Raw genomic sequence first — 115,343 nt, forward strand, 5'->3', positions numbered from 1 at the left:
ATGTTGGAGGTCCTATGAAGTTTCTTAAATGGTTACTAATCATTATTGTAGCTCTTGCAGTGATTTTAGTAGCGGTCGGTTTTATGATACCGCAACAACAACATGTTGAACGCTCCATTACTGTTTCAGCAACCAAAGATACCGTTTTCAATCAAGTCAATAACCTTCAAAATTTTAATAATTGGTCTCCATGGGCTGATCTTGATCCTAATGCTTCCTATACTTTTACCGGTCCCCAAAGTGGCGTAGGTGCGACGATGGCATGGGATAGTCAGGTGGCCGAAGTTGGATCTGGCACCTATAAAATTATTGAAAGTAATTATCCTAATCTTGTGAAGTTCGAAATGAAGTTAGGACAGGAGCAAATGCCTGCTGAGAGTTCATTTATTCTTGAAGAAATCTCCTATGAGGAAACTCGCGTAACTTGGACTCTTGATATTGATTTTGGCAATAATTTAATTGGCCGCTATTTAGGCTTGATGATGGATGGTGCCGTGGGCGCACAGTATGAGAAGGGACTTAAAAACCTCAAAGATGTGGTGGAGGGGTAGATGATAGGTTAGGTAGGTAGCTTCGTTTTGAGGCTGCCTATTTAACTTATTGTCTTTGTTATCACTTAGCACAACTATTCATGTTGTCTTCATTTTTTTCTGCTACAATTTTCTGCAATATAACTCTAACTAGTCAGTGATGATATGAAGTCTAAGACTTTGTTTTTAGTTTGCGCATTACCCTTAATTTTCATTTCTGTTCCTAGCTTTGCAGCCAGCCAGGATGAGTCACAGGGCGCTAGTTCTGAAGAAAACCCAGGCGCAAAAACAGGGGCTACTGAAGAGAAAAAGGATATCTTTGAGCATTCAAAAGAGACGCTTCAGAATGTTAAGGATGATTATGACCGCTGTATATTACAGGAGTTTGATCAGCGTGATAACGATACACCCATCTCTGAAATTCGGGCATATTGTTCAAAAGCCAGTAATCTAGCCATTTATCGCCCAAGCAAAGAACTGCTACCTGATGATAGTTTTACAGAAGCATCTGAAGATGGTTCAGACCAACCAAAGAAAGAAGACTCTGATGTCATTAAAAAACGTTTAAGACTGGAATATCGTGCCAGTGACAATCGTTTTGCAATTTTGCCGCATAAACCTAATTACTTGTTACCTTTGACCTTTAATAACCGGCCTAATCAAGAGGGGTTAAACTCAGGCAACCAGAGTGCTGATGTTGATAATGTTGAAGTGAAATTCCAGGTCAGTTTTAAAACACCTTTCTGGGAAAAGCCATTTGGCGAAAATACAGCTCTCTTTTTTGCTTATACCGGACAGTCATACTGGCAAGCCTATAACTCAGATGTGTCCAGCCCATTCCGCGAAACCAATCATGAACCAGAAATTTTTGCCGCTTGGGCCACCGACTGGAAAGTGGGGGGCTGGCAAGTGCCATTATTTACCGCAGGGGTGTCACACCAATCCAATGGCCAGTCCGGATTAAGATCCCGTAGTTGGAATCGTATCTATACTGAAATGGCTTTTGAAAAAGATCGTTGGGTAATACTATTTAAACCTTGGTGGCGGATTCCAGAAGAGCGCAAAGAAGACCCTTTGCAACCGGATGGTGATGATAATCCAGATATCGATGATTATATGGGGTATTTTGAGCTTTATACGGCTTATAAATGGGGCGAGCAAAATTTCGGTGTTACCTTGCGCAATAATTTACGCAGTGATAATAAAGGCGCAGTCCAGCTTGATTGGACATTCCCATTAGATGACGACGGAAAACTACGTGGTTATGTTCAGTACTTTAATGGCTATGGTGAAAGTCTGATTGACTACAATCGCCATGTGAACCGTTTAGGGGTTGGGTTTGTGCTGACGGATTGGTTGTAGGTGGCTTAATTTGTTGCATGCGTCATTCTCGCGAAGGCGGGTGACCAAAGGGAATGCCCTCGGGTAAATCCATGCTCTTCTTAATATCATTCCTCTATTTTGTTTTTCGCCACTCGGCGAGTTCCTTTTCTTTACTTGTCTAAAGAAAAGGAACGAAAAGAAAGGACACCCCGTGATTGAGGTTTCGCTTTGCGAAACTCCCTTCGTATTCACCAATCCACTTAACGCACCGTAAAATACGTTCCATCCTTGGCCCGAATTTTACTATTCAAAACTTCCTGTTTTGAATTGCTATGAATTGGTTACTACTCAGCTCAATCAAAAGGGGATTTAGGGTGCGAGACTGAGAGTTTCAATCTTAATACTGAACCCCTCAAGCTATATATTAATTCCTTTTATAATGATCAACGATTACTTGTGACACGCAGGTGGTTAACTTCTTGGCAAAGGGAATATGCAGAAACTCATTCGGGCCATGCGCATTCGAATTAGGTCCTAATACTCCGGTAATCATAAATTGAGCTTTGGGGAACTTTTCGCCTAACATTCCCATGAATGGAATGGTGCCGCCTTCGCCCATGTACATGGCTGGTTTGCCATAAACCTCTTGCGAACCACGCTCTAAGGACTCTGCTAACCATGGCGCAACGTCTGGCGCATTCCATCCATCGCCATCCTGATCCGATTCAAAACTCACTTTGGCGCCACTCGGCGGAGTCTCGGTTAGAATTTTGGTTAATGCTTCTGTAGCTTTTTTACTGTTGGCTGTGGGTGGCAGTCGAAGTGATAATTTCAGAGACGTGGTTGGGCGCAGAACATTACCGGCGTTTTCGATTTCTGGCATACCTGAAGCACCGGTATAGGATAGAGCTGGTCGCCAATTACGATTGAGTAAGCGTTCGAAGTTATTTTCTGCCATCGGCTCAACGCCTTCGACAAAAGGGTAAGCTTCGACTATGCCATCTCCTAACACTTCGGCAACTTTGAGCGTTTGCTCTAATCGTTGGTGAGGGATATCTGCATAAAATTCTTTAGGCAACAGTCTGCCGCTTTTATCATCTTCGAGACGATTGAGCAGTTGGCGAATAATGCGGAAGGATGAAGGAACAACGCCGCTGCCCATGCCTGAGTGAATGCCTTCACGCAGAACATCAACTTTTAAGGTGCCGCTGGTCATGCCGCGCAAACTCATGGTGCACCATAGTTGCTCATAATTACCTGCCCCAGAATCTAAACAGATGACTAATGACGGCTCGCCAATACGGTCACGCAGCTGGTCGATGTAGTAGGGCAGATCATAACTGCCGGACTCTTCACAAGCTTCAATAATCACCACGGTGCGAGCATGCGGCAGTCCCTGCTTTTGAATGGCCATTAAAGCAGTTAATGATGCATAAGCTGCGTAACCATCATCGGCACCGCCACGACCATATAATTTGTCATCACGCATCACTGGAATCCATGGGCCTAGGCCTTCTTCCCAGCCAGACATCTCAGGCTGTTTATCCAAGTGGCCATACATCAAAATCGTGTCATCATCTGGGTTATTGGTGCCGTCGCTGGCAGCAATTTCCATAAATATAATCGGGGTTCTGCCCTCAATGCGCACAATTTCCAGTGTCTTGTTCGGAATATCCTGAGCATCGCACCAGTTGGCAATCTGTTGAACCGCCTGCTCCATGTAACCGTGTTCATCCCATTTAGGATCGAAGTGGGGCGATTTGTTGGGGATTTTGATGTATTCAATTAACTCTGGAACAATCTCCTCGTCCCATTTTTTATCGATAAACTCTTGTGCCAGTTGGGTATCCATAAAAGTCTCTTAGTGTTTGTTGGGCCTATTCACAATTATTTTACATAAGTTTCGGTTAAACTGTAGACCACGAATGTAAACAAATATGGGGTAAGACTATGATTAAGGGAAACATGCTTAAAAGAACAATGTTGAAACAGACACTTACTGCGTTAAGTTTGATGCTGGCGTTTAGTGGACAGGCTTTTGCTCATGCGGATAGTGGCCCTGAAGTAGAAATCAAAGCACAGAAATTAACAGATGGGATTTATGTCCTTTTTGGTCAGGGTGGCAACATAGGCCTGTCAGTCGGTGATGATGGCGTCTACATGATTGACGATCAGTTTGCACCGCTGTCAGACAAAATCAAGGCGACTGTTGCGGAAATCACAGACCAGCCTGTTAGCTACTTAATCAATACTCACTGGCATGGTGATCATATCGGCGGTAATGAAAACTTTGCCAAAAGTGGCACAGTGATTGTGGCGCACGACAATGTTAGACAGCGCATGAGTACAGGCTTGGAGATGTCAGCTCTCGGCCGTAAAGTGGATCCTTCACCAGAAGCCGCTTTACCTGTGATTACTTTTGACAGTGAAATCACATTACATCTGAACGATGATGAAATGCGCGTGTACCATGTTGCTAAAGCACACACTGACGGTGATGCAATCATCTACTTCGCCAAAGACAACGTCTTACACATGGGCGATACCTACTTTAATATTGGTTATCCCTTTATTGATGTCAGCAGCGGCGGAACCATTGGTGGTTACATTGCAGCGGTAGAAAAAGGATTATCGTTAGCGAATGACGACACACAAATTATTCCAGGCCACGGGCCAATGTCGAATAAAAAAGAACTGTCTGAATTTGTAGCCATGCTCAAAGAACTACGCAGCTCTATTGCAAAGTTGAAAGACAAAGGCATGAGTCTGGAACAAGTATTAGCTGCAAAGCCAAGCGCTAAATATGACGAAGAGAATGGTAAGAATTTCATTAAGCCTGATCAGATCGTCACCTTTATTTATCAGACGTTGTGATGTGGTTAAGAGGTCTTATGATCTTAGGTGCTCATTTATAAATCAACCACTCTTCAGGCTTGCTCCAATTAGCCCCTTTGATTGAGCTGAGTAGTAGCCAAGACATAGCAATTCAAAACAGGATGTTTTGAATAGTAAAATTCGGGCCAGGGAAGGAACGTATTTTACGGTGCGTTAAGTGTCTTGGCGGATGCGAAGGGAGTTGAGCAAAGCGAAACCTCAATCACGGGGTGGTCTTCTTTTGGTTACTTTTCTTGACCACGCAAGAAAAGTAACTCGCTGAGTAGCGAAATAGTAGTTCAAGGAATGTCTTATAGATATTATGGATCCCCGCCTTCGCGGGGATGACGCGCTTATGAGTTATTCAGGTTACTTTTAGAGTAACAAATAAAGGTCAAACAACCGTAAACGCTAACTTCAATCGATTTAGCATTTCCGCCTGAACTAGCTGACCTTTTTTAATGGGGCCAACCCCTTCTGGCGTTCCAGTAAAAATTAAATCTCCGGGTTGTATCGCTATATGCTTTGACAGTTCGCTGATGATCTCAGGAATTGACCAGATCATATTGCTGATGTCGGCGGACTGCCTTGGTTCGTTGTCTACCGATAATGAAATATTGCCCGAGCTGACCAGCCCCAACTCTTCTTTGAGAATAATGGAGCTAATAGGAGCGCACTGATCAAAACCTTTCGCTAATTCCCACGGCAGTCCTTTCTTCTTGGCTTCTGTCTGTAAATCACGTTTTGTCAGGTCAATGCCTAATGCATAACCTAAAATACACTGTTCGGCTTCCTCGGCGGTTACCGATTCTGCTGGCTCACCAATAGCAACAACCAACTCTACTTCGTGATGTAAATCATTGGTCATTTTAGGGTAGGGAAGCCTTTTCGGGTTAACGACAATCGAATCTGCCGGTTTGCTGAAGAAAAAAGGCGGCTCTCTGTCATCAAAGCCCATTTCGCGTGCATGAGCAGCGTAATTGCGGCCAACGCAATAGATTCTTCTAACCGGAAACTGACTATCGTAAATAGGTTCTGAACCAGTAGAAAAACCTTCATCACTGTCGGAGTCGATAACATTGATAACAGGAATCATCGGAATTGGAGCGGGTTCGATAATGTTCTTCATAAGTTGGTCATAGAGTTAGAAAGAGTTTGTCAGTACAATACTCGTATCGCGTCAAATTTTCCAATTAAAGCAGAATTATGAACTCTTTTAAGATTTTATTGTTATTAGCATTGCTCACTCTCGGCATTTTATCCGGATGTTCGCCTAAGCCAGATATTGAAATTCAAGACCCATGGTTACGGCTGATGCCGGAAGGTGTTAAAAGCACCGCTGGGTTTGTGACCATTAAAAATAATACCGACTCGCCGATTGTGTTAGAAGATGTGTCCTTAGATTGGGCCAAGCATGCCATGCTACATGAGTCGAAAGTGGTCGATGGCATGGCCAAAATGCAACATCTGGACGAGCTGGAAATCGAGAATGAACTGGTTTTTCAACCAGGAGCTAAACACATCATGATTATGGGCGTAAAAGAAACGCTGATTGAAGGTGAAAGTTATAATATTCGTTTACATTTTAAGGATAGAGAACCTCTTGAGGTTGCTTTCAAAGTTCGCCAAGCTAACTGATAGAAGCAGTCGTATCGATTAATTAATAGGGAAAGATAAACATGAGTGAATCTAATATTGAGATTGATGAAGTGACCGGTAAAGGCCGCGGACGGAAAAAATGGTCTGCAGCCTTGGCCACTATTATTGTACTGCTGGTACTGATGTTAGTGTTTATCTTTATCTGGAGTTCAGAGCCTGACCCTGTTGATATCAATGCTATTGAGCAGAGTTACGCCGGAGAGCCGCCACGAGGTTATGTAACGGTAGAAACGACAGCGCAAATTGTCGAAAATCTACTGAATAAAAGCGGTGGCTTTTTAAGTAATGACATTATGCCGCCGAGTGTTTTTATGGACAATATGCCAGCCTTTGAATTTGGTGCTCTGGTGCAGATTCGCGATATAGCTCAGGTGCTTCGTAATGATATCAGCCGTTCTCAATCACAGTCGCTTGAAGATGAAGCACTAAAATTCGCCGAGCCGGCTTTTAACATTGACCATAGAAAGTGGATGTTCCCACGGGCGGAACGTGAATATCGCAAAGGTGTTAAGTTATTAAGAGAATACCGTGATCGCTTGGCTGACCCGCAGGACTCCAATACTCAGTTTTATGCACGCTCGGACAATCTTCGTTCCTGGTTATACTTAGTCAGCAAACGTCTTGGTGGCTTATCGCAACGATTAAGTGCCAGCGTTGGTCGTTCCCGAATTAACACTGACTTGGCTAATGATGCCTCAGCAGAACAGTCCACACCCACAAGCTCGATTGTTACGGTGACAACGCCGTGGATGGAGATCGACGATGTATTCTGGGAAGCGCGTGGTGCAACCTGGGCGCAGATTCAATTACTCAAAGCGATCGAGAAAGACTTTGCCCATGTATTGGAAGATAAGAATGCGCGTACCAGTTTTCAGCAGATTATTATGGAGCTGGAAGCGACTCAGGAGCCTATTTGGAGCCCAATGATCCTGAATGGTGATGAGTTTGGTTTCTTTTCTAATCATTCGCTGGTGATGTCTTCTTATATTTCCCGCGCCAATGCCGCAACAATTGATTTGATTGATCTATTGAAAGGCGGTTAAGTATAGGCTTGAGCTATGATTTATAGTTGGAAGCTATTAGGTTTATAAAAACAATCAATTTTATTAATAACCACTGAAGCAGCATAATAACTCCTGAAACGAGCAAATACAGATGGTTTCAGGAGTTGCCCTCCTAACACTTCGAAGCTGTTTGTATTGCTCAGGTTTTACCCCTGTAGAAAGTGAAGTCATTCTCTAACTTCTTTCTCTATTAGAGAGCTGTATATTAGAGAACATGACATCCCCATTTAGGCCCTTCCCCAAGGGCCTTTTTTTCTTTCAGCGCTTATCTTTCCTTGCTTACTTACTCTTTGCTTGCCAGCAATGGCGTTTTACTTGTTTGGTGTACACAAGCTATATTGGGTGTAAGCAATAAGAAACATAGGATGTTGCAAGTTATAGGATGGGTTAGCCGTAGGCGTAACCCATCAATCAACACAGTGTAGAGTATAGCGATGGGTTACACTGGCGTTACCCCATCCTATGTTTAGAGCTAATACTATTTTGGATTTTGCTGCATATTAATAGGCTGTGACTAAACCCTTTTGCTAAACTGGGCGTCTAAAGGTTAAACACAGCGAAAATGAAAACCTTGCAAGCACAGCCCATAGAACAACAGGACGCAGATAACCAGGCCCAGCTGGTCGCTTTAGCGAAGCAGGGAGATATGCAGGCGTTTGAAAGTCTATATCGGTTGTTCAGCCACAAGATTTATTTGCTGTGTGTGCGGATGACAGGACGTCCGGCGCTGGCCGAAGAGCATATGCAGGATGCTTTTATCAAAGCCTGGCAAGCGCTGCCAAGCTTTGAAGGCAATAGTAAATTCAGCACCTGGGTTTACCGCATTGCGGTCAATGTGGTGCTCAATGAACAGCGCAAGAATCACATCGAGATTTATGCGGACCAGGACTGGCAACAGGCTTTTGAAGATGAACTGTCGCAAACGCACCATCCGCAACAGATTGATTTGGAAAAAGCGATTGTGAAATTGCCGGCGCAAGCCAGAAATGTGTTATTGCTGCATGATCTTATGGGCATGACCCACGAAGAAGTAGGCGATACACTAGGCATCGCCAGCGGAACCTGCAAGGCGCATTTAAGCCGCGCACGAGTATTACTCAAAGAGCAGCTAGATCGATAGTGGATCAGTGATTCGATCATTTGATTAGGCAGTGTAGATAGGTAATTTGAATAGGTAATGGTATGACAGATAAACAATTAACAGAGCAAGAGACTAAAGCGCTTGTCGAGCGTCTGCAGCAGTTGCCCGATGCCATTGAAGCGCCTGATCGCTGGAGCCAGATTAAGGCAAAACTCGAAGCAGAAGCTTCGGCTGAGTCTTCAGCAAATGCCGACAATGATCAGGTAAAGCAAACAACGCATCGAAAATTCTGGCAACCCATGGCGGTTGCAGCAGCTTTAGTGTTAGCGGTGACCTTCTATACCATTTCGCCATGGCAACAGAATCAATCGTCTTCAACAACGATTGCCAATAACTCTACTGTCTCGCAATCGAGCACAAACCATGTTGCTAGTTTTGGCATGACTCTGGCTAGCCTTGAGTTGGCCAACAGCCAATATTACGCCAAACTAGGCTATCAACTCGAACAGTCACAAGCTGGCCTCGACCCCGCAGTACGTCAATCTCTAAAAGACCTGCGAAGCGCGCAAGAACAATATGCCGCAGCACTTGAGCAACAGCCTAAAGACTTAAAACTACAACAGCAGTTAATCGAGATGTACCAGAAAGAAAGACATCTTCTACAAAAGATTATTGCCTGATGGTATGGATAGTTAAAATTCATGATGATGCTTAATGAATTACAGAGTTGTAACCAATAGCACCAAGATCCCCCTTAGATTGAGCTGAGTAGTAGCCAAGACATAGCAATTCAAATCTTGGATGATTTGAATAGTAAAATTCGGGCCATGGATGGAACGTATTTTACGGTGCGTTCAGTGGCTTGGCGGAGACGAAGGCAGTTGAGCGAAGCGAAACCTCAATCTCGGGGCGCCGTTCTTTTTGGTTCCTTTTTCTTAGGCGTTAAGAAAAAGGGACTCGCCGGAGAGGGCGAAACACTCAGTATAGGAATGAAGGAACAAAACATGGATTTACCCGAGGGTATTCCCTGCGGTAAAGGACAAAAAAATGCCGTTAACTAATTGTAGTCAACGGCATTTCTATATATCGGATATATAAAAAGTCAGCAGGACGACCTGGTAACTTAATATCTACCGATTAGCTGTTTTTAAAAGCTTCGATACCTTCAAGGATTTCTTGCTTGGCGGCTTCTGAGCCTTCCCAGCCATCAATCTTGACCCATTTGCCTGGCTCAAGATCTTTGTAATGTTCGAAGAAGTGTTCGATCTGGTTGCGTAACAACTCTGGAATTTCTTCAATTTCGTGAATGCCTTGATACATTGAGCTTAGTTTGCCTGTTGGGATGGCAACAAGTTTGGCATCTTCGCCAGATTCGTCACTCATTTTCAAAACGCCAACTGGACGACAAGAAATCACACAACCTGGAAGTAATGGGAAAGGTGTTGGTACCAATACGTCAACCGGGTCGCCATCTTTTGATAAGGTTTTGTTTACATAACCGTAGTTGGTCGGGTAGTGCATACAAGTTGCCATGAAGCGGTCAACAAACAAAGCGCCGGTTTCTTTATCGACTTCGTATTTGATCGGGTCGCTGTGTGCTGGAATTTCGATAATGACGTTAATTTCATCCGGTGCGTTTTTACCCGGGCCTACATTGTCCAAGCTCATTATTTTACCTTTCAGTGTTAGGAGTTTTACCCAAAAGAACGATGCGCCAAAGTGGCGTTCAAACCGTTCATTGTTCGAAGGGCGCGTATTATAACGGCCTTTGTTCACAAAATAAATTGAATAATCGGTGAACATCTTGCGTAAAAATTGTACAAAGCGAAAAACTGCTATAGACTGAATTCGAGGTTTGTAAAAAACCGATAACAATCAAAGATATAAACAGTAATCAATACACGCATGGGGGATGTATGACAGACAACATGATATTGCCACCACTATTAGGCTTAATAGGTTTGGCTTTTGCATTTATCATTTATTTCGTCGTTAAAAGATATCCAGAAGGTGACGACAAGATTAAGAAAATCGGCAACGCCATTCACTCTGGCGCCATGGTTTTCATGCACCGAGAATACCGAATGCTCGCACTATTTGCGGGCATTTTGTTTATTATACTGTGGCTTTCGCCGTTGGGCGGTAATACTGCTCTGGCATTTGCGGTGGGCGCGATCTCTTCAGCATTGGCTGGCTATATCGGCATGTACACTGCCACTAAAGCTAACGTCAGAACTACAACTGCCGCACATACCAAAGGCGCTGCCGAAGCATTAAGCGTAGCCTTCTTCGGTGGTTCCATTATGGGGCTGTGCGTAGCCTCGCTAGGCTTGATGGGCTTGGGTGGTCTTTACTGGTATTTCGGCGGTGACCCCGAGACCGCACACTATATTCATGGCTTCGGTATGGGTGCCTCGTCAGTGGCTCTGTTCAGTCGTGTTGGTGGTGGTATTTTCACCAAGTCAGCGGATGTTGGCGCCGATCTGGTGGGTAAGCTCGAAGCCGGTATTCCGGAAGATGATCCGCGCAACCCTGGCGTTATAGCTGATAACGTAGGTGACAATGTGGGTGATGTAGCCGGTATGGGCTCGGATATTTTCGAATCCTACTGTGGCGCCATGATCGCATCGATAGCGATTGCAGCAACCATGGCTACTTCCGATTTGGGCGCGCAAAATGTGTTAATGGCAGCACCGCTGGCATTAGCTTCAGTTGGCCTGATCTGTTCCATATTAGGCATCATGTTGGTCAAATTAATGTCCAGTAATAAGCCCGAAGTGGCACTGCGAGTGGGCACGATTGGCGCGGCGGTGTTGTTTGTTATAGCTGCCTATTTCTTACTGCAAAACATGGAAATCTCCAATAATGTATGGCTGGCAGTACTGTGCGGTGCTGTGGGTGGGATCATTATTGGCCTGGTCACAGAGTATTACACCTCAGGTGCACCAATTCGTCATATTGCTAAATCAGGCGAAACCGGCGCTGCAACTGTGATGATTTCAGGGCTTGCGGTCGGTATGCAATCGGTTGTTGTGCCAGTCTTGACCTTGGCAGCCATTATCTTTATTTCCACCGAGCTAGCCGGAGTCTATGGTGTTGGTATTGCTGCGGTGGGTATGTTGGCAACGGTTGGTATCACCATGGCCATTGATGCTTACGGGCCAGTAGCCGATAACGCTGGCGGAATCGCTGAAATGGGTGGCCTCGGCAAAGAAACGCGTGATATTACCGACTCGCTAGATGAACTGGGTAATACCACTGCAGCAATCGGTAAAGGTTTTGCCATCGGTGCAGCTGCATTGGCGGCTCTGGCGATTATCGTAGCCTTCGTTGAAACCGTGAACGCCAAATACGGTGCGGAAGAGTTTATTTTGCACATCGGTGATCCACAAGTATTGATGGGCTTATTTATCGGCGGCTTGATTCCGTTCCTGATTGCGTCAATAACCATGACCGCAGTGGGTGACGCAGCCTTTGAGATGATTCATGAAATCCGCAGGCAGTTTAGAGAGATTACAGGTCTGCTAGAAGGTAAAGCCGAGCCAGACACCGAAAAATGTGTCGCCATCGCAACCGATGCAGCTCTCAAGAAAATGATCCTACCAGGCGTAATAGCTGTTGCAGCACCGCCATTAGTGGGCTTCCTGCTTGGAGCCGAAGCATTAGGTGGCATGTTGGGTGGCGCCCTGGTCAGTGCAGTCTTGTTAGCATTGATGATGGCCAACGCCGGTGGTGCATGGGACAACGCCAAGAAATACGTGGAAAAAGGTAATCATGGCGGCAAAGGTTCAGATGTTCACGCAGCGACAGTGGTCGGTGACACCGTAGGCGATCCCTTCAAGGATACCTCAGGGCCATCGATGAACATTTTGATTAATGTTATGGCGATTGTGTCCTTGGTCATCGCCCCATTATTGTAGAAAGCGTTTAAAATTACCTTTGGCTTTGGCAATGCCCTCAGCGCTAACGATGTGTGAGGGGCGGTAGGGGCAGACCGATGTGTCTGCCCGATTTCTTCTGTGACATACTCCGGATTCTGATCCACTGGTCCTTGATGCTCCATCGAGGCTACAGCTATTTTCCTCATTTTAGGGTGAGTGCATTGCCGCGCCAGAGGACGAATTTATTTCGCTTCTCCGATCTTGTACTTCAATTAACTCAATTTGTTAAAAAAACCAGCGCTAACGATGTGTGAGGGGCGGTAGGGGCAGGCCAATGTGCCTGGCCGATTTCTTCTGCGAGATACTGCGATTGCTGACTCATTGGCCCTCGAAGTTCCTTCGAGGCTACAGCTATTTTCTTTATTTGAACTTTGGCACTAGTCCAGAGTTGGTCATCCTGACGAAAGTCAGGATCTGCTCTTGGCTTTATATAGGGCAGACACATCGGTCTGCCCCTACCTGGTGTTTTGGGTTTGCTTTACCGCACTAACTACAATTCGATACACGCAGAAAATTCATATTTTCCCCAACCTTTGCTAAAGTGCTAAATGCATCCAAAAAAATAATCATAAAAAACCAATTATTCTTATAAATTATTGTTCAAGGATTAGGTATGAACTGTAAATATCATCTACATAAAAAAGCTTTGTGGCATTGTAATCACTGCGATACCCCCTTTTGTATTGACTGTTGCGATGTTGAACCTGGCATGCATGCTCCCCGCTGTTTATTGTGCCGTAATAACATGGATTCTTATGGTATTAGCGACCATGTCGAACCGTTCTGGAATAAACTGAGCCTATTTAATGGTTATCCATTCCAAAAGAATGCTATGAGCTTTCTGGGCATTTTCATGGCAATTGCCTTTGTAGTAGGGATTATAAATAGTGCTATTCCTGTTTGGCTGATTAATGTAGTACTCAAGGTGATGTTGTTTTCTGTGGGCATTACTTATGTATTCAGTGTGTTAACTAAGGTGGCGAGAGGGGAGTTTGATGCGCCGAGCAATGATGAAGTGACGCTCAACAATTCGAATGATATGACTGGAAAAGTCATTGGCCTTTATTTAGTGCTTATTGGCATGGGCTTTCTGATCACTCTTTCTGCGGGAGGCATGGGCTTATTGATCTTTGCGACAGCTATAGGTTTCTTCTTCCCTGCCATGATGATCAACCTGGGAATGATAAAAGATATAGGTGCAGCAATTAACCCATCTGATTTGCTTAGAACTGTCACTGGTATTGGCTGGCCCTATCTGTTGCTGGTTTTATTTGTCTATTTAATCGGCTTGGGTCTACAGTTCGCACAAAGCACGATTTACTTCTGGTTACCGGAGTTTATTTCATACCCGCTTATCTATGGTGCTTTGGCATTCTTTTATATCATGATGTTTAGCATGTTCGGCTATGTTGTCTATCAGTATCATGCGGAACTTGGCTACGGCATTGATGCAGAGCAAATCATGAATAATGAGAATGTTCAGCAAGTCGAAGAGCTTAGAAAGCTGGCGCATGCTGATGTATATATTCAGGAAGGGCGATTTGATGATGCCGAGGCTGTGTTGTATGAGACTGCTAAAAATCCTCAGTATAGCGCGCAAGCATTGGAGCGTTTAATTAAGCTCAATATTGCTCGCAATAATCCAGTTGCAACGGTTAAAGCGGCGCGTGCCTATTTTGATCAGAAAGACTTATTCAGACATGCGCCTAAAGCTTTGGCCCTGTATCAGGAAATTGACTCTTTTGAGCCACGCTTTAAGCCGATGAATGCCAGTGCTCGCGCTGTGCTTATTGGTGCGATACGTAATCCGAAGCTATTACCGGTGGTAGAAAAACTGACTACCGATATGCAGGAAAAATTTGAGCAGGATCCAGACTTGGCTAAAGCTCTGTCTGCAGAAGCCAAGTTTTATGCTGAAGTCATGAACGATGATGACAAGGCGATTGATTTGCTAAAAAAGTTACTCGCTAAGTTCCCACACGGCAGTCATAAAATAGAAGCAGAAAGACTGTTAGGCGTTTGTACGAACATGAAGCAGACACTGAGTCCTAATACATAAATCAATCATCGAATAAACGTTAAAAGCGCTACAGGATTATTCCTCTTGTAGCGCTTTTTTTGCTTCTTGTCCGGCAAAGGTATCGGGGTATTTTTGGCTTAATAATCCCAATACTTTTTGTTTGCCCTGCCAGTCGCCATTTTGTCCTGCGGCAAAAGCAAAATGCAGCAACAAATCAGGAAGCTTTTCTAAATTATGATAGTGTTGAACCAGTAGCGTGATAATCGGCTTGATTGGTTCAGTCTTTTTATGTCGAACTTGTTTACGTGCATAATCCAGCAAAATATTGGCTGGAATCGGCTTAAAGCCAATGCCGTTATGTTTCAAATCGTTCAGGCACTGATCAGCGAGCGATGCCAGCGACTCGTTATGAACTGAACCTTGCATAATCTCAGCACATAAAGACGCATAGTTTGTAGAACCTGGTGATGCCTTCTCTAAATTATATAAACGATTTAAAACATCTTTATTGTGAGGCTGATCGCGCAAAATGCTATAGAAATGAGTTTTTGCCTGCTCGAAGTTCAGGTTCTGTGTAGCGGCCAGACCTTTGCGGTAATGATCGTCAATGCGTTCCGCCGTATCATCTTTTACTGGCACATCAATAAACTCAGTGGTGTTTTCTGCACTTGCTGCCTGGGGATTGAACTTGATCAGTTTAAGTAACCAGACACAAATTGCGCCACCCAACAATCCGCCAAAGTGAGCCATATAGGCAACATTGTCATTGCTCATACTGTCTTGTACTAATTCTTTTGCCAGCCAATAAAATAAGACTAATGCAGCCGGTAATCGAACATAGTTAAAAATCACAAAAACCCAGTAGAAATAGCGGATACTCTTTAATCCATACCAGGCGGCAAATCCACCCATCAGGCCAGCAATAGCACCTGATGCACCGACCAGAGGGACGAATTTATCATCTGTTGTGATGGCAAAGAAAGTTACAGCTACCAAACCTGACAGGATGTAAGTGGTGAACATTTTGGTTCGACCCATTAATAATTCGAGGTTGTAGCCAAACAAAAACAGAAAGATCATGTTGCCTATCAGGTGGCCTATATCGCCATGCATAAACATATGGGTAAAGGCAGTAAATAGGCTCGGATCAGAGGGAAAAAATGCGTATTGGAAAATCGATGCCTCGCCGAGAATGGATTCAAGCTCTTCTCGCTTCTTACGCCATTCAATCGAATAATCTGTCCGCGATTTAATGTATTTTGCAAATTTCTGATCCAATAAGACCGATTGAACTAAGTACTCTTCGGGGATATTGGGGTTATTTAATGCGTCATAAAGATCGCCTCTCTCTTCCAATGAGTAATCCTTGAGTGCTTGTCGCTCAAGGCTCATCATGTCTTCCTCAAGATAAAATTCTATACCTTGATAAAAAATATCATCGTCATTTGATTGCAATGAAAAAAAAGCAATAACGTTTACGAGAATGATCAGAATCGTCAAAATCGGCGGATTTTTTTTAGAAATTCGGTTTTCGGCTGGTATCAGTAGCATTGTTTATAGTTATGTATATCCCTCAAAGGCCTTACTCTAACTGATTTTATAGGTATTGTTAAAAATAAATTAACCCTTTCCATAAATGCAGCCGTTTGTAGCTCCGAGCAACATAGCTCAACAGAGCCTCAGGAGATGGGTATGAAAGTCATCAATGCTAGTTTTGCAGTTTTAATAGTGGCAACCGTGTTGTTGCTGTTCTTGCGGCAATGGAATGATAGTGGTTATAAAGTGCCAGAGCAGCAAACTGTTATAGACACATCACAAGCTGAGTCTGAGTTCTTCAGTTGTTCTGACACCATGGTTAGAGCCGATGGTCAGCCCCACCAGACTTTGTATTGTCGAAAGGAAAGCGAGTATTGCTATATGGCCAGCGGTGGTGCGGCGGTCAGTCATGGCGTTGAGTGCAGGAAGTTACCGTGGAAAGATGCAACCTGTGATGACCTGCCGATTACAGATGCCCCTGGCGGCATTTGTAAAGGTAATGCCCAAACCGGTATTCGGGTAGAGTTTGTCTTTCCTTAGAGGCTTTACCAGCAAATTATGGCCAGTAAGTTTTAGTCAGTGTTTGGCCGACAATTCACCACAACACTTCCCTTGTTTAAAATAAATTAACCCTTTTCCTCAAAGTGGTCGTTTGTATTAGTGAACAACAAGCCCAACAAGAACCAAAGGAGAAGGGTATGAAAATTATAACCGCCAGCTTTATCGGTTTAATCGTAACGGCAGTGTTATTACTGTTGATGAGCCAGTTGATTAGCAGTGAGCACGAGGTTCAAGAAAGACCAGATAGGGTTGCAATTGATAATACACCACTACCACCAGAAAAAACGGATCCCAGGCCACGGCCACAGGAACCACAGCCTCCGGCGGTAGCTCCATCTGCTGGGGATGCAGTGCCAATACGTCCTTCGACGGTCGATACAGTTGAGATACCGACAGTAGACTTTGAACCAGTTGAAACCAATTTTACGACACCGATTGGCGCTCCAGGAACTCCAGAGTTCTTAGACAGCAGAAGTGCGCTGCCTTTATATCAAGCACAGCCGAATTATCCGGTGGGCCCGGCAAGTCAGGGCATCGAGGGCTGGGTATTGTTGCAGTACGACGTGGACAGCAGCGGCAGCCTGTCGAATATAAAAGTGGTGGATGCGCAACCAAGAAGGACATTTGACCGCGAAGCGATAGCTGCATTAAAAAAATGGAAGTTCCGACCGGCTATGGATAACGGGAACCCAGTGTCTGTTAAAGGTCAGACGGTGAAGATTGAGTTTAATTTAGAGCAGGAGTGAAGAATCAGAGTGTTGGGTTACGAGGCTTCGCCTCTAACCCAACCTATAAAAAGAAAAAGCTTGATCATAGGATGGGTTAGCTTGAAAAGCGTAACCCATCAATACTAATTAAAATTTAAATTTTGAACTTAGTTTTCAGCTTCTTTTTTACCAATTCATTTTTAAGCTCAACATACTGCGGCAAGCCATTTTTGTACGGCGGGTATGATTCGCCCTGAATCAATGGCTGCAGGTATTGGCGGCATTCTTCGGTGATACCAAAACCGTCGCGTGTAATGTAGCTGCGAGGCATCATCTTTTCGACATTGGCAACATCGGCCAATTTGGCTTCGCCAATCGTCCAGCTGTATTTCTTGGTTTTCTTGCGAACAATGGTTGGCATCACAGCGTTTTTACCGGCATCAGCAAATTCAACCGCGGCTTTACCCACGGCATACGCCTGGTCAACATCGGTGGCAGAAGCAATATGGCGCGCAGCGCGCTGTAAATAGTCGGATACTGCCCAGTGATATTTGTAGCCAAGCGCATCTTTAATCATATTGGCAACAACCGGCGCAACACCGCCCAATTGCTTATGGCCAAAGGCATCGGTGGTGCCAGAATCAGCCAGGAAAGTCCCGTCTTTATAAGCTGTACCTTCTGAAACCACAATCGCGCAGTAACCGAATTTCTTAACGGTCCGATCTACTTTCTTGAGGAATTTCTCTTTGTTGAAAGCAATTTCCGGGAACAGGATGATGTGCGGTGCGTCGCCTTCCTTTTCGCAAGCTAAACCACCAGCCGCTGCAATCCAACCAGCGTGACGGCCCATGACTTCCATCACGAACACCTTAGTCGAAGTTTCGGCCATCGACTTAACATCGAAAGCCGCTTCGCGAATGGACACAGCAACATATTTGGCCACTGAGCCGAAGCCTGGGCAGTTGTCAGTAATCGGCAGATCGTTATCAACGGTTTTAGGAATGCCGATACAGGTAATCGGGTAACCCATGGTTTCACTTAACTGAGATACCTTGTGTGCGGTATCCTGCGAATCGCCGCCACCATTGTAGAAGAAATAGCGAATATCATGCGCCTTGAATACTTCGATTAGTCGCTCGTACTCAGCTTTGTTTTCTTCAATGCTTTTCAATTTATGGCGACAGGAACCGAAAGCACCAGATGGCGTGAACTTAAGGCCAGCAATATCTTTTTTCGACTCTTTGCTGGTATCGATCAACTCTTCGCGAAGTGCACCGATAATACCGTTTTTTCCGGCATACACTTTGCCGATGTTCTTAGAAGCGCGAGCCGCTTCAATCACGCCACACGCGGTAGCATTGATCACTGCAGTTACGCCACCGGATTGGGCGTAGAATGCGTTGTATTTTTTCTTAGCCATGGAATGTCCTCAGCAGAATTTTTAGATATTGGGTATCAAGACCCACAAAATTGACGCGATTTTACCTTATTTCGAGAATTATCGCTTCAATAGATAGTGGTTTTTTATCTACAAAGTACCGAGTTTAAAGAAAAGATGCTTGTGAGCACGCATGTTCAGCGATTACCAATTACCCCATTTATATTGAGCTGAACCTCCAGCCAGTCATAGCAATTCAAAACAGGACGTTTTGAATAGTAAAATTCGGGACAGGGATGGAACGTATTTTACGGTGCGTTAAGTGACTTGATGGGGGTGAAGGTAGTCGTTTAGACGACCTCAATATACGGGGTGGACTTCTTTTGGTTACTTTTCTTATCCACGTAAGAAAAGTAACTCGCTGAGAAGCGAAACCAATATTTAAGGGATGTTATGTATTCAGATGCAAGCAGGGCGCTAAAGTATGCTCTGTAAGTTAAATAATATTAATTCTAATGAATAGATGACGGATTTTTCTGCTTCGCTTATGATTATCCCCACATCTTAGAAACAACATCGATAACATGCATATTCATATTCTTGGCATTTGCGGTACTTTCATGGGCGGGATTGCTTTGCTGGCGAAACAGCGCGGTATTTCGGTCAGTGGTAGTGACCAGAATGTTTATCCGCCAATGAGCACGCAGCTGGAAGAGCAGGGGATTGAGCTGATTCAGGGCTTTGACCCTGAGCATATCCCTGAGCACACCGATTGTGTGGTGGTGGGTAATGCCATGTCGCGCGGTAATCCTTCGGTGGAATACGTCCTGGAGCAGGGCTTAAAGTACCGCTCAGGCCCGCAATGGCTGTCCGAGAATATTCTTCATGATAAGTGGGTGCTGGCCGCGTCAGGAACCCACGGCAAAACCACCACAGCCAGTATGCTGGCCTGGATATTAGAATATGCCAATCTTAATCCAGGTTTTTTAATTGGCGGTGTGCCAGAGAATTTTGGTTTGTCGGCACGAGTGACCGAATCACCATTCTTTGTGGTCGAGGCCGATGAATATGACACTGCCTTTTTCGATAAACGTTCCAAATTTGTTCACTATCGCCCGCGTACTTTGGTCATGAACAATCTTGAATATGATCATGCGGATATCTTCCCGAATCTTGAGGCGATTAAAACTCAATTCCATCATCTGTTGCGCATTGTGCCGGGTAATGGTCTGGTCATATATCCTAAAGCAGATGCCAATTTGCAGGATGTGGCTGACCGTGGACTATGGTCGGGCAAAGAGCTGATTGGCGACGAACAGGGCTGGCAATATAAGTTGCTGCAAGATGACGGCAGTCATTTTGAGGTGTATTTCGCCGGACAAAAGCAAGGTGCAGTGAACTGGCCTTTGATTGGCCTGCATAATGTGAACAATGCCTTGGCCGCAATTGCTGCAGCCCGTCATGCAGGTGTTCCTGCCAGTCATTGTTGCGATGCGCTGGCTGAGTTTAAAAACGTTAAACGTCGTATGGAACTCAAAGGCGAGGCTGGTGGGGTGAAGGTCTATGATGATTTTGCGCATCATCCGACTGCGGTAAAAACCACGCTCGACGGCTTCCGCGCCAAAGTCGGCGAACAGCGCGTGATTGCGATTGTTGACTTGCGTTCGGCGACCATGCGCTCCGGGATTCATAAAGATACCTTGCTGGCTTCGCTGAAAGGTGCTGATCGAGTGATTATTCATAAGCCAGCTGAATTTGACTGGCAATTTCCAGTAGAGCAGGTCAATCAGTTCGATAGTCTGCAAATATTGCCCGATGTGGATTCAATACTGAATTCATTGAAGGAAATGGTACAATCGGGCGACAACATTCTTGTGATGAGCAATGGCGGCTTTGGTGCCATTCATCAGAAACTATTGCAACAATTGGCGGCTTAATGAGCGAATCTTCTTTAATGCACACGGGTTTAAAGCAAACAGGCAAAGCAATCACGCTGGCGGTGACCGGTGCTTCCGGCGCGCCCTATGCGTTGCGTTTGCTGGAACAACTTGCACAGCATTATGACACTGTCTATTTAATGCTATCCAGCGCAGCCCGCGTGGTATTTGCCACTGAGGTCGAGGTGCAGGTCAGCAAGGCCCCAAGTGTTATTGAGAAAGAGCTGTCACAACATTTAGGCATTGCCGAAGGAAAGATCAAAGCATTTTCCAGCGACAACTGGATGGCACCAGTGGCCAGCGGTTCCAGCGCACCTAAGCAGATGATTATTTGCCCCTGCAGCACCGGCACCCTGAGTGCGATTGCGCATGGCGCCTCCGATAATTTGATTGAACGTGCCGCCGATGTAGTGCTGAAAGAACGCGGACAATTGTTATTGGTGCCACGCGAAATGCCCTATAACACTATCCATCTGCAGAACATGACCAAGCTATCGGAAATGGGCGTGACCATTATGCCAGCCTCGCCGGGTTTTTATAATGAACCCAAGACCATTGAAGACCTGGTCGATTTCGTAGTGGCGCGGATCCTTGATCATTTGGATATTGCCCACACCTTAGGTCATAGATGGGGTTATTCCAAAGATTAGTTCTAGATGTTTGTGCTGAGGCATCAAGTATTGTGTACGGACAAGTCATGACTTGTCCCTACTTTTTTTCAGGGCCGCAGATTCTCGCTCTTGGTAGGGGCAGACCAATGTGTCTGCCCAAGCTTTAGAATCATACAAATTTGTAGGGTGTGCCTTGGCCCACCGAAACAAACATAAGCATGGTAATTAAATGACAAAAGCATTATCTATTTCGAATTTAAGCAAAACCTATAAAAACGGCGTGCAGGCTTTGAAGGGGATTGACCTGGAAGTAGAGCAGGGTGATTTCTTTGCATTGCTTGGCCCGAATGGTGCTGGTAAATCAACCACTATCGGTATTATCAGTTCACTGATTAATAAGTCCGGCGGCAATGTGCAAGTGTTTGGTCATGATATTGATAGTGACTTAACTAACGCCAAGAAAATGCTGGGGCTGGTGCCACAGGAGTTTAACTTCAACATCTTTGAAGGTGTTGAACAAATTATCTGGCAGCAGGCAGGCTATTACGGTATTGGCCGCAAAGAAGCCAAAAAACGCGCCCAGCCATTGCTGGAGCAACTCGGTTTGTGGGACAAACGCAACAGCCCAGCAAGAGAATTATCAGGCGGTATGAAGCGTCGCCTGATGATTGCGCGCGGCTTAATTCATGATCCGAAACTATTAATTCTGGATGAGCCAACTGCAGGCGTGGATATCGAAATTCGTCGCTCGATGTGGGAGTTCATGCAGGATTTGAATGAAAAGGGCACGACTATTGTTCTGACCACCCACTATCTGGAAGAGGCGGAAAGTCTGTGTCGTAATATCGCGATTATCAATCATGGTGAGATTGTTGAAAACACCAACATGAAATCCTTGTTAGCAAAATTGGACATGGAAACTTTTGTGTTGGATACCACCGGTTTGCCAGAACAACTGCCAAAAATTGATGGTTATGAAGTGCGTCGTCGAGACGAAACAACCATGGAAGTAGATGTACATAAAGGCGCTGGCGTGAATGGCGTTTTTGCAGCTCTGAGCCAACAGGAGATTACTGTATTGAGTATGCGTAACAAAGCCAACCGCTTAGAGGAGTTGTTTGTGAGACTGACAGAAGATCAAGCGGGAGGGCAGACCTCATGAATTATGTCGCTTTCAAAACCATTGTCACCAAAGAAATTATCCGCTGGACTCGTATCTGGTCGCAAACCTTGCTTCCGCCAGCGATTACCATGACCTTGTATTTTGTGATTTTCGGTAATCTTATCGGCTCACGCGTCGGTGAAATGGACGGCTTTGGTTACATGGAATATATCGTACCGGGCTTGATTATGATGTCAGTAATCACCAGTTCCTACGGCAACGTGGTGTCCTCATTTTTCAGCGCGAAATATCAGCGTTCGATTGAAGAGATGATGGTTTCGCCAGTGTCAAACTGGGTGATCCTGTTTGGTTTTGTCGGCGGTGGTGTCTTACGCGGTTTACTGACCGGTCTTATCGTCACCATCATTGCTTCATTTTTCGTCGAGTTAAAAGTCTATAATGCCTTTGTGGTCGTCAGCGTGGTCTTTTTGACCTCAGTCTTGTTCGCGATTGGTGGTTTCCTCAACGCGCTATTTGCTCGCAAGTTTGATGACGTGGCAATTGTACCAACCTTTATTCTGACGCCACTAACCTATCTCGGTGGTGTCTTTTACTCAATCAGCTTATTGCCAGAGTTTTGGCAGGCCGTTTCAAAAGCGAACCCTATTATTTATATGGTTAATGCTTTCCGCTATGGCTTTTTGGGCGCTTCTGATATTGGCATCGAAATAGCATTTGTCCTTATTCTGGTCTTCATCGTGGCATTAACCAGTCTATCGATTTACTTGTTGAACCGAGGTACCGGACTTCGTGCCTGAGCAAGAAGGCAATCGTGTCATCCCTATCTTTCCGCTGCAGCGGGTAGTCTTTCCTGATAGCGTGCTCAGATTACAAATATTTGAGCAACGCTATCTGGATATGATCGCCAGGCAATTATCGCAACAACAAGGCTTCGGCGTAACCTTGATTAAGAAAGGCAATGAAGCAGGTATTCCTGCAACCCCCTTTGAATTTGGTACCTATGTCGAAATCGTCGACTTCGACCAGAAAGATAATGGCTTATTGCTGATCACCTGTCTTGGCCAAAAGCGATTCCGTATCAACAGTCAAACCGTCATGCCGGACAAACTCATCACCGCCAATGTGTCCTGGCTTGACCCTTTAAAACAACGGGCAATAACTGACGATCAATCGGAGCTACTTCATTTACTCAGCGATCTGTCTAAGCATCCGCAAGTGGATATTCTGGATGTGCCTGAGCGCTGGACTGAACTTGGTTTTGTGTTGGAGCGGTTAACCGAATACATGCCCATCACCGAAAAACAAAAACAGGCAGTACTCGAAGAGTCAGATCTGGATACCCGCATTGCTATGTTGTATCAGATGTTGGGTTGGTTGGCCTAATATTGTCAATTTCGTAACTTTCTGAGAGAATCCCAAGGTTTTTTATAACTATTAAACCGAGGGAACTTATGAAGACAATAAGAAATTTACTAATTATCTCAATGGTAATTACGCTAAGCGCATGTGCTACACGATTAACGAAACCTGAAGGTCCGGCTGAGGCACCAGAAACTGCATTTAGGGCCTATGAAAGGGTCATATTAGCTCCAATCACCATTTCTCCAGATTTTGCAGAACATAGTTCTAACCAATCAGCCAGAGATAAAATGGATAACTATTTAAAGCAATTGATGGCGTCAACATTTAAAGACGTGGAGTTTGAAATGGTTGGTGATGCATCTAAAGTTGTACCTAATGGCAAGAGAACATTGGTTATTCAGCCGCACATAAAAGAAATTAAGTTCGTTAATACAGCCGCTCGAATTTTTGCTGGTGCAATAGCGGGAGGTTCAGCTGTGTTAATGGAGGTTTCAATGGATGACATTAATGCTAATAAGTCGATTGGAAACCCTGAGTTCTATGCAGATGCCAGCGCCTGGTCAGGTTGGGGAGCTGACAATAAGGTACTAAATAGAGTGATTGAAGATATTAACTTTTATTTTAGAACGAACTACTAATTAAAAGCACAGAGAAGAGCCTGCTTAATGAAGCAGGCTTTTTTTTAGCTTTGATAAATGAGCTTGGTTTGAAGCAACAATAGAAAACGTCAGAATCTTTTACAAAAAACATAATAAGTCATAAAAAAACGGATCGACTAGTTAACATTTCTCAACCAAATCAAATAGATAAAAATTTTGGCACGGTTTATGCTTACTATATAGATGAACACAGCAATTGTGTTTTATCCCCAGCTAAATTCTATTGAGACTAGCATTCTGCTAGAAGCTGAATAGAAAGCAGCTTATCAATGCGCAAGCCATTAGCCCACCGAAAGGTGGGCTCTTTTTTTGTCTGCAAGAAATCTTCTGGTGTTGGAAAGTCATTGTGAAATTTGTATCGGTGGGCCAAGGCCCACCCTACGTTTTTATTTGTATGGCGTAGAGGCAGTAATCGTAGGTTGGATCAAAGAAATGCCATCCAACAAAATAATACGCGTCAAACTGTAGGGGCGAGTTGCGCTCGCCCGATTGGATGTTGAAAGATAAGCTACATCAGAATTTGATCTTACGGGATTTTTTCAATTCTTATGTAGGTTGGTGATGAGCGAAGCGAATCCCAACAGCTTTTAATACACCCATTGTTGCACCCAAGGGCAGGCTACGCTCGCATTCGCTTCGCTCATCACCAACCTACGATTATTTCCTTTGCACCAAACACTATCAATCCATTGTAATAACCATTCGGGCAGGCACATTGGCCTGCCCCTCCAATATACTCTTATCAATCATAAAAAGCAGATTCCCTAAAGGGATTCCCTTTGGAACATTCCCCACATCCTTGTGGGTCAGATGACATGGCTTAAGGGCTGTCATTCCAAACTTGATTTGGAATCTGCTCTTTTCTCTTTGGCAGGTTGCCTCTACCAGAACTCATCGTGTGCTAAGTCGTTTGTACGGACAACTCATGAGTTGTCCCTACGTTCAGGCAGGCACAGAGGCACGCCCTACCTCTACCAGAAATAAAAAAGCCGCTTACTTTGTAGTAAACGGCTTTTAATTTGCCTAACCTAATCGATGCTTACATCGATATTATAAGCTCATCCAAATTACTGAACACTACTACGCATGCTATTCAATTCCTGAATCCATGTTTGTACTTTAGGTTCTTTTTCCGTCATCGCAGCAATTAAGCTTGATTGGTAGTCCTTTTGTTTTTTCTGTAATTCAGGATCATTCATGATCGCTGTGCGAGCTTTAATGAAGTCTTGCTGGTATTTAGCTAACGTTTGTTGCATCTTCTTGGCTTCTTCGGAAGCTGGATCCGCTTTTTGTAATTTCTGCTGTAGTTGGACAAACTTCTCTTCCTTTTCCTTAGGGAAGCCTGCTTCGGCAGCTACATCATTAAAGCTTTTTTGCAGCTCATCCTGCTGCTTTTTAAGTTCGGTATTTTCTTCAATAACCTGTTTCTGAACATTGGCTAACTTAGCCTGTATCTCCATGGCCTTTTGTTGCGACTGAACCTGTGCTGGCTGTTGAGCCGCTGGAACTTGGTTCGCTGGCGGCTGGTTCGCCTGTACCGATGCAATTGCGAATAAACTAGCTAATGGTAGGGTTAATAGTTTTGTTGTAAGTCTCATAAATTCTCCTCATGCACATAACAATAAATTTCAAACTTTGGGCAAACGCGCCCTCCTGATGTCCGACAGGTCTAAATTTCAGAGTTCAGAATTTTTTATAAAAATGAGGTATTAACTGGGTATTTTTCTTGACTTGCAGAGTGTTTAATTCGCTACAGCCACCATGTGGCGGGGCTTTGAAGAGAATTTAACTTTTATATACATCTAAATAAAAAAACCGGCAAAGCTACCGGTTTTTTAAACAATCAGATGATTAGCAGGATTTAAATACGAGGATCAACATCCGCGTCATAGTCAACGCCATCTACTTCAAAGCCAAACAGTTTGAAAAATTCATGCTGATAACCTTTGTAGTCTGAAATCTCATTGATGTTTTCAGTCGACGCAATTTGCCACAAGTCTTCAACTTTGTTTTGAATCGAATCATCAAGCTCTTTCAGATCCAGACGGTAGCGACGAGTATCATCATAAATCTCATCATCGCCATACATCTGATCCATGATTAAACCTTTAATCTGATGAATCGGATCTTCATGTACGCCATTTTCTTTCATCACTTTGTATAGCAGTGAAATGTATAAAGGCATCACAGGAATAGCCGAGCTTGCCTGCGTGACAACGGCTTTAAGAACAGCAACGTTGGCTGTACCATTGTATTTGTCCTGCAAGTTGGCATGAATCGCATGAGATGCGCGATCGAGATCTTCTTTCGCTTTACCGATAGTGGCGTGACCATAAATAGGCCAGGTCAGTTTCTTACCGATGTAAGTGTAAGCAACTGTCTTAACGCCATCAGCCAGAACGCCAGCTTCATCAAGAGCTTTCATCCAAAGCTCCCAATCTTCGCCGCCCATGACCTTGATGGTGTTCTGAATATCATCGTCGGTTGCAGGGTCAATGCTGATGTCGTGCACAATACCTTTATCAGTGTTCAAGGTTTTTTCGGTCACTGCTTCGCCGATAGGCTTCAATACTGACTTATAAACTTCACCGGTTTCTGGGTCCTGACGACGAGGAGAAGCCAATGAGTAAACCACCATATCGATTTTACCCATTTCTTCTTTGATGATTTTAATCGCGTCTTCTTTGGCTTGATTGGAGAATGCATCACCATTGATACTCTTGTTCCATAAACCTGCTTTGTCGGCTGCGATTTCAAAACCACGGTTGTTATACCAGCCCGCAGTACCTGTCCTGGATTCAGTGGGCTCTTTTTCAAAGAACAAACCTAATGTTTTCGCGCCATAGCCAAAAGCCGACACAATTCGTGAGGCCAGGCCATAACCGGTTGATGAGCCAATCACTAATACATTTTTTGGGCCAGCTTCAGCGTCCACTGGCATATTATTCTTAACGTATTCAATCTGTTCATTAACATGGGCAACGCAGCCATGTGGGTGTGCTGTGGTACATACGAAACCACGAACTTTAGGCTTAATAACCATAAAATCTAATCTCCGGACAAAAATATGGCGGTATTGTACCGTTTTTTGAGGGCAAAGAGGTACTACCAAAGTGCATCGGTCTTGGCTAATATGAGACAAAGTTCAAATCTATGCTATTCTTCGATAACTCATTGAATTCATGATTAAAAAATATAAATAATTGGGGTTTAACAATGACAGACGGAAGACAAACGATAAAAAAGGGTGCCAATAAAGCTGGTTCAGGCTGTTTGACCGCTTTTGGAGCGATATTTTTCTTTGCTGGAGTGGGTATTTTCTTATGGGGCCTGGTCTCTATTTATGACGCTTATGAAGCCCGCGGTTGGCAACCAGTCGAAGCAACCATAACCCATGTTGAGCAGGTCATATCGCGCGGCGACGACAGTACCACTTATGGCGTCAAGGGTAGCTTTCAATATGAATTCAATGGTCAGCGCTACAGCTCAAATCAACTCAACTTCTATACCGGCACCGATAATATAGGCAGTTATCAACAAGACTTTTATTACAAACTTTCTCGAGTCAAAAATAATAAAAAAACCATAACTGCCTATGTGAACCCTGATAATCCCAATCAAGCAGTCATCGACAAGTCTATCCGTTGGGGCATGCTGGGATTCCAGTCTATATTCCTGTTTGTGTTTGGTGGAGTAGGGCTTGGCATCATGCTGTTTGGGCGCTATGCCAAAAAGAAAGCCAGCAAAGAACAAGAGTTGCAACAACTGTTCCCCGATGAACCCTGGAACTGGAAGGATGAATGGCAAACCAATCGATTCAAAGCTACTACGGGAACTGGTTTTAAAGTCTTGCTTGGCTTCGCCATTTTCTGGAACCTGATCGCCATACCCGCTTCAGTAATGGCGATGATTGAATTTTTTAAAACCTTCGATTATCCAATACTGTTTGTTCTGCTATTCCCTTTGGTGGGAGTTGGCTTATTAGTCGCAGCCTATATCGCATTTATGCGTCATAAAAAATACGGCACCAGCGAGCTGGTTTTGCAGCAAACACCGATCGCCATCGGTGGCATCAATCGCGGAACCATCGAAGTACCAAATGACCAGGCTAATAATCAGTCCTTTGGTAAGCCGTTAGAGGCAGTTGTTACGCTCACTTGCCAACGTAAAATCACAACGGGAAGCGGCAAGAATCGTAGCACTAAAACAACCATTCTTTGGCAAGATGATCGCCGTGTTCGCTCTACTATTAAAGGGCACAACACCTCAAGCTACGAATTTGAATTTAAAGTCCCGGAAGAGCTTCCGCAATCGGATGACTCTAATCAAAACAATCGTGTTGAGTGGGTGTTGCAAATAGAACGAGAACAACCGGGTATCGATCTTAAGTTGCAGTTTATCGTTCCGGGGTATGTGGTTGCGCACCGCGTCGCGCTAGAAGCAGCTGAAACGGATCTCTTTGCTTCAGGCTTTGATAGCTCAAATGATGCAGGGTCAGGTGGTCCAAATCATTTAGGAAGCTGGAAAAACTTAGGCCTCGAAGACTCAGTCACCTCACAAGGTAATCGCTATTATTTCTCTGCCTTTCGTAACCTGAGCTTTGCTGTTAGCTTAATCTTTTTTGGTTTGATTTTCGGCTCGATTGGCATAGGGGTTAATGTATTCGGCGATGCACCAATCATTTTCTTAATCGCTTTTGGCGGTTTCGGTGTTTTATTTTTGATACTGGGTTTAAGGCAATTAACTTATAAAAGTGAAGTAACGGTCAGTGCAGGGCAGTTGCAAGTCGCATCAGGCCATCTCTTAATGTCTGCGCCAAAAATCATCCAACGAAATGAAATTGAAAGTATTACCGCTAACAGCAATATGAGCGTTGGCAGCAAGCAGGTCTTTCATGTTACTGCAGCTCTAACCGATGGCAGCAAACTTGTGCTGGCCAAAAACTTATTGATGCGCAGTGATGTGGAATCCTTTATTGAAAAAATAAAAAATGAAATAGGTATAAGGCAGGACTAGTACGAGTAATAATCTTACTGTAGGGGCGAGTTGTGCTCGCCCATCCGAAGGCGCTTCTATCTTTTGTAGGGACAAGTCATGACTTGTCCCTACGTTCGAGTCACGCAGCCACAGCCCCTACCAATAGCTCTTGGTATCAATTCAACCGGTACTTCTGTTTATCATAAGCCCAGCTGGCAAATTGTGCGTAAGCCAGTGCCAGCAATTCTTGCTCAGTGTCATGAGCCGACTCTTTGCCAAAATGTCCATCCGTGTATGGATAAGTTATTGGCTGTTGATTAGGACGCAAAATAACCACTTCCTGCCCATCCCAATACGCCTGATTATCACCATACTGCATAATCGCTCGCCCTTGATAGTTGACGGGGAGCTGAGTTAAGTCATGTCCTAACATGGGTACCTGATGACCAATGCCCAGTAGCGATAACAGGGTTGGTGCCAAATCAATTTGACTGACCAGTGTGCTGTCAATTTTAGGCTCTATATCCGGGCTGATAATAAATCCTGGAATGTGGAAATGATTGATAGGCACCAGGGAATCGCCCCATACTCTGGCATCATGATCAGCAACCACCATAACCACAGAGTTTTCCATCATGCCTTTCGCTTCGAGTTCTTGTAGGAATTTTCCCAAAGCATAGTCTGCATATTTAACTGCGTTATTTACCGTCTGCTTAGGTTCTTCATAAAGCTCAATTTTGTCATCCGGAAACTCAAACGGCGTGTGGTTTGTTGATGTGAAAATCAAACTGAATTTAGGCTGTCCCGTCTCTGATTGAAGATAGTTTAGTGCCTGATCAAAAAGATCTTCATCACTGACACCCCAGTTGCCGACAAAAGACGGATTGGCATAATCATTTTGATCGATAGTCAAATCAAAACCATTGTTCAGAAAAAATCCCTTCATATTATCGAAGTGACTTTCGCCGCCATAAATAAAACTACTTTCGTAACCGTACTCTGAAAGAAGCCCGGCCAGGCTAAAAAAATTACCCTGTGCTTTAGGTAGCTTCAATACTGGGCGAGCAGGCGAGGGCAAAAAGCCAGTGGTAATGGCTTCTAAGCCACGCGCAGAACGAGTGCCTGTTGCGTAAAGGTTTTCGAAGAACCAGCTTTTGTCGCGCCATTGATCGATATTAGGGGTTAAAGACTTCCCACCGAGCGAACCCACAAACTGAGCGCCGAGGCTTTCTTCAACCACAATAATCAGGTTGCGCTTCTGAAAAGACTGGCTTGGCGTCAGTTGATGCAGGCTCGGCATATCCGAAGGCACCAGTTGACCTAGTTCCTGCGATTGCTGGCCAATAATTTGCAACATGGTTGCTTCAGGGATTTCGCCGTAAAGTTTGGCAGCAGAAGTCTCATTGCCCATTTGATATAAGGCATACATGACACTGTAGGTTGAATTCAGAGGCAAGGTATTAAGCATGCGGTCATTGGAAAAGGCGACCATTGCGGGGTTAATTGGGCGGTGCTGAATACCCGAGCGAGCACCAAGCAATAGCAAAACCAATAATGGTAATAGAAATAAAAAGCTGGCTGGGCTGAATACAGCAACCTCACCGCGTTGGCGTTTCAGCCATTGACGAGTGAGCCAGCCAGTTGCGACTAACAGAAGTGTGCCAATGACCAGCTCAAGCAGGTAGCCATTGAAGAGCATCCCAAATACCTCATTAGGACTGCTGAGATATTCGAAGAATAAACGATTGGGGCGTGTGTCGTACTCGCTAATGAAGGTCGGTGTCGATAGCTCCATCAAAACCAGCAGCAACAGAACCACCCAGCTGTAGACTTTTATAGCTCGCGAAAGCCAGTGACCATTGAATGGAGTCAGTGCATGGAGAGCTAAGGCCAATAGCGGCAGGAATAGCAGTTGCGATAAAGTCGCCAGATCAACGCGTAAGCCACCGATAAAAATAGCCAGAATTTCATCAGCCCCCTCAATTCGTGGCCATTGCCATAACACAATAGCTAAACGAGAAATCGTCAAAAGGGTTAGGGCAAGCAAAAAGAACTGCCCTAAAAAGCCAAGCTGTTTACGAATAAATAGCGTCATGTGATTAAACCTAAATTGATATAGGTCAATCATGGGGCTTAGCAAGATTGCAACAATGGACAAAAGACCATGGCCCAGACAACCGCTATTGGAGATAGGAACTTAAATGGGGTACATTTGTCTATACAGCGTCTTTTATGAAAATAAACAAGCTAAGGTATCACATTGAAAAGTAGCAAGATTTGGTTCTTAATCGCGTTTTTGACGATCATCATTGCATTCGATATTTCCGATCTCTATACCGATATCACTCTCAAAGCGAAAGTTGATCATTTATACGTCGAAGCCTTCATGATTTTGGTCACAGCGCTGGTCATCATCTACCTCATCATGCAGGTCGTTCGCCAGCGAACTGCTGTGGCGGGCCTTGAAACAGAACTTCGGGAAAGTAAACAGCTACTTCAGGAACAGAAATCGCAAATGCAGGAAGCGCGTAAAGAATACAGCGAAGTGATTCGCAAGCAATTTGACGAATGGAATCTGACTGGCAGCGAAATCGATACCGCTTATCTTCTTCTTAAAGGCCTCAGCTTCAACGAAATTGCCGAAGTTAGAGGTATCAAAGAAAAATCCGTCCGCCAGCAAGCCTCGCAAATTTACCAAAAAGCCAACCTACCCGGCCGCCACGCATTCGCCGCCTGGTTCTTCGAAGACTTTATGGGGTAGGAGTGCGCCATAATCTATTGTAGGGACACCGGCACTGCCTCTGCCAAGATGATAGGTTGTCTATCACTAAACTCTGTCATCCCGCGGTTTAACCGCGGGATCCAGTGACTTTGCTCTTTCTATCAGGTTAAACCGTGTTGGTTAGAGCTCGGCTCGCTCATCTCAAAGGCGCTTCCATCTTTTGTACGGACAAGGGTCTGCCCCGTTGGGTGCTCATGAGTTGTCCCTACGTTCGCGGGCAGGCATACAGGCAACCCCCAAACCTAGCGAACCGAATAGTAACGTCCCGGCCGCTCACGCTTCGATAGAACCAGTTGCCACAACTGACCATTCTTAGAGCGGAAAAATCCCGCACTACAATGCAGGTAATATTTCCACATTCGATAAAAGCGCTGATCATATTTATCAGACAGCTTGTCCCAGGCATTGTTGAAATTCTGCCACCAGGCCATTACCGTCTTATCGTAATCAGGGCCAAAATTATGCCAGTCTTCAATAACGAAGCGGTCATCTAACGCTTTGGTCATTTGTAACGCGGAAGGGATTTTGCCGTTGGGGAAGATGTATTTATTGATCCAGGGGTCGACTCTCGAAATCGTGCGATGCAGACCAATGGTGTGTAATAAAAAGAGGCCGTCGTCTTTTAATAATCGTAAAGCGGTATCGAAATAAGTGGGATAATTTTTCGGGCCGACGTGTTCAAACATGCCGATGGACACAATCTTATCGAACTCGCCCTCAAGTTCGCGATAATCCTTGAGCTCGATAGTAACTGGCAAACCCTCGCAGCGTTGGCGCGCTAATTTTTGTTGCTCCTTGGAAACGGTAACACCGTGCACCGAAACGCCATAATGTTCAGCAGCATATTGCGCGAAGCCGCCCCAGCCACAGCCAATATCCAACACTTTTTCACCGGGTTGTAATTCCAGCTTACGGCAGATCAGATCCAGTTTATTGATTTGCGCTTGCGCAAGGTTATCGGCTTTCGCCCAGTAACCGCAGGAATAGTTCATGGTCGGGTCGAGCATCGCCTCGAAAATATCGTTGCCGGTATCGTAATGCTTTTCGCCGACCTCATAAGCGCGCGCCCGCTTCTGGCGATTAACGAGCTTCTGAAGCAGCGCCTCGCCAATCAGCCTGATACGCGCCATCCCCGTCAACTTTTGCTCGATATCGGCACTGAGCAAACGGGTAAACAGCTCATCCAGAGCAGCACACTCCCACATACCATCCATGTATGCCTCGCCCAGCCCCAACGAACCCTGGGTCAGAATACGGCGATAGACCTGCGAGTCTAAAACCTGAATATCCCAAGGGTTAGAACCATTAAAACCAACGCCAGCCTCAGCTGCTATATCCACCAGAATCGCCGGTGGCTCCACCTGAGCGCGCGAATGACTCGATACATCGTTCACAATGACCTCCTATCAAGCTGACCCCTTGAATACATTAACGTAAGGCGAATTGAAGATGCAAGTGAGTAGATCATAAACTGCATTGAAGGGGAGAGATGTGCTTGCCTGTTTTGTAGGCCCTTCCATTCTTTGTACGGACAACTCATGAGTTGTCCCTACGATCGGGCAGGCACATTGGCCTGCCCCTACCAAGATAGGTTGGCGACAATACCAAAGTCCGAAGGTCATTATAGGATGGGTTTACCCAAGGGGGCAGACCCAGCGTAGCGTAACCCATCAAACAAGAGCAGATTCCGTGTCGTAGCACGGAATGACACGCTTTTTGGATTGTCACTTCTCTTTAAGGTTTGTCATTCCAAACTGTGACCAAAGGGAATACCTTTAGGTAATTCAGACGACCGAAGGAAGTACCTTTAGGGAATCTGCTCTTTTCTCTCGAAGAAATGACTACATTTTCTCGGCGGGCCAAGGCCCGCCCTACACGGTACTAAATGAAACCCAGAAGTAGGGTGGGCCTTGGCCCACCAAATAACGACAAGCGAGTCGGTATTGTCTTTCGGGCAGGCACATTGGCGCTGCCCCTACCAAGATAGCTTGCCTATCACTAAACTCTGTCATCCCGCGGCACCTAAAGGTACTTCCTATGGTCGTTTACCGCGGACAAAATCGCAGGGAGCGATTTTGAACAGCGAAGCTGGCCTCTGGTGAAATACAGGACGTATTTCATAATCCAGTGACTTTATTCTTTGGTGGGCCAAGGACCACCCTACGGATCTAAAACCCCCATCAATTTCACACGCCTTTCATTCGAAAGTGTTATGCTCTGACGGTTAACAAATTACTCCAAGGAGACAGTCATGAAAGTAGCCGCTTATGCAGCTCCCTCAGCAACCGAAGATCTCGCTCCCTTAGACATCGAACGCCGCGCCGTTGGCGACAACGATGTGCTCATCGATATTGAATATTGCGGCGTCTGCCACAGCGACATCCACGTTGCCCGCGACGACTGGGGCGGCACTCAATACCCCATTGTTCCCGGCCACGAAATCATTGGTCGCGTTCTCGAAGTGGGTAAGGGTGTGTCAGAATTCAAAGCCGGTCAATTGGTTGGTGTCGGCTGCATGGTTGATTCCTGTCGTCATTGCCATTCCTGTGACGAAGGCCTGGAGCAGTATTGCGAAAACGGCATGATCGCCACCTACAACAGCGAAGATCCTGTTTCCGGCGGCATCACCCAGGGCGGCTACTCCGACAAAATCGTGGTCGACAAAGACTTCGTCCTAAGCGTCTCCGAAAAACTCGATACCAAAGCCGTCGCGCCTCTCTTATGCGCAGGCATCACAACCTATTCACCGCTACGCCAATGGAACGTCAAAAAAGGCGATAAAGTCGGCGTCATCGGTTTAGGCGGCCTCGGCCACATGGGCGTCAAACTGGCCAAAGCCATGGGCGCGCATGTCGTCATGATCACAACCTCGCCCGACAAAGGCAAAGACGCCAAACGCCTCGGCGCCGATGAAGTCCTCATCTCCAAAGATAAAGACGCCATGAAACAACAGGCCAACAGCTTCGACTTCCTGCTCAACACAGTACCGGTACCGCACGACGTCAATCCCTACGTCGCACTCCTCAAACGCGACTCAACCATGGTCATCGTCGGCGCCATTGCACCATTGCCCGACATCCACGGTGGTGGCCTGATCATGAAACGTAAACGCATCGCAGGATCACTCATCGGCGGCATCAAAGAAACCCAGGAAATGCTCGACTTCTGCGCCGAACACAACATCGTCTCCGATGTTGAAATGATCGACATCCAAAACATCAACAACGCCTATGAAAGTATCATCGAATCCGATGTTAAATACCGCTTCGTCATTGATATGAAGTCATTGAATCAATAAGTCGTAACAAACCGTAGGGGCGAGCTGCGCTCGCCCGACCCTGAACTCAGTAATCCTTCGGTAGGGGCAGTGCTAATGTGCCTGCCCATTCCAGGATAATTTATCCACTACACCAGAATAAGAAACTCTTATAGGATGGGTTAGCGTAGCGTAACCCATCAAAAAAGAGCAGATTCCAAATCTAGTTTGGACAGGCAACTCTCCCAGAGTTGCCACTGCATTTCCCACATCCCTGTGGGTCAAATGACAAGCCATTAAGGACAACACACAATTAAAAGGTATGTCATCCTGAACTTGATTCAGGTTCTGCTTTGTTCTCTTTTCTCTCGAAGATATGACTCAACTCTCTCGGCGGGCCAAGGCCCGCCCTACACGGTGCTAAATGGAACCTGGAAGCAGGGTGGGCCTTGGCCCACCGAATAACGGCAACCGAGTTGTCCCTACGATTGGGCTGGCAAACAGCTGTTATCCAAACTCGCACCAAGTACTTCTTAATTGCTAACTGTTGCATTTTTAGCTACAATCGTTGCCATTATTGCAACGGATGATGGAAGCCACTGACTCTCTATGTCGCAACTCGCTGATTTACTGTTTAAAGAACAACGCCGAAGAATTTTGGGCCTCTTATTGTTGAAACCAGAGGCACGTTACCATGTGCGTGAGATTGCGCGTTTGACTAACCTTAATGCCGGTTCGACTCAACGTGAGTTAAAGAAGCTAGCGGAAGCGGAATTATTAATCGCTACCGAACAAGGCAATCAGTTGCTCTATCAAGCCAATCGAAACAACTTGATATTTGAAGAGTTATCTTCTATTTTGCGAAAAACCTCTGGGCTTGCGGATGTGTTGCGTGGCGTTTTGGCACCTCTATCAGGCAAGATCGACGTAGCTTTCGTGTTCGGTTCGATGGCCAGCGGAAAAGCCAGCCAGCATAGCGACATTGATTTGTGTGTGGTGGGGAAGGTGACATTTTTAGAGGTGGTTAAAGCCGTTTATCCTGCTCAGGAAACGCTCGCAAGAGAAATTAATCCAAAGTGCTTCACCCCTGCACAATGGCAAGAAGCCATGCAGGAAAACAGTGTTTTTATTAAAGAGATTTTAGAAAAAGACGTAATCAATATCATAGGAGACAGGGATGACCTTAAGAAATCTAGTGGGACGTAGTCTAGAAGCGATAGAGCCAGATAAGGCCATGATTCAGCGCTTATTGGCAGCGGCCAAGCGAAATATTAATGATGCTCATACCGAAACCTTGAGTGATGAAAACCGTTTTGACATGGGTTACAAAGCGATTATGCAGCTAGCTAATGCCGCGTTGCAGGCAAATGGTTTCCGCACCCTGACTTCAGTGCCAGGTCATCACCAAACAATGCTACAAAGTCTGGGTAAAACGATTGGCTTGGACAGTGGTTTGATCATTGAATTAGACGCCTTGCGCAAGCAAAGAAATGTCGCGGATTACTCTGGGGATTTAGTGCCAGAAAGTTCGATGTTAGCCTGCTTAACACGCGCCGAAGAATTAATGGAAATGGTCAGAGCTTATTTAAAGAAAGAGCACCCTGAGCTGATGGAGTAAAAAGAAGTGCACAACCATAAAGACATGTCATCCTGACGAAAGTCAGGATCTGCTCTTTCTGTCAGGATAAATTATGTAGGGGCGAGCCTTAGCCTGATAAATTCTTCCGTAGGCTGGTGATGAATGTAATGAATCCCAGCGTTGTATTAAAAACAAAAGTCACTGGATCCCGCGGTCAAGCCGCGGGATGACAAGCTTTTAAGGGAAGTGCACACCCCAAAGGCGTTTCCATCTTTTGTACGGACAAGGGTCTGCCCCGTTGGGTGCTCATGAGTTGTCCCTACGTTCGGGCAGGCGCACAGGCACTGCTCCTACCAAGATATGTTGACGACAATACCAAAATGCAAAGCCGTATAGGATGGGTTAGCGTAGCGTAACCCATCAAACAAGAGCAGATTCCCTAAAGGGATTCCCTTCGGTCGCCTGAATCGAGTTCAGGATGACAAGTCTTTCGGGTTTTGCACTATATTTAAGGATTGTCATTCCGTGCTACGACACGGAATCTGCTCTTTTCTCTTTCTCAAATCCCGCAACTTTAACCCCATCCCACAAGATATCCCTTTATCATCTCCCTTCAGCTGTATATAATTCGCACAGCTTAAGAGCCTTGCTTCTTTCCCAAACTGCTTCATCCAAATTCAGTTCCGACAGATCACACAGCTCTATCATGTTAAAGTACATTCTCAGCGCTGCTGAATGTGTTCGCTTAACTATTACCATCTTCATTACTCTAGGATATACCCATGAGCCACGCTGCTTTTTCGACCCTTGCTTTACAACCAGCCTTAATCGCGAATCTTGCTGATTTGAACTTTGAACAAATGACGCCGATTCAAGCGGAGGCTTTGCCGCAGGTTCTCGAAGGCAAGGATGTGATCGCGCAGGCGAAAACCGGTTCGGGTAAAACGGCGGTCTTTGGTTTGGGCATTCTGGAAAAACTGGACATCAAAAACTTCTCGGTGCAATCGCTGGTCTTGTGTCCGACGCGTGAACTGGCGGAGCAGGTTGCCGAAGAAATTCGTCGTCTAGCGCGTCCTATCGCTAACGTTAAAGTATTGACCGTGTGCGGTGGAACGCCATTGCGCCCACAAGCGGATTCATTAAAATTCGGTGCGCATATCGTGGTCGGAACGCCGGGCAGGGTAGTGGACCATCTGGAAAAACAGACCATCGATTTATCGAGCATGACCACCTTTGTTCTCGACGAAGCCGACCGCATGTTAGACATGGGCTTCCAGCCAGCGCTGGACACCATCATCGAAGAGTTGCCGCCTAAGCGCCAAACCTTATTATTCAGCGCCACCTACCCGAAACAGATTCAATCCATCGCCGAGCGCGTGATGACGCAACCGGTATTGGTGCAGGCGCTGGCCAAACACGACAACTCCAGCATCGCGCAGGACTTCTATAAAATCAGCGACGAAGGTGAGCGTACCGTTGCGGTTCGATTGTTGTTACTCAAACATCGCCCCGACTCAACCGTGATTTTCTGCAACACCAAACGCCACGTTAAAGAACTGACCCAGGAACTGAAAAACTACGGCTTCAGCGTACTGGCGCTGCATGGCGATCTGGAGCAGAAAGAACGTGACCAGGCCTTAATCCGCTTCTCCAACAACAGCGTATCCATCATGGTCGCCACCGACGTCGCCGCCCGCGGCCTCGACATCGACTCGCTCGATCTGGTCATCAACTACCACATCGCCAGCGATCCCGAAGTGCATGTCCACCGCGTCGGCAGAACCGGCCGCGCCGGCAACAAAGGCCACGCCTGCTCAATCGTCATCAACAAAGAAAGCCACAAACTCGCGCGCCTGGCCGAATACCTCGAACAGGAAATCACCACGCAACCATTGCCCGACACCAAGTTATTGAAAGAACCCACATTCAGACCACCGATGTCCACCATCCAGATCGACGGCGGTAAAAAACAGAAACTCCGCCCCGGCGACATCCTCGGCGCACTAACCGCAGACTACCGAATCGAAGGCAGCGACGTCGGCAAAATCCAAGTCGCCAACAGCTGGGCCTACGTCGCCGTAAAAACCGACGTACTAGAAACCGCCGTCCAACTGCTCAACAACGGCAAAATGAAAGGCAAGAAATTTAGAGCGAGAAAGATTTAAAGCTTTTCCACTTAACGAAAAAGCCGTGCTTAGCACGGCTTTTTTATGTTTATTCTCTAAATGTTTTCTGACTCCATTAATTCCATAATACTGAGTGGTTGACGAAAATAATTAGTGATATCATCGGAAGAGACTGTGTTTAAAGGGATTGTTCAGGGGGCTATTATTATTTGGAAGTGTGGGTTAGAATGTAATGTCATAAAGGGAATATCACTTAAGTTATTGATAAACATAAAGAATAAGCAATGACAGACCTTCACTACATCGATCTTTTTGCAGGCGCTGGCGGCTTGTCCGAGGGATTCATAAAATCAGGCTTTGTTCCGTTGGCTCATGTTGAGGCTGACAAATCAGCCGCATATACTCTAAAAACACGTTCGGCATACCATTATCTAAACAATACAGACCAAGCTGGCATCTATCAGAGTTACATTAAAGGTAATATAGATAGGGACAGTTTTTACCAGCAAATCCCTTCTTCCGTTCTTGATACAGTAATAAATGGAAAAATTGGTGGTGATAATCGGCATATATTCGAAAAAATCGATACTCTTGTTGGCAGCAAGAAGGTTGATTTGATCATTGGCGGCCCCCCATGTCAGGCATACTCTGTAGTCGGTAGAGCTCCTTTAAAGCATAAAAAGGATGATGAGCGTACTAAACTATACCTTCATTATGGTCGCTTTCTAAGCAGGTATAAACCTAAAGCGTTTTTATTTGAGAATGTTCCCGGCATTCTTACAGCGGGTGATGGTGAATATTACAAAAACCTTCAATCATATTATAGACGTCTCGGTTACCACGTAGAAGCTCGTTTATTAAATGCTATAGATTACAATGTAATTCAGAATAGGAAGCGTGTAATAATCATCGGTTGGGACAAAACATTAAATTGGTCTTACCCAGAAATTGTCAAAACAGAGCCGACTTATAATAGAAACCATATTTTTTATGATTTACCCAAAGTCGGCTGTGGAGAAAATGCAAGAATCCAAAAATATTCTTCTCCAATTAACAAGTATTTATCTCAAACTGAAATTCGTAACTGCGTTAACTATGTAAGCCAACATATAACACGTCCCCACAATGAAAGAGATTTAAAAATATACGAGTTAGCAATTAACCAGTTGAATCAAGGTAAGCGCCTTAAAAATAGTGATATTCCAGTGAGCATGAGAACTCAAAAAAATACTTCATCTTTTTTAGACCGATTTAAAGTAGTTGATAACATTCCACACACTCTCATAGCACATATAGCAAAAGATGGGCATCATTTTATTCACCCCGATGCTAAGCAATTACGATCTATCTCGGTTAGAGAAGCTGCTCGAATTCAGTCATTCCCTGATGATTATTACTTTGAGGGCAATAAAGAAAATGCGAGTAGGTCTGCTGCCTATAGACAAATAGGTAATGCTGTTCCACCTTTAATGGCTCAACGAATCGCTGAAAAAATGAAAGAGATGCTGTAATGAGTGAAAAAATTGAATTTAAGCCAAGAGCAAGATTGCTTCTCCAACTTGGGGATCAGTTAATCAAAAGTGACAGCATTGCTTTACTTGAAATTGTAAAGAATGCCTATGATGCTAATGCGACACACGCCCGTGTTTACATGAAAAACCTAGAAGATCCTGAAAAAGGACAAATTGTTATTGAGGATGACGGTGATGGTATGAATCTAGATATCATTAGAGATGTATGGATGCAGCCAGGCAGTGAGCATAAAGAAAAATTATTAGCAAGACGAAAACCTAAAGATAAAGGTCGACCACCAATTGGTGGTAAAGGGATAGGACGATTTGGTGTGCATAAACTAGGTTATAAGATTCAGCTTATAAGTAAGATGGAGGGGGGGAAAGAAGTTTCACTTAAAGTGGATTGGAGAGATTTTGAGCAAGACAAGTTTCTTAGCGACATTAAAATAGAGTTGCTTGAGCATGATTCCCCAACACATTTCACAGGTAATAAAACAGGAACCAAGATTATAGTACACGAGCTCAAAAACAAGTGGACGAGAGGAAGTGTGCGGGACTTATACAGAGCTGTCAATTCTTTGAACTCTCCTTTTGAAACAAAGGATTCTTTTAACACATATTTTGTACTAGATAATCAGGACTGGCTGCAAGGCTTAAAAAACTTCAAAGAGTTTAAAGAGTATGCGCTTTATTATGCTGAAGCAACCCTAAAAGGCAATGAAATTACAAAGCTAAAATATGACTTTAGACCATGGGATACAATGTCAAAGTTAACAGGTCGTTCGGAGACATATAACAACATCAGAATAGTTGAAAGACAAGTTAATGAAACTTCCAAGAAGAAAGAAATGGTTGATGTTGACCTCTCAAACTATGAGATCGGGGAAGTTAAAATAAAATTCTTAATTTTTGACTTGTCACCAAAAGTATTATCTCTCGGTGTCAGCGACAAAAAAGGCCTTCGTGAGTATTTAAATACAAATGGAGGTGTGAGAGTTTTTAGAGATAATATAAGAGTCTATGACTACGGCGAACCCGAAAATGACTGGTTGAACTTAGATATCGCGAGGGTAAATCAGCCTGGCAGCAAAATCAGTAATAACCAAATCATCGGGGCTATATTGCTTAATCGCTCAGAAAGTAAGGACTTAATAGAAAAGACAAACAGAGAGGGATTTATTGAGAATGAAGCTTACTTAAAATTCACTTCATCGGTGTTATTTACGATCGGTAAGGTTCTTACGCAAAGAAATTTAGATAAAGATTTAGTAAGGAAATATTATGGTACTTCAGCTTCAAATGAACCCGTCCTCTCGCAAATCAAAATAATTCAAGAAAAAATTAATGAAGGTGTAAAGGATCAAGATTTAAAGACAGACTTGCTTAAATCTATTTCCAAAATCGAAAAGGACTACGAGTCAATAGCTAAGATCTATATGAGAAGTTCAAGTGCAGGCCTTAGTCTGAGCATAGTTATTCATGAGATCATTCATATGATCTCAGAATTAGCATCTGCTATTGAAAAACAACCAACAGATCCTCACGTGAAGCAATTAGTAAGAATGTTACAAAGAACTGCAGGGGATTATGCGGACGTAATTAAGCAATCAAATAAAAATAGAGTAGACTTAATAACCGTAACTCGTCATGCCCTATCAACAATCAAATTCAGAATTAAAGCTCACGATGTTGAAATTATTGACCAATATTTGGAGCGGAAAAATCTGAACACGACTATTTCTTGCGCCAAGAATTTAGTTACCAGTACGATTATCAACCTAGTTGATAACTCAATTTGGTGGCAACAATACGCAAGGGTAAAAAATAAGAGAATACTTGTAGACATCGTAGAATATCCCGAAAAACATATTTCATTGCTTATTGCAGATAATGGACCTGGTTTTAGCATTCCTCCCGAACAAGCAGTGAAACCTTTCATATCCGATAAGGATGGAGGGATGGGGCTTGGATTACACCTGGCAGATGAAGTGATGAAGGGGCAGAAAGGACAACTGATTTTTCCTGAGCCATATGATTTTGATATGCCAGAAGAGTTTCAGAATGGTGCAAAACTGCTTCTTTCGTTTAGGAAAATGCTATGAAAGACTTTCATTTACCCACGGATGGCTCAGTTCTAGTCATCGACGACAACATTGAAGAGGCAAAACCTCTTCTAAAAATGCTATCTTCTAGAGGAATATCATACACCTATTATTCAGGAAATGATGACGAGTACCCGCAGCAGGCAGTTCAAAAAGTCCGCCTTGCATTTTTCGATATACAACTTATTCAAATGAGCAGCTCCCACCAATACGCACAAATCATTCTAGGAATATTAGAAAGATTAATTCCAGAGGACAATGGGCCATACGTAATGGTTTTGTGGAGTCAAAGACTAGAACTTCATGCAGCTGAGGTGAAAAGGCAGGTCAACGCAAATAACCAAGTTAGAAGACCTCTTGCTATTATTGAATTGGACAAGTCAGATTATTTTGAATCAACTGAGCACCCTTCATATGATGATGATATTTCTGAGCTGACTAATGACTTACATACTATTTTCCCTGATGACCAAACAAGCAATGTTGTTGACTTAGTTAAACGTATTTTTCCTCCAAGTACACAATGGGAACTTAAAGAAGATGCATTTTCTAGAATTTTGGAAAAGCTACAAACTGAGTTGCTCGCAAAAGTTAATTGTTTTCAATTATTCACACTTTGGGAGTCCCATGTAAAAAAAGCCTCAGGAAAAACCGTTTCAGCATATTCCGAACCTCATTCAAATACACCATATTGGAATGAAAACATTAAATATACTATATATAGAATGGCTCATGCTCAAGCAGCACAGTCTTCTTTTGGCTTAGATAATTCAGGCCTAATGGAAAATGCACTAAGAACACTCAATCAAACCTTTATGGACGATGTTGAAAATTGCATTCACGAAGTAGGTCATTTCTCTGCAAATATATCTATAAGCAATAATGATATTTACTATACCGGTTCATTTAAGAAAGTCGATTATAGGCTCAGAATGAACACCACTAATGGTAAATATCAATTTTATAAAGGAACTGAGTTAATTCCACCAGGTCATCCAGGTTCACAAAACTTCATCAATCTGAGGAAAACTCTAGACAAATATTTTAAAAGTAAGAATGATAATGATGGTATCAAAGCCTTCGACAAGATCGTTAAACTCTATGAAGAAGTAAAACCTGAAATCAATAGTAAATTACATATCGATAATGCCCTAATAACTTACTTAAAACCAGGTAACTTATATGAAGTTAGAGACATCTCAGATGATAGAAGAAAAGAGCTATTAAAAAATTACTTTCATGAAGGTGAAGGGAATTCACACCTATATTCAGACAAAAAAGGATATAAAAAAAATATCTTGTCACTAAAAAAAATCCATTTCATAGAGTTAGAGGTGACGCCTCCTTGCGATTATGCTCAACGCAAATGGTTAAAATCCCGCGTATTACCAGGCATACTGATTCCAGAAGAATTTTTTAACTATTCCTATAGCGGTAGCGCTAACAAAAAGAAAGATTACATATACTCTCTTCCGATCATCAAGTATAACAACAAAAACTATCAACTATTATTTGATTTCAGGCTATTTAAATCTGTAGACCATGAGCATATGGATGGAATGAAAGATGCTCTCCTGTTTAGACTGCGACAAGAAGTACATGCAGATATAATTTCAAAGCTCTCGAATCACGTAAACAGACTTGGAATTGCCGAGTTAGTATTATAGGCAGGGATAACACAGTGGATTTTAGACAATGGTTGCTGGAACAAAGTTTATCAAAAGCTTCTGTTTCAAAGTATTACACTGCAATTAAAGGTGTTATATCTAAGTGGTCATTAGAAGCAGGCATTGTAGATAAACCTCTTTTAGAGATAACTGATTTCGAAGAGTTTTCCAAAATTGTTGAGGACATAGTAAAGCTTCCCATTTTCCAAGCTCGTGACGATGTTGGAAATAAGATGTATTCCTCATCACTAAATTATTTTTCCGAATATCTAAGACATACTTTTCAACCAGATATAAAAGCAGACCTTGAAGACATTCTTGCGAATAGAGAAATTGGTGAGACAGAACGTAAGACACTAATTAACACTCGAATTGGCCAGGGTAAATACAGAAATGATTTAGTAGACTTATGGAAAAGTTGTGCTGTGACTGGTTATTCAGAAGTATCAATGCTTAGAGCTTCACATATAAAGCCATGGGCAAAATCTTCTTCGAAAGAAAAGCTTGATAAATATAATGGTTTTTTACTTTTACCCAATATTGATCATGCATTTGATATGGGAATGATCACCTTTCAACAGAATGGGCTGATTCTTATTTCATCATCGCTTAATTCACCCGAGATGTTAGGTATTAATAAAAATATGTTTATTAAGCTGTATCCTGAGAATAAACCTTATCTCGTTTTTCATAGTCAATATGTGTTTAAGCGTTAATAATTATCTTCCAGCACACTAGGGACTTTATCTATAAATTGTATAGTTAGGCTTCTTGTTTGGAGCAACCAACAAAAAAGGCTTACAGATTTCTCTGTAAGCCTTTCTTTTATATGGTAGCTATGGGTGGACTTGAACCACCGACCCCAGCATTATGAATGCTGTGCTCTAACCAGCTGAGCTACATAGCCATAATTCAGTGGCGCGTATTTTCGTGATTTGGGGGCTTGTTGTCAAGCCTTTGTCTTTAAAAAGTATCGCGAAAATTCTGGGCTGGGATTGTACCTATGGCATTCTCCCTAAAAAGGCTTCCTTTGGTCATCCCATGGGCACTTCCTTCGGTCATGGCAATGCTTATCCAATAGAAAGAGCAAAGAGCAGATTCCCTCCGGCCGCCTGAATACGTTTAGGTAATTTGGAATCTGGGCGAACGCAGTTCGCCCCTACAAAGTCACTGGATCCCGCGGTTAAACCGCGGGATGACAGGGTAATAGGGCAGGCACATTGGCGCTGCCCCTACCCATCAATATAGACTGTCTTAGACGTTGAATCGGAAGTGCATGACGTCGCCATCCTGGACGATATACTCTTTGCCTTCCAGTCTCCATTTACCGGCTTCTTTTGCGCCTGCTTCGCCGTTTCCTGCGATGAAGTCGTCGTAGGCGATGACTTCGGCGCGGATGAAGCCTTTTTCGAAGTCGGTGTGGATGACGGCGGCGGCCTGTGGGGCTGTGGCGCCGATTTTAACTTGCCATGCGCGAACTTCTTTAACGCCTGCGGTGAAGTAGGTCTGTAGGTTGAGTAGGCTGTAGCCGGCGCGGATAACGCGGTTGAGGCCTGGCTCGTCTTGCCCTAGGTCGGCGAGGAAGTCTGCTTTGTCTTCGTCGTCCAAGGCGGCGATTTCAGATTCGATTGCCGCGCAGATTGGCACTACTTCTGAGTTTTCGCCGGCGGCGAATTCGCGCACCTGGTCGAGCAATGGGTTGTTTTCAAAACCATCTTCGCTGACGTTGGCGATATACATGGTTGGTTTGTTGGTGATGAGCTGGAATTTACGCATGATCTTTTGCTCATCTTTGTCCAAGTCCAGAGAGCGCAGGGCATTGCCTTCGTCGAGGCAGGCTTTTGCTTTTTCAAGGATGACCAATTCTGCTTTAGCGTCTTTGTCGCCGCTCTTGGCGATTTTGGCAGTTTTCAGAATACGTTTTTCAACCGCTTCAAGGTCAGCTAGCGCTAATTCGGTGTTAATGGTTTCGATATCGGCGATTGGGTCAACTTTACCGGCAACGTGGACAACGTCGTCATTGGCGAAGCAGCGAACCACGTGGGCAATCGCGTGCGTTTCGCGAATGTTGGCGAGGAACTTGTTGCCGAGGCCTTCGCCTTTCGAGGCGCCAGCAACGAGACCAGCGATATCAACGAATTCCATAGTCGCGGGTAATACGCGCTGTGGATTAACGATTTTGGCCAGGGCATCAAGGCGCGGATCAGGAATCGGTACCACGCCGGTGTTGGGTTCGATGGTGCAGAATGGATAGTTAGCTGCGTCAATACCCGCATCGGTCAATGCGTTGAAGAGTGTTGATTTACCAACGTTAGGAAGTCCTACAATACCGCAATTTAATGCCATGACGTCAATCTCTTTGAGTTGTGTTGCGTGTTAACTGGCGGGCGGGGTGACGCTGTGCAGACGATGCACGGCTTTGTCCCAGTCGCCATTCAATAGGGTGCCGGTTTCGCGTACCGCTTCATCAATCGCGAGGATGATGGCGTTGCGGTCGTCCGGACTGGGCTTACTGAGCACGTAGCCGGTGACCTGGCTTTTATGGCCCGGATGGCCAATGCCGACTCGTAAGCGCATGAATTCTTTATTGTTACCAAGGCTGCTGATGGTGTCGCGCAGACCATTGTGGCCGCCATGGCCACCGCCTTTTTTCAGTTTCAATGTGCCAGGATCGATATCCAGCTCATCGTGGGCGACTAAAATCTGTTCCGGTTCGACTTTATAGAAGTTGGCGACTGCCTGAATGGCTTTGCCGCTAAGGTTCATAAAGGTGGTTGGGATTAACAGCATGACCTCGTGGCCATCGATGAATCCTTTGCCGAACAAACCGTGGAATTTGCTTTCAACTTTGAGCGAAATCGAATAGGCGCGCGCGAGTTCCTCCACATACCATGCTCCGGCATTGTGGCGGGTGCCATCGTATTGTGTGCCTGGGTTAGCCAGACCGACAATTAACTTGATGCTGGACACTGCGCAATTTCCCCAAAGTTAAGAAACGTTAAAATTTAAAAAAGGGCTTTAAAGAAAAGACCCCGAAATGGTTGCCCTTAAAAAGGATTTCGAGGTCTTATCATAGCCAGAAAAGGCCGATTTCGCTAAGCAGTCAAAGAATTATTCTTTGTCTTCGCCTTCGTCATCGCCTTTCTGTTCAGATGCTGGAACTTCTGCTGCTGCTTCATCAGCCGCTTCCGCTTCTGCTTCAGCTTCTTCATCTTCAGATGGGCCACTTGGACGAACGATGTTAGCTACTGACAAGTCATGCTCTTCGCCTTGAAGTTCTGTTAGTTCAACACCTTCTGGCAATACAAGATCAGACATGTGAATAGTTTCGCCGATTTCCAGCGCGCCTAGGTCAACTTCGATGTACTCAGGTAGGTTACGTGGACGACACGCTACTTCTACGCTAGTGACCTGGTGAGAAACGATGCCGCCAGCTTTAACGCCAGGAGCTGATTTCTCGTTAAGGAAGTGCAATGGAACCGTCGCGTTCATGATTTCGCCACGAACGATGCGCTTAAGATCCATGTGTAGAACTTTTGGTTTAAAAGGGTGACGCTGAATGTCCTTGATCACGACTTCTTCAACAGAACCAGCGATATCCAATTTGATGATTGAAGAATAAACTGCTTCTTCATCAAGCATATTGATGATCTGGTTGTGATTTAAAGAAATAGATTTAGGTTCTTCCTTACCACCGTACACGATAGCAGGAATTAGATCTGCTTCACGACGTAGGCGGCGGCTCGCACCTTTCCCCATATCGCTACGCAATTCAGCGTTAAAAGTATAATCGCTCATTGTGTTACTCCACAAGTTGAGGGTTAGTATAAACCTGTACTTCGCGACCAAAGACAGGCATGAATTTTTGGTCTGAGGTCAATTTGACCGTGCAGGCCCAAAAATGGTGCGAAATTATACAACAGCAAGGGTTGCAGAAGCTAGGGGAAATGTGGGTTTTTTGGTCAATAGTGCTGGTAGGGGGGATGGCTGTGTGCCAGAGAGATGATTCTGAGATGCTGGGATTCGTTTCACTCATCGCCAGCCTACGGGAATGGTGGGCCAAGGCCCACCCTACATTGGGTTTAAGGTTGGGTTTTGTAGGGCGGGCCTTGGCCCGCCGAAAGAATATGGTCATTTCTTTGAGAGAAAAGAGCAGATTATGAAATACATCCTTGTATTTCACCAAAGGCCAGCTCCGCTGTTCAAAATCGCTCCATGCGATTTTGTCCGTGTCGTAGCACGGAATGACAAAACTCTGGGTTGGTGCTATTTCGTATAGATGATGCCGTTTATTGGTAGGGGCAGTGCCTGTGTGCCTGCCCGAGCGTAGGGACAACTCATGAGTTGTCCGTACAAAGTCACTGGATCCCGCGGTCAAGCCGCGGGATGACAGGATAATAGGGCGAGCATCCACAGGAATGGTGGGCCAAGGCCCACCCTACGATTAATCTTTTATTTCAGGCAATAAAAAAGCAGGCCGGGGCCTGCTTTTGGGATGTTGCTGAACCGAGAATCTTAGTCGAGGAACATGGTTGAGATGGATTCTTCGGTGTTGACGCGTCGAATCGATTCGCCCATGAGTGGTGCCAGGTCGAGGATTTCTATACGGTCACATTCCTGCGCTTCTTTCGATAGCGGGATGGTGTTGGTGACTACCAGGCGATCGAGGCTTGAGCCGTTGATGTTGCTGATGGCTTTGCCGGATAGGACTGCGTGGGTGGCGTATGCGAAGACGCTTTTGGCGCCGTGGTCTTTTAGCGCCTGCGCTGCCTGGCAGAGTGTGCCGGCGGTGTCGACCATGTCATCAACAATGACGCAATCACGACCAGATACATCACCGATGATGTTCATGACGCTGACTTCGTTGGCGCGTGGGCGACGTTTATCGATAATCGATAAGTCGGCGTCGTCGAGGCGTTTTGCGATAGCGCGTGCACGAACCACACCACCAACGTCTGGCGAAACAACCATCAGGTTTTGGCCGGCGATGTTGGATTGGATGTGTTCGAGAAGTACTGGTGTGGCGTAGACGTTGTCTACTGGAATATTGAAGAAGCCTTGAATCTGGTCTGCGTGTAGGTCGACGGTGAGTACTCGGTCGAAACCTACGCCGCTGATCATGTCGGCTACGACTTTGGCGCTAATTGGAACTCGCGCTGAGCGTACGCGACGATCTTGACGAGCGTAACCATAGTAAGGAATTACTGCGGTGATACGCTTGGCGGATGCACGCTTTAGTGCGTCGGCCATGATGATGAGTTCCATCAGGTTGTCGTTAGTCGGTGCGCAGGTAGATTGAATAATAAATACGTCTTTACCACGAACATTTTCTAAAATTTCGACGCTGCATTCGCCATCACTAAAGCGTTCAGTATGCGCTTTACCAAGTGGCACGTTTAAATAATTAGAAATTCGTTTGGCGAGATCGGGTGTGGCATTACCACTGAAAAGCATTAAATCAGACATCGAAAAGCCCTGTAACATTAGCCCCAAAAGTTACAGCAAGCAGGAAAAAACTGGGAAGAGAAAGTGGCAGGGGTAGCTGGATTTGAACCAACGAATGGCGGCATCAAAAGCCGCTGCCTTACCGCTTGGCGATACCCCTGCAATTTTTTACTTTATCAGCGGGGAGGCGTTGATACCTCTAGCTTCTAAAGTTAGCCAGCGCTGCTTGCACAGAGCGGCTATTTTACGGACTTCTCGCTCGTTGTCAAAGGTTAAGAAGAGACAACTTCCGGTTCCGGTTAACATCACTTTTCCGTATTGAGACAGATGCTCAAAGGCTTCTTTTATCTCCGGATAAAGTTCGAGAACCAGTGTTTGCATGGCGTTGTAACCAACTTCAGGCAAACTCCCTTCGCGAGTGGCGCGTAATTTAATGGGTTTGTCGTTTCTTGTCAACGCTGAATGTGAAAAAATTTTGCCGGTGTTCACATGAACGTTTGGATAGACAATGAGATACCACTTTTCGGGGATGTCGGTGTTGGTTAAAAGTTCGCCAATCCCTTCCGCCCAGGCGCTATGACCATTCACGAAAACGGGGACATCGGCACCTAATTGGCGACCGAGGTCGATGAGCTGTTGCTGCTTAAGCTTCAAGTCCCAGAGATGATTGAGGGCGACTAATGTGGTTGCCGCATTGGAGCTGCCGCCGCCAAGACCGGCACCAGAAGGTAGGCGCTTGGTCAGTTTGATATCGGCGCCAGATTGCGCTGTGCAAAAACGCTGCAAGATTCGGGCGGCTTTAATGACCAGGTTCTGTTCGCTGGGCACTTCGTTGTATTCGCTATGCAGAGTTAGCTCGCCGCTTGTGTTCGGCTTTATCCAGAGGTCGTCGCCAAAGTCTAGCAGTTGAAACAGGGTTTGCAGTTCGTGATAGCCGTCCGGGCGTTGGCCGAGTACGCGCAACTCTAAATTGAGCTTGGCTGGCGAGGGCCAATAGCTGTAGCCCTGCTCATCGAGACTGCCGGTTGCAACGGTGAAACTCATAAGGTCAGATCCCAGCTGCGCAGCGACAATATGATTTTGTTCTCGCCTTGCGTGATTCTGATTTTTTGCGGCAGGGATATGGTGTGGCCATGTTGCCAGGGGTGGCTGTCGTATCTTTGGAATAGAACCTGATAGTCCTGATAATTGATTTCCTGCAAGGTGCCGTCGGCGTTGATTTTCAGATCGTCACGGTGGATGCCTGTCGGTAAGCCCAGTACCCAGTCCTGCAAATAGTGGATGGGTAAATTCCAACCGAGTACATCATGCAACAGTTGTTCGGCGTTGTAGCCTTCGAAGTGTTGCTCGTCGCCGGTTTTGAGGGTGGTTAGATACGGCGTGATATCCAGTAGCGCGTAGGTGGTGCCGAAAGTGCCGTACATGCGAATGGTTAAGGTGTCGCGCGATTGTTGCTTCCACATGATGCTGCTGGAGAAGCTGTCGTCGGGCTGGGTGATGCCGATGCGCCCCTGAGTGGTGAAGCCTTTGATGGTTTTCAGCGCCTGGTATTGTTTTTGCCACAGCGGATCGTCCCAGACGGTGGTGTCCTGTTTTTCGGGCAGGGTTTCGCAAGCGGTCAGTAATAAAGCGAAGCTGATTAATAGTGTGCGCAGCGATAAACTCATTCAATGGCTCTCATTCTTGTATTGTTGATATTTAATAGACCGTTAAATAGATAGGACTGAGGGAATGTTATTCAGTTCCAATTGGCGAGATTATGCCTGTTTTTGGGGCGGCTTGCATCTTTGGGGGATTTCATAGGGCAGGTTGTTGGGGATTTGCATTATCCGCAAGTTTTGTCATTCCAAACTAGATTTGGAATCTGCTTTTGTCTGATGGGTTACGGCTAATGCCTAACCCATCCTATAAGAACTAGGAGCTAGCCTGACGTTGTAGGTGGGGCGGGTACATTGGCACCGCCCTACCATCTTGTCATTCCTGGCTTGACCCGGAATCTGCTTTTATCTGATGGGTTACGCTTTGCTAACCCATCCTATAAGAACTAGGAGCTAGCCTGACGTTGTAGGTGAGGCGGGTACATTGGTGCCGCCCGTACCATCTTGTCATTCCGGGCTTGACCCGGAATCTGCTTTTGTCTGATGGGTTACGGCTAATGCCTAACCCATCCTATAAACGAGTTAGATGTTCATGTTATTAGTAGGGCGGGCCTTGGCCCGCCGAAATAAAAAATGATTACCCTGCGTTTTGGGCTTCGGGGAAGCGTTGTAGGATTTCCATCAAATAGCGGTTATTCGGATTCTGGCGCAGGGCTCTTTGCCAGATTTCTGTGGCTTTTTCTTTTTCGTTCATGACCCACAAAACTTCACCTAAGTGGGCGGCGACTTCGGGTAATGGTTGTTTCTGGTAAGCCATTTTTAGGTATTCGAGGGCTTTTTGCAGGTTGCCGAGGCGGTATTGTACCCAGCCCATGGAGTCGAGTACGGCGCTGTTTTCGGGGTCATGTTGATAGGCGGTTTCAACTAAACGTTGTGCTTCGTCCAGTGAGCGGTTCATATCCGCTAGCGTATAGCCTAGTGCATTCATGGCGTCATAATGATCCGGCTGGATCGATAGAATGGTGCGAAGGTCCAGTTCCATTTGTTGAAAGTAGCCTAAAGGTTCACTGGCGAGTGCTTTGACATACAGGAGGTCCATGTCATCAGGGAAGCGTTCGACTTCTTTTTCCAGCAACAGATAAGCTGACAGATGACTATGCCGACCTTGTAACATGCGGGCGCCAATAATGGTGATTTCTTTGTGCAGCTGATCGCTGTCTGCCTGAGCTCGAAGTTGGTTGATTGACTCAATCATTTCATCGACGGATTGAATCTGGTTGAGCAGTTGTAATTTCTGAAAATACAGTGACGTTTTATTGGGCTCGACCTGAAGCGCACTTTCAATTCGCTGAGCAGCCAGCTCATATTGTTTAATTTGAGTTAAAAAGCTGATTTCAAATTGCAGTAGGCGCTGCTTTTCTTGCAGGCTGACCATTTGCTGGGCTTGCTGTAGGCTTTTCATGGCAGCTTGCCATTGGCCTTGCTCGTTCAGTAGATGAGCCAGGCGGGTACGTGCGGTATAAAAGTAGTTGCCCGGTGGCACCATTTCATAACAACTGATGGCGCGGACGGGGTTTTTGCTGCGTAAGGCTGAGTCCGCGCAGTAGTAACTGGTGGTGTCTTTTTTGAAGTTGTTGCGTGCCAGCTGCCAGAAGTTATCAGAACTTTGCTTGTAAGCTTCTAGTGCGTACTGGCTACCTGCCATCAAAAATTGCGCTTGATGGTTTTTGGGTTGTTCGTCTAATACCTGTTGAAATGCCTGAATCGCTCCCTGGTAATTCTTTTGGGTATAAAGCAGTTCTCCCAATTTGAAGGTTTTTTCCATGTCCAGGCGGCGGCTTTCCACTACCTGATTCAAATAGTCTGCGCGTTTTTCATTCGACTCGAGCGCCAGAGCTTGCCCTTTAATTTCGATTGCTGACAGGAATGTATCGTTTTGCGATAACACTTTATCCAGCAGGCGATGGATGCGTTCCTGGTAGAACTCGGGGTTGTGGCTGTTGAGCAGTTGATAGGCTTCCAGTGTTTTTAAAACGGGATGATTGAGTCTTTCCGTCTCCTGATTGAAGTAGTGGATAAAGTCGGCGTTATCCTGGTAACTGGTCACTTGAATCAGTTGATGGAGCTGCTCGTCTTGCGAAGGTGGCAAGAGTTTCAGTAAGCGGTGGAATTCATCGTTAGCAGTGGGGTAGTCTTCCGTTGCCACAGCGGTCAGTAGCTTGACTTTATGCGCATTGGGATCGTCTGGAGACTGTTTGAGCCAGATAGAAAGTGCATGTTTGACCTGATCATAGTTATGCTTTTCTAAGGCGACCACGGCTGCGCGGCGAGCTAGAGCGATACTGCCGGTGCGCTCGGCTGAGTCTAAAAAGTTGCTTTGCGCAATATCCTCAAGATTCTGCTGACTGGCAATATTGGCCAGCAGAATGCTGAAATACAGTTGGCTGCGCTGATCCGCTGACATGTGAGAAATATCAGGATAGGTCGCATAGTCATGGACAGCTTCCGGTTCTGTTTCAGCTAACATTGGCTGCTTGCTGGAGCAGGCGGCTAACAGGAGCAGGGCGGCGAGCCATTGTAAAAGGAGGATATAAAAACGCTTATTCATGCCCCAATCCTACAATCTCTTTATGACAAGAGGTAGGAATAATTTGTCATAATAAGTAAATACTTAATCTATTTGCTTAAGGTGCGTTGAACCAGAAAGAGTAACAGACCCTATTTTTCGATTAGCGGACATGACGGCTCAGTGTTATAATTCGCGCCAATTATAAGCCTTTGATTTCCCGTAATTTTTAAGCTGGGCTGCAACAACTCAACCGTTTCTTATCTATGTCATTGATTGCATTAGGAATTAACCATAAAACTGCCTCCTTAGCTGTGCGCGAGAAAGTCGCGTTCGCTGATCATGAGCTGGGCGAAATCATGGCTGAGTTGGCGGAAGCTCTGCATCAAAGTGAAGTGGCGGTTTTGTCGACCTGTAATCGAGTCGAATTTTATGTGTCGAGCGATGAGCAAACTCCTGAGCAGCTAAAAGAACAGTTGTTGCATTGGCTACAGGTCAAGAAGCACTTGCAGGAAGATTTGCATTCGGCCGTTTATTGCCACGATGAAGATCAAGCGGTGTTGCACTTAATGCGCGTTGCCAGCGGTCTGGATTCGATGGTGCTCGGCGAGCCACAAATTTTAGGCCAGCTCAAAGCCAGTTATCAAAAAGCGCGTCGCGCCGGCACCATTAATCAGGTGATGGAGCGTTTGTTCCAGAAGACTTTTTCGGCAGCCAAACGGGTTCGTCACGAAACCGATATCGGCACTAATCCAGTGTCGGTGGCCTATGCCGCGGTCAGTTTGGCGAAACACGTTTTTGCAGAATTTTCCAAGTTGACGGTGATGTATGTTGGCGCTGGTGAAACCATTGAATTAGCTGCGCGCCATTTGCAGCAGCAGGGCGTCGGTAAGATGATCATGGCTAACCGAACGCTGGCCAACGCACAAAAACTGGCCAAAGAATTCGAAGGCAAGGCGATTGGCCTTGAAGCGATTCCACACTATTTATCGCAAGCTGACATCGTGATTTCCTCAACCGGCAGTATGTTACCGATTATTGGTAAAGGCATGGTTGAGCAGGCAGTTAAAGAACGCCGCCGCAAAAGCATGTTTATGGTCGATTTAGCGGTGCCGCGCGATATTGAAAGTTCGGTGGGCAAGCTGGATGATGTTTACCTGTACACGGTTGATGACCTGGAAGGTGTGATTCAGGAAAATATGCAGGCACGGCAGCAGGCTGCCGAAGAAGCAGAGCATATTTTGCGAGATTTCAGTGATGAATTTCGTCAATGGCAACTGGGGCGACAAAAGCACGATACGGTGCGTGAGTTGCAGCAAAAATATTCGGATGTTGCACAGAATGAATTGCAGCGTGCCAGAGCACAGTTAGCCAATGATGGTGATCCTGAGCAGGTGATGGAACAGTTGACCCATCGCCTGACGAAAAAGTTTTTGCACCAGCCTTTGGTCTGGTTACGTAATGAAGATGATGAAGTGGATACCCATGAGGTGATCCGCAAGTTATTCGATTTGGATGACGATCATTAACTATCGATTGAGCCTGCTAGTTCCGGGCGACAGCATACAATAACAAGGTTTATATGTTACAAGATTCGATTATTGAAAAATTACAAGGGCTGGTCGATCGCCACGAAGAGATTAGTGCTTTGTTGGGCGATCCGGATGTGATCGGCGATCAGAATAAATTCCGCGATCTGTCAAAAGAATATTCGCAGCTTGAAGAAGTGGTGAATACTTTTCAGCGCTATGAAGAAGCTGAAGCAAGTCTCAAGGCTGCTGAAGAGATGTTGAAAGACGAAGATCCGGATATGCGAGAAATGGCGCAGGAAGAATTGAAAGACGCCAAAGCACAGATCGAAAAACTGGAAGTAGAAATGCAAAAGCTTCTGCTGCCTCGCGATCCCAATGACGACAAAAATACTTTCCTGGAAATTCGTGCTGGAACCGGTGGTGATGAAGCGGCTATCTTTGCTGGTGACTTGTTCCGTATGTACAGTAAATACGCCGAGAAAAAACGCTGGCAGGTTGAAGTGATCAGCGAGAGCGAAGGCGAACATGGTGGCTATAAAGAAATCATTGTGCGCATTATTGGCGATAGCGTTTACTCGCACCTGAAATTCGAATCAGGCGCTCATCGTGTGCAACGGGTTCCAGAAACTGAATCACAAGGTCGTATCCATACTTCCGCCTGTACCGTTGCGGTGATGCCGGAAGCTGACGAATTAGATGCGATTGAAATTAACCCGTCTGATTTGAAAATTGATACCTTCCGTGCATCGGGCGCTGGTGGTCAGCACGTCAACAAAACTGACTCAGCCATTCGTATTACTCACTTGCCTACAGGGGTTGTAGTGGAATGTCAGGACGAGCGCTCTCAGCATAAAAACAAAGCCAAAGCGATGTCAGTATTGCAAGCACGATTGAATGCTGCCGAACAGGCCAAAGCGCAATCGGAACAGACTGAAATGCGCCGTAATTTGGTGGGTACTGGTGATCGTTCGGATCGAATTCGCACCTATAACTTTCCGCAAGGTCGCATGACTGATCATCGTATTAATCTGACGTTATACAAACTTGATGAAATCATGGAAGGCGATATCGATCAGATTGTTGGCCCGCTCATTCAAGAACATCAGGCTGATCAGCTGGCGGCACTTTCGGGGCAGAGTTCATAACTGCGATGAAAGCGCTAAGCGTTGCTCAAGCATTGGCTTGGGCCAGGCAGCAACTTGAAGCAATGGGTGAGGCTGCGTTAGACGTTGAGATTTTATTGGCTGATGCCATCGACAAAAATCGAACCTGGCTGAAAACCTGGCCAGAGTATTTCCTTTCCGAAGATCAGATATCCCGTTTCGAAGACTTCGTTAGTCGCCGCCGTCAGGGTGAGCCAATCGCTTATATTATTGGTCAACAAGAATTCTGGTCGCTGACTTTTAAAGTCACTCGCGATACCTTGATTCCGCGCCCGGAAACCGAAATGTTAGTTGAGCAGGCGTTACAAAGAATTCCTGAAAAAGAACATTTTAACGTGGCTGACCTCGGCACTGGTAGCGGAGCGATTGCTTTGGCGATTGCCAGCGAGCGACCGCAAGCAACCGTGTGGGCTTTGGATATGAGCGAGCCTGCTTTAACCGTTGCTGAAGCCAATGCGCAAAGCAACAAGATTGATAATGTTGCCTTTGAGCAGGGCAGTTGGTTAAGCGACTGGCAACATGGCTTGCTGGATATGATCGTTAGTAATCCTCCGTACGTTGCTCCTAATGATCCGCACCTGGCGGATTTAGTTTATGAGCCGGTAACTGCATTGGTTGCCGAAGATAAAGGTTTGTCCGATATTCGCCAGATTACCCAGCAGGCAGCCGATCATTTAAAGCTTGGTGGCTATTTATTATTTGAGCATGGCTATGATCAGGGGCAGGCAGTTCGAGAGATATTACAGCAAGCAGGCTTTGAGCATATCGAAACCATCAAAGATTATGCGGGACAGGATCGAGTGACCCTGGGTGTGCATAGCGGTAAACCATGAATTATTGAGAGAAAGAGCAGATTCTGAATCTAGTTCAGAATGAACTGTGCTTTATGTCAACCCATACATAGTTCAGCGTCAAAGCTTTTCTGTGATTTTGCTACCGCAAAAGCTTGGCGCAATAATTTACTGGCAACTGCCACACAGACCAGTTTTCCTGGCTTGCCTTTGGCTAACAATCGCTCTGATAACTGCCGGCAACCTGGGTTTGCTTTAGAAGCGGTCTAACTGCATAGGTACAACAGTTTTCGTAATACATTGGTTCCTGATTTCACGATAGCTCTGGAGCCTGCAATACTGGTTCCAGAGCTATGCGCTCTGGAAGCCAACCCCACATAGGCTATCAACTGCTTAACGGTATCAAACCGCCTGAAGCCGTCAGTGAGTATAATTAAATGACACGCTGTTTTAGGCCCTATCCCGGGGATCGACAACAACCTCTGGTACAACTCACCTTCCCATTTTTGAACACTCTGCTGAAGCTCCTGTTCACAGGCTTTAATCTGTTGCTCACAAAGTTTTAACTGTTCGCCTATCAAACCGACGACGCTCTCTGAGCAGTAAACGCTGTGGTTCATGGCTTCAAGTTGATTCGTGAGTCGTGTGTGCGTTGTCATCAGCTCTTGCCGCCAGTGCTCTAACTGCTTGAGTTTCGCTATCTCGGGGGACGTTGGTCGCCACACTTTCGGCGCTTCCGACATGCCGTATTCTGCAATCAGCTTCGCATCCGCCTTATCGGTTTTAGCTCGTCTTAGTTTCATCTGACCATAGCGCTTTATCGACAGTGGATTAACAACACTCAGGCGACACTGCTGCTCATGCAGAAAATAAGACAGGCGCTGATGATAGGTTCCTGTGGCTTCCATCACCCAATGGGAACCATCAGGGGCTGCTGACAATGCTTCTTTGAAACCTTTTAGGGAATTAGCGTAACGATGATGGTGCCAGCGACCTTCAAAAAAACAGGCACAGTCTATCGTTAACTTAGAGACATCCACACCAATATACGTCATGACAAAAATCCTCAAGCTATGCTATCTTTTGAACATGGCAACTTTGTCGACACTCCGCTATCCTGAATACGGGCTCTTAGCCCCATGAACTGTTCGAGGTTGACAAAGCGAGAGAGGGGCTCATCATTCTGAGCGGTCTTTTAGACTAATGACAATCTTGAGCTTTTTCCTCTCTCTGCCATCCATTCATTCTCCTTCCGAATAGACAGCGTTTAAAGCATAGGATGACATGTCTGTGGGGAATGATGCGTTGTTAAGGTTTGTCACTTGGTTCACCGCATTTGTACTCAAAGAACTAAAAACTCGACCAACAATGATAAAGAATATCGGTGCTGTGCTGTTGAACCAAACCCCTGGGAAAGTGTCCATGTATATGGGGATTTTATGCGCATTAGTATCATTCCAGCCAAAAGCCATTACCGCTTCACAAAAAATCAGTGAGCGATGGGTTTTTAGCTTGCTCACACAGGTCAGTATTGTTAGAGTAGCCCGATTGGGTAGAAAAGCATATAAGCCTTGCTATTACTGGCGTTTGAGCCAATTCGAATAGCAACGCTTGGCTCGAGTTTTGTGACTACAATAACCTGAGCCCGAATCCTATAATCATCCTTATTTTGAAATTAGCGAGAAATTTCCTTAGATGTTTAATAAATTACGTGGTTTATTTTCAACCGACCTGTCGATTGATTTGGGGACAGCCAACACTTTGATTTATGTTCGTGACCAGGGCATCGTTTTGAACGAGCCTTCAGTGGTTGCTATTCGTCAGGAACGTGCTGGCGGGGCAAAATCAATTGCGGCAGTAGGTGAAGCTGCTAAGCGCATGTTGGGTCGTACACCGGGCAATATAGTTGCTATCCGTCCTTTAAAAGATGGTGTGATTGCGGATTTTGAAGTGACAGAAAAAATGCTTCAGCATTTTATTCGTAAAGTTCACGACAACACCTTCTTCCGTCCAAGCCCTCGTGTTCTTATCTGTGTTCCCTGCGGTTCTACTCAGGTTGAGCGTCGTGCTATTAAAGAGTCAGCGATAGGTGCTGGTGCACGTGACGTATTCCTGATTGAAGAGCCGGTTGCAGCTGCGGTTGGTGCAGGTTTGCCAGTTGGTGAAGCGCGTGGTTCCATGGTCGTTGATATTGGTGGTGGTACTACCGAGATTGCGATCCTGTCGCTGAATGGCGTGGTTTATTCTGATTCGGTGCGTATTGGTGGTGACCGTTTTGATGAAGCTATCATCGAATACATTCGCCGCAATTATGGAACCATTATTGGTGAAGCAACTGCTGAGCGTATTAAACATGAAATTGGCACGGCTTATCCCGGTACGGAAGTTCGTGAATTAGATGTTCGCGGTCGAAACCTGGCCGAAGGCATTCCAAGAAGCTTTACGATTAACAGTAACGAAGTATTAGAGGCGCTACAAAATCCATTGCACGGCATTGTACGTGCAGTTAAAGCGGTATTGGAGCAATCACCTCCTGAGTTGGCAGCTGATATTTCTGAGCGTGGTATGGTATTAACCGGCGGTGGTGCCTTGATTCGCGATATCGATCGTTTATTGATGGAAGAAACCGGTTTGCCAGTGATTGTCGCTGAAGATCCATTGACCTGCGTTGCTCGTGGTGGTGGTAAAGTTCTTGAAACAATCGATGAGCATGGCGGCGATTTATTCTCATACGATTGATTTTTATAGAAATATTGACGAAAATCGGGCTCTTACAGGCCCGTTTTTTGTATCTGCTTCAGGAGTCCAGTTATTAAAAACCTATTTACACGGGGACCATCGTTAGTTTTACAGCTGATTATCACGCTGTTGCTTGCGTGCGTCCTGATGGTTCTGGACTACCGCTATGGTTATTTGACCAGTGCGCGAAAAGCGACTGCGACCTTTCTCTCCCCCTTGTATTATCTTGCTAATTTACCCAATGAAATTGCAGCATGGGCTGACAATAATATTGTTAGTCGTAATGACTTAATTGATGAAAACCGCCAGCTTAAAGATGAGGTTTTGATCTTAAAGGCACAAAATCAACGCTTGATTGGTCTTGAGTCTGAAAATGCTCGCTTACGTTCTTTGCTGGGGTCGTCGCGTTCCTTTCGTGGAAAACGTTTAATTGCCGAGGTCTTGAATATTGATAGCCAGCGTTTTTCAAACGAGCTGCTGTTAAATAAAGGTTCGGCGGATGATGTTTTTATGGGGCAGCCTGTGGTCGATTCGGATGGTGTCATGGGGCAGATTGTTGAAGTGTCTTTAACCACCAGTCGAATGATTCTTCTGAACGATCAAAAGCATGCCATTCCTGTTCGTAATGATCGCAATGGAGTTCGAGCTATCGCGCAAGGCGATGGGCAATTGTTATTCTTGCGGCATTTGCCCAATACCACCGATATTCGCGAAGGTGACTTATTATTGAGTTCAGGGCTGGGTGAAAAATTTCCTGATGGCTATCCGGTTGCTAAAGTGATTTCAGTGGTTAAGCAATCCGCTCAACCTTATGCACAGATAGTTGCTGAGCCAACGGCTAACATTAATACTTCCAACCATGTCTTGTTGTTATGGCCTTACGAGCCAGTGAATGATTCGGTTGATGAAGCCGAAGTAAAGTCATCGGAGAATTAGTGGTATGAAAACGATGAACAATCAAGCTAAGCATGGAACCTGGGTCATTATCCTGAGTCTCATCATTGGTATGATTCTGGATATTTTTCCTTTGCCAGAAAGTTGGCAATCTTTTAGGCCAAGTTTTACTTTTTTAGTTTTGGGCTACTGGGTCATTGCTTTACCTCATCGTATTGGCTTGCTTTGGGCTTTCATTACTGGCTTAGCACTTGATGCATTGCTTGGTACTACGCTGGGCCTGCACAGTTTTGCGTTGGCTTTTGTGACCTTTATTTTGCAACTTAATCACCAAAGACTCCGCTTATTCCCTTTATGGAAGCAGGCTCTGACACTGATACTTTTAAGCATTATTTATTTTGCCATAATCTTATGGTTGGCACGTCTTACCGGTAAGCCAGAAAGTGACAGCTGGTACTGGATGGCTACCATTACTAACGGCTTGCTATGGCCCTGGTTGTTTATTCTACTACGTGATATTCGTCGTTATTTCCATGTGGTATAAGCATGTGGTGTAAGCACCTAGTCTATGCAGTATTTTTAAGGAGGCTTGATGTTTGAACAAATCTATTTGGCTTCCGCTTCGCCACGGCGTAAGGAATTATTAGCCCAGCTCGGAGTATCCTTTATTCAGGTGGCTAACGATTTCGATGAGACTCCGTTAAACAGTGAATCGCCGGAAGACTATGTTACGAGGTTGGCGATTGGTAAAGCGCGTTCTGCTCAACCCTTTTGTGATCCTGATAAACCCCTGCCTATTCTAGGTGCTGATACTATTGTGGTATTGAATGGTCAATTTCTCGGCAAACCTACGGATCTGAACGAAGCAAAATCGATGCTCAAACAACTGTCGGGGCAAACTCACCAGGTTTATAGTGGAGTTAGTCTTTGTTGGCAGGAAAAAGAAATTTGCCAAGTGTCTAAAAGCGAAGTGACTTTCAGTCAATTAGACGAGCACACAATAGACGCTTATTGTGCGACTGAAGAACCGTTAGGCAAAGCCGGTTCATACGCGATTCAGGGCGTAGCTGGTAGCTTGGTAACTGGTATCAATGGTAGTTACAGCGGGATTGTTGGGTTACCATTGTATGAAACCAGAATTCTGTTAGAGCAGATGCAGATCAAGCATTTGCTCTCAGCTCGTCTTTCACCTCAGCTCTTACCTCAAGCAGGAGGTCGCCAAAATAATGCGTGATGAAATTTTAATTAATGTCACACCCCAGGAAACACGCGTTGCCTTGGTGGAAAATGGTGTGTTGCAGGAAGTGCATCTGGAGCGCATCAGTAACCGTGGTATTGTCGGAAATATTTATAAAGGAACGGTACGTCGTGTGATGCCAGGAATGCAGGCTGCTTTTGTCGATATCGGACATGAGCGTGCCGCTTTTTTGCATGTGGCTGACATTATTGCGATTAAGAGCGATGAGAATAAATTGGCTGTTGAAGGCTCGGAGCTTCTAGATAAACAGGAAGCGCATGAAGCGGATATTACAACTCTTCTTCGAGAAGGGCAGAAAATCATTGTCCAGGTCATTAAAGATCCTATCGGCAGTAAAGGTGCACGCTTAACCACTCATATCACTATACCCTCTCGCTTTCTGGTCCTGATGCCCGACAATCCGCATGTGGGTGTTTCGCAACGGATTGAAGATATCGATGAGCGCACTCGATTGAAAGACTTATTAGCCGATACTGATTTCGGTAGTGATACCGGATATATCATTCGTACTGCTGCCGAAGGGGCGAGCGATATTGAACTGGATCGTGATGTAAAGTTTCTGTCCAAGCTATGGGGTGGCATAAGCGAGAAATCCAAGACAGCTAAAGCACCACAACTGATCCATGAAGATTTAGCTCTGGAACTTCGGATCATGCGTGACATTATTGAAGATGATATAGAGCGTGTGCGGGTAGATAATCAGGAAAGCTACAAACGGATTTATGCTTTTATCATGGAGTTCCTGCCGGATATTAAAAACCGCATAGAACTTTATGATGGAGAACGTCCGATTTTTGATTTGTACAATATTGAAGAAGAAATTAAAAAAGCACTGGAACGAAAGGTACCATTAAAGTCAGGTGGCTACCTGATCATCGATCAAACGGAAGCGATGACGACCGTAGATGTGAATACCGGTGCTTTTATTGGCCATAAAAACTTAGAAGAAACGATTTTTAGAACCAACCTTGAAGCTGCAACAGCATTAGCGCGTCAACTTCGTTTACGTAACCTTGGCGGCATTATTATTGTTGATTTTATTGATATGCAGGATGAGGAGCACAAGCGGCAAGTTTTGCGCACCTTAGAGAAAATGGTTGAGCGCGATCATGTCAAAACTTCAATATCTGAAGTGTCTACTTTGGGGCTGGTTGAGATGACGCGTAAGCGCTCAAGGGAAAGTCTGGAGCGATTAATGTGTGAGCCCTGCCAGCAATGTAACGGTAGAGGCTTTGTCAAAACACCGGTTACCGTATGCTACGAAATTTTCCGCGAACTCAGTAGATCTGCGCGTGCCTATGATGCGCAAAAGTTTTTAGTGCTAGCAAATCAGGAAGTAGTTGACTGTTTATTGGACGAGGAAGCGAGTAGCTTGGCTGAGCTTGAAGTTGAAATTGATAAACCAATCCGTCTTCAGGTTGAAAGTTTATACTCGCCTGATCAGTTTGATGTAGTGTTAATGTAGACGAACTTTGAATGGCTAAAAACATCATTACGACAGTTCGAAAGTGGCTAACCAAATTGCTCTGGTTGGTTTCACTTGTGGTCATTGTTTTTGTGCTGTTAATCTCTGTCGTTAAGCTGATTCTACCTTACTGGCTCGATGACAAAGAAACCGTTGTTGAACTGGTTGAAGAGTATATTGGTGGTGAATTTGACTATGATGAACTGGTTGTAGACTGGACGCGATTTAGACCAACAGTTTATCTGGAAGAGATGAGATGGAAGAGTGACGACCATAGAATTGAGCTAATAAGTTCTCGTAATACCATTGAACTTAATTTATGGAAAAGTTTACTGGATGGTTATCTACAGACGGAATCGGTAGAGATTAATGGCGTTCAATTAAGCTACGCCATAAATGAATTTGAATCAGAAAATGAACCAGCATTTTCGATTGATTCTTTAAAGTTAGCATTAAGAATGCGTCCTGAAGTATTAGAGCAGCGTAAGATTTTAGTGCGAGACTTGACGCTAACTCTAAGACATCAGGGAAATAGCCGAACTCTTATCGCTCCCCTGATTCGTTTCGAAAAGTTAGGCAATGAGCGCCAGCTGATTGTGGATACTCGTAGCGAACTATTCTCCAGAGGGCGTTTCATCCTTGAGTCACAAGGCCAGCCATTGGCCGATAATAGCGAAATAGGTATTTATACCGCACTTGAAGATACCGATGTGAAGTCGCTTGCTCAGTTTCTAAACCTGGATCAGGAATTTCCCGTTGACTTAATCGATCTGAACTTGTGGTTAACTTATCACGGTGATGTGCCGGTAGCTGGCTATAGTCAGTTTATAGCGTCCGGTGATCAGTCCCGTATTGCAGAACTGAAGGGTGCGATTCGGTTTATCTCTGATGAAAAGAGTTTTCACTTATCAAGCGATCAGTTTCATTTAGTGGAAAGAAGAGCTGTAGAGTCAGAAGCGCCGGGTCCCATTCAAGAGTCGATTGAGCAAGAGCTAGTGGAACAAGAGTTCGTTGAAAAAGAGTTGGTTGAATTCAAAAGTGATTTTTTTGTGGATATGACAAAAAATGACTCTGTTGCCAACTGGACGATATCAGCGGATAACTTTCCAATAGGCTATTTAGTTACTTCAGTAAAACCTTTCTTAACAGCCGAGCATCTAGCAATTATCAATAGCATAGAGCCTGATGGTCACATTAATCAGTTTCAACTGATAGCAGAGCAAACGGAGCAGTCATTCAAGCCAGTAAAAGCCGATATTATTCTGAGTGACGTAAGCTTACGCGAGCACGAACAGATCCCGGGTATTGTTATTGATCATCTATCCATTAAAGATGAAGAGGGGAAGTGGAGGCTGAAGCTTGCAGCTAATAATACACAACTTGCGATGACTCAATGGTTAACGAACCCTGTTGAACTTGACTCGGTTTTATTTGATGGCCTGCTAACCTTTGATCAAACGAGGGTTATTCAAGTTGATGAGCTATTTGCTACTAATGCAGACTTCAAACTCAAAGCTGAAGGTTTGGTTGAGTTGTTCGAGACTGAACAGGGCGCTCTTGATGCTGAGGTTGCGATGTATGCCGAAGCTTCCGATATCAATATAGCTCAGCTTCACCAATACTGGCCAAGAAAGGGCATGAAGCAGAAAGCGCTTGAGTTTCTTGATATGAGTTTGGTTGGCGGTAAGGTTGACAAGGCTAAGCTCATTTTAAGAGGCGGACTGGAAGCTTTCCCTTATCAAAATGGAGATGGGCAGTTTTACGTTGAAGCCGATGTTAGTGATGCTATTTTTAAATTTGATCCAGACTGGCCACAAGCCGAACAGATTAATGCTAAAGCCATCTTTAGTAATGATGAAATGTTAATCACTTCCAACTCTGGAAATTTGTTGGGCACTACCGTCAATAAAGCGACAGCGACGATTGATTCTTTCAGCAACGAAATTTCGATGTTAGTGATCAATGTTGATGCAGTCGCTACCAATGAAAGTTATTTAGCATTGCATAATCAATCGCCATTAAAGGATGATCTTGGCGATGCAGTAACTGACTTTACGATTGATCGGTCGATTAATCCAACTCTCGAGATTACCGTTCCTTTAGGTAACGATGTTCCTGCCAGCGTTGTTGGTACTATTCCACTTAACGGTCACAAAATTGGATTGAAAGATTACCCGCTGGAGTTGAGCCGAGTTAAAGGCACCATGCATTTTACTGATGACGGGGCTTATTCACAAAACCTGCAAGGTCGCTTGTGGGGGAATGTGTTTGCTATTGATGTGAAAATTGATGACTTTACCGAGAACAACGACCTGGTCAAGTTAGATGCTGTATCGAACTTTTCTGTGGGAAAGGTTTTTGATGCAAATAATATTCAATCACCTCTAAGCATCACAGGTTCCAGCGAATTAGTGGTTCGTTATCGAGTAGATGAAGACACTAAGCAGTCGTTAATCGTGCGAACAGATTTAAAGGGCACCACAATCGCTGGCCCAGATTGGTTAAGCAAAAATGAGCAAGACATTGCTGATGTGTTAGTGACTTTATTTGAGTCTGAAGGGAATGTTCTATCCCGTGCCATTTATCGCAATACGATATCTTCACAACTGCAATTTAGTAGCAATAATCCAAACGATGTAAAGGGTGTCATAGCACTCGGTAATTTGGCAACAACCAAGATTCCATCACCAGATAACGGAGTGGCCATTCGTGGTGAATTTAATGAAATTAAAAGCTATGACTGGATTAATAGTTTGCAGTTTAAAAGTGGCGGATCCTTTGCCTGGCCACAATGGATCAATCATATCGACATAAAAACACCACAGTTAGATGTGGCAGGTCAAAAGTTGCACGATGTGCATCTGGTTGATGAATTGTTGGCAGGTCAATACCTACGCTTTAAAGTGACAGCACAAGAAGGTCAGGGCAGCCTGACTTTTTATGACGATGGTCGTAAGCATGTAGTGATAGATAAGTTGGATATTACATTAGAACCATTTAGTAAGTTATCTGACACAGATATTGATCTAGAAAAAGAGGCTTTATATAACTGGCAGCTGGAATGTGCTTCTTGTCGCATTAATGGTATTGATACGGGTGTCTTAACGCTGGTAACTCAGCAAACACCAGAAGGAGTAGCGTTACAAGGCGATAGTAAAATAGAGGGTTTACTGGCTGCGTACCTTGAAGGTAGCTGGATTGGTGATACGAGTAACATCAAGATAACGTTTAATTCGCCTAATGCGGGGCGTCTATTAGAGCGATGGGGTTATGGTGATGGTATTAAAGATACTCGTACAAACGGCAGTTTAAATCTAAGCTGGAGTGGTGGTTGGCATCAGTTTGAGTTGGTTAATAGCAATGGAAACTTGACTGTGGATACTGGCCAGGGAGTGGTCAGGGAACTCAGTGATCGACAAGCTCGGGTGTTTAGTTTGTTCTCACTACAAAGTTTGCGTCGCCGCCTGTCGTTGGATTTCAGAGATTTGTTTGAGGACGGTTTCTTTTATGACACGATCAATGGCCGCTTCACTATTAAAGAAGGAGTCGTGACCAGTGAGAGAGTATCCATCAATGGCGCAACGGCAGATGTGACCATTACTGGGTATACTAATCTGGTGAATGAGACCGTTGATCAGAATGTAGTGGTGATTCCTAAGCTAGGGTCTAGCTTGCCAGTATTAGCAGGATGGGCCATTGAACCAACTACCGGCTTGATCATGCTGCTTATTAATAAAATTTTTGAGCCTGTTTTGGATGTAGTGGTAAGGATCGAATATAAGATTAAGGGTGATTTGGCGAATCCGGAAGTAATAGAACTCGATAAAAAATCGAAAGAGATTGTTGTTCCTGATGAAGAAGTTCTAGACGAAATAGAGGATAAACCAATTCGGGAAACCGACTTGATAGAAGAGCAAGAAAGCACAGAAGAAGATGAGCAAGGTGAAGTAAACGAACAGCTGGAGGATGATGGAAATGAATAAACGATTAGTTGTCGGCTTAGTGCAAATGACTTCATCCAGTTGTATCGAGGATAACCTTCGCAAAGCACAAGGCTTGCTCAAACAAGCGGCAGACCAAGGTGCCCAAGTAATTGTTCTACCAGAAAGCTTTGCCCTAATGGAAAAATATAACGGACAGAAACTTGATTATCTTGAACAAGATGGTCAAGGTAAGATTCAAGACTGGATGTCTGCAATGGCAAAAGAGTTGGGAGTGCTACTGGTTGGTGGCACCATTGCTATTGAGTCTGATGTAGAAAAAAGGCCGTACGCCCGTTGCTATATTTATAATGAGGAAGGATTAAAACTGACGCATTATGACAAGATCCACATGTTTGATGTGTCGGTTAAAGACGGCGAAAGCTATTTAGAGTCAGCCAATACACTAGCGGGAACTGAGCCCGTTGTTTTTGAGTGGAATGATGTGATCTTTGGTTGTTCTGTTTGTTATGACTTGCGCTTCCCGGAATTGTATCGCTTGTATCAGTCCTCTAATGTTGAGGTGATATTGGCACCATCTGCTTTTACTTTAGCAACGGGTAAGGTTCACTGGAAACTATTATTGCAGGCACGCGCTGTAGAAAACTTGGCCTTTATTGTGGCTCCGAATCAAACCGGTACTCATGATAATCAACGTAAGACCTTTGGTCATAGTATGGTGGTCGATCCCTGGGGCGAGGTTATTGGTGAGTTAGATGATCGTGAAGGTGTTCTTCTGAGCGAGTTAAAGATTGATAAAATCTCACAAATAAAAGCGAAATTTCCTGTACATCAACACCGCAAATTAATGAGTTAAAACTGAATGAACATATTATTAGAGAAAGTTGAGCGTAATTTATTCGAAGAATCCGATCTCAACTTGGACAGGCTCCAGGATGCTATTGGGAAATTACAGCGCTACGATATTGACTACTCAGATATTTTTATTCAGGAAGTACAGCATCAGTACTGGCAATTAGAAGATGGCATAGTCAAAGATGCGAGTTTTAATTTGAATAAAGGACTCGGTGTGCGTGCTATTGAGGGCGAAAAAACCAGTTTTGCCTATGCTAACCAGTTGCAATTGCAGGCGCTTGATAATGCGATCAGCGCAGCCTCCAGTATGAGCCGATCTGGTCAGGCAAAAAGTATTGCATTTGAGCATGTTGCCGCTAAGCAGTTGTATACCAGCAGTCCGGTTTTATTTGAAATTGAACAACAGCAAAAGATCGAATTGTTGAGAAGAGTTGATGCCTACGCAAGACAGCTTGATGAAAAGGTTCAGCAGGTTATCGTTAGCTTATCAGCGGTTGATGAACAAATGATGGTGATCGCAAGTGATGGAGCTATTGCTGCTGACATACGTCCGATGATTCGTTTAAACGTTTCAGTTATCGTCGAACATCAGGGTCGTCGCGAACGGGGTAGCGCAGGTTTGGGTGGACGTTACGATTGGCATGAATTAATGCAGGCCGATCTTGATGGACTGGCTAAAACGGCCGTCACACAAGCATTGATCAACCTGCAGGCGATTGATGCGCCAGCGGGTATGATGCCGGTGGTTCTAGGTAGTGGTTGGCCAGGGGTTCTATTGCATGAGGCTGTTGGTCACGGGCTGGAAGGTGATTTTAACCGAAAGGGTTCATCCGCTTATGCCAATAAAATTGGTCAACAAGTCGCGTCCAGTTTATGCACGGTTATTGATGACGGTACTTTACCTAATCACCGAGGCTCTTTGAGCGTAGATGATGAAGGAACGCTCAGTCAGTCTAACGTGCTCATCGAAAAAGGTATTCTTAAAGGTTACATGCAAGACAAGCAAAATGCTCGCTTAATGGGTCAAAACCCAACGGGAAATGGACGTCGAGAGTCTTATGCACACTTGCCGATGCCACGTATGACCAACACTTACATGGTTTCTGGAGAATCCGATCCTGAAGAGATCATTCGCAGTGTTAAGAAAGGCATTTATGCCCCCAATTTTGCAGGAGGGCAAGTCGACATAACCTCGGGCAATTTTGTTTTCAGCGCTAGCGAGGCATATTTGATTGAAGATGGAAAAATTACCGCGCCTATAAAGGGAGCGACTTTAACGGGTAATGGTCCGGAAGTCTTAAAGCGGGTTAGTATGGTTGGCAACGATAGTTCACTTGACCCAGGTATTGGAGTTTGCGGTAAAGATGGGCAAAGTGTTCCCGTCTGCGTTGGGCAGCCAACGTTGAAAGTTGATCAAATGACGGTAGGTGGAACTCAGGCTTGATGTTTAGTTTATAATGCTTTTAAAAGCATCGATGCGTTATCACTCATAATATGAAATAGACCTTATAAGAGGGTTATACTGCTTATGGATAGTGCCAATAATTCCCCTTATATTGAGCTAAGGCACGTACAAAATATAGCAATCAAAATCGTGGATGATTTTGATAAGAATTTTCAGCACATGGATGTGATGTAAATTCTGGTGCGTTAAATATTTTGGGAGTGGCGCGGGGAGCCTCGCGTAGCGAGGCCTCAATATCGGGGTGTCGTTTCTTTTGGTTTCTTTTCTTTGGACAAGCAAAGAAAAGAAACTCGCTGAGTAGCGAAAAAGTAGCTAAGGAAGACTGAAAGGTATTAGTTTTGCAAGATATATTTGGTCTGGGAAAATGCTTTTAAAACCACATCGAAGAATATTTCCTGAAAAATATTATCCCTCTTCACTAAACTGCATATTGTCGCGTAGGTATCGAAACAACTCGCGTTGGAATTTAGGAGCTTTATTGAGCTCCTTTTCTTTTTTCGCATTGCGCACCATTTGTCGTAACTGCTGGCGGTCAAGGCTTGGCTCAAGTTGTAATAACTCAAATGTTGCTGTGTCACCTTCAGCCATCAATCGGTCACGCCATTGTTCAAGCAGGTGTTGCTTGCGGACTTCAAGCTGGTGATATTGATCAGCAATTGCAAGCTCTTCTCTAATACCATCAAGGTCCTCATCACGTAAGATCTTGCCAATGTATTTTATCTGGCGCTTTTTCCCAGTGTGGTGATTGATTTTTTGACCTTCTTTTATTGCTTTCAAGCAGTTTTCGGACAAAGGGAGTTTAGCTAACAGTGATGCAGGAATTTCTAACAGATGCTCGCCAAGCTCGGTGATTTCGAGTAGTTCTTTTTTAACCTGGCTTTTGGACTTTTCAGTAGAGTCTTGCTGGTCTTGAGGTGTCATATCGTTATGTCATCGAGTGATTGGTTTGTTTAGCGGTTGCTTGGTGCCATTTTAAAATTGCAAACTTGCTTTGACGAAAACAATGTTTTTGGAGTCCCAAATTGTGCTGCTATCAAAGAAGGAGTCTTCGTTGATATTGTGCTGTAATACCAGGGATAAGGAAAGCTCTTTATCGTCAATTGGCCAACGATGACTGATTCGTGCATCTAATCGTTTAAAGTCTGCCCGGTTATCCATGTCCTGTAAGTAGTAAGCGGTACTGAACTCAAGCTGTTCAGTTAAGTTTTGCTGATACATCAAAGCTAAAGTTTGCTTAGGAGTAATATGACGAAGATCGCGACCTTTCTGCATTTCCAGTTCAAGGTAACTGTAACTGAACCATAGTCTGCTATCAGCTGTCAGCCGATAATCCAATTGTAAATCAACCCCTTTGGTCTGGAAGTCATTGGCATTACGAGGGTCATAACCCTCAAGTCCAAATAAGCCGTCGATAGTGTGGCTTAAATCATCATAGAACAGCTTCATGTCAAAGTTAAAATCGCTACCCAGACGATAATACCAGCCGATTTCTCGAGATAAAATAGTTTCAGACTTGAGGTTACCCATTGATTGTGGAGTTTGATAAAAGGTGGCGAAACTATCTGTGCCATTGACGGGAGTGGTCAGGTTGCGAACCGTATAACGGCGATGGCCAGATTGCTCATAAAAATCAGGGTAGCGGGTGCCTTTAGCAAGGATAAAGCGCCAGGAGGAGCGTGAGTTGGCAAGGTAGTTCAAAGCAATTCGTGGAGAAAATTCGCCACCGACAAACTTATCGTGCTCATACATACTGCCTAGATTCAGTAAGGCGTTGTCAGTGAAGCGCCATTCCATATTGGCAAAGACCCGATAAATGTCGTTAGTTAATTTTTGCTCAAAGAATGATTCTCCCTGAATAGTGTCACGACGAGAGCTAAAGCCTGAAACCAGACGTAACTCCTGACCAAAGGTGTAGGTATCCTGTAGTTCTACTTCCCACTTGCTTTCATCGAAATTCTGATTGGCTATACCGCAAGTTTGGCTACTGCCAAGCTCCAGAAAGCGTGCGTAAACTTGTTGCGTGAGTAGGGCTGCTTCGGGACTATCTGGAGTCGGAGCGGGGGTGCCGTTGGAGAGGGCACTGATTAACTGCTCAGTGTAAGTAGGGTCATAATCGTAAAGTGAGCCCAGTTCATTGGTTAAAAATATTGCCGGAGGGCAAGTTTGCCACTCTTCTTCTATCGAATCCTGACTGAAATGTGCATTAATTTTGATTTCGTGGTCTGTCGACAGTTGGCGATCCCAGATTAATTGGGCAAAGCCGTCATCTGTAGTTTTGGTGTGATAGGGATTGACTTGATACACATCAAGCAAGTCTTGCTGTTCATCTGCCTGGCTATAGCCAAAAATAAATCGCCACTGCTCATCATGCGTGGGGGTAAAAACCATATCACCCCTAAAATAATCCGTTTTATGGTCATCATGACGCTCACTGCCATTACGCTGTAAATCAAAGCCATCATCACTGTGGTGACCAACGGTTACGCGGTAACTAAAATCTTCTGACTGCTTGGCGATACGTAAAGAGCCGTCTGCAATCCCTTTATTGCCAATGGTTGCAGTGGCTTTGTGGCTTGCGATATCCGATGGGTGTCGACTAATGATGTTAATAATGCCCAAAAATGAGTTGGCGCCATATACTGCGGTATTCGGGCCGCGAACCACTTCAATTCTTTCTACATCGTCGAGGGACAGTGTCAAACTTCCCCATAACACGCGAGACAGACCGGGCTTAAAAACTGAGCGACCGTCAACCAACACCTGCAAGCGACGAGAAAAATCCGTATGTAAGCCATGAATACTGACTTCTGGGGTGTTGCCGCTGACGTATCCGACATTCATGCCCGGAACCAGGCGTAACACCTCGGCTATATTGCGCGCGCCAGACGATTCGATCAGCTCACGGTCAATGATGGTAACGGATGCAGGAGTTTCAGACTGAGGTTGTTTTAATCGAGTTGCAGACAGAACCGTAGGCAGTTCGTCATCGAACAAGTCGGTGCTTTGGGGCGTTTCATCTGCATAGCTGTTGGACGTCAACAGTAATGCTGTGATTGTCACTAGCAACTTCGAAAAGGTCATGATTTATTCTTAAATAAAACCAGTTCTCATTCTTTACAATCTAATAGGTTAAGTCAAGTTTTGTCCTTGTCCAACAAACACTTATAATGGCTGTTCTTTTCGACTCTAGATTGGGAGCGCCGTGTGGTAGCTGACAAACACTTAACTTTAAGCCAAATCGCAGAGCAACAGGCTGCAACTGAGCAGCAATTACGTTTGATGGTGCAAATTGCACTTCAGCAAGCTGCTGAAGCCGGAGCAGAGCAGTCCGAAATCTGGTGCTATAACACTGTGGGTAATAGTATTGAAGTGCGGCAGGGAGAGCTTGAGACTCTTGAGTTTAATCAGGACAGTCATTTTGGCATCAATGTGTATTTTGATCAGCGCAAGGGGACAGTTTCGATTAATGACCTGACAGAAGCTGCAGTACATAAAGGTGTGCAGGCAGCTTGTGAGATTGCCAGTTTTACGGAGCCTGATCCGTATTCGGGGCTTGTCGATAAGGCATTGATGGCAACGGAATCTAAAGATTTGCAACTGGATCACCCCAATGAGCTGACAATTCCGCAAATGGTTGAATCTGCCAGGCAGTGCGAAGCTGCAGCTTTAGCGGATGCCCGGATTAAGCAATCAGAAGGGGCTTCCAGTTACAGCCATCGTTCGGTGTCTTTATACGCGAATAGTCATGGCTTCATCGGTACCAATCATACTACCCGATTCAGCTTGTCCAATTCGGTTATTGCCGAAACGGATAATGGCATGATTCGAGATGGTTATTACACTATTGGTCGCGATGTGGACGATTTATTAGCATCAGAAACCGTTGGTGAGAAGGCAGCGAATCGCGTTATCAGTAAGCTAAAGCAAGGGAAGATGCCTTCGGGTAATTACCCCGTTATTTTTACAGCAGAACTGGCACGAGGATTGTGGTCACACATGCTGTCGGCCTTAAAAGGGGCGGCTTTATATCAAAGAGCCTCTTTTTTACTGGATAAAAAGGATCAGCTGATTCTCCCCGAATTTGTTCAGATAGAAGAAGATCCGTTCATACTCAAGGGGTTTGGTAGCGGTAATTATGACAGCGATGGGGTCGCCACCAAAAGGCGTGATATTGTGGTAGACGGGGTGTTGAAAGATTACTTCCTGAGCGGTTACTCGGCACGTCGCTTAGGGCTGCAGACTACCGGTAACGCGGGTGGTATTCATAATATTATAGTTAAATCATCGGATATCTCTCTGCAAGATATGATGCAGCAGTTAGGGTCTGGATTGTTACTAACCGAAGTGATGGGGCAAGGGGTTAATACGGTAACCGGCAATTATTCTCGAGGCGCCAGTGGCTTCTGGTTTGAAAATGGCGAGATTCAATTTTTTGCTCAAGAATTAACGATTGCCGGAAACCTGGAACAGATGCTTAAAAATATCGTTGCGATCTCTAATGATGTGGATAAGCGCTCAAGTATCTTGACTGGTTCGGTTGCGATAAAAGAAATGATGGTGGCAAACTAACTAACCTGGGCAGTGAGTTGCTAATTAAGGGATTTTAGGCAAAGAACAGCGTTGCTAAACCAAGCAGTGCAAAGAAGCCGGCAACGTCAGTCACGGTGGTTAGTACCACACCACCGGCTATCGCTGGGTCAATGTTGATTTTCTTAAGGAATAGCGGCAATACAGCGCCGCTGACAACCCCTGTGACCAGGTTGAACAGCATGGCGCCACCGATGGTGATAGCTAAGTGAAAGTGGTTGACGCCAGATACTTTATAATAGGAATAACCATAAACTAACGCGGCTATAACTAACGCCCACAAAACACCGTTAATAATACTGACGGCCAACTCTTTCTTGAGCAGGTAGCCTTTGTTACCTTCGCCAATATGTCCTAGCGACATACCGCGAATGACTAGTGTCAGAGTCTGGGTTCCAGCAATGCCTCCCATGCTGGGAACGATCGGCAGGAGCACTGCTAATAACGTCACTTGAGCAATAGTTTTTTCAAATAAACCAATAACCAGTGCAGCTAGAATGACTGTCAGTAAATTGATACCTAACCAGATGGCACGTTTTTTGGCGGTTGCAGCAATTTTACCAAAAGTGTCTTCAAGCTCATCCAGACCGGCCATTGACATCAGTGAGTGATCGGCTTCTTCGCGGATAACGTCAACTACGTCATCAATGGTGATACGACCTAATAAGCGGCCGTTTTCATCCAGTACTGGTGCAGATACCAAGTCGTGACGTTCGAAAATTTGGGCGACTTCAGTCTCAGGCATATCTACTGGAATGGTAAAAGTTTCCTGATCGACGATCTGGGTAATGGGCGTATCGGGGTCGCAGGTCAGTATAGAACTGATAGGCACCGAGCCGATTAAAACATCACGCGAATCCACTACGTACAGGTGGTCAGTGTTAGGTGGCATGTTGCCGCGAATTCTTAAATATCGAAGTACCACTTCCACCGACACTCGAGGACGGATCATGATGGTATCGATATTCATCAGACCACCAGCAGAGTCTTCCGGATAGGAGAGAGCGTGCTCAATCTGGGCCCGATTTTGCTCGTCGAGTAAACGAAGAACCTGATTACTGACGTTCTTCGAAAGATCGCCCAGAATATCTACGACATCATCGGTATCCAGGTCGGCCAGCGCATTGGCCAATTCCTGTGGTTGCATTTGCTCGATAAAGGACTGGCGGATTTCATCGTTGAGATGCTGTAAAACATCACCTTCACGCTCTTTATCCAGCAATTGCCAGATGACATTACGAACGCGAGGTGGTGTGGATTCAAGGAGGTGAGCAATATCTGCTGAGCGAAGTTCTTCCAGCAGGTTTCTAACCGGGATAAGATGCCCGCTGTCCAGCGCATTATTTAAGAGCTGAAGCTGTTCCTGACGTGTTTGTGTTGCTTGTGTCTCCGCCATAGGTGCATCTTACTGGTTGATTTTGTTGGTATTCTAACGCAGAACTACCATTGCTGGCTATGACACTGTGTGAATTTACAGTTTTTTATCGAGCTGCCGGTGTTCGATTGAAATATTGGGATAGAGCGGTTTAAGAGCATTAGCCAGTGTTTCCACCATATAAACTGAGCGATGGCGTCCTCCGGTGCAGCCAATAGCACAGGTGAAGTAACTGCGGTCCTGTTTGCTGAACTCAGGGATCCAGGTTGAAAAGAATACTTTTAGTTGCCAGGTGTATTCCATGACCAGGGAGCTTTGCTCAAGAAACTGCTGAATTGGCTGGTCAGTACCGCTAAAGTCTCTAAGCTCAGGATCCCAATAAGGGTTGGGGAGACAGCGCACATCGAATACAAAATCGGCATCTTTGGGAGCTCCATGCTTAAAACCGAACGATATCAGCCGGATATCCATCGATTGGCCTTTATCGCTGCTTACCCTCTCACGTAAGCGCTCACGTAATTCGTGTGGAGACAATTCGGAGGTGTTAACCACCAAATCAGCAGAAGCACGAACCGGTTCCAGGAGCTTCTTTTCTTCTTTAATGGCATCGCGCAGGGAAAGTCCACGACTGGTTAACGGGTGGCGGCGACGTGTTTCACTAAAACGTTTAAGCAGAGTGCTTTCATCCGCATCTAGAAATAAGGTTTTAGCTTGTGGTGCTTCTTTTTTTATTCGGCTGATTTCTTCTGAGAAGTGTTCAAGATCATGGCGGTTGCGAGCATCAACACCAATGGCAATATCTTCATTGCGCAGTATATGATCATTAATGACGTTCAAGGTCAAACTCAAAGGAAGATTATCAATACAATAATAACCCATATCTTCGAGCGCTTTGAGTGCGACTGACTTGCCTGAACCTGAGCGACCACTGACTATCAATAATTTCATGTGCTAACTTCTTTCTCAGTTTTCTTGTCTCTAGCTTTGATTTTATCTTGTGCTTTCTCGTGTTGAGTCAGAGCTGCTTCAATTATGTCATACAATGCCTGGTTATTGTGAGCATGACGAATTTGTGCGCAGACTTTCTTGTCTTTTAAGGTCTCAATTAATCCATCTAGGCCCTTGAGCTCCTGAAAATCAAATTCTGTTGGAACTATTAAAGCGAAAATGATATCAATTGGTTCCTCGTCGGGAGCATCAAAATCAATCGATTGGTCAAGGGTAACAAAAGCAGCCACTGGTTTCTCGCAATTATCAAGCCGGCCATGTGGCAAGGCAACACCATTACCAATTGCTGTAGTGCCCAGTTGTTCTCGAGCAACTAGAGCTTTTAATAACAGGAATGGTTCATAGTGTGTATTGTGTTCAGCCAAAAGGTTAGCTATAAACTGTAACGCTTTTTTCCGGCTTGTGGCTTGTGCCCCGAGCACGCAAAGCTCGGGGACAATAACATCTTCAATGTGCATAAGTTAGTGACGAGTCATCTTTTCCTTATGTTTTATCACTTGTCTGTCTAGTTTATCAATCAATAAATCAATCGCGGCATACATATCCTCTGATTCACTGTTTGCAAAAATCTCCCCACCGTTGACATTAAGGGTTGCTTCGGCAATCTGACGAACTTTTTCAACGCTAAGCGTGACGTAAACATTATTAATATGATCAAAATGGCGTTCGAGTTTAGCAAACTTTTCGTTAACGAAATCTTTCAACGCATCAGTGATTTCAAGGTGACGACCAGTTAGATTGATTTGCATAATACGTATTCCTTCTATCGAATAGTTTAAGAATTTGTGAATGTCTTGCGTCGATTGGCAGTCGGGATATTCAATGCTTCGCGATATTTTGAAACTGTGCGACGAGCAATTGTAATACCATCCTTCTGGAGTAATTTAGCAAGTTTAATATCACTCAAAGGGTTGCGGGAAGGTTCCGCGTTAACAAACTGCTTAATTTTGTTTTTAATAGCCGTGGATGACCATTCACCTCCTTGGGTTGATGGAATTGCGTTTGAAAAAAAGTACTTTAATTCATAAATACCTTTAGGGGACTGCATATATTTGTCACTGCAGGCGCGAGAAATGGTTGACTCATGTAAGTTAAGCGCTTCAGCCAGATCTTTTAATCGCATAGGTCTTAGTGCTGACTCGCCTTGTTCAAAAAAGTTCTGCTGATGATTAACAATCCAGTCAGCGACACGTTTCAAAGTATCGTTACGCGCTTCAAGACTCTGTATCAGCCTGCGAGCCCGCTGGAAATGTTCATTCAGGTATTGTTGGTCGGCAGGTTTTTGGGAACTGCGCAAAGTCTCAGCATATTGATGATTAATATCAAGCTGAGGAATGCTTTGTCCGGCCAGTTGAGCCTGCCACTTATCATTCAGCTTATAAATGATAATGTCAGGGCGAATGTATTCTGTTGTCTCGCCTATGTACTGGTAATTTGGCTGGCTACGTAAGTGCCGGATAAGATCCAGGGCATCGTCGAGTTCTTGCTGGGTTAATGAGAGGCGATGCATTAAGTCACTATAGTGATGCTTGCATAGCTTATCAAAGTGATATTTGATGAGCTTACTGGCAAGTTGGATTTTAGCGTTTAATGGATCGGATACAGTGTTTTGTGAGGTGTTTTGCTGCATAGCAACCAGTTGTAGCAGTAAAAATTCTGGCAGGTCTTTGCTTGCACAACCAAATGGCTCCAGTTGTTGCACCTGATGGATGATGCTATAGACATCCTCGGTTTTGACCGAGTGGCTAAAGTCTCGCTCAATTTGTTCAGCAATTTCATCGGCTGAGGCCTTTAAGAAACCTGAATCATCAATGTTTTCAATAATGTAATACGCTATTTCCATATCCACTTTACTCAATGGCGACATCTGAATCTGCCATTCGAGATGTTCGCGTAATCCCACGCGATCCTGCATCAGGTTTTCCAGAGGGGAGTTAGCTATTGTAGATGTGTCGTGTGGGTATGAGGCTTGATCCGGGTCAAGGTTTTGATGACTTAATTGATTTGTCTGAGACTGACTAAAGGTGTTACGGCTATTGCTTTCAGAATAAGAGTTCTCAGATTTAGAGTTTTGGATTTTATCGTTAACTGAGTCAAGGCGACTGACGCTACTTTCCTGATAACTGTCATCCAATAAAGTGAGCAGTGGATTGCTGTCTAGTTGATACTGGATCTCTTGTTGCAAAGCCATTTGTGAAAGTTGTAACAGCTTTATGGACTGTTGTAACTGAGGGTTCAGTTTGAGTTGCTGGCTAAGGTTTAACTGGAGAGTTAGATTCATTGAAATAGAGTTACCAATCTTTGCCTTTTTATATTTCCATTAACTACAAATTACTCCTAGTGAAGGAGGGTTGCAAGGGCTTATTAATGTTCTTGGGATCGGTAAACGTAATTTCAAGAGCTTAGCTTACATTTTGAAATGCTCGCCTAAATAACGCTTTTTCACCAGTTCATTGGCCAATACTTCGGCGGGTGTTCCTGATGCGATAATGTTGCCTGAGTCGACGATATAAGCTTGCTCACAGACGTCGAGTGTTTCTCTTACGTTGTGGTCTGTAATTAATACGCCGATACCACGTTCTTTCAGTTGTCTGATAATCGTTTTAATGTCCAGAACCGAAATCGGATCAACCCCTGCGAAAGGCTCATCCAGTAAAATAAATTTGGGATCATTGGCTAATGCTCTGGCGATTTCAACACGACGGCGTTCACCGCCGGATAAACTCATGCCATGACTCAGGCGTATGTGCTCAATATGAAACTCAGACAAGAGCTGATCGAGCTTTTCTTCGCGCTGCTTATTATTAAGATCATTGCGCAACTGAAGAATGGCCATGATGTTGTCTTCGACGGATAACTTGCGGAAAATCGAAGCTTCTTGCGGCAAGTATCCTATCCCTTTTTTAGCACGGGTGTGCATAGGGTCGCTAGTGATGTTGTCGTCACCTAAGAAAATTTGTCCGCCATCGGACGGAACCAGACCAACGATCATATAAAATGACGTTGTTTTACCTGCACCATTGGGGCCCAGCAAGCCGACAATTTGCCCTTGACTGACTTCCAGCGACACATTTTCGACCACTTTGCGGTCTTTGTAACTTTTGGCGAGACGGCGGGCTTGTAGCGAAATCATTGCTGCTTCTCTTGTTCGGACTGTTCGGTATCATCGGCAGTTTGTTGTGAATTCTTTTCTTCTGCCTGTCCATCCTGTGCCCAGAAGAATTCGGTTTCAACTCTTTGTTCACCAGAATCACTTTTACCCGCTGATATCACTTTGCTGGTTCCATCGTAGGTTAAAAAGGCAGCTGTCATATTTGAATCACCTTGCTGCAGTTTAACGTTACCAACCAGTTCGGTCTGCTTCTCTCTGCCGTTTGAACGAAGCTGATCCGCGGTGGCGTAAATAGCTGGCTGGTTAGGTTGCTCTATTCTAAACTCCGTCGGAGTCCCGCTCAACACGAAGCCAAAACCTTCGGTAGTGCCTTGGTTAGCATTAAGCTGCTGACCTAACAAAGTTAAGGTATCAATACCGGATGACTGCACAATTTTTATATCCCCACTGGCTGATAGTTCGCCACTTTGTTGGCGATAAATAATTTGGGGAGCATCAATCTCGGTAGTTTCACCGGTTTCATCCACATAGTGAATTTTTACAGGGTTACCCAGCGCAGTAATGGTGCCGGCATTTTCACCCTGCTTGGTTAACGAGTCGGCATGAATCGTCATGTTGCCATGTTCATAAATCACGTTATCGCGATAAACAATAATATTCTTTTGTACGTCAAGGTTCGATTTATCTGAACGCAACCGTGACTTTTCCAGAGTCGCAGCCTGGACAAGTGACATGGCTAAGAGCGAGCTTAGGGGTAAAGCATACGTAAGAAGGCGGGACTTCATAATTCTTCTGTAAAGACCTCGGATTTAAATTCTATATTATTGGTACGCAAATCAGCCTGCATGCCTTTTGCAGTCATTCTAAAACGTCCATCGACTAATTCAATTGGCTCATCAGTAAAAGCAGTTTCCGATGCAAAGTCAATTGTTAGGACTGGCATGGTTAACAATACATTAGACTGAGCAGGCTGTCGTTCCAATTCAACGGTCACATTACCTTCGAGAACCAGCTGTTCACTTAGTTCATTACTGATAGCTTTCTCAGAGCTGACCGTCCAGCTTGGATTTTGGTCATCATTGAAGCGCATCACGGGTTTTAACAGATGAGTTTGCATGATGTCTTTGTAATGCAGGGTTTTTACGGTAGTGAAAGAGCGTTCGGGTTGCCCGTTTGTATCAAATTCAATAGTTTCAGTATTCGATAAATAATAATCTGGATTGCTGGAAATCTCGACAAAGTCTGGTTTGGGTTCAGTGGAACGATCCCACCAATAAGCAATAGCAAAAGTTGCCGGGACTAATAGCCACAGCATGGAGCGACCTTTTAAAAAGGTCACTGCTTAACTCCCGATGGTTGAGCTTTGGTGAGATATTCTTGATGAATGGCTTCCAGTTTGTTCTGGCTGTGAAGAATTAAATCACAGACCTCGCGAACGGCACCAAAGCCACCATTGTTTTGAGTAACCCAATCAGCATGCTGTTGCATCAGCCAGTGGCCATCGGCAACGGTAATTCCTAAACCCGACTGAATCAATAAAGGGAGATCGGGTAAGTCATCACCAATGTGGCAAACTTGCTCTGGCTTTATCGACAAGTTTTGGCAAAGCCTATCAAAAGCTTCCTGTTTGTTTGATTGACCTTGATAGTAATGTTGAATACCCAGCTCTTGGCAGCGCTTTTCGACAATTTTAGAATTACGGCCGGTAATAATGGCAACAGCAATGCCTGATTTTTGTAGACATTTTATGCCAAAGCCATCTTTGATATTGAAGGTCTTCAATTCTTCGCCGTTGTTGCCAATAATGACCTGACCATTACTCAGCACACCATCAACATCACAAATCAACAGCTTGATATTATTAGCTTTATTTAAAAGCTGTTCCGGGTAGGTTGGTTTTTGCGTTATGTGGTGCATTAAACCACTCCGGCTTTAAGTAAGTCGTGCATGTGAATGACACCTAGTGGTTTGTCATTATTATCGGTCACGATTAAGGAAGTAATACTACTTTCCTCCATCAAATTGACAGCGTCTACCGCCAAGGTTTGACTCTTAACAGTTTTGCATCCTTTGGTCATTACATCTTCAATGGGGGCGTCAATATCTACATCGCGCTCAAAAGCGCGGCGTAAATCGCCATCGGTGAAAATGCCCAAAAGATTACCTTGTTTATCTATCACGGTAGTCATACCCATACGCTTATCGGTCATTTCAAACAGGGCGTTGCGAATGGATATGTTGGGTTTTACTGAAGGAAAAGAGTTGCCGCTGTGCATCAGGTCATCGACTTGCAAAATAAGACGTTTACCTAAGCTACCGCCGGGATGAGACAAAGCAAAGTCGTCAGGCGTAAAGCCTCTGGCTTCCAATAAGCTCACGGCGATGGCGTCGCCGAGTGCCAATACGGCGGTGGTTGAAGCGGTAGGAGCCAAGTTGTGTGGGCAGGCTTCCTTCTCTACCTGAACCTTAATGTGTATATTGCTGGCTTTGGCTAAACTTGATTTGTCATTACCTGTGATTGATATCAGTTCAATGCCGCGACGTTTTATAACAGGAAGTAAAGCTGTTACTTCGTGGGTTTCCCCAGAATTAGACAGTGCGATAACAACGTCCAGTTCACCGATCATCCCCAGATCGCCGTGGCTGGCTTCTGCTGGATGAACGAAAAATGCCGGGGTACCTGTGCTGGCTAATGTGGCTGCCATTTTGCTGCCTATATGGCCTGATTTCCCCATGCCAATGACGACCACTTTGCCCTGACAGTTGAGTAGTTTATGACAGGCGGCAACAAAGGTTTCGTCCAACTGTTGTTTAAGATTGGTAACAGCAAGAGTTTCTATATCAATTACGCGCTCGGCGCTTGTCAGAATTTGCTGTTCCAGATTTGAGTCATTCATTGACGGTACCGTTGGTGGTTTTAATATTTTCAACCAGTTAGAAGACGCGAACTATATAATACCCAATGAAGGCGGTAAGTAAAATAGCACCAGCGAACCTGTTAATTTTTCCTGGCCCACGAATTCCATAAGCCAGTGCTGCCAGAAGGACGCTTAAGCTTAGCATTACAGGGTAATCAATGGTCAGTATCTCTCTTTCGACCATTGGGGCGGCGATAAGTGCAGGAATGCCCAAAACACCCAGCAAGTTAAAGATATTGGAGCCGACAACATTACCGATCGCAATCTCGTGTTCATTTTTCAACACTGCAGAAATCGAAGCTGCCAGTTCTGGCAAACTGGTGCCGAGAGCAACAATGGTCAAGCCAATCAGAGTTTCTGAGACGCCCATCTGCAAAGCAAAGCCACTTGCACCTACGATGAGTATCTTGGAACTGGCAACCAGCAGTACTAAGCCCAGCACTAACCAGAAGATTGCTTTGGGGCTCGACATCTTTTCAGGTAGCTCATCAACAATCTCTTCGAGCATCCGGTCATTACTTGAGCGAGATTTAATGCCCATATGCACTAGCCATATAAAGTAGCCGACCAGAGTGCTTAGCAGGATAATGCCTTCAAGGTGTGACAGGCGCAGATCCCAAAAAAAGTAGAGTACTGCGAACGACACGATAAATAGGATAGGGATTTCACGCTTAATCATCCCTGAATTAATCATTAAAGGTCTCACTAATGCGGTGATCCCCAGTACTAATGCCACATTAGTGATATTTGAGCCTATCGCATTACCAATTGCTACCTCTGGGCCACAATTCTCAACATCGCGCGGACAGGTTTTAAATGAATCAAGAATCGACACAAAGATTTCTGGTGCGGAAGAACCTATCGCGACAATGGTTAAACCTACGATCAGACGTGATACACCAAAGTTTTGTGCAACCGCTGCTGCGCCATCAGTAAAGCGATCCGCGCTCCAAACTAGCAGTGTAATACCAACCAGAATATAGGCAATGTGTTCTATCATGGAAACCTTAGAGACTGTCTTCTATAAATAGTGAGTGTTCAATAAACAGGCTATGCTTATTATAAAATAAGTATGGCTTTGACTGACAAATTGAAATTGTTTCAAAGCGTTGCCCTGAGCGACGAGTGGTTGCTACAAATCAGCGCGCCATTGTACAGGCTCTGGCTTTTAATGTCATTCACAGGTGTTTATCAAGGGGAATTCGGGTAAAATCACGCCACTTTAGTGCCAACTTTGCTAATGATTCATATTTTTGCGTCTGTTTTGACGCAGTTTTTGGCGTTATCATGCTTGGCCATAACTTCGATTAACGTAAGTAATTAAAAAATGATTGAACAGATTAAGTCCCTGATTGAGAAAGAGATTGAGTGCGAAGAGTTACGTGTTGATGGCGATGGTAGCCATTTTCAGGTGATTATCGTCAGTAAGGCCTTCGACGGTCTACGCAGTGTCAAAAGGCAACAAATGGTGTACGCCACTGTTAATGAGCATATTGCCAGCGGTGAAATTCATGCTCTGACCATTAAGGCTTACACGCCTGAAGAATGGTCTAAAGCTAAGCACTTCCTATAAGTATCGAGTCCTTAACGATGGATAAATTATTAATTAAAGATGCTGGCTCATTAGATGGTGCCATTAAAATTTCAGGCGCTAAAAATGCTGCCTTGCCAATTCTGATGGGTGCTCTACTAGTGGACGGTGTGACGACGATTGGCAATCTGCCGCACTTAAATGATGTCACTACAACGTTAGAGTTGATGGGACGTTTGGGTGCCAAGTTGACCATTGACGACAAGTTTAATGTTGAGATTGACAGTCGTGACATTCACAGTCATGAAGCTCCATATGAGTTAGTTAAAACCATGCGTGCTTCGATTCTGGTATTGGGGCCTTTGCTTGCTCGCTTCGGTGAGGCGGTGGTTTCGTTACCGGGTGGTTGTGCCATTGGTTCGCGTCCTGTAAATCTGCATATTGAAGGTATGCGTGAGATGGGCGCTGATATTGAAGTTGAAGCAGGTTACGTTAAGGCTAAATCGAATGGTCGTCTGAAAGGCGCTAAAATTGTCATGGAAATGGTGAGTGTCGGTGCGACCGAAAACTTGATCATGGCAGCGGCACTGGCTGATGGAACCTCGGTGATTGAAAATGCCGCTCGCGAGCCTGAAGTGGTCGATCTTGCTAATTTCTTGAATAGCATGGGAGCGAAGATTAGCGGTGCAGGCACCTCTGTTATCACCATTGAAGGTGTTGAGCGTATGCATGGCGGTCACCATGATGTGTTGCCTGATCGTATTGAAACAGGCACTTATCTGGTTGCCGCGGCTATGACCGGCGGTCGTATCCGTTGTCGTAATACTGATCCGAGTATTCTGGACGCTGTTTTAGTCAAATTGAGAGAGGCGGGCGCAGAAGTCTCTACCGGAGAAGACTGGATCGAGCTTGATATGAAAGGTAAGCGTCCAAAGGCCGTTAATATCAAGACAGCACCTTATCCGGGCTTCCCAACTGACATGCAGGCACAGTTTTGTGCTATGAATGCAGTTGCAGAAGGTACCGGTACTATCACCGAAACCATTTTTGAAAATCGTTTTATGCACGTTCTTGAAATGCAGCGAATGGGTGCGGATATTGCCATCGAAGGCAACACAGCGATTTGTCGCGGGGTTGAAAAGCTGTCTGGTGCGCAAGTGATGGCGACTGACTTACGTGCCTCGGCAAGTCTGGTTTTAGCAGGCTTATGTGCCGATGGTGAAACTTTAGTGGATCGGATTTACCACATTGATCGTGGTTATGAAACCATTGAAGAGAAGCTACAAAATCTGGGCGCGTCGATTAAACGAATTGCCTAGGGCTCTTGCCTGTACAGGAAAAGAAAAAGGGCTGATTAGCCCTTTTTTTATGTGCCGATATGTCTGCTCTAATCTCGATAGCCTAATATGACTTCGGTTTCGTCTTTTTGGCCATTTCGATAATATTCAATTTCAACCGTCGTTTTCGGTGGGAAGTTCCAGATCGCAGCCATCATATCCGCTGTACTGTTGATGGCTTGTCCATTGACCTCGGTAATGATGTCTAAGGCCTGTAAACCTGCCTTGTCAGCTGGGCCATTCCCATTAATTGCAGTGATAACGATACCCTGTCCGTAAGGTAGTTGTTCAATATGTGATGCCAATGTTTGTTGCTGTTGCGGCGATAAATTCATTTCCTGAACGATTGAGCGGAAATTGATGGTCATATCCCCATTTAATCCAAGCCAACCACGCTGTACTTCGCCATTTTCAAGCAGTTCTTGCACAATGTGGTGCACATCGGCAGCAGCGATGGCGAAATTCTGATAGGTTTTTTCGCCAGAGTCATCATGCGAGCTTAATGCTGTTATTCCCACCAGTTCTCCAGCACTGTTTACCAACGCACCGCCTGAGTTGCCTGAGCGGAGGGCGGCATCAGTTTGGATGTAGTGTGAAACGCGAGAAAAGAATTTGGCACTAATAATGCCCTGGGTGACGGTTTGTTCAAAGGCCATATATGGGGTGCCAATAGCAAATACAATATCTCCTACGCGACTGGTATCTTCTGCATGCAATGGCAAGATATGCTCGGGTCGGTGGTTTACTTTAATCAATGCTAAGTCGGAGTCTTTGTCGAGTCCAATGACCTGAGCCGTTAATTTGGGGCCGTTAATTTGTTCAACGATGATCGATTCGGCTTTATCGAGAACATGTGCATTGGTCACGATATGGCCCTCTTTATCAATAAATACGCCCGATCCGTTGTTTAAAAATGCACAGGCGTTGGTTCCGGCTGGCACACTGCGTAGATTGGAGTGGCAGTCGGGATCATTGAGGGGGATCAGCTTTGAGCGTGCTTGAATACTGACCACCGCAGGTCTAGCTTTATCCAGCATATCAGCATAGCCTGAGAATGGTGTGGCTTGTTGGGGCGTTTGGATAACAGCCTGTGCCGTATCTTGAGCCGGGTTGTTAATGGAAAACCGACCTGGCATGAATACAATAAATAGAGCTGCTATTCCTAAGCCTACCAGCAGGTATTTCACGATATAACCTATAAAGGTAAAAAATTGCATGGAGATCCTCAACGTTTCTTAATAGTGCAAGCCATTGAAAGGTGTCAGCTTGCTGATTTGTCGGATGTTGCTTTTTTGCTAGAAGGTTTCTGCCCGGTTTTTTTCTGCTCAGAAGAGTCATCAGAAGAATCATTTGCAACGTCACCGGAATCTTCTGATTGTTTTTTTTGCGATGGGTTCCCCTTTGTATCAGGTTTAAAAATATCAGCTGGCTGAATATCTTTATTTTCTTCTTTGTCAGCTGAATGTTTAGGATGGTAATCATCATCGATATCATCCTCTGCGTAATCTCTCGGTTGCTGGGGACCAGCATTATGGTCTGAGATCTCTTTGGCCTCACTATCAATAATCGAGTCATCAAGCTCCTTATTGATGGCATTACCTAAGCCAGGCAGCCCGGAGGTATTACTACTCAGCTTTAAATCAAACTTACGGTTACTCAACTTATTGGAACTTGCTGCCAGGTGTTGGTACAGCGCTTTGTATTCTTCGGTTACATTACTAAAAAGACGTGCGGTTTCATCGAAGTGCTGGTTAACGTCTGCTCTCAATGAACTTAGCTCATCATCTTTAGCCTTTAGCTCTTCGGATAATGCTTTGCTATGCTGAGACATGCCGAACCAACGACCAAAGAAGAAGGCGCCGACTGCAATAAGAAGAAGTAAGAAGATAATGAGTGGACTGGACATGAATCTATATTCCTCAATCTGCCAATGACGTCTAGGCAAAGAATTGCCTAAATCCTTGAAGTGATCTTATGATACACAATAACACAGTAAAAGTTCGAGTAGATTCATGACCTATAACACAAAATTCTTACTGACATTGACTGGAATTTTTTTGGTTGTGTTTGCTTTATGTGCCATTAATCCTGTTGACCGCTCAGCCTGGATTCTTGAAAACGTATTGATGTTTTTATTGATTATTGGGCTTTTCGCCACTTATAAGAAGTTTCGCTTATCGAGAATCTCCTATTTCTGCATTTTTCTGTTCTTATGTTTTCACGAAATTGGTTCCCACTATACTTATTCAAAGGTTCCGTACAATAGCTGGACGGAACTGGTGTTCGGAACACCTTTAAATGAGTGGTTTGGCTGGGAGCGCAATCATTATGACCGCTTTTTGCATTTAGCTTACGGTCTACTGTTTGCATACCCTATACGCGAGGTTTTTCTGCGCATTGTCAGAGTAAAAGGTTTTTGGGGATATTTCCTACCTTTGGATCTGACCTTGTCCACATCCGTCATTTATGAATTGATTGAATGGGGTGCAGCGATGTACTTTGGTGGCGACCTGGGAATGGCATATCTAGGAACTCAAGGGGATGTGTGGGATGCGCATAAGGATATGGCATTAGCTGGACTTGGGGCTTTTATTACCGTTTGCATATTAGCTTTCATCAATTGGCGCTGGCAACGAGATTTCGCCAGAGAGTGGAATGAAAGCCTGACTCCAAAGTCGATCAATCCTGAAAGCTTGTGAGCGGGTCGTTCTGTAAAAAGTAAACCGTTTAACATTTCTCTGAGAAATTTGAAGCCATCACTTCTCAAGTGAGCCGCAATGCAAAATAATGGCTATAAATTGATGCAAGCTCAAGGTGATAGTGATGAGATTATTGGTATTAGTGAGTCTATTAACGGCAGCTGGTTTAATGAATCAGGCTGCTGCCTTTGATGATGACAAAAAGCGAGAAGAGTTACTAAAAGAGCGTGCTGAGCTTTTGAAAGAGCGTGAGAAGTTAGAGAAGGAGCGTGAAAAAGATTTACGCGAGCTTGAGCGCGAAGATCGGAAGGCTTACGAAGAGTTACGTAGAGAACAGGAAAAAGAACTTGCTGAGTCTGAGCGTGAATCGCAAAAGGAGCAAATGGAGCTAGACAAAGAGCTACGCAAGCAGCAAATTGAAGCTGGTAACAAGCGCGATGAGTACAGTAAATACTAGCTTCCGCTGATTAAGTAGCAGGTTTGAAATGAAAAGAGGCTTCGGCCTCTTTTTTGCTATGTCTGGTTTGCTAACTATTCAGCTTAGCTCTTTGCTATTGATTGTGCATTGTTTCCAACAAGTGATAAAACGTGCGAAAATGTCGCTCAATATTGATTAACTTCAGAGAACAAGTGAATAAAAATCATTTCTTGATAGAAGGCGCTGTCGGCCATCTTGAGGCAACCCTGGATGAGCCTGATTCACCAGAACGTAATGCTATTGCAGTATGTTGCCATCCTCATCCGTTACACGGCGGTGCTATGACCAATAAAGTCATTCATACCGTATCCAGAACTTTGGCGGGACTTGGTATACCATCGCTTCGTTTTAACTTTCGAGGCACTGGCGAGTCTCAAGGAGAATATGATGAAGGTAAAGGTGAGCAGCAAGATCTGATTAAAGCAGTTGAGTGGATGAAAGAAAAATATCCAGAACGTCCTTTATGGCTGGCTGGTTTTAGTTTCGGTTCCTGGATTGCAGCGCTTCAGGCCAAGTCACTCAATGCTAAGCAGTTGATCAGCATCGCACCGCCTGTTAATCGTTTCAGTTTCGATGAGTTTCAAGTTCCCGATTGTCCTTGGTTGGTGGTGCAAGGGGATGCCGATGACGTGGTTGAGCCTGAAGCTGTATTTAAATGGCTCGATAACTTATCGGCTAAGCCTGATGTGATTCGAATGGAAGGCGCTGGCCACTTTTTTCATGGACGCCTGGTCGAGCTTCGAGAGCGGATCGAAGAAAATCTGGGGCAACATTTGCCTGAAGAGCTGTAGAAGTTACTCCTATGCGTGCAATCGATTTAACACCCCAACAAAAATATGAGCAGGATTTAGCTAGCGGCTTTTCTAAAGACCCCGCGCAAGCCGAAGCCGTCGCAGCGTTACAGCAAGTTTACGATGAGCTTTTAAATAGCCGGCCCAGTAGTGGCTTTATGGATGTGATCAAACGCTGGCTATCTTCCGACCTTGAGCCGGTGCAAGGCCTCTATATGTGGGGCGGTGTTGGTCGCGGCAAGACCTGGTTGATGGATACCTTCTTCAACTGTTTGCCAATTAAAGGCAAAATCCGCCTCCATTTTCACCGTTTTATGCATGAAGTTCACCACGAACTCAAAGTCTTGGCCGGTGAGAAAAATCCTTTGGTTAAAATTGCCGATCAGTTGTCCCAGCGTGCTCGAGTCATTTGTTTTGACGAGTTTTTCGTCACTGACATTACCGATGCGATGATTCTGGGAGGCTTATTTAAAGAACTGTTTGAACGCAATATCGTGCTGGTGGCAACATCCAATATTCCTCCTGAGCGGTTGTATTGGAATGGTCTGCAACGCGAACGCTTTTTGCCGGCGATTGAATTGATTCAGCAACATTGTCGGGTGTTAAATGTAGATGGTGGCACTGATTACAGGATGCGAACTTTGGAAAAGGCTGAAATCTACCATTATCCGCTGGATGAGTCTGCCGATAAGAATATGCGGCAGTATTTCTTCCAGTTATCAGGTGAGGAGGGTCAGGAGCATTGCAAGCTCAAAGTAGAGGGGCGTTTAATTGATGCGGTGCGTTTGTCTGATAATGTCGTCTGGTTTACTTTTGATGCTATCTGTAAAACGGAACGATCAGCAAATGACTATATAGAACTATCACGCAATTATCATACGGTATTTATCAGTAAAATCCCTCAACTTACCGATGCAGTTAATGATGCGGCTCGACGATTTATTGCGTTGGTGGACGAATTTTATGAGCGACATGTCAAGCTGATCTTGTCTGCGGAAGTGGCTTTGGAAGAAGTATATATTGGAAAAGGCTTGGCCTTCGAGTTCGAAAGAACTGTCAGTCGGTTGCAGGAGATGCAAAGCAAGGAGTACCTCGCGAAAGAGCATTTGGCTTAAAATCGCTGACTCAGTAAGTGATTATTACCAATAACCTCTCAGGAAACTGCCAGGTGGAGAGGTATAAGTCCTGCATCCCATTAGTTTCGCTAAATCTTTCCCTTTTTGCTTTATTTTAGGCCAAGCTGTGCTTTCCTGGAAAAGAATGGGCTTTCTACCATGAGGTTTCAGGTAGAGGTAGTAAACGTGAGTTTTATTTTGACGACCACCGTAGGTGACATTGATGGCTACAAATTTATTAACATATTTTCTGTCAGAGGTAACAAGGTACTGAATGTCCCTAAAATGATAGACATTAGTTTTAGACCAGAGCAAGAAAGACCTTTCATGGATTATCAAGCCGAACTTCTTATCGATCGTAACAGTGTATCGGTAGAAAGCTGCCTTAAAGGTCGATATAACAATCCAAAACATCAATACCAATATAATGATAGAAAATAGAATTGCCTCATGGGGTTGGAACTCATCAACGGTCTGTCCGGTAAAGATTGCATATATCAAATAGGGAAGAAAGGCTGCAAAAAATAAACCTAGCACGGCAAAGGTAGTTTTTACTAAAGGACCATATTTGCTGGCAAATTGATGCTTTACTATACGATGCTTTGTGGGCTCGGGTATATTAATTCGGGACATTTTTGATTTTGTTATGTTAATAAAAAGCCGACATTGTTGTCGGCTTTTAAGATCAAAAAGTGGTTAGCAATTACTTAACCATATCCTTTAATTTTTTCAGTGGGCGAACTTTAACCGCTATGCTTGCGGGTTTGGCTTTGAACATAGTTTCTTCGCCAGTGAATGGGTTAATTCCTTTACGAGCTTTAACCGCTGGCTTCTTAACGGTGCTGATTTTCAATAGGCCAGGTAAGGTGAATTCACCAACTGCACGCTTTTTGACATGTCGCTCAATTACCACACCAAGCTCGTCAATGACAGCTGAAACGTCTTTCTTGGTTAGGCCTGTTTGTGCTGAAATTTCGTTAAGGATTTGAGTTTTTGTGAACTTTTCTTGAACCGCTGTAATCTTGCGGGCTTTATTATCTGCCATTTTTCCTTTGCCTCTTATGTTAGTTGACTGTTAAAATAGGTGTCGTCTTGGCGAGTGTTGCAAAATTGACTCCCCATCAGCGCTTTTTATAGCGCTAAAAGCCCCGTAAATAAAGTCTTTTTCGCAGGATTTTACTTAAAATTCATTTATTTGGCCGAGACATTTGATAATTTTTGAAAATCCTGGTGTCGCCTCTTGTTTTATAGAGGGGATTTCTGTAGAATTCGCGCTCTCTTTTTTAGGGCCGTGATCGGCAACCTATTGCGGGTGCAAATGGCTTTTTGGAGCTTAAAGAATATGAAAACATACAGTGCAAAGCCTGAAACTGTTAAGCGTGACTGGTTTGTAGTCGACGCTAGCGGCAAAACGTTAGGTCGCCTGGCGACTGAGATTGCTCGCCGTTTAAAAGGCAAACACAAAGCAGAATATACACCTCATGTTGATACAGGTGATTACATCATCGTTATTAACGCTGAGAAAGTAACTGTGACTGGTAACAAGGCGCAGGACAAAATGTACTACCGTCATTCTGGGTATCCGGGCGGTATTAAAGAAACCAACTTCGAGAAGTTACAGGCCTCTAAACCTGAAATGATCATCGAGAAAGCGGTTAAAGGCATGCTTCCAAAGAATCCTCTTGGACGTGCTATGTTCCGCAAGTTGAAAGTTTACGCTGGTACTGAGCATACCCATACAGCTCAGCAACCAATCCCATTAGAAATCTAAGGTGAGAACAATGGCTGAACAATATTACGGAACAGGTCGTCGTAAAAGCTCTACAGCTCGCGTTTTCCTGCGTCCTGGGAATGGTGCGATTACTGTTAACCAGCGTAGTCTTGACGAGTATTTTGGTCGTGAAACATCACGCATGGTGGTTCGTCAACCACTAGAGTTAACTGAAACTCTTGAAAAGTTTGATGTGTACGTAACTGTCTCTGGCGGCGGTGGCACTGGTCAAGCCGGTGCAATTCGTCACGGTATCACACGTGCATTGATGGAGTACGACGAAGAATTACGTGCTTCATTGCGTAAAGCTGGCTTTGTTACCCGTGACGCTCGTGCAGTTGAGCGTAAGAAAGTGGGTCTACATAAAGCTCGTAAGCGCCCTCAATTCTCGAAACGTTAAGTTTCGAAGCAAAATTGCCGGAGAGGAACTCTGGCATTCTTTACACCCGCACCTCGCGGGTGTTTTTTTGTCTGTCATTCTCTGAAATTTTTCAACTTTCAATTAGTTACAAGTGGCTTGCTGGTCTGACCACATTGTTATTGTTAGTGATTTCCTATATGATCCCTGCGCAGTATTCTGCCGTAGAAGTGCGGATAAGTGTTTTATCAGGTTATTGATAAGACTGGCTTCATTGCAGGATCGTTTTTAATCATGATTTTCCAACACTATCCATTGGTGGATGGTGTTATTTTTTTCGTGGGGAGACTAAACGAATGAGTAATCAGGGCGTCAACAAAGGACGCAGAAATCTGCTAATCGGTGCTACTTCTGTAGTAGGTGCGGTTGGTGTGATTGGTGCGGCAGTGCCTTTTGTTCGTTCCTGGGCACCAAGCGCAAAGGCGCAATCTGCGGGTGCTCCAGTTTCGTATGACTACACCAAACTAGAGATAGGGCAGCAAATCACAGTTGAGTGGCGCGGTAAGCCTGTATGGGTTATGCGTCGCGATGAGAAAATGTTGCAAAGCATCACTAAAAGTGAAGAGCTTGTAGCCGATCCAGAATCAACCGAACCTCAGCAACCGGAGTATTGTAAGAACGAATATCGCTCTATTGAACCCGATATTTTTGTCGCGGTCGGTATTTGTACTCACTTAGGTTGCTCGCCTAAATTATTCGCTGATGCGGGTTCTTTAGAAGGTGGTTGGTTAGGTGGTTACTACTGCCCATGTCATGGCTCTAAGTTTGACCTGGCTGGCCGTGTTTATAGCGGTGTTCCGGCTAATGCTAACTTAGAAGTTCCCCCTTATACCATAGACACAGCAACCAAAGTGATTGTGATTGGTGAAGAGGGAGGTGCCTAATGTTTAAGAATTTTATGACTTGGTTTGATGCCCGTTTCCCAGCAACTAAAGTGTGGAATGAGCATTTAGCAGAATATTACGCACCGAAGAATTTCAACTTCTGGTATTTCTTTGGCTCTCTAGCAATGCTGGTTCTTGTTAATCAGTTGCTAACCGGTATCTGGTTGACCATGTTCTACAGCCCAAGTGAACCATTCGCTTCTGTAGAATACATCATGCGTGATGTTGAATATGGTTGGCTCCTTCGTTACCTCCATTCTACTGGCGCCTCTGCTTTCTTTGTAGTTGTTTATCTACATATGTTCCGTGGCATTATGTACGGTTCGTTCAAGAAGCCTCGCGAGTTGATCTGGATCTTCGGCATGATCATTTTTGTACTATTGATGGCAGAAGCCTTTATGGGCTACTTGCTACCATGGGGACAAATGTCATTTTGGGGAGCTCAGGTGATTGTTAACCTGTTTGGTACCATTCCAGTTGTCGGCCCAGACTTGGTAGAGTGGATTCGTGGTGACTTTACTTTGTCATTAGCTACTTTGAATCGCTTCTTTGCATTACACGTTGTTGCAGTGCCATTAGCGTTGGTGGCTATGGTCTTCTTGCACATAGTTGCGTTGCATAAAGTGGGCTCAAACAACCCAGATGGCGTAGAAATCAAAGAGAAAAAAGATGAAAATGGTATTCCGCTGGACGGTATCCCATTCCACCCATACTACACAGTGAAAGACATTGTGGGTGTGGTGGTGTTCTTGATGATCTTCTTAGGTGTGGTCTTCTTTGCTCCTGATTTCGGCGGCTATTTCCTTGAGCGCCCGAATTTTGAACCAGCTAATCCGCTGAAAACACCACCGCATATTGCTCCAGTTTGGTATTTCACGCCATTCTATACCATGTTGCGTGCTGTTCCGGATCCTTTTGGTGGCTTTATCGTAATGGCATTGGCAATCGTTATATTGTTCCTATTGCCTTGGCTTGATCGTCAAAAAGTGAAGTCTATCCGTTACCGTGGTGCTTCTTACAAAATCCTTTTAGCCTTGTTTGTAATATCGTTCATCATCCTGGGAATTTTGGGTGTTGTTCCTGTAACAGACTTTACTAAGTGGCTAGGTCGAATTTGTACGGTCTATTACTTCTTCTTCTTTATCGCCTTGTGGTTCTTGCCCATGTTCGAGAAAACTAAACCAGTACCAGAGAGGGTAACAGACAAATGAAAAAGTTAATGACAGCTATTTTATTCCTGCTACCTGTATCTGTATTCGCTGCAGGTGGTGGTACAACCTATCCAAATGATCCGGCAAACATTGATTTGTCGGATAAAACATCATTGCAGAATGGTGCCAAGTTATACGTTAACTATTGCTTAGGTTGTCATTCGATGGAATACGTGCGTTACTCGCGTATTGCTCAGGACTTAGAGTTAACCGAAGAGCAGGTCATGGATAACCTTGTCTTAGGTGAACAGCGAATTGGTGACACACTAGATAAAGCCATGGACCCTGTGCAAGCGGAGAAGAAATATTTTGGTGTAAATCCACTGGATTTAACGCTAGCAGCACGTGTTCGTGGTGAAGACTGGGTTTACAATTATTTGCGTTCTTTCTACGTGGATCCATCGCGTCCATTTGGTGTGAACAATACAGTATTCCCATCGGTAGGTATGCCGCATATTCTTGCTGACTTGCAAGGCTTACAGGCAAAAAGCGACGAGCTATTGTCTGTTGAAGAGCAAATTGCTCAGGCCAAAGCTGTGCTAAATGATTCTGAAGCTAGTGATGAAGCAAAAGCTAAAGCAGAAGAAAAGCAGCACGAAGCAGAAGCGGCAATGGCTAAGCTGGCTGCCGAAGGAAAAATGTTTGTTCAGATTAAAGAAGGGCAAATGACTCCAGAAGAATATGATGAAAGTATTCGTGATCTGACTGCGTTTATGGCTTATACAGCTAATCCAGTAAAACTGGAAAGTAAGCGCATGGGTGTCTGGGTCTTGTTGTTCTTATTAGTGCTACTGATATTTGCGTATTTCTTGAAGAAAGAATTCTGGAAAGACGTACATTAATTAGCATCCCAAGCCTTAGCCTATCTTGGCTGAGGCTTTCTTGTTGTTTGCAGGAGAAAACAGTATGGCAGTAGTTGCCAAACGTTCAGTTATGACACTTTTTTCTGGTAACGATGTATACAGCCATCAGGCTCGTATCGTGTTAGCGGAGAAAGGGGTAAATTATGAAGTGGTCGAAGTGACCTCTGACAATGTTCCTGAGGATTTATTAGATTTGAATCCGTATGGCTCCGTTCCAACATTAATCGATCGTGACTTGGTATTGTACGAAGCAAGCATTGTCATGGAGTATCTAGATGAGCGATTCCCGCATCCGCCATTGATGCCGGTTTATCCGGTGACTCGTGGCCGTAGTCGTTTGATGATGCATCGCATTCAAAAAGAATGGTACAGCCAGTATGAAATTATCGTTAACGGTACCGAAGTAAAAGCTAAAAAAGCCCGTAAGGAATTACAGGAAAGTATCATGGCTCTTGCACCGGTATTTGCGAGTAACCCTTACTTTATGAGCGATGAATTCTCATTGGTTGATTGCGTTATTGCACCATTGTTATGGCGAGCAGAGCAATTAGGCATCGAGATCTCAGGGCGTGGTAGTAAAGCAATCCATGATTATATGGAGCGTATTTTTGAGCGCGAATCATTTAAAGTCAGCCTGACTGAGGAAGAGCGCGAAATCAAAATGGGTCTGATGTAATGGCGGGTAGTTCGCCATTACAACCCTATTTATTAATCGCTTATTATGAGTGGATACTCGATAACGAGTGGACTCCACAGATTCTGGTGGATGCTTCCCATCCGCAGGTTGACGTGCCCTTGCAGTTTGCTAACGATGGCAAAATTGTATTAAATATCGCTCCCACGGCAGTAGCAAATTTTGAGCTTAATCATGACTATGTAAGTTTTAATGCCAGGTTTTCAGGACGCTCACTTAGTCTTTATATACCGACGGGTTCGATCATTGCTATTTATGCCAGAGAAAATGATCAAGGTATTATGTTTTCAGCCAATATGTATGGCGCTGATGATATGGAAACAACGTCGGACTCTATAGGCCCTGCGGAAACAAAAGGCCAGGATGATGACGGACCTGATGATGAGCCACCTAAACCACCCAAGGGTAAGCCCAAATTAAAAGTGGTTAAGTAAAGTTTAAAGCTAAAATTGACTTGAGATATAGCAGATTAGTTTATCAACCAAATACAAAGGCGAGTCTAGACTCGCCTTTTTCTATTCTGAATATATTGATTACTATCAGTCGATATACTCAAAAATCTTCACAACTCTATCGACACCAGAAATATTACGGGCGACAAGAGCAGCTTTGTCACCTTCTTCACGAGTGACCATACCCATTAAGAAAACTTCTTTATCTTCTGTAATAACTTTAATGCGATTTGAGTCCAGGCCTTTCTCAGCGGCTAAGCTAGATTTGACTTTGGTAGTAATCCAAACATCAGAAGCAGTGCTAACCTCTTCAGGGTTACCGACACGCACTTCGTTAAATGCTTTTTTCATGCGAGGGATGTCTTTTATGGCAAGAGAGACCTCATCAATAGCTGCTTGAGACGGCAATTGCCCATAAACCAGAACATATAGGTTATGGCTAACTACATCCACAGCAGCAGGTTGATGTTTTTCAGTGATAGGTTGAATTAAGTCTTTAGCTTGCCATTGGATACTTTGATCTGTGGAAGCGGTACCAAATGTAGTGCAAGCGGATAGCCCAATCATAAGGACGGGCAGTAATATAAGTAAACGGAGTAATTGTTTCGTAAACATTTCTAAGCCTCTGTGCCGAATAAACTGTTATCGATGAAGTCACATAGGGCATGAATGATGACCAGGTGTACCTCTTGAATACGGGCTGTTGAGTTTGATGGAACGCGAATTTCAATATCATTAGGGCCAATCAGGCCGGCCATTTCGCCACCGTCTTTACCAGTTAGCGCGACGATTAGCATATCTTTACTGAGCGCAGTTTCCATGGCATTAATCACATTTCGTGAATTACCGCTGGTGGAAATAGCCAGCAATACATCGCCGGGTTGACCAAGAGCGCGCAGCTGCTTGGCAAAAACATCATTATAGCTATAGTCATTAGAGATGGAGGTTAAGGTACCTGTATCGGTGGTTAATGCTATGGCTGGCAAACTTGGACGTTCACGCTCAAAACGATTAAGCATCTCAGAGGAAAAGTGCTGTGCATCACCGGCAGAACCTCCATTACCACAACTCAAAACTTTATGGCCATTGAGTAGACTATTAACCAGAATTTGACCCGCCTTGTCGATTGACTCAGGAAGCGCATCTGCAGCAGCAATTTTAGTTTGAATACTTTCTGTAAAAATATCACGAATACGTTCTATCATAATCTACCTAATCGAGTCGGTAATTTTATACTTACCAGGGTGAAGCCTGAAAAGCATTTTTATGCCATTCAATCAATGGCTCTTGTGCTGCTAATGTTACGGAAACAACATCAAAACGACAATCGTGTTGTTGCATTTTTTTATGGGCTTGCAGATACAGCTGTGCGGTCTTGATGATCTTCTGCTGTTTTTTAAGGTTGACCGTTTCTGCGCCACTGCCATAACTGGTGTTTGCTCGAAAACGTACTTCGCAAAATACCAATGTCCTGTGTTCCATCATGATTAAGTCAATCTCACCGTATCGAGAATTGTAATTCTTCTCAATTAACTTTAATCCCTGTTGTTTGAGATGGTTCTCAGCAAAGAGTTCAACTTTTTCACCGCGTTGTCTTGTACTCATTAATCACACAATTCTTTGTTGATCTGTAAATCGTAGTATTAAGGGGTGACAGGTACCCAATACCCTCTTTCATACTTTGCCCAAGCTAACTTGCGAATAATGCGGCCGTAGTAATCCAGGGAAAGTTCACCTGACAAGCCCTCAACAGTATAGTCTGAGAGTGCGGACAACTGAGGGATTTCCGGGATCAACAAGAAAGAGTCATAGCCCAAAGCAAAAAAACGTCCCAAGGTTCCGTTTGCTGCCGGAAACATGCGCACAATCTTTTGCTTGTTAGTAGCCTGCTCATTATTCTGCGGGATCATCCATGGCGCATCAAGAAACTGAATGCCGTTAAGATCATTTTCGCGATTATTATTACCATTGTATAAAGTTGATGTTGCATACACTGGCAGGTTGTATGCGTAGTAGTAATTTAAATAAGGCTTAATGGTGCGAGCTTCTTTCGTTTCGGCAATCATAAAAATGAAATCTGCCGTTGTTGAAATTTGGCTTGATGATTCAATGGGGAGATTCAATAAATTCTGCAGTTCACGCTTGCGTTTTTCCGCTTGGTCAGCGCCTAACATTTGCATTACGGCAACTTTAGGATCAGGCGTACGAGATAAATCAGCTGTTCGGACGATGGTACCTCCTAAGCGTTGAAATATATCGCTAAATGTTTCTACTGCACGCTGACCGACGGTTTTTTCCGCGTTAATAATAAAGGCACGAGTTTGGCCTTTATCGATAGCGTAACGTGCAACCTGTTCTGCTTCATCTTCTATCGGTAAACCAAACTGAAACATACCTGCTGGAGTGTAGGCATCATCGAGTCGATTAAGTATCAGAGTAGGAATGGGAAGTTTCTGGAATTGAGCTATGTCGTCTGCCTTATTTTTCAGTAAAGGGCCAATGATAAACTCAACGCCATCTGCAAGAGCTTGTTGGTACAGCAATTCGATAGGTTCTTTAGCGGTATCGTAAATGACAACTTCAGGTTTTTCGCTGCCCATCATCTGGGTATCGTAAAAGGATGTCATGAAGCCATCGAGAATCACCTTACCAACCGTTTCTAAACGGCCACTGGTAGGTAAGAATAGGCCAATTTTAGTTGGCGCACCAAAATCAACCATAACGGTTTCACGCTGGACCTCAATATCTATGTAGTATAGGGCTGGGTGGTTTGGGTAAAGGATATTCCACTCTTGCATGGCCTCGGAAAGTGCCGCTGGATTACCGCTGAACTGCTGTTGAATAATTGCCATATCCAGCCAGCCAAGCTCATCATGTTCAGTAGCTCGATTTCGCGTAATTTCTAGCGCACCGGTCGGTGAAGTCATTAGTTCTATCCAGACTTTACGCTCCTGCTCTTCGCGTAAACTTGGGTCAGTAAATAAGTGCATTGCTTCAATGCGTGTCATAGCTGCATCGGCGTGGCGCTGGTTGGCGGCCAGGCTATCGGCCAATAATCGGTAATAATGGGATTGCCATTCAATACTGAATTCTTCTGGATTACGAATAGTTTGCAGTGCGCGTATTGAGTCGAAGGGTTGTTCTTGTGTCAGGGCAACTTCCCCTACCAGCAAATACCATTCCGATCGTAGTTCAACCGGCAGCTGGGTCGGATAAAAACTATTTAGTATTTCGTAGGCCTCGGCAAACTGTTCTCTTTGCACATGTGCTTTTGCTGCCTGCAACAAAAAAGGTGCTTTGTCAGCCTCTTCAGCTGCTTCTGCTTGTTGCAGGTAGAATTCGGCAGGCTGCATGTCGTAGTCAGCAGTCAGCGGTGATTCTGGTTTCTTAGACGTTGTTGTACAGGCCGAAACCATCAATACGCTGAAAATTGCCGAGAATACTAATATGAGGTTCTTATGCATAAGCTTTTTTGTCATAATTCCATACTCATCAAATAATTACCGGTATTTTAGGCGCTTAGGCGCAGCAAGGCAAAAAAGCTATGGCAAATTTCGCACAAACTGATACCGCATCGGCACAATTGGGCACTTTATTTGTGGTTGCCACGCCGATTGGCAATATTGAAGATATTTCCGCCCGTGCCATTCGTACTCTCAAGGAGGTTAATTTGATCTGTGCCGAAGATACGCGTCACAGTCAGCGTCTGGTACAGCACTACCAGATTGATACTCCTATGATGTCCTTGCATGAGCATAATGAGGTTGCACGGATAGACCAGATCGCAAAGCGGTTGCAAGAGGGACAGAGCATTGCCTTGATATCGGATGCTGGTACGCCACTGATTAGTGATCCAGGGTTTAAGCTAGTGCGAGAGCTCCGTCAGCAGGGGCATCGAATTAGTCCGATTCCTGGGCCTAGTGCCATCATTACAGCGCTAAGCATTGCCGGTTTGGCGACTGATAGCTTTAGTTTCTGGGGCTTTCTACCCGCAAAGTCATCGGGCCGTAAGCAGGTTTTTAATGACTTGTCGCACCATAGTGAAACCTTGGTTTTTTATGAGTCATCACACAGGATTCTGGATTGTTTAAAAGATCTTCAAGAAGTCATGGGCGATAGAGAGTTAGTGATTGCTCGCGAACTGACTAAAACGTTTGAAACTATTTTATCGGGCGGAGTCTCTAATTTGGTGGAAAAGGTGGCTGCAGACCTGGATCAGCAAAAAGGTGAGTTTGTGCTAATGGTTTCTGGTTGCGGCGAGAAGCCGGAGGCAATGGATTTAGCTACTGAAAAACTGATGACCGCCTTATTGCAGGAATTGCCGCCCAATAAAGCCGCCAAAATTGCCGCACAAGTGTCGGGCTTGAAGAAAAAGGTATTATACCAGTGGGCATTAGAGCAAAAAGCTTAATAGAGATTTATGTCACTTTTAACCTATGAATTCAGTCTATATAAGTAAGAAAGTCATCCAAATGAAATTAATGCAATTGGAGTTATATATGAAATTTTTAAAATCAGCAGTTGCCGCTCTACTAACGCTCCCACTTATGGCTTTCGCCGGTGAGGTTAAAGTAAGCTGGGGCGAGTTTGATGATTTTATAGACGTGAGACCTGCTACAGAAACTAAATCGGCTTTTTATAAGCGGGTTAAGACAAGCTTAGACAAATCATTTATCGCGCTTGGTGAGAAGCTTCCAGAAGGGGCTGTGTTCGAGATGCGAATCACGGATCTCGATCTAGCTGGTGATGTTCGTTATGGCGGCATTCAAGAGTATCGATTGGTTGAAAGGCTTTATTTCCCAAAAATGAAGTTTGATTACCAGTTAATAAATGACGAAGGAAAGACTTTAAAGGAAGGTTCGGAATTGTTAAAAGACATGAAGTTTTTAGACAGAATCAGAACGCCTGCCCAGTATAGAAATGAAGGCTTCTATTACGAGAAGCGTATGTTCGAGGATTGGTTTAAAGATAATATCGAAAGCCAGTTTAAATAATCAGAATTGTTCTAGGCGTAGAAAGGGCAGGCCAATGAGCCTGCCTTTTGCATTTTTGCTTGCTTTTTCACCGTTGAAGACTAAACTTGCCCACAAGCTGGCCAGACAGTCGCTGCTCACCATTTGGTGGGGAGAGGAAAGTCCGGACTTCACAGAGCAGGGTGCCAGGTAACGCCTGGGCGGCGCAAGCCGACGGCAAGTGCAACAGAAAGTATACCGCCGATGGAATCGCAAGATTCACAGGTAAGGTTGAAATGGTGCGGTAAGAGCGCACCGCACTGCTGGCAACAGTATGTGGCGAGGTAAACCCCACCCGAAGCAAGACCAAATAGGGTTCCGTATGGCGTGGCTCGCGTTGGAACCGGGTAGGTTGCTTGAGCCATAGAGTGATCCATGGCCTAGACGAATGACTGTCCAAGACAGAATCCGGCTTACCGGCCAGCTTAATTTTTTTACCTGAGTTTTAATCTTTAAAGTAAACGTATTTGTCATTCGTAGGAAATGACTGTCCAAGACGCACTCTTCACAAGAGACGCGGCTTACCGGCCAGCTTAATTTTTTTACCTGAGTTTTAATCTTTAAAGTAAACGTATTTGTCATTCGTAGGAAATGACTGTCCAAGACGCACTCTTCACAAGAGACGCGGCTTACCGGCCAGCTTAATTTTTTTACCTGAGTTTTAATCTTTAAAGTAAACGTATTTGTCATTCGTAGGAAATGACTGTCCAAGACGCACTCTTCACAAGAGCCGCGACTTACCGGCCAGCTTATTTTTTTATCTGAGTTTTAATCTTTAAAGTAAACGTATTTGTCATTCGTACAAAATGACTGTCCAAGACACACTTTTCACAAGAGACGCGGCTCACCGGCCAGCTTTTTTTTCATTTGAGTTTTAATCTTTAAAGTAAACGTATTTGTCATTCGTAGGAAATGACTGTCCAAGACGCACTCTTCACAAGAGACGCGGCTTACCGGACTAACTCCGATCAACTTAGGTTGAAGTTGTCATCCCGCGGTACCTAAAGGTGCTTCCCTCGGTCGCTAACCGCGGATGAAATCGTAGGGAACGATTTTAAACAGCTTTGCTGGCCCAACGGGTGAAATACAGGATGTATTTCATAATCCAGTGACTTTAAGGGGCTATTGGAATCACCTTTATAGTCAAAGGTATTTCCTACGGTCATTGTTGGAGAATACTAAAATAATACTTTTCAGTTGAATAACTTTCTGGGCAGGCACATTGGCCTGCCCCTACCTCTATTGCCGAGCTTTCCTTTTCCAAAGCTACAGCATTCAACCAGCTAGCGTTATACTGATTCTATGAACTCTGCTGACTTCTACATTTTATTAGCCGATCTGATTCTTATCACTCATGCGTTATTCGTAGTGTTTGTAGTAGTGGGATTGATATTGATTCTAATTGGTGGCGCTTGCTCATGGTCATGGGTGCGCAATCCATGGTTTCGCCTGCTGCACTTAATTGCGATTGGTTTTGTAGTTATTCAATCGTGGTTTGGTGCTATTTGCCCTTTGACCATTTGGGAGAACACGTTGAGGCAAAAGGCGGGTGAGGTTGGCTATCAAGACACCTTTATATCCCACTGGCTGGAAAACCTTCTGTATTATCAATTCCCACAATGGGTGTTTGTCGTTGCTTATACTCTGTTCGGTGCTTTGGTATTGGTAAGCTGGTTTTGGGTGAGGCCCAGATCATTTAGAACCAGTTCATTTAGATCCAGACCATTGAGATAAAAGAGCTAGTGTATAAGACATTTACTACTCATACTCCAGCTCATCAAAAATAGGCGAGGGGCCAAAAACATTTGATTGAGTAATAGTAGTAAAGAGCTCAAGTGCTTTGATGCCCTTGCTTGAATTGCCTTTGCTATTTAGTCCGGGGCTCCATACTGCAATACTGTATTGGTCTGGATAGATGGCTACGATACCGCCGCCGACACCGCTTTTACCGGGTAACCCAACTCTAAAGGCAAATTCGCCTGCCTCATCATAGAATCCACAAAGCAGCATGATGGAATTGATACGTTTGGTTTCCTGAGCGGTTATTATTCTCTTGTTGTTGAGCGGGTTTTTACCTCCATTGGCGAGGAACATAAAGGTTTGGGCAAGATCTTTGCATGACATTTCAATCGAGCAAAGATGAAAGTAGAAATCCAATACTTCTTCAGCGTCGTTTTCGATATTTCCATAGGATTTCATCAGATTGATGTGGGCATTATTTTTAAAACCGCATTCCTTTTCCGATTCTGCGGTGGTTTTGCAGTAATCAATATCGGGGTTACCCGCCAGTGAGCGCAGAAATTTGATGAAGTCCTGATAAGGGTTTGCCAACTCGCTGATCAGGATATCGCAAATAACTATGGCGCCGGCGTTGATTAACGGGTTGCGTGGGATGCCTTGTTCGTATTCAAGCTGCACTAAAGAATTAAAGGGGCTGCCTGAGGGCTCTACTCCAACGCGCTTCCATAAATCGGTCCCGACTAGCTTAAATGCATAAACCAGTGACAGAACCTTGGATATACTCTGAATGGAAAATGTCTCGTCGGTATCTCCATGGAAGTAGCTGTGTCCCTCTTCCGTCACCAGGTACATACCAAACTTATTGGGATTTGCCTTGGCCAAGGCTGGAATATAAGTCGCTACCTGACCTATTTGGTCATAAGTTTTAAGCTCAGCAGCGATTTTTTCGAATATCTCGTTGTACTTCATACTTGGTAGGGTTTGGTGTTTATTCCCTCCAGTCTATTGAACACCAGGCTTTCTGGCTAGCATGGATTTCCAATATATCAATAGGTTATATTAATTAAGTGGGTTTCACCCTGCTTATGAATAGAGTTTTGAACCTTAGATTGAAAGAAACCAGACATTTTTTAGCCTCAGTACCATCAATTTAGTGAATAGCTCCCTCTAACTTAAAGTAAATTCTAACTTCTCTACCTAATTTTCTGAAAAATAAGCAGTTTATTTCTGCTTGTTTGTTAGTGCTGACTAACTTCGCTAAGTGTTTGTCAAATAAGGACATTTTTCACATTTTCCATGCAAATTTGCCTTGCAAAACTCAAGCAAAGTTCATATAGTGTAGAGAAGTGGAGAAAAGTGTCGCAAAGTGGATCGTAGAGGATCAGTGAAGATCAACGACCAATTTGCTTAAAACAGCTGAAAACCGGGTAGCAATTTCGGTTTTAGCATAACGAGTCAAAAGTGGGGTTTACATAGAGCCATGTTCCGTGGAGCAACTGCAATCAATATGGACGCGAAAGGTCGTATCGCCATTCCGGCGAAGTACCGCTCGCGTTTTGAAGATGTTTGCTCCAATCAAATTGTGGTGACTATTGACCTGTTTGACCCGTGTTTATTACTTTTCCCGCTCCCCCACTGGGAACAACTCGAAGCAAAGCTCGACACTTTTTCTAACACAGACCCTAACCAACGCCGTATTAAACGTATGTTACTCGGTCATGCATCAGAGCATGAAATCGATGGTAATGGACGTATTCTACTGCCTCCTGTCCTGCGTGAATACGCGCAATTGGAAAAACAATTACTTCTAGCCGGCCAAGGCAAAACTTTCCAGATCTGGAATGAAGAGAATTGGCACAAGAAGATTGAGCAGGATGTTGAAGCGTTGGCTGAGGGGCCACTGGATCCAGAAAGTTTACCTGAACTGGCGTTCTAGTTATGAGCACCGAACAAGAACACGATGCAGTCCTGCTAAATGAGGCAGTGGAGGCTTTAGTGATCGACCCGAACGGCATCTATATCGATTGTACATTTGGTCGCGGCGGACACAGCCGTGCCATTTTGTCACGTCTGTCGGAAGAGGGACGCTTGATTGGATTTGATAAAGATTTACAGGCCATTGCAGTGGGTGAACAGCTGCAATTGGAAGATGACCGATTCAGTATTGTGCACGAAAGCTTTTCTCTTTTAGAACAAGAGGTTAGCAAGCGTGGTTGGTTTGGTGAAGTAACTGGTGTTTTGATGGATTTAGGTGTCTCATCACCACAGCTTGATCAGGCAGAGCGTGGCTTTAGCTTTATGCAGGATGGACCGTTGGATATGCGTATGGATACCACACGCGGGCAAACCGCTGAACAATGGATTGCGACTACCGATGAAGAAGACATGGTCTGGACCTTTAAGTCTTTTGGCGAAGAGCGTTATGCGAAACGGATTGCACGCGCCATCGTAGAGAAAAGAGCCAAAGCGCCCATTACGCGCACTAAACAATTGGCAGACATTATTTCTGAGGCACATCCACGCTGGGAAAAGCATAAGCATCCAGCGACTCGCTGTTTTCAGGCAATTCGTATTGCGGTGAATCGTGAGTTAGATGATTTGAAGGATACCCTGGAACAGGTGTTGAACGTATTAAAAGTGGGTGGTCGTTTAGTAGCGATCAGCTTCCATTCTCTGGAAGACCGTATCGTGAAACAGTTTATCCAGAAACAAGCGGAAGGTCAGAATTTTCCTGCTGGCTTGCCGATTACGGAAGACATGATTAATCGTCGCATGAAGAAAGTCGGCAAATTTACAAAGGCAGGCGACAGCGAGTTAGAACGCAACATTAGAGCGAGAAGCGCTGTGATGCGGGTGGCGGAGAAGTTGTCATGAGCCCGGCCAGAATAAAAGAAAAGGTTAGAGAAACCAATAGCTTATGGCCTTTTTATAGCCTGATGGCAACTGTGTTACGCCGCTTCGGAGTTATTTTTGTGGGTATTCTGGTGGTGGTTTCAGGAATAGTGGTTGCCCACCAAACTCACAAGATGCGCCAGACGACCATTGCATTGAAGCAACTGGAAGATGAACAGACAGCATTAGAGCTACAGTGGCAAAAGTTGAGTTTAGAACAAAGCTCTTTGGCAGAGCATAGTCGCGTCGAGTCGCTGGCTGAAAAGCGTTTAAAGATGAAGCAGTTAGACTCAAGAAATGAAGTATTAATTACGCCCTCGGTTAGAGGTAGAGAATGAAGAAAGTACAAAACCGTAAATTAAAAACAGTACCGCTCTGTACATGGCGTTATTACGCCATGATTGCGGTATTGTTGTGCGGTTTTGGAGCATTGGTAACACGTGCGGCCTATCTGCAAGTAGTTAGCTCTGATGAGTTGGCACAAGCTGGTGACTCGCGGTCGGTACGGGTTAAAGGTATTTCAAGTCACCGTGGTTTGATAGTTGATCGCAATGGTGTTGAGTTAGCTCGCTCAGTACCCACTGAGTCAGTATGGCTCGATCCAAAAATATTGTTAGCCGACGAAAGCGTATTAGTCAGCAAAGAGTGGAAAGCATTTGCAGCAGCCTTAAAACGTGACGAAAAAGAGTTAAATCAATGGGTTAAAAGCAAATCCAGCAAAAGATTTGTTTGGCTTGAACGGCATATTGATCCCAACGTGGGACTTTATATTAAGCGACTGAACATTCCGGGGGTCGAATTTAAAACTGAATATCGCCGATATTATCCGAGTGCTGAAGTAACTGCCCACCTTGTGGGCTTTACTGGTATAGATGACAAAGGCTTAGAAGGTGTTGAACGTGCTTTTGATAGTTTCCTGACTGGGCAGCCTGGTAGCAAAAAAGTGGTCGTGGACCTATATCGTCGTGTTGTAGAAGAGCGCGGTGTTTTGGCACAAGCTGAGCAGGGTAATGATTTACAACTGAGCATCGATTCTCGGATTCAAGCGACCGCTTATAAAGAATTAAAGAAAGCCGTTTTACAAAACGGTGCCAAAGGTGGCTCGGTTGTGGTGGTGGATGTGGAAACAGGCGAAGTATTAGCTATGGCCAGCCAGCCTTCCTTCAATCCAAATCGTTCTGACAGTCGCTTTCCGGAGTTCACTCGTAATCGATCCATTGCGGATTTGTTCGAGCCGGGCTCTACGGTTAAACCTTTAACGGTTGTCAGTGCGCTATCCAGTGGTAAATTTTCAACCAACTCAAAAATTGATACCTCACCTGGGCGCATGAAGTTGGGTTATGCCTGGGTTCGCGATCCTAGAAATTATGGTGTACTGGATTTGGACGGAATTATAAAAAAATCCAGCAATATGGGGGTTGCGAAAATCGCATTGGAACTCTCCGACGAAGAATTTATGAGCACTTACTATAAAGTTGGCTTTGGAATGGAAACCGGCTTAGGAATTCAAGGTGAGTCAGACGGTATTTTGGCGCCGCGTGCCAATTGGTCCGAACATGAAAAAGCATCTATGTCCTATGGCTATGGCTTTATGGTGAGCCCGATTCAGCTGGCTCAAGCTTATGCCATTCTTGGGGCTGACGGTGTGCGTAATCAGTTGACGTTGATTAAGCGGACAGATGGGGTGGAGTATCCTCGGGAACAGGTATTAGAGCCTGAAGTGGCACGTTCTGTCGTGCACATGATGGAAGAGGTTGTATCTGAAGGCGGAACCGGCACCCAGGCAAAAGTTGAAGGGTATCGAGTTGCCGGTAAAACCGGAACTTCGCGGAAAGCGGTGCGTGGCGGTTACGGTGATGAATACGTCACCGTATTTGCGGGTCTAGTGCCTGCAAGTAATCCTAAATTTGCGATTGTGGTAATGGTTGATGAACCCGCCGGTGACAGCTATTACGGCGGAACTGTGTCGGCACCAGTATTTGCCAAAGTAGCCGATAAGGCTTTGCATTTAATGAATATTTCGCCGGATAGCAAGCCTAACAAACCAGCAGTAGCAACAGCTACTGCTGTTGTACGAGGTGGCCAGCATGACTAATTCCGTACAACATACCATCAATCTGAAAAAACTGATAAAGCCATTAGTAAGTGAGCAGTTTTGGGCACAATTTCCCCAAGTTGCGACTACTGAGGTGAAAGGTTTACAGCTGGATAGTCGTCAAGTGAAGTCAGGTGAAATCTTTATGGCTTACCCTGGACATGCAACCGATGGTCGAGAATATATTGAACAAGCAGTTGAAGCTGGCGCAACTGTAATATTGTTAGAAAAGAAAGACAGTGAGACGATTTTAAAAACCTTGCTCAATGACAACCAGCAAGTGACAGCCTCCGCCAAGACTCTCTCCGGGGTGGCTCCTTTGGAGCTTTATAACTATAAGGAGGCTGTTTTAATTCCTGTTGAAAACTTAAGCAGCAAAGTGAGCCAGATTGCCGCACGTTTTTATGGTAGTCCAACCAAGAAAATGTCGGTCATTGGTGTGACTGGAACGAACGGTAAAACCAGTTGCGCCTATCTGTTAGCGCAAGCACTTGAGTTTTTACAATATCCAACATTGATGCTAAGCACGGTTGGTAATGGTAATCCATCGAAGTTGAAGGCGACTGAAAACACAACGCCTGATGCAATCGCTATTCAGCGTCTAGCTGCAGAATATCTTGCCCGTAAGAATTACCATTTGACGATGGAAGTTTCCTCGCATGGTTTAGTGCAATCGCGTGTGGCTGCAGTGCAATACAAGATCGCTGTCTTTACCAATCTTTCACAAGATCACCTCGATTATCACAGTGATATGGAGTCTTATTTCGAGGCTAAAAGGCAGCTGTTTTTAAGTGAAGAGTTAGAAGCCGCTGTCATTAATGCGGATGATGAGTATGGACGTCGATTGTTGGCGGATGATGCCATTGTATGCCGAAAAATTGCATACAGCTGTGAAAAAAAGAATGAAGAATTAAATATTGAAAGTTGGATTGTTGCGAAAAATCAGACCTTTAATATGAGGGGTATTCAGGCAGAGCTGCACACGCCTTGGGGCACCAGTAAATTACGTTCAGGCTTATTAGGTCATTACAATCTTGCAAACCTATTAGCAGTGTCCGGAGCGCTAGGTGAACTATTTGGTGATATCAACAAATGGATTGTTGCGCTAAATGCAGCCAAAGCCGTTCCGGGTCGTATGCAAAACTTTACCGCAAGCGGAAAGGCAACTGTAGTAGTTGATTATGCACATACACCTGACGCCTTAGATAAAACGTTAACCAGCTTGCGTGAACATTGTGCAGGTGAGCTATGGTGTATTTTTGGCTGTGGTGGCGATCGTGATAACAGCAAGCGTCCATTAATGGGTGCTGTGGCAGAACAAAAAGCAAATCAAGTAATCCTTACAGATGATAACCCACGCACCGAAAATGCTGAGGCGATTGTATCGATGATTCGCGACGGTATGAAAAACAAAACAACTCAATATATTGCAAAAAGAAAAGAGGCGATTGAGTTTGCACTTAAGAACAGCACAGCTAACGATATCATTTTAGTGGCAGGAAAAGGCCATGAAGACTATCAACAAATCGGCAAGAAAAAAGTTCATTATTCTGATTTAGAAACGGTGGCGAGTTTAATGGGGGTGAACTTATGATCCCATTAAATCTTCAAACTATTGTTGAGGTAACCGGAGGTCGGTTACAGGGGCAGGATATTGAGATTAGTAGAGTAGTCACTGATACACGTGTGGATTGTCGCGAAGCATTATTTATTGCATTGAAAGGTGAGAATTTTGATGCCCATAAATTTGTAGAGAATGCTAAAAATAAAGGTGCTAAAGCATTGTTGGTAGAGCATTCTGTGGCAACTGATTTACCTCAAGTCATTGTCGGCGATACAGTAAAGTCATTGGGTAAAATTGCGGGATATGTTCGCGATAAAGTGAACCCCTTAGTGATTGGTATTACGGGTAGTGCGGGTAAAACCACAGTCAAAGAAATGGTTGCCAGCATTCTACGTCAAAAGGGCAAGGTGTTAGCAACACAAGGTAATTTCAACAATCACATTGGGGTGCCATTGACACTGCTTCGTTTAGAAGAGACCGATCAATTTGCTGTCATTGAAATGGGCGCTAATCATATTGGTGAGATCGAATATTGCGCTTCCATTGCTAAGCCAGATGTGAGCGTTATAAACAATGTTGAAGCAGCGCATATTGAAGGTTTTGGTTCAGTAGAAGGCGTTGCCAAAGCCAAGTCAGAAATTTATCAAGCATTGACCAGCAATGGAAAGGCGGTAATTAACCTTGATAGTGCATTTTCAGATGAGTGGATTGAGCAACTTACATCACTGCAGAAAATAACAGTTTCGCGCCATAAAGATGCCAACTTTACTGCGGATAATTGCCAGATACAAGATAACGGCAATGTGACCTTTAATATGCAGCATACACATGATGGCAGTGCCCAAACCGTTTCTGTGCAACTTCCAGTTCCTGGAATGCACAATGTTTCCAATGCCTTAGTTGCAGCAGCTTTAGCTTCAGCTGTTGGTGCGGATATGGAAATGATTAAAGTTGGCCTGGAAGCCATGGTTGCAGTGAAAGGTCGTCTTAATCAGTTTAAAGCACTTCAGGGTGCATTGATTATTGATGATACCTATAACGCGAGTGTGGCTTCTGTAAAAGCTGCAATTGATTACCTAGCCAGTCTGTCTGGTACCAAAGTGTTAGTACTTGGTGATATGGCTGAACTAGGTGATGAGAGTGCTCAATACCATCGTGAAGTCGGCGAGTATGCAAAAGAAAAAAATATTGAACGCTTATTGGTCTGTGGACGATGGGTAAAACATAGCGCTGAGGTTTTTGGTCAGAATGCGAAGTATTTTGATAGTAAAGATTTACTGGTGTCTTATCTAAGAAACATTATTCAGCCAGATTATAAAATATTAGTAAAAGGCTCACGTAGCGCCCAGATGGAACAGGTCGTTGACGAGTTGGTAGCACCTGCCGCCGACGAGCACAATTTAAATTTGGGGGGGAACTAATATGCTGACCTGGTTAGCAGATTACTTATCACAATATTACTCAGGTTTTAACCTGTTCCAATACTTAACATTTCGTTCAATTGTTAGTGTTATTACCGCGTTAGGCATTTCACTGTTGGTAGGTCCAACTATGATTCGTCGCTTGAGTAAATATCAGATTGGACAGACCGTCCGTGATGATGGGCCACAAACTCATTTAGTCAAAGCTGGTACACCAACTATGGGTGGAGCGCTGATTATTTTCGCCATTGTTTTCAGCTCATTAATGTGGGGTGAGTTAAGTAGCCGCTATTTATGGGTAGCGCTGATTGCGCTGGTCGGTTTTGGGATGGTAGGGCTAGCTGATGATTACATCAAGTTAGTGCGCAAAGATCCAAAAGGGTTAGTGGCACGCTGGAAGTATTTTTGGCAGTCATTAATCGGTGCCGGTATTGCGCTCTATTTATTCTATACAGCCTCGCCTGTTGAAACTCAATTATTGGTTCCCTTTTTAAAAGATGTGATGCCACAACTGGGCATCCTGTTCATCTTTATGGCCTATTTCGTCATTGTGGGTACCAGTAATGCGGTGAACCTTACTGATGGACTGGATGGACTCGCTATTTTGCCAACGGTGTTAGTGGCTGGTGGTTTGGGCATATTTGCTTACGTCACAGGCAACCAGGTGTTTTCTGAGTATCTAGCGATTCCTTATGTGCAAGGAGTTGGGGAGCTGGTGGTTTTCTGCGCGGCAATAATTGGTGCTGGATTGGGTTTTCTATGGTTCAACACTTACCCAGCGCAAGTTTTTATGGGCGATGTAGGTGCGCTGGGTTTAGGTGCTGCATTAGGTGCAGTAGCAGTAATGGTTCGCCAAGAGCTGGTGCTATTTATTATGGGTGGCGTGTTCGTAATCGAAACCCTGTCAGTCATATTGCAGGTTGGTTCATACAAATTAACTGGCAAACGAATTTTTAGAATGGCACCGCTGCATCATCATTATGAATTAAAAGGTTGGCCAGAGCCTCGCGTGATTGTGCGCTTCTGGATTATTTCATTGATATTAGTACTGATTGGTTTAGCAACCTTAAAAATTCGCTAAACAAGGTAAAGGAAATGTTAGAAATGCAACAAAGAGATATCGCGTATAAAAATCGCTTGATACTTGGTCTGGGTCAGACCGGGCTTGCGGTTGCGCGTTATTTATCTGCGTTGCATCAACCGTTCAACGTTATGGATACGCGCGACATTGCTCCTGGGTATGAAGCATTAGAAAAATTAGCGCCCGGTTCTTTACTGAAATGGAACGGTGAACAGTTTAAACAATATGATGAGTTGGTTGTTAGCCCAGGTATTGCGATCACGCGTAATGACATTCAGGCAGCGCATGAAGCTGGTATCAGTGTTATTGGTGATATCGAGTTATTTGCACAAGCCAACACATTACCCGTTATCGCTATCACAGGCTCCAATGGTAAAAGTACCGTCACTGATTTGGTTGGCGAATTAATTAACGCCAGCGGAAGGAAAGCATTGGTCGGTGGCAATATCGGCGTGCCAGCTTTAGAACTTTTGGAACAGGAAGGTGATTATGTGGTATTGGAATTATCCAGCTTCCAGTTAGAAACCACAAAAAGTTTACAGCCCGTTGCAGCAACGGTATTGAATGTTAGTGAAGATCATTTAGACCGCTACAACCATTATCAAGAGTATGTAGAAGCCAAGAGAAGTATTTATAAAAAAGCTGCAACCTGTCTGATCAATGCTGATGATAAGAATACCTGGTATGAGACGACTGATTCGGAACAGAAAGTTCTCAGTTTTGGAATCAGCTCTGACCAACCCTTGGACTGGACGGTAGATATCGACCATAACTCGATTAAATATCATGGCAAACAGATTTTACAGCTAGACCAATTAAGATTGCAGGGTATCCATAATGCGCTCAATGTCGCAGTTGCCCTGGCGTTGATAACGACCGCCGGTATCGAATTAACCAAGCCTGTACTGGACAAAGCTATGTCCTATCAAGGTTTGCCGCATCGCAGCCAGCTAGTTGGCGTGAAAAATGGTGTCACTTTCATTAATGATTCTAAGGCGACTAATGTCGGTGCTACCGTTGCAGCTATTCAAAGCTTCGAACCGCAATTTGGCAGTAATATTATTTTAATCGCCGGTGGTGATGCCAAGGGTGCTGATTTATCCAGTTTAGAAAACATTATTAAAGAAACAGTTAAAGCTGTTGTCTGCTTCGGCAAAGATGCTCCGGCTATTGCAAAGTTAGCGCCAGAAAAAACACAGTTAGTGAGTAACTTACAAGAAGCGGTTCGATTTGCAAATGGTCAAGCTCAAAGCGGTGATTTAGTGCTGTTATCACCAGCTTGCGCTAGCTTAGATATGTTTGCCAACTATATGCAACGCGGCGAGCAGTTTACTCAATGTGTGGAGGCGCTATGACTAGTATCCTCAATACATTAAGAGTTACTGATTTTATGGAGCAGCTGAAGCTATCTGATCCTCGAACGCAGCTGGATCCATGGTTGTTGGGCCCAGTAATGATTCTGTTAGCTATTGGCGTAATGATGGTGGCATCCAGTTCAATGCCTTACGCCGAATATCATATGAATGGCAATGAATTCCATTTCCTCATTCGTCACATTATTTATTTATCGATTGCGTTAGTCGCTTCAATGTTAGTGCTGCAACTGGATACGCGGTTCTGGCAGGTCAATGGCATCTACATGCTACTGTTCGGCATCGTATTGTTGATGTTAGTACTAGTGATAGGTAGAGAAGTTAATGGCAGTAAACGCTGGATTGGTTTAGGCCCCTTAACGGTGCAACCGGCTGAACTGATGAAGTTCTTCATTGTGACTTATTTGGCCGGTTACCTGGTCCGCCGTAGCGACGAATTACAAACACAAATTAAAGGCTTTACCAAACCATTGCTGGTGATTGGCTTAGTAGTTGCTTTCTTACTGTTGCAACCAGACTTTGGATCGTCAGCGGTGATTGTAGCAACGGCGCTTGCGATGCTGTTTTTGGCAGGAGCAAGATTGTGGCAGTTTATCTCATTAACCGCATTTGTCAGCATTGTGATGGCATTGGTCGCATGGAAAGAACCGTATCGGATGAAGCGACTTACAAGCTTCCTGGATCCATGGGCCGATCAGTTCGGCAGTGGCTATCAGTTAGTGCAGTCACTCATTGCTTTCGGTCGTGGCGATTGGTTTGGCGTCGGACTTGGTAACAGCGTGCAAAAATTATCCTACTTACCTGAAGCGCATACCGACTTTGTTTTTGCGGTGTTTGCGG

The 115,343-nt window shown here is 44.6% G+C and carries 104 protein-coding genes, 2 tRNA genes and 1 other RNA gene (1 of these 107 cut by a window edge); 66 read left to right on the top strand and 41 right to left on the bottom strand.

Features of this window, described 5'->3' with window-relative positions; genetic code table 11:
* Nucleotides 1-14: 14 nt before the first annotated feature.
* Nucleotides 15-551 (top strand): SRPBCC family protein, encoded by a 537-nt coding sequence (locus ACYTXU_RS01475; protein WP_462207821.1) that lies wholly within the window; start codon nt 15-17, stop codon nt 549-551.
* A 144-nt stretch (nt 552-695) separates the two neighbouring features.
* Nucleotides 696-1,892 (top strand): phospholipase A, encoded by a 1,197-nt coding sequence (locus ACYTXU_RS01480; RefSeq protein ID WP_462207823.1) that lies wholly within the window; start codon nt 696-698, stop codon nt 1,890-1,892.
* A gap of 385 nt (nt 1,893-2,277) precedes the next feature.
* On the opposite strand, the gene ACYTXU_RS01485 is transcribed toward ACYTXU_RS01480, so the two are convergent.
* Complete coding sequence (locus tag ACYTXU_RS01485; RefSeq protein ID WP_462207824.1) at nt 2,278-3,705, bottom strand: M20 family metallopeptidase; 1,428 nt, start codon at nt 3,703-3,705, stop codon at nt 2,278-2,280.
* A 113-nt stretch (nt 3,706-3,818) separates the two neighbouring features.
* Here ACYTXU_RS01485 and ACYTXU_RS01490 point away from each other — a divergent pair, with 113 nt between their 5' ends.
* Nucleotides 3,819-4,727, top strand: coding sequence for an MBL fold metallo-hydrolase (locus ACYTXU_RS01490; RefSeq protein ID WP_462207825.1), 909 nt, complete (start codon nt 3,819-3,821; stop codon nt 4,725-4,727).
* Between the two features lie 394 nt (nt 4,728-5,121).
* On the opposite strand, the gene ACYTXU_RS01495 is transcribed toward ACYTXU_RS01490, so the two are convergent.
* Nucleotides 5,122-5,856 (bottom strand): fumarylacetoacetate hydrolase family protein, encoded by a 735-nt coding sequence (locus tag ACYTXU_RS01495; protein WP_462207827.1) that lies wholly within the window; start codon nt 5,854-5,856, stop codon nt 5,122-5,124.
* Nucleotides 5,857-5,933: 77 nt separating this feature from the next.
* On the opposite strand from ACYTXU_RS01495, the gene ACYTXU_RS01500 reads away from it, so the two are divergent.
* The 5 genes from ACYTXU_RS01500 to ACYTXU_RS01520 all read left to right on the top strand — a co-directional run bounded on the left by ACYTXU_RS01500 (nt 5,934) and on the right by ACYTXU_RS01520 (nt 9,592).
* On the top strand, nt 5,934-6,365 hold the full coding sequence (locus ACYTXU_RS01500) for a copper chaperone PCu(A)C (RefSeq protein WP_462207828.1): 432 nt from the start codon (nt 5,934-5,936) through the stop codon (nt 6,363-6,365).
* A 41-nt stretch (nt 6,366-6,406) separates the two neighbouring features.
* Nucleotides 6,407-7,429: a DUF2333 family protein gene (locus ACYTXU_RS01505; RefSeq protein WP_462207829.1), complete on the top strand. Its 1,023-nt coding sequence runs from the start codon at nt 6,407-6,409 to the stop codon at nt 7,427-7,429.
* A 583-nt stretch (nt 7,430-8,012) separates the two neighbouring features.
* A complete protein-coding gene (locus ACYTXU_RS01510) occupies nt 8,013-8,570 on the top strand; it encodes an RNA polymerase sigma factor (protein ID WP_462207831.1) in 558 nt (185 codons plus the stop codon).
* A gap of 62 nt (nt 8,571-8,632) precedes the next feature.
* Nucleotides 8,633-9,211 carry a hypothetical protein gene (locus tag ACYTXU_RS01515; protein WP_462207832.1) on the top strand — a complete coding sequence of 193 codons (579 nt, stop codon included), beginning with the start codon at nt 8,633-8,635 and terminating at the stop codon, nt 9,209-9,211.
* A 201-nt stretch (nt 9,212-9,412) separates the two neighbouring features.
* Entirely contained in the window at nt 9,413-9,592 is a 180-nt protein-coding gene (locus tag ACYTXU_RS01520; RefSeq protein WP_462207834.1) for a hypothetical protein, read from the top strand.
* A gap of 76 nt (nt 9,593-9,668) precedes the next feature.
* On the opposite strand, the gene ppa is transcribed toward ACYTXU_RS01520, so the two are convergent.
* A complete protein-coding gene (ppa, locus tag ACYTXU_RS01525) occupies nt 9,669-10,199 on the bottom strand; it encodes an inorganic diphosphatase (RefSeq protein WP_462207835.1) in 531 nt (176 codons plus the stop codon).
* Nucleotides 10,200-10,447: 248 nt separating this feature from the next.
* Between ppa and ACYTXU_RS01530 the strand changes: the two genes are divergently transcribed.
* Entirely contained in the window at nt 10,448-12,451 is a 2,004-nt protein-coding gene (locus ACYTXU_RS01530) for a sodium-translocating pyrophosphatase (RefSeq protein ID WP_462207836.1), read from the top strand.
* Between the two features lie 634 nt (nt 12,452-13,085).
* Nucleotides 13,086-14,531: a hypothetical protein gene (locus ACYTXU_RS01535; protein ID WP_462207837.1), complete on the top strand. Its 1,446-nt coding sequence runs from the start codon at nt 13,086-13,088 to the stop codon at nt 14,529-14,531.
* A 36-nt stretch (nt 14,532-14,567) separates the two neighbouring features.
* Here the strand turns inward: ACYTXU_RS01535 and ACYTXU_RS01540 are convergent, their stop codons facing one another.
* Nucleotides 14,568-16,043 carry a rhomboid family intramembrane serine protease gene (locus ACYTXU_RS01540; protein WP_462207838.1) on the bottom strand — a complete coding sequence of 492 codons (1,476 nt, stop codon included), beginning with the start codon at nt 16,041-16,043 and terminating at the stop codon, nt 14,568-14,570.
* A gap of 141 nt (nt 16,044-16,184) precedes the next feature.
* Here ACYTXU_RS01540 and ACYTXU_RS01545 point away from each other — a divergent pair, with 141 nt between their 5' ends.
* Together ACYTXU_RS01545 and ACYTXU_RS01550 are read left to right on the top strand one after the other, a co-directional pair.
* Complete coding sequence (locus ACYTXU_RS01545; protein ID WP_462207840.1) at nt 16,185-16,568, top strand: hypothetical protein; 384 nt, start codon at nt 16,185-16,187, stop codon at nt 16,566-16,568.
* A 158-nt stretch (nt 16,569-16,726) separates the two neighbouring features.
* A complete protein-coding gene (locus ACYTXU_RS01550) occupies nt 16,727-17,335 on the top strand; it encodes an energy transducer TonB (protein WP_462207841.1) in 609 nt (202 codons plus the stop codon).
* Nucleotides 17,336-17,450: 115 nt separating this feature from the next.
* On the opposite strand, the gene ACYTXU_RS01555 is transcribed toward ACYTXU_RS01550, so the two are convergent.
* Complete coding sequence (locus ACYTXU_RS01555; RefSeq protein ID WP_462207842.1) at nt 17,451-18,716, bottom strand: 6-phosphofructokinase; 1,266 nt, start codon at nt 18,714-18,716, stop codon at nt 17,451-17,453.
* Nucleotides 18,717-19,258: 542 nt separating this feature from the next.
* Here ACYTXU_RS01555 and mpl point away from each other — a divergent pair.
* From mpl to ACYTXU_RS01585, 6 genes are all read left to right on the top strand, one after another.
* The gene (gene mpl, locus ACYTXU_RS01560) at nt 19,259-20,611 is read left to right on the top strand and encodes a UDP-N-acetylmuramate:L-alanyl-gamma-D-glutamyl-meso-diaminopimelate ligase (protein ID WP_462207843.1); all 1,353 of its coding nucleotides are present in this window, start codon (nt 19,259-19,261) and stop codon (nt 20,609-20,611) included.
* Nucleotides 20,611-21,261: a flavin prenyltransferase UbiX gene (locus ACYTXU_RS01565; protein ID WP_462207845.1), complete on the top strand. Its 651-nt coding sequence runs from the start codon at nt 20,611-20,613 to the stop codon at nt 21,259-21,261. The genes mpl and ACYTXU_RS01565 overlap by 1 nt, the downstream gene beginning before the upstream one ends.
* Before the next feature lie 190 nt (nt 21,262-21,451).
* Complete coding sequence (locus tag ACYTXU_RS01570) at nt 21,452-22,384, top strand: ABC transporter ATP-binding protein (protein ID WP_462207847.1); 933 nt, start codon at nt 21,452-21,454, stop codon at nt 22,382-22,384.
* Entirely contained in the window at nt 22,381-23,142 is a 762-nt protein-coding gene (locus ACYTXU_RS01575) for an ABC transporter permease (RefSeq protein ID WP_462207848.1), read from the top strand. Before ACYTXU_RS01570 ends, ACYTXU_RS01575 begins: the two co-directional genes overlap by 4 nt.
* A complete protein-coding gene (locus tag ACYTXU_RS01580) occupies nt 23,135-23,728 on the top strand; it encodes an LON peptidase substrate-binding domain-containing protein (RefSeq protein WP_462207849.1) in 594 nt (197 codons plus the stop codon). Before ACYTXU_RS01575 ends, ACYTXU_RS01580 begins: the two co-directional genes overlap by 8 nt.
* A gap of 68 nt (nt 23,729-23,796) precedes the next feature.
* Nucleotides 23,797-24,345 (top strand): hypothetical protein, encoded by a 549-nt coding sequence (locus ACYTXU_RS01585; RefSeq protein WP_462207850.1) that lies wholly within the window; start codon nt 23,797-23,799, stop codon nt 24,343-24,345.
* A gap of 1,088 nt (nt 24,346-25,433) precedes the next feature.
* Here ACYTXU_RS01585 and ACYTXU_RS01590 read toward each other — a convergent pair.
* Together ACYTXU_RS01590 and fabV are read right to left on the bottom strand one after the other, a co-directional pair.
* Nucleotides 25,434-25,964 (bottom strand): hypothetical protein, encoded by a 531-nt coding sequence (locus ACYTXU_RS01590; protein WP_462207852.1) that lies wholly within the window; start codon nt 25,962-25,964, stop codon nt 25,434-25,436.
* A 263-nt stretch (nt 25,965-26,227) separates the two neighbouring features.
* Nucleotides 26,228-27,409 (bottom strand): enoyl-ACP reductase FabV, encoded by a 1,182-nt coding sequence (fabV, locus tag ACYTXU_RS01595; protein WP_462207853.1) that lies wholly within the window; start codon nt 27,407-27,409, stop codon nt 26,228-26,230.
* Nucleotides 27,410-27,582: 173 nt separating this feature from the next.
* Here fabV and ACYTXU_RS01600 point away from each other — a divergent pair, with 173 nt between their 5' ends.
* Entirely contained in the window at nt 27,583-29,382 is a 1,800-nt protein-coding gene (locus tag ACYTXU_RS01600; RefSeq protein ID WP_462207854.1) for a DUF3592 domain-containing protein, read from the top strand.
* Between the two features lie 136 nt (nt 29,383-29,518).
* On the opposite strand, the gene ACYTXU_RS01605 is transcribed toward ACYTXU_RS01600, so the two are convergent.
* Complete coding sequence (locus ACYTXU_RS01605) at nt 29,519-31,438, bottom strand: LTA synthase family protein (RefSeq protein ID WP_462207856.1); 1,920 nt, start codon at nt 31,436-31,438, stop codon at nt 29,519-29,521.
* 165 nt (nt 31,439-31,603) lie between these two features.
* Between ACYTXU_RS01605 and ACYTXU_RS01610 the strand changes: the two genes are divergently transcribed.
* Nucleotides 31,604-32,104, top strand: coding sequence for a helix-turn-helix transcriptional regulator (locus ACYTXU_RS01610; protein ID WP_462207857.1), 501 nt, complete (start codon nt 31,604-31,606; stop codon nt 32,102-32,104).
* Between the two features lie 263 nt (nt 32,105-32,367).
* Here ACYTXU_RS01610 and cfa read toward each other — a convergent pair whose 3' ends face one another.
* Nucleotides 32,368-33,519: a cyclopropane fatty acyl phospholipid synthase gene (cfa, locus tag ACYTXU_RS01615; RefSeq protein WP_462207858.1), complete on the bottom strand. Its 1,152-nt coding sequence runs from the start codon at nt 33,517-33,519 to the stop codon at nt 32,368-32,370.
* Between the two features lie 857 nt (nt 33,520-34,376).
* On the opposite strand from cfa, the gene ACYTXU_RS01620 reads away from it, so the two are divergent.
* The 8 genes from ACYTXU_RS01620 to ACYTXU_RS01655 all read left to right on the top strand — a co-directional run bounded on the left by ACYTXU_RS01620 (nt 34,377) and on the right by ACYTXU_RS01655 (nt 45,085).
* A complete protein-coding gene (locus ACYTXU_RS01620) occupies nt 34,377-35,423 on the top strand; it encodes an NAD(P)-dependent alcohol dehydrogenase (RefSeq protein WP_462207860.1) in 1,047 nt (348 codons plus the stop codon).
* A gap of 567 nt (nt 35,424-35,990) precedes the next feature.
* On the top strand, nt 35,991-36,587 hold the full coding sequence (locus ACYTXU_RS01625; protein WP_462207861.1) for a nucleotidyltransferase domain-containing protein: 597 nt from the start codon (nt 35,991-35,993) through the stop codon (nt 36,585-36,587).
* Entirely contained in the window at nt 36,559-36,999 is a 441-nt protein-coding gene (locus tag ACYTXU_RS01630; protein WP_462207863.1) for a DNA-binding protein, read from the top strand. The genes ACYTXU_RS01625 and ACYTXU_RS01630 overlap by 29 nt, the downstream gene beginning before the upstream one ends.
* 743 nt (nt 37,000-37,742) lie before the next feature.
* Nucleotides 37,743-39,125 (top strand): ATP-dependent RNA helicase DbpA, encoded by a 1,383-nt coding sequence (dbpA, locus tag ACYTXU_RS01635; RefSeq protein ID WP_462207865.1) that lies wholly within the window; start codon nt 37,743-37,745, stop codon nt 39,123-39,125.
* Between the two features lie 245 nt (nt 39,126-39,370).
* Nucleotides 39,371-40,597, top strand: coding sequence for a DNA cytosine methyltransferase (locus ACYTXU_RS01640; RefSeq protein ID WP_462207866.1), 1,227 nt, complete (start codon nt 39,371-39,373; stop codon nt 40,595-40,597).
* Entirely contained in the window at nt 40,597-42,702 is a 2,106-nt protein-coding gene (locus ACYTXU_RS01645; protein ID WP_462207868.1) for a sensor histidine kinase, read from the top strand. The genes ACYTXU_RS01640 and ACYTXU_RS01645 overlap by 1 nt, the downstream gene beginning before the upstream one ends.
* Nucleotides 42,699-44,369: a hypothetical protein gene (locus tag ACYTXU_RS01650; protein WP_462207870.1), complete on the top strand. Its 1,671-nt coding sequence runs from the start codon at nt 42,699-42,701 to the stop codon at nt 44,367-44,369. The genes ACYTXU_RS01645 and ACYTXU_RS01650 overlap by 4 nt, the downstream gene beginning before the upstream one ends.
* Before the next feature lie 14 nt (nt 44,370-44,383).
* Nucleotides 44,384-45,085, top strand: a complete 702-nt coding sequence (locus tag ACYTXU_RS01655) for an HNH endonuclease (RefSeq protein WP_462207871.1) — start codon at nt 44,384-44,386, stop codon at nt 45,083-45,085.
* Nucleotides 45,086-45,199: 114 nt separating this feature from the next.
* Here ACYTXU_RS01655 and ACYTXU_RS01660 read toward each other — a convergent pair.
* The 9 genes from ACYTXU_RS01660 to ACYTXU_RS01700 form a co-directional block, all read right to left on the bottom strand.
* Nucleotides 45,200-45,276: transfer RNA gene (locus tag ACYTXU_RS01660), tRNA-Met, on the bottom strand.
* Nucleotides 45,277-45,623: 347 nt separating this feature from the next.
* The gene (gene ychF, locus ACYTXU_RS01665; RefSeq protein WP_462207873.1) at nt 45,624-46,715 is read right to left on the bottom strand and encodes a redox-regulated ATPase YchF; all 1,092 of its coding nucleotides are present in this window, start codon (nt 46,713-46,715) and stop codon (nt 45,624-45,626) included.
* A gap of 30 nt (nt 46,716-46,745) precedes the next feature.
* Complete coding sequence (gene pth / locus ACYTXU_RS01670; protein ID WP_462207874.1) at nt 46,746-47,339, bottom strand: aminoacyl-tRNA hydrolase; 594 nt, start codon at nt 47,337-47,339, stop codon at nt 46,746-46,748.
* A gap of 141 nt (nt 47,340-47,480) precedes the next feature.
* Nucleotides 47,481-48,167, bottom strand: a complete 687-nt coding sequence (locus ACYTXU_RS01675; RefSeq protein ID WP_462207876.1) for a 50S ribosomal protein L25/general stress protein Ctc — start codon at nt 48,165-48,167, stop codon at nt 47,481-47,483.
* A gap of 717 nt (nt 48,168-48,884) precedes the next feature.
* On the bottom strand, nt 48,885-49,835 hold the full coding sequence (locus ACYTXU_RS01680; RefSeq protein ID WP_462209341.1) for a ribose-phosphate pyrophosphokinase: 951 nt from the start codon (nt 49,833-49,835) through the stop codon (nt 48,885-48,887).
* Nucleotides 49,836-49,899: 64 nt separating this feature from the next.
* A tRNA-Gln gene (locus ACYTXU_RS01685) sits at nt 49,900-49,974 on the bottom strand.
* Nucleotides 49,975-49,982: 8 nt separating this feature from the next.
* Nucleotides 49,983-50,858, bottom strand: coding sequence for a 4-(cytidine 5'-diphospho)-2-C-methyl-D-erythritol kinase (ispE, locus tag ACYTXU_RS01690; RefSeq protein WP_462207877.1), 876 nt, complete (start codon nt 50,856-50,858; stop codon nt 49,983-49,985).
* The gene (lolB, locus tag ACYTXU_RS01695) at nt 50,855-51,481 is read right to left on the bottom strand and encodes a lipoprotein insertase outer membrane protein LolB (protein ID WP_462207878.1); all 627 of its coding nucleotides are present in this window, start codon (nt 51,479-51,481) and stop codon (nt 50,855-50,857) included. Before lolB ends, ispE begins: the two co-directional genes overlap by 4 nt.
* Nucleotides 51,482-52,049: 568 nt before the next feature.
* Nucleotides 52,050-54,020 carry a tetratricopeptide repeat protein gene (locus ACYTXU_RS01700; RefSeq protein ID WP_462207879.1) on the bottom strand — a complete coding sequence of 657 codons (1,971 nt, stop codon included), beginning with the start codon at nt 54,018-54,020 and terminating at the stop codon, nt 52,050-52,052.
* A gap of 224 nt (nt 54,021-54,244) precedes the next feature.
* Here ACYTXU_RS01700 and hemA point away from each other — a divergent pair, with 224 nt between their 5' ends.
* Genes hemA through prmC form a run of 3 tightly spaced genes read left to right on the top strand, consistent with a single transcriptional unit; the run spans nt 54,245 to nt 57,506 of the window.
* On the top strand, nt 54,245-55,507 hold the full coding sequence (gene hemA, locus ACYTXU_RS01705; RefSeq protein WP_462207880.1) for a glutamyl-tRNA reductase: 1,263 nt from the start codon (nt 54,245-54,247) through the stop codon (nt 55,505-55,507).
* Nucleotides 55,508-55,560: 53 nt separating this feature from the next.
* On the top strand, nt 55,561-56,655 hold the full coding sequence (prfA, locus tag ACYTXU_RS01710; RefSeq protein WP_462207881.1) for a peptide chain release factor 1: 1,095 nt from the start codon (nt 55,561-55,563) through the stop codon (nt 56,653-56,655).
* 5 nt (nt 56,656-56,660) lie between these two features.
* On the top strand, nt 56,661-57,506 hold the full coding sequence (gene prmC, locus ACYTXU_RS01715) for a peptide chain release factor N(5)-glutamine methyltransferase (protein ID WP_462207883.1): 846 nt from the start codon (nt 56,661-56,663) through the stop codon (nt 57,504-57,506).
* Nucleotides 57,507-57,730: 224 nt separating this feature from the next.
* On the opposite strand, the gene ACYTXU_RS01720 is transcribed toward prmC, so the two are convergent.
* Nucleotides 57,731-58,519, bottom strand: a complete 789-nt coding sequence (locus ACYTXU_RS01720) for an IS110 family transposase (protein WP_462207885.1) — start codon at nt 58,517-58,519, stop codon at nt 57,731-57,733.
* Between the two features lie 640 nt (nt 58,520-59,159).
* On the opposite strand from ACYTXU_RS01720, the gene ACYTXU_RS01725 reads away from it, so the two are divergent.
* The 8 genes from ACYTXU_RS01725 (at nt 59,160) to tldD (ending at nt 70,060) form a co-directional block, all read left to right on the top strand.
* Nucleotides 59,160-60,203, top strand: a complete 1,044-nt coding sequence (locus ACYTXU_RS01725; RefSeq protein WP_462207887.1) for a rod shape-determining protein — start codon at nt 59,160-59,162, stop codon at nt 60,201-60,203.
* Nucleotides 60,204-60,332: 129 nt separating this feature from the next.
* Entirely contained in the window at nt 60,333-61,139 is an 807-nt protein-coding gene (gene mreC, locus ACYTXU_RS01730) for a rod shape-determining protein MreC (RefSeq protein WP_462207889.1), read from the top strand.
* A gap of 4 nt (nt 61,140-61,143) precedes the next feature.
* A complete protein-coding gene (gene mreD, locus ACYTXU_RS01735) occupies nt 61,144-61,641 on the top strand; it encodes a rod shape-determining protein MreD (protein ID WP_462207890.1) in 498 nt (165 codons plus the stop codon).
* A 48-nt stretch (nt 61,642-61,689) separates the two neighbouring features.
* Complete coding sequence (locus tag ACYTXU_RS01740) at nt 61,690-62,331, top strand: Maf family protein (RefSeq protein WP_462207892.1); 642 nt, start codon at nt 61,690-61,692, stop codon at nt 62,329-62,331.
* Complete coding sequence (gene rng / locus ACYTXU_RS01745; protein ID WP_462207893.1) at nt 62,324-63,820, top strand: ribonuclease G; 1,497 nt, start codon at nt 62,324-62,326, stop codon at nt 63,818-63,820. Before ACYTXU_RS01740 ends, rng begins: the two co-directional genes overlap by 8 nt.
* A gap of 11 nt (nt 63,821-63,831) precedes the next feature.
* Complete coding sequence (locus ACYTXU_RS01750) at nt 63,832-67,803, top strand: YhdP family protein (protein ID WP_462207894.1); 3,972 nt, start codon at nt 63,832-63,834, stop codon at nt 67,801-67,803.
* Nucleotides 67,796-68,617, top strand: coding sequence for a carbon-nitrogen hydrolase family protein (locus ACYTXU_RS01755; RefSeq protein WP_462207896.1), 822 nt, complete (start codon nt 67,796-67,798; stop codon nt 68,615-68,617). Before ACYTXU_RS01750 ends, ACYTXU_RS01755 begins: the two co-directional genes overlap by 8 nt.
* A gap of 6 nt (nt 68,618-68,623) precedes the next feature.
* Nucleotides 68,624-70,060, top strand: coding sequence for a metalloprotease TldD (gene tldD / locus ACYTXU_RS01760; protein WP_462207898.1), 1,437 nt, complete (start codon nt 68,624-68,626; stop codon nt 70,058-70,060).
* A 426-nt stretch (nt 70,061-70,486) separates the two neighbouring features.
* On the opposite strand, the gene yjgA is transcribed toward tldD, so the two are convergent.
* Nucleotides 70,487-71,002 carry a ribosome biogenesis factor YjgA gene (gene yjgA, locus ACYTXU_RS01765; RefSeq protein ID WP_462207899.1) on the bottom strand — a complete coding sequence of 172 codons (516 nt, stop codon included), beginning with the start codon at nt 71,000-71,002 and terminating at the stop codon, nt 70,487-70,489.
* A 51-nt stretch (nt 71,003-71,053) separates the two neighbouring features.
* Nucleotides 71,054-73,162, bottom strand: coding sequence for a TonB-dependent receptor plug domain-containing protein (locus tag ACYTXU_RS01770; protein ID WP_462207900.1), 2,109 nt, complete (start codon nt 73,160-73,162; stop codon nt 71,054-71,056).
* Between the two features lie 123 nt (nt 73,163-73,285).
* On the opposite strand from ACYTXU_RS01770, the gene pmbA reads away from it, so the two are divergent.
* The gene (gene pmbA / locus ACYTXU_RS01775; protein WP_462207902.1) at nt 73,286-74,650 is read left to right on the top strand and encodes a metalloprotease PmbA; all 1,365 of its coding nucleotides are present in this window, start codon (nt 73,286-73,288) and stop codon (nt 74,648-74,650) included.
* Nucleotides 74,651-74,684: 34 nt separating this feature from the next.
* Here the strand turns inward: pmbA and mgtE are convergent, their stop codons facing one another.
* The 11 genes from mgtE to ACYTXU_RS01830 all read right to left on the bottom strand — a co-directional run bounded on the left by mgtE (nt 74,685) and on the right by ACYTXU_RS01830 (nt 84,081).
* Nucleotides 74,685-76,064, bottom strand: coding sequence for a magnesium transporter (gene mgtE / locus ACYTXU_RS01780; protein WP_462207903.1), 1,380 nt, complete (start codon nt 76,062-76,064; stop codon nt 74,685-74,687).
* Between the two features lie 75 nt (nt 76,065-76,139).
* The gene (gene rapZ, locus ACYTXU_RS01785; protein WP_462207905.1) at nt 76,140-76,991 is read right to left on the bottom strand and encodes an RNase adapter RapZ; all 852 of its coding nucleotides are present in this window, start codon (nt 76,989-76,991) and stop codon (nt 76,140-76,142) included.
* Nucleotides 76,988-77,509: a PTS sugar transporter subunit IIA gene (locus ACYTXU_RS01790; RefSeq protein ID WP_462207906.1), complete on the bottom strand. Its 522-nt coding sequence runs from the start codon at nt 77,507-77,509 to the stop codon at nt 76,988-76,990. Before ACYTXU_RS01790 ends, rapZ begins: the two co-directional genes overlap by 4 nt.
* Nucleotides 77,510-77,512: 3 nt before the next feature.
* Nucleotides 77,513-77,800 (bottom strand): ribosome hibernation promoting factor, encoded by a 288-nt coding sequence (gene hpf / locus ACYTXU_RS01795; protein ID WP_462207907.1) that lies wholly within the window; start codon nt 77,798-77,800, stop codon nt 77,513-77,515.
* A gap of 26 nt (nt 77,801-77,826) precedes the next feature.
* On the bottom strand, nt 77,827-79,332 hold the full coding sequence (gene rpoN, locus ACYTXU_RS01800) for an RNA polymerase factor sigma-54 (protein WP_462207909.1): 1,506 nt from the start codon (nt 79,330-79,332) through the stop codon (nt 77,827-77,829).
* Nucleotides 79,333-79,458: 126 nt separating this feature from the next.
* Nucleotides 79,459-80,184: an LPS export ABC transporter ATP-binding protein gene (gene lptB, locus ACYTXU_RS01805; protein ID WP_462207910.1), complete on the bottom strand. Its 726-nt coding sequence runs from the start codon at nt 80,182-80,184 to the stop codon at nt 79,459-79,461.
* Nucleotides 80,181-80,897: an LptA/OstA family protein gene (locus tag ACYTXU_RS01810; RefSeq protein WP_462207911.1), complete on the bottom strand. Its 717-nt coding sequence runs from the start codon at nt 80,895-80,897 to the stop codon at nt 80,181-80,183. The genes lptB and ACYTXU_RS01810 overlap by 4 nt, the downstream gene beginning before the upstream one ends.
* A gap of 47 nt (nt 80,898-80,944) precedes the next feature.
* Entirely contained in the window at nt 80,945-81,502 is a 558-nt protein-coding gene (lptC, locus tag ACYTXU_RS01815) for an LPS export ABC transporter periplasmic protein LptC (protein WP_462207913.1), read from the bottom strand.
* Nucleotides 81,499-82,080, bottom strand: coding sequence for a 3-deoxy-manno-octulosonate-8-phosphatase KdsC (gene kdsC / locus ACYTXU_RS01820; protein ID WP_462207914.1), 582 nt, complete (start codon nt 82,078-82,080; stop codon nt 81,499-81,501). The genes lptC and kdsC overlap by 4 nt, the downstream gene beginning before the upstream one ends.
* Nucleotides 82,080-83,060, bottom strand: a complete 981-nt coding sequence (locus ACYTXU_RS01825; RefSeq protein ID WP_462207916.1) for a KpsF/GutQ family sugar-phosphate isomerase — start codon at nt 83,058-83,060, stop codon at nt 82,080-82,082. The genes kdsC and ACYTXU_RS01825 overlap by 1 nt, the downstream gene beginning before the upstream one ends.
* A gap of 37 nt (nt 83,061-83,097) precedes the next feature.
* The gene (locus ACYTXU_RS01830) at nt 83,098-84,081 is read right to left on the bottom strand and encodes a calcium/sodium antiporter (RefSeq protein WP_462207917.1); all 984 of its coding nucleotides are present in this window, start codon (nt 84,079-84,081) and stop codon (nt 83,098-83,100) included.
* 327 nt (nt 84,082-84,408) lie between these two features.
* On the opposite strand from ACYTXU_RS01830, the gene ACYTXU_RS01835 reads away from it, so the two are divergent.
* Together ACYTXU_RS01835 and murA are read left to right on the top strand one after the other, a co-directional pair.
* A complete protein-coding gene (locus ACYTXU_RS01835; protein ID WP_462207918.1) occupies nt 84,409-84,654 on the top strand; it encodes a BolA family protein in 246 nt (81 codons plus the stop codon).
* 17 nt (nt 84,655-84,671) lie between these two features.
* Nucleotides 84,672-85,931 carry a UDP-N-acetylglucosamine 1-carboxyvinyltransferase gene (gene murA / locus ACYTXU_RS01840; RefSeq protein ID WP_462207919.1) on the top strand — a complete coding sequence of 420 codons (1,260 nt, stop codon included), beginning with the start codon at nt 84,672-84,674 and terminating at the stop codon, nt 85,929-85,931.
* A gap of 68 nt (nt 85,932-85,999) precedes the next feature.
* On the opposite strand, the gene ACYTXU_RS01845 is transcribed toward murA, so the two are convergent.
* Together ACYTXU_RS01845 and ACYTXU_RS01850 are read right to left on the bottom strand one after the other, a co-directional pair.
* On the bottom strand, nt 86,000-87,166 hold the full coding sequence (locus ACYTXU_RS01845) for a S1C family serine protease (RefSeq protein ID WP_462207920.1): 1,167 nt from the start codon (nt 87,164-87,166) through the stop codon (nt 86,000-86,002).
* Nucleotides 87,167-87,210: 44 nt separating this feature from the next.
* The gene (locus ACYTXU_RS01850; protein WP_462207922.1) at nt 87,211-87,855 is read right to left on the bottom strand and encodes a Z-ring associated ZapG family protein; all 645 of its coding nucleotides are present in this window, start codon (nt 87,853-87,855) and stop codon (nt 87,211-87,213) included.
* Between the two features lie 106 nt (nt 87,856-87,961).
* Between ACYTXU_RS01850 and ACYTXU_RS01855 the strand changes: the two genes are divergently transcribed.
* From ACYTXU_RS01855 to zapE, 4 genes are all read left to right on the top strand, one after another.
* The gene (locus ACYTXU_RS01855; protein ID WP_462207923.1) at nt 87,962-88,648 is read left to right on the top strand and encodes a DUF2238 domain-containing protein; all 687 of its coding nucleotides are present in this window, start codon (nt 87,962-87,964) and stop codon (nt 88,646-88,648) included.
* Between the two features lie 124 nt (nt 88,649-88,772).
* Nucleotides 88,773-89,105, top strand: coding sequence for a hypothetical protein (locus ACYTXU_RS01860; protein ID WP_462207925.1), 333 nt, complete (start codon nt 88,773-88,775; stop codon nt 89,103-89,105).
* Nucleotides 89,106-89,278: 173 nt separating this feature from the next.
* The gene (locus ACYTXU_RS01865; RefSeq protein WP_462207926.1) at nt 89,279-89,917 is read left to right on the top strand and encodes an alpha/beta hydrolase; all 639 of its coding nucleotides are present in this window, start codon (nt 89,279-89,281) and stop codon (nt 89,915-89,917) included.
* An 11-nt stretch (nt 89,918-89,928) separates the two neighbouring features.
* Nucleotides 89,929-91,032: a cell division protein ZapE gene (zapE, locus tag ACYTXU_RS01870; RefSeq protein WP_462207928.1), complete on the top strand. Its 1,104-nt coding sequence runs from the start codon at nt 89,929-89,931 to the stop codon at nt 91,030-91,032.
* Nucleotides 91,033-91,056: 24 nt separating this feature from the next.
* Here zapE and ACYTXU_RS01875 read toward each other — a convergent pair whose 3' ends face one another.
* Nucleotides 91,057-91,665, bottom strand: a complete 609-nt coding sequence (locus tag ACYTXU_RS01875) for a hypothetical protein (RefSeq protein ID WP_462207930.1) — start codon at nt 91,663-91,665, stop codon at nt 91,057-91,059.
* Between the two features lie 70 nt (nt 91,666-91,735).
* Nucleotides 91,736-92,077 carry an HU family DNA-binding protein gene (locus tag ACYTXU_RS01880; RefSeq protein ID WP_462207931.1) on the bottom strand — a complete coding sequence of 114 codons (342 nt, stop codon included), beginning with the start codon at nt 92,075-92,077 and terminating at the stop codon, nt 91,736-91,738.
* 297 nt (nt 92,078-92,374) lie between these two features.
* Here ACYTXU_RS01880 and rplM point away from each other — a divergent pair, with 297 nt between their 5' ends.
* The 7 genes from rplM (at nt 92,375) to ACYTXU_RS01915 (ending at nt 97,307) form a co-directional block, all read left to right on the top strand.
* Entirely contained in the window at nt 92,375-92,803 is a 429-nt protein-coding gene (rplM, locus tag ACYTXU_RS01885) for a 50S ribosomal protein L13 (RefSeq protein WP_462207933.1), read from the top strand.
* A gap of 10 nt (nt 92,804-92,813) precedes the next feature.
* Nucleotides 92,814-93,203, top strand: coding sequence for a 30S ribosomal protein S9 (gene rpsI / locus ACYTXU_RS01890; RefSeq protein ID WP_462207934.1), 390 nt, complete (start codon nt 92,814-92,816; stop codon nt 93,201-93,203).
* Between the two features lie 314 nt (nt 93,204-93,517).
* The gene (petA, locus tag ACYTXU_RS01895; protein WP_462207935.1) at nt 93,518-94,105 is read left to right on the top strand and encodes a ubiquinol-cytochrome c reductase iron-sulfur subunit; all 588 of its coding nucleotides are present in this window, start codon (nt 93,518-93,520) and stop codon (nt 94,103-94,105) included.
* Nucleotides 94,105-95,316, top strand: coding sequence for a cytochrome b (locus tag ACYTXU_RS01900; RefSeq protein WP_462207936.1), 1,212 nt, complete (start codon nt 94,105-94,107; stop codon nt 95,314-95,316). The genes petA and ACYTXU_RS01900 overlap by 1 nt, the downstream gene beginning before the upstream one ends.
* Complete coding sequence (locus ACYTXU_RS01905) at nt 95,313-96,158, top strand: cytochrome c1 (RefSeq protein WP_462207938.1); 846 nt, start codon at nt 95,313-95,315, stop codon at nt 96,156-96,158. The genes ACYTXU_RS01900 and ACYTXU_RS01905 overlap by 4 nt, the downstream gene beginning before the upstream one ends.
* Nucleotides 96,159-96,222: 64 nt before the next feature.
* Nucleotides 96,223-96,855: a stringent starvation protein SspA gene (gene sspA / locus ACYTXU_RS01910; RefSeq protein ID WP_462207939.1), complete on the top strand. Its 633-nt coding sequence runs from the start codon at nt 96,223-96,225 to the stop codon at nt 96,853-96,855.
* Nucleotides 96,855-97,307: a ClpXP protease specificity-enhancing factor gene (locus tag ACYTXU_RS01915; protein ID WP_462207940.1), complete on the top strand. Its 453-nt coding sequence runs from the start codon at nt 96,855-96,857 to the stop codon at nt 97,305-97,307. The genes sspA and ACYTXU_RS01915 overlap by 1 nt, the downstream gene beginning before the upstream one ends.
* 105 nt (nt 97,308-97,412) lie before the next feature.
* Here the strand turns inward: ACYTXU_RS01915 and ACYTXU_RS01920 are convergent, their stop codons facing one another.
* From ACYTXU_RS01920 to ACYTXU_RS01935, 4 genes are read right to left on the bottom strand one after another with little or no spacing between them, the layout of a single operon-like run.
* Nucleotides 97,413-97,940, bottom strand: coding sequence for a BON domain-containing protein (locus ACYTXU_RS01920; RefSeq protein ID WP_462207942.1), 528 nt, complete (start codon nt 97,938-97,940; stop codon nt 97,413-97,415).
* Between the two features lie 2 nt (nt 97,941-97,942).
* Entirely contained in the window at nt 97,943-98,530 is a 588-nt protein-coding gene (locus ACYTXU_RS01925; RefSeq protein WP_462207944.1) for a phosphoheptose isomerase, read from the bottom strand.
* Nucleotides 98,531-98,561: 31 nt separating this feature from the next.
* Nucleotides 98,562-98,930, bottom strand: coding sequence for a YraN family protein (locus tag ACYTXU_RS01930; RefSeq protein ID WP_462207946.1), 369 nt, complete (start codon nt 98,928-98,930; stop codon nt 98,562-98,564).
* Between the two features lie 38 nt (nt 98,931-98,968).
* On the bottom strand, nt 98,969-100,804 hold the full coding sequence (locus ACYTXU_RS01935; RefSeq protein ID WP_462207947.1) for a penicillin-binding protein activator: 1,836 nt from the start codon (nt 100,802-100,804) through the stop codon (nt 98,969-98,971).
* 65 nt (nt 100,805-100,869) lie between these two features.
* Here ACYTXU_RS01935 and rsmI point away from each other — a divergent pair, with 65 nt between their 5' ends.
* From rsmI to ACYTXU_RS01955, 4 genes are all read left to right on the top strand, one after another.
* Entirely contained in the window at nt 100,870-101,736 is an 867-nt protein-coding gene (gene rsmI, locus ACYTXU_RS01940) for a 16S rRNA (cytidine(1402)-2'-O)-methyltransferase (protein WP_462207948.1), read from the top strand.
* Between the two features lie 88 nt (nt 101,737-101,824).
* On the top strand, nt 101,825-102,319 hold the full coding sequence (locus ACYTXU_RS01945) for a DUF3016 domain-containing protein (protein WP_462207950.1): 495 nt from the start codon (nt 101,825-101,827) through the stop codon (nt 102,317-102,319).
* Between the two features lie 93 nt (nt 102,320-102,412).
* An RNA gene (gene rnpB / locus ACYTXU_RS01950) (RNase P RNA component class A) lies at nt 102,413-102,769 on the top strand.
* An 870-nt stretch (nt 102,770-103,639) separates the two neighbouring features.
* On the top strand, nt 103,640-104,071 hold the full coding sequence (locus ACYTXU_RS01955; RefSeq protein WP_462207952.1) for a DUF2784 domain-containing protein: 432 nt from the start codon (nt 103,640-103,642) through the stop codon (nt 104,069-104,071).
* A 24-nt stretch (nt 104,072-104,095) separates the two neighbouring features.
* Here ACYTXU_RS01955 and ACYTXU_RS01960 read toward each other — a convergent pair whose 3' ends face one another.
* Nucleotides 104,096-105,046 carry a glutaminase gene (locus ACYTXU_RS01960; RefSeq protein WP_462207954.1) on the bottom strand — a complete coding sequence of 317 codons (951 nt, stop codon included), beginning with the start codon at nt 105,044-105,046 and terminating at the stop codon, nt 104,096-104,098.
* A 511-nt stretch (nt 105,047-105,557) separates the two neighbouring features.
* Between ACYTXU_RS01960 and mraZ the strand changes: the two genes are divergently transcribed.
* The 9 genes in view from mraZ to ftsW are tightly spaced (at most 23 nt apart) and all read left to right on the top strand, a layout consistent with a single transcriptional unit that may run on beyond the window.
* Complete coding sequence (mraZ, locus tag ACYTXU_RS01965; protein ID WP_018625348.1) at nt 105,558-106,013, top strand: division/cell wall cluster transcriptional repressor MraZ; 456 nt, start codon at nt 105,558-105,560, stop codon at nt 106,011-106,013.
* Nucleotides 106,014-106,015: 2 nt separating this feature from the next.
* The gene (gene rsmH, locus ACYTXU_RS01970) at nt 106,016-106,951 is read left to right on the top strand and encodes a 16S rRNA (cytosine(1402)-N(4))-methyltransferase RsmH (protein ID WP_462207955.1); all 936 of its coding nucleotides are present in this window, start codon (nt 106,016-106,018) and stop codon (nt 106,949-106,951) included.
* Entirely contained in the window at nt 106,948-107,307 is a 360-nt protein-coding gene (gene ftsL / locus ACYTXU_RS01975; RefSeq protein ID WP_462207956.1) for a cell division protein FtsL, read from the top strand. Before rsmH ends, ftsL begins: the two co-directional genes overlap by 4 nt.
* The gene (locus tag ACYTXU_RS01980; protein ID WP_462207957.1) at nt 107,304-109,064 is read left to right on the top strand and encodes a peptidoglycan D,D-transpeptidase FtsI family protein; all 1,761 of its coding nucleotides are present in this window, start codon (nt 107,304-107,306) and stop codon (nt 109,062-109,064) included. Before ftsL ends, ACYTXU_RS01980 begins: the two co-directional genes overlap by 4 nt.
* Nucleotides 109,057-110,658, top strand: a complete 1,602-nt coding sequence (locus ACYTXU_RS01985) for a UDP-N-acetylmuramoyl-L-alanyl-D-glutamate--2,6-diaminopimelate ligase (protein WP_462207959.1) — start codon at nt 109,057-109,059, stop codon at nt 110,656-110,658. The genes ACYTXU_RS01980 and ACYTXU_RS01985 overlap by 8 nt, the downstream gene beginning before the upstream one ends.
* Nucleotides 110,655-112,049: a UDP-N-acetylmuramoyl-tripeptide--D-alanyl-D-alanine ligase gene (locus ACYTXU_RS01990; RefSeq protein WP_462207961.1), complete on the top strand. Its 1,395-nt coding sequence runs from the start codon at nt 110,655-110,657 to the stop codon at nt 112,047-112,049. The genes ACYTXU_RS01985 and ACYTXU_RS01990 overlap by 4 nt, the downstream gene beginning before the upstream one ends.
* A 1-nt stretch (nt 112,050) precedes the next feature.
* Nucleotides 112,051-113,130 carry a phospho-N-acetylmuramoyl-pentapeptide-transferase gene (mraY, locus tag ACYTXU_RS01995; protein WP_462207962.1) on the top strand — a complete coding sequence of 360 codons (1,080 nt, stop codon included), beginning with the start codon at nt 112,051-112,053 and terminating at the stop codon, nt 113,128-113,130.
* 23 nt (nt 113,131-113,153) lie between these two features.
* Entirely contained in the window at nt 113,154-114,485 is a 1,332-nt protein-coding gene (gene murD, locus ACYTXU_RS02000) for a UDP-N-acetylmuramoyl-L-alanine--D-glutamate ligase (RefSeq protein WP_462207963.1), read from the top strand.
* Nucleotides 114,482-115,343: the 5' portion of a putative lipid II flippase FtsW gene (ftsW, locus tag ACYTXU_RS02005; RefSeq protein WP_462207965.1), read on the top strand. 365 nt of this gene lie beyond the right edge of the window; only the first 862 of its 1,227 coding nucleotides appear in the window; it begins with the start codon at nt 114,482-114,484; its stop codon lies off the right edge, out of view. The genes murD and ftsW overlap by 4 nt, the downstream gene beginning before the upstream one ends.

The sequence above is a fragment of the Kangiella sp. M94 genome, from assembly GCF_054926195.1.

Bases quoted from the DNA above. Each gene is read 5' to 3' on its own strand.
- ACYTXU_RS01930 (WP_462207946.1), bottom strand. From the start codon at position 98,930: ATGAGTACAAGACAACGCGGTGAAAAAGTTGAACTCTTTGCTGAGAAC.
- ACYTXU_RS01645 (WP_462207868.1), top strand. From the start codon at position 40,597: ATGAGTGAAAAAATTGAATTTAAGCCAAGAGCAAGATTGCTTCTCCAA.
- ACYTXU_RS01495 (WP_462207827.1), bottom strand. From the start codon at position 5,856: ATGAAGAACATTATCGAACCCGCTCCAATTCCGATGATTCCTGTTATC.
- ACYTXU_RS01985 (WP_462207959.1), top strand. From the start codon at position 109,057: ATGACTAATTCCGTACAACATACCATCAATCTGAAAAAACTGATAAAG.
- ACYTXU_RS01875 (WP_462207930.1), bottom strand. From the start codon at position 91,665: ATGTCCCGAATTAATATACCCGAGCCCACAAAGCATCGTATAGTAAAG.
- mraZ (WP_018625348.1), top strand. From the start codon at position 105,558: ATGTTCCGTGGAGCAACTGCAATCAATATGGACGCGAAAGGTCGTATC.
- mreD (WP_462207890.1), top strand. From the start codon at position 61,144: ATGAAAACGATGAACAATCAAGCTAAGCATGGAACCTGGGTCATTATC.
- ACYTXU_RS01925 (WP_462207944.1), bottom strand. From the start codon at position 98,530: ATGATAGAACGTATTCGTGATATTTTTACAGAAAGTATTCAAACTAAA.
- ACYTXU_RS01905 (WP_462207938.1), top strand. From the start codon at position 95,313: ATGAAAAAGTTAATGACAGCTATTTTATTCCTGCTACCTGTATCTGTA.
- ACYTXU_RS01490 (WP_462207825.1), top strand. From the start codon at position 3,819: ATGCTTAAAAGAACAATGTTGAAACAGACACTTACTGCGTTAAGTTTG.
- kdsC (WP_462207914.1), bottom strand. From the start codon at position 82,080: ATGCACCACATAACGCAAAAACCAACCTACCCGGAACAGCTTTTAAAT.
- ACYTXU_RS01510 (WP_462207831.1), top strand. From the start codon at position 8,013: ATGAAAACCTTGCAAGCACAGCCCATAGAACAACAGGACGCAGATAAC.
- ACYTXU_RS01620 (WP_462207860.1), top strand. From the start codon at position 34,377: ATGAAAGTAGCCGCTTATGCAGCTCCCTCAGCAACCGAAGATCTCGCT.
- ftsL (WP_462207956.1), top strand. From the start codon at position 106,948: ATGAGCCCGGCCAGAATAAAAGAAAAGGTTAGAGAAACCAATAGCTTA.
- ACYTXU_RS01485 (WP_462207824.1), bottom strand. From the start codon at position 3,705: ATGGATACCCAACTGGCACAAGAGTTTATCGATAAAAAATGGGACGAG.
- ACYTXU_RS01770 (WP_462207900.1), bottom strand. From the start codon at position 73,162: ATGACCTTTTCGAAGTTGCTAGTGACAATCACAGCATTACTGTTGACG.
- ACYTXU_RS01630 (WP_462207863.1), top strand. From the start codon at position 36,559: ATGACCTTAAGAAATCTAGTGGGACGTAGTCTAGAAGCGATAGAGCCA.
- mraY (WP_462207962.1), top strand. From the start codon at position 112,051: ATGCTGACCTGGTTAGCAGATTACTTATCACAATATTACTCAGGTTTT.
- ACYTXU_RS01855 (WP_462207923.1), top strand. From the start codon at position 87,962: ATGACCTATAACACAAAATTCTTACTGACATTGACTGGAATTTTTTTG.
- ACYTXU_RS01540 (WP_462207838.1), bottom strand. From the start codon at position 16,043: ATGCTACTGATACCAGCCGAAAACCGAATTTCTAAAAAAAATCCGCCG.
- ACYTXU_RS01830 (WP_462207917.1), bottom strand. From the start codon at position 84,081: ATGATAGAACACATTGCCTATATTCTGGTTGGTATTACACTGCTAGTT.
- rng (WP_462207893.1), top strand. From the start codon at position 62,324: ATGCGTGATGAAATTTTAATTAATGTCACACCCCAGGAAACACGCGTT.
- ACYTXU_RS01845 (WP_462207920.1), bottom strand. From the start codon at position 87,166: ATGCAATTTTTTACCTTTATAGGTTATATCGTGAAATACCTGCTGGTA.
- ACYTXU_RS01980 (WP_462207957.1), top strand. From the start codon at position 107,304: ATGAAGAAAGTACAAAACCGTAAATTAAAAACAGTACCGCTCTGTACA.
- ACYTXU_RS01590 (WP_462207852.1), bottom strand. From the start codon at position 25,964: ATGAGACTTACAACAAAACTATTAACCCTACCATTAGCTAGTTTATTC.
- ACYTXU_RS01740 (WP_462207892.1), top strand. From the start codon at position 61,690: ATGTTTGAACAAATCTATTTGGCTTCCGCTTCGCCACGGCGTAAGGAA.
- rpoN (WP_462207909.1), bottom strand. From the start codon at position 79,332: ATGAATCTAACTCTCCAGTTAAACCTTAGCCAGCAACTCAAACTGAAC.
- ACYTXU_RS01755 (WP_462207896.1), top strand. From the start codon at position 67,796: ATGAATAAACGATTAGTTGTCGGCTTAGTGCAAATGACTTCATCCAGT.
- ACYTXU_RS01915 (WP_462207940.1), top strand. From the start codon at position 96,855: ATGGCGGGTAGTTCGCCATTACAACCCTATTTATTAATCGCTTATTAT.
- ychF (WP_462207873.1), bottom strand. From the start codon at position 46,715: ATGGCATTAAATTGCGGTATTGTAGGACTTCCTAACGTTGGTAAATCA.
- rapZ (WP_462207905.1), bottom strand. From the start codon at position 76,991: ATGAAATTATTGATAGTCAGTGGTCGCTCAGGTTCAGGCAAGTCAGTC.
- ACYTXU_RS01535 (WP_462207837.1), top strand. From the start codon at position 13,086: ATGAACTGTAAATATCATCTACATAAAAAAGCTTTGTGGCATTGTAAT.
- ACYTXU_RS01550 (WP_462207841.1), top strand. From the start codon at position 16,727: ATGAAAATTATAACCGCCAGCTTTATCGGTTTAATCGTAACGGCAGTG.
- ACYTXU_RS01585 (WP_462207850.1), top strand. From the start codon at position 23,797: ATGAAGACAATAAGAAATTTACTAATTATCTCAATGGTAATTACGCTA.
- ppa (WP_462207835.1), bottom strand. From the start codon at position 10,199: ATGAGCTTGGACAATGTAGGCCCGGGTAAAAACGCACCGGATGAAATT.
- lptB (WP_462207910.1), bottom strand. From the start codon at position 80,184: ATGATTTCGCTACAAGCCCGCCGTCTCGCCAAAAGTTACAAAGACCGC.
- yjgA (WP_462207899.1), bottom strand. From the start codon at position 71,002: ATGACACCTCAAGACCAGCAAGACTCTACTGAAAAGTCCAAAAGCCAG.
- rsmH (WP_462207955.1), top strand. From the start codon at position 106,016: ATGAGCACCGAACAAGAACACGATGCAGTCCTGCTAAATGAGGCAGTG.
- ACYTXU_RS01570 (WP_462207847.1), top strand. From the start codon at position 21,452: ATGACAAAAGCATTATCTATTTCGAATTTAAGCAAAACCTATAAAAAC.
- rplM (WP_462207933.1), top strand. From the start codon at position 92,375: ATGAAAACATACAGTGCAAAGCCTGAAACTGTTAAGCGTGACTGGTTT.
- rpsI (WP_462207934.1), top strand. From the start codon at position 92,814: ATGGCTGAACAATATTACGGAACAGGTCGTCGTAAAAGCTCTACAGCT.
- ACYTXU_RS01880 (WP_462207931.1), bottom strand. From the start codon at position 92,077: ATGGCAGATAATAAAGCCCGCAAGATTACAGCGGTTCAAGAAAAGTTC.
- petA (WP_462207935.1), top strand. From the start codon at position 93,518: ATGAGTAATCAGGGCGTCAACAAAGGACGCAGAAATCTGCTAATCGGT.
- murA (WP_462207919.1), top strand. From the start codon at position 84,672: ATGGATAAATTATTAATTAAAGATGCTGGCTCATTAGATGGTGCCATT.
- fabV (WP_462207853.1), bottom strand. From the start codon at position 27,409: ATGGTTATTAAGCCTAAAGTTCGTGGTTTCGTATGTACCACAGCACAC.
- ACYTXU_RS01530 (WP_462207836.1), top strand. From the start codon at position 10,448: ATGACAGACAACATGATATTGCCACCACTATTAGGCTTAATAGGTTTG.
- ACYTXU_RS01600 (WP_462207854.1), top strand. From the start codon at position 27,583: ATGACAGACGGAAGACAAACGATAAAAAAGGGTGCCAATAAAGCTGGT.
- ACYTXU_RS01545 (WP_462207840.1), top strand. From the start codon at position 16,185: ATGAAAGTCATCAATGCTAGTTTTGCAGTTTTAATAGTGGCAACCGTG.
- ACYTXU_RS01725 (WP_462207887.1), top strand. From the start codon at position 59,160: ATGTTTAATAAATTACGTGGTTTATTTTCAACCGACCTGTCGATTGAT.
- hpf (WP_462207907.1), bottom strand. From the start codon at position 77,800: ATGCAAATCAATCTAACTGGTCGTCACCTTGAAATCACTGATGCGTTG.
- ACYTXU_RS01680 (WP_462209341.1), bottom strand. From the start codon at position 49,835: ATGTCTGATTTAATGCTTTTCAGTGGTAATGCCACACCCGATCTCGCC.
- ACYTXU_RS01575 (WP_462207848.1), top strand. From the start codon at position 22,381: ATGAATTATGTCGCTTTCAAAACCATTGTCACCAAAGAAATTATCCGC.
- rsmI (WP_462207948.1), top strand. From the start codon at position 100,870: ATGGCAAATTTCGCACAAACTGATACCGCATCGGCACAATTGGGCACT.
- ACYTXU_RS01720 (WP_462207885.1), bottom strand. From the start codon at position 58,519: ATGACGTATATTGGTGTGGATGTCTCTAAGTTAACGATAGACTGTGCC.
- ispE (WP_462207877.1), bottom strand. From the start codon at position 50,858: ATGAGTTTCACCGTTGCAACCGGCAGTCTCGATGAGCAGGGCTACAGC.
- ACYTXU_RS01955 (WP_462207952.1), top strand. From the start codon at position 103,640: ATGAACTCTGCTGACTTCTACATTTTATTAGCCGATCTGATTCTTATC.
- ACYTXU_RS01625 (WP_462207861.1), top strand. From the start codon at position 35,991: ATGTCGCAACTCGCTGATTTACTGTTTAAAGAACAACGCCGAAGAATT.
- ACYTXU_RS01945 (WP_462207950.1), top strand. From the start codon at position 101,825: ATGAAATTTTTAAAATCAGCAGTTGCCGCTCTACTAACGCTCCCACTT.
- ACYTXU_RS01700 (WP_462207879.1), bottom strand. From the start codon at position 54,020: ATGAATAAGCGTTTTTATATCCTCCTTTTACAATGGCTCGCCGCCCTG.
- prmC (WP_462207883.1), top strand. From the start codon at position 56,661: ATGAAAGCGCTAAGCGTTGCTCAAGCATTGGCTTGGGCCAGGCAGCAA.
- ACYTXU_RS01505 (WP_462207829.1), top strand. From the start codon at position 6,407: ATGAGTGAATCTAATATTGAGATTGATGAAGTGACCGGTAAAGGCCGC.
- ACYTXU_RS01605 (WP_462207856.1), bottom strand. From the start codon at position 31,438: ATGACGCTATTTATTCGTAAACAGCTTGGCTTTTTAGGGCAGTTCTTT.
- ACYTXU_RS01475 (WP_462207821.1), top strand. From the start codon at position 15: ATGAAGTTTCTTAAATGGTTACTAATCATTATTGTAGCTCTTGCAGTG.
- prfA (WP_462207881.1), top strand. From the start codon at position 55,561: ATGTTACAAGATTCGATTATTGAAAAATTACAAGGGCTGGTCGATCGC.
- hemA (WP_462207880.1), top strand. From the start codon at position 54,245: ATGTCATTGATTGCATTAGGAATTAACCATAAAACTGCCTCCTTAGCT.
- ACYTXU_RS01640 (WP_462207866.1), top strand. From the start codon at position 39,371: ATGACAGACCTTCACTACATCGATCTTTTTGCAGGCGCTGGCGGCTTG.
- mpl (WP_462207843.1), top strand. From the start codon at position 19,259: ATGCATATTCATATTCTTGGCATTTGCGGTACTTTCATGGGCGGGATT.
- ACYTXU_RS01920 (WP_462207942.1), bottom strand. From the start codon at position 97,940: ATGTTTACGAAACAATTACTCCGTTTACTTATATTACTGCCCGTCCTT.
- ACYTXU_RS01850 (WP_462207922.1), bottom strand. From the start codon at position 87,855: ATGTCCAGTCCACTCATTATCTTCTTACTTCTTCTTATTGCAGTCGGC.
- ACYTXU_RS01500 (WP_462207828.1), top strand. From the start codon at position 5,934: ATGAACTCTTTTAAGATTTTATTGTTATTAGCATTGCTCACTCTCGGC.
- ACYTXU_RS01935 (WP_462207947.1), bottom strand. From the start codon at position 100,804: ATGACAAAAAAGCTTATGCATAAGAACCTCATATTAGTATTCTCGGCA.
- ACYTXU_RS01835 (WP_462207918.1), top strand. From the start codon at position 84,409: ATGATTGAACAGATTAAGTCCCTGATTGAGAAAGAGATTGAGTGCGAA.
- ACYTXU_RS01810 (WP_462207911.1), bottom strand. From the start codon at position 80,897: ATGTCACTTGTCCAGGCTGCGACTCTGGAAAAGTCACGGTTGCGTTCA.
- ACYTXU_RS01555 (WP_462207842.1), bottom strand. From the start codon at position 18,716: ATGGCTAAGAAAAAATACAACGCATTCTACGCCCAATCCGGTGGCGTA.
- ACYTXU_RS01860 (WP_462207925.1), top strand. From the start codon at position 88,773: ATGAGATTATTGGTATTAGTGAGTCTATTAACGGCAGCTGGTTTAATG.
- ACYTXU_RS01650 (WP_462207870.1), top strand. From the start codon at position 42,699: ATGAAAGACTTTCATTTACCCACGGATGGCTCAGTTCTAGTCATCGAC.
- tldD (WP_462207898.1), top strand. From the start codon at position 68,624: ATGAACATATTATTAGAGAAAGTTGAGCGTAATTTATTCGAAGAATCC.
- ACYTXU_RS01675 (WP_462207876.1), bottom strand. From the start codon at position 48,167: ATGAGCGATTATACTTTTAACGCTGAATTGCGTAGCGATATGGGGAAA.
- ACYTXU_RS01825 (WP_462207916.1), bottom strand. From the start codon at position 83,060: ATGAATGACTCAAATCTGGAACAGCAAATTCTGACAAGCGCCGAGCGC.
- ACYTXU_RS01790 (WP_462207906.1), bottom strand. From the start codon at position 77,509: ATGCACATTGAAGATGTTATTGTCCCCGAGCTTTGCGTGCTCGGGGCA.
- murD (WP_462207963.1), top strand. From the start codon at position 113,154: ATGCAACAAAGAGATATCGCGTATAAAAATCGCTTGATACTTGGTCTG.
- ACYTXU_RS01565 (WP_462207845.1), top strand. From the start codon at position 20,611: ATGAGCGAATCTTCTTTAATGCACACGGGTTTAAAGCAAACAGGCAAA.
- ACYTXU_RS01900 (WP_462207936.1), top strand. From the start codon at position 94,105: ATGTTTAAGAATTTTATGACTTGGTTTGATGCCCGTTTCCCAGCAACT.
- ACYTXU_RS01990 (WP_462207961.1), top strand. From the start codon at position 110,655: ATGATCCCATTAAATCTTCAAACTATTGTTGAGGTAACCGGAGGTCGG.
- ACYTXU_RS01750 (WP_462207894.1), top strand. From the start codon at position 63,832: ATGGCTAAAAACATCATTACGACAGTTCGAAAGTGGCTAACCAAATTG.
- ACYTXU_RS01515 (WP_462207832.1), top strand. From the start codon at position 8,633: ATGACAGATAAACAATTAACAGAGCAAGAGACTAAAGCGCTTGTCGAG.
- sspA (WP_462207939.1), top strand. From the start codon at position 96,223: ATGGCAGTAGTTGCCAAACGTTCAGTTATGACACTTTTTTCTGGTAAC.
- ACYTXU_RS01960 (WP_462207954.1), bottom strand. From the start codon at position 105,046: ATGAAGTACAACGAGATATTCGAAAAAATCGCTGCTGAGCTTAAAACT.
- mgtE (WP_462207903.1), bottom strand. From the start codon at position 76,064: ATGGCGGAGACACAAGCAACACAAACACGTCAGGAACAGCTTCAGCTC.
- dbpA (WP_462207865.1), top strand. From the start codon at position 37,743: ATGAGCCACGCTGCTTTTTCGACCCTTGCTTTACAACCAGCCTTAATC.
- zapE (WP_462207928.1), top strand. From the start codon at position 89,929: ATGCGTGCAATCGATTTAACACCCCAACAAAAATATGAGCAGGATTTA.
- lolB (WP_462207878.1), bottom strand. From the start codon at position 51,481: ATGAGTTTATCGCTGCGCACACTATTAATCAGCTTCGCTTTATTACTG.
- ACYTXU_RS01480 (WP_462207823.1), top strand. From the start codon at position 696: ATGAAGTCTAAGACTTTGTTTTTAGTTTGCGCATTACCCTTAATTTTC.